The 115343-nt window shown below is 68.9% G+C and carries 102 protein-coding genes and 2 tRNA genes (2 of these 104 running past the window's edge); 34 read left to right on the top strand and 70 right to left on the bottom strand.

Annotated features, from left to right (window positions below):
* The 3 genes in view from ligD to WDU93_RS03770 are tightly spaced (at most 54 nt apart) and all read right to left on the bottom strand, a layout consistent with a single transcriptional unit that may run on beyond the window.
* A protein-coding gene (gene ligD / locus WDU93_RS03780) for a non-homologous end-joining DNA ligase (protein ID WP_337317685.1) crosses the window boundary here: on the bottom strand, window positions 1–872 show its 5' portion. The gene continues 190 nt to the left of window position 1, outside the view; the window shows 872 of its 1062 coding nt (coding positions 1–872); it begins with the start codon at window positions 870–872; the stop codon falls past the left edge of the window.
* A 54-nt stretch (window positions 873–926) separates the two neighbouring features.
* On the bottom strand, window positions 927–2078 hold the full coding sequence (locus tag WDU93_RS03775) for an SseB family protein (protein ID WP_337317683.1): 1152 nt from the start codon (window positions 2076–2078) through the stop codon (window positions 927–929).
* Window positions 2079–2125: 47 nt separating this feature from the next.
* Complete coding sequence (locus WDU93_RS03770; RefSeq protein WP_337317681.1) at window positions 2126–4558, bottom strand: ATP-dependent helicase; 2433 nt, start codon at window positions 4556–4558, stop codon at window positions 2126–2128.
* 67 nt (window positions 4559–4625) lie between these two features.
* Between WDU93_RS03770 and WDU93_RS03765 the strand changes: the two genes are divergently transcribed.
* The gene (locus WDU93_RS03765) at window positions 4626–5027 is read left to right on the top strand and encodes a pyridoxamine 5'-phosphate oxidase family protein (RefSeq protein ID WP_337317678.1); all 402 of its coding nucleotides are present in this window, start codon (window positions 4626–4628) and stop codon (window positions 5025–5027) included.
* A gap of 41 nt (window positions 5028–5068) precedes the next feature.
* Complete coding sequence (locus WDU93_RS03760; RefSeq protein WP_337317676.1) at window positions 5069–5467, top strand: YccF domain-containing protein; 399 nt, start codon at window positions 5069–5071, stop codon at window positions 5465–5467.
* 12 nt (window positions 5468–5479) lie between these two features.
* Here the strand turns inward: WDU93_RS03760 and WDU93_RS03755 are convergent, their stop codons facing one another.
* The 3 genes from WDU93_RS03755 to WDU93_RS03745 are packed head-to-tail and all read right to left on the bottom strand — an operon-like array spanning window position 5480 to window position 8491.
* Window positions 5480–6499, bottom strand: coding sequence for an ABC transporter permease (locus tag WDU93_RS03755; RefSeq protein ID WP_337317673.1), 1020 nt, complete (start codon window positions 6497–6499; stop codon window positions 5480–5482).
* Complete coding sequence (locus WDU93_RS03750; protein ID WP_337317670.1) at window positions 6496–7452, bottom strand: ABC transporter ATP-binding protein; 957 nt, start codon at window positions 7450–7452, stop codon at window positions 6496–6498. Before WDU93_RS03750 ends, WDU93_RS03755 begins: the two co-directional genes overlap by 4 nt.
* Window positions 7453–7492: 40 nt before the next feature.
* Window positions 7493–8491 carry a glycerophosphodiester phosphodiesterase family protein gene (locus WDU93_RS03745; protein WP_337317668.1) on the bottom strand — a complete coding sequence of 333 codons (999 nt, stop codon included), beginning with the start codon at window positions 8489–8491 and terminating at the stop codon, window positions 7493–7495.
* An 87-nt stretch (window positions 8492–8578) separates the two neighbouring features.
* Here WDU93_RS03745 and WDU93_RS03740 point away from each other — a divergent pair, with 87 nt between their 5' ends.
* From WDU93_RS03740 to WDU93_RS03725, 4 genes are all read left to right on the top strand, one after another.
* Window positions 8579–9496: a Bax inhibitor-1/YccA family protein gene (locus WDU93_RS03740; protein WP_337317666.1), complete on the top strand. Its 918-nt coding sequence runs from the start codon at window positions 8579–8581 to the stop codon at window positions 9494–9496.
* Between the two features lie 163 nt (window positions 9497–9659).
* Window positions 9660–9926, top strand: a complete 267-nt coding sequence (locus tag WDU93_RS03735) for a GlsB/YeaQ/YmgE family stress response membrane protein (RefSeq protein WP_337318086.1) — start codon at window positions 9660–9662, stop codon at window positions 9924–9926.
* Window positions 9927–10015: 89 nt separating this feature from the next.
* Window positions 10016–10684 carry a DNA alkylation repair protein gene (locus WDU93_RS03730; RefSeq protein ID WP_337317663.1) on the top strand — a complete coding sequence of 223 codons (669 nt, stop codon included), beginning with the start codon at window positions 10016–10018 and terminating at the stop codon, window positions 10682–10684.
* 42 nt (window positions 10685–10726) lie between these two features.
* Window positions 10727–12304: an HNH endonuclease signature motif containing protein gene (locus WDU93_RS03725; protein ID WP_337317660.1), complete on the top strand. Its 1578-nt coding sequence runs from the start codon at window positions 10727–10729 to the stop codon at window positions 12302–12304.
* 55 nt (window positions 12305–12359) lie between these two features.
* Here the strand turns inward: WDU93_RS03725 and WDU93_RS03720 are convergent, their stop codons facing one another.
* The 14 genes from WDU93_RS03720 to WDU93_RS03655 all read right to left on the bottom strand — a co-directional run bounded on the left by WDU93_RS03720 (window position 12360) and on the right by WDU93_RS03655 (window position 31919).
* Window positions 12360–13784, bottom strand: a complete 1425-nt coding sequence (locus WDU93_RS03720) for a glycosyltransferase (RefSeq protein WP_337317657.1) — start codon at window positions 13782–13784, stop codon at window positions 12360–12362.
* Between the two features lie 46 nt (window positions 13785–13830).
* On the bottom strand, window positions 13831–15417 hold the full coding sequence (gene guaA / locus WDU93_RS03715) for a glutamine-hydrolyzing GMP synthase (RefSeq protein ID WP_337317655.1): 1587 nt from the start codon (window positions 15415–15417) through the stop codon (window positions 13831–13833).
* Window positions 15414–15884: a DUF3817 domain-containing protein gene (locus WDU93_RS03710; protein WP_337317652.1), complete on the bottom strand. Its 471-nt coding sequence runs from the start codon at window positions 15882–15884 to the stop codon at window positions 15414–15416. Before WDU93_RS03710 ends, guaA begins: the two co-directional genes overlap by 4 nt.
* Before the next feature lie 73 nt (window positions 15885–15957).
* Window positions 15958–16227 (bottom strand): HPr family phosphocarrier protein, encoded by a 270-nt coding sequence (locus WDU93_RS03705; protein WP_337317649.1) that lies wholly within the window; start codon window positions 16225–16227, stop codon window positions 15958–15960.
* A gap of 46 nt (window positions 16228–16273) precedes the next feature.
* Window positions 16274–18295: a PTS fructose transporter subunit IIABC gene (locus tag WDU93_RS03700; RefSeq protein ID WP_337317647.1), complete on the bottom strand. Its 2022-nt coding sequence runs from the start codon at window positions 18293–18295 to the stop codon at window positions 16274–16276.
* 24 nt (window positions 18296–18319) lie between these two features.
* Window positions 18320–19261 (bottom strand): 1-phosphofructokinase family hexose kinase, encoded by a 942-nt coding sequence (locus WDU93_RS03695; protein WP_337317645.1) that lies wholly within the window; start codon window positions 19259–19261, stop codon window positions 18320–18322.
* On the bottom strand, window positions 19258–20055 hold the full coding sequence (locus WDU93_RS03690) for a DeoR/GlpR family DNA-binding transcription regulator (protein WP_337317643.1): 798 nt from the start codon (window positions 20053–20055) through the stop codon (window positions 19258–19260). Before WDU93_RS03690 ends, WDU93_RS03695 begins: the two co-directional genes overlap by 4 nt.
* A gap of 173 nt (window positions 20056–20228) precedes the next feature.
* The gene (locus WDU93_RS03685) at window positions 20229–24800 is read right to left on the bottom strand and encodes an ExeM/NucH family extracellular endonuclease (protein ID WP_337317640.1); all 4572 of its coding nucleotides are present in this window, start codon (window positions 24798–24800) and stop codon (window positions 20229–20231) included.
* Between the two features lie 240 nt (window positions 24801–25040).
* A complete protein-coding gene (locus tag WDU93_RS03680) occupies window positions 25041–25874 on the bottom strand; it encodes an SURF1 family protein (protein WP_337317638.1) in 834 nt (277 codons plus the stop codon).
* Entirely contained in the window at window positions 25871–26989 is a 1119-nt protein-coding gene (locus WDU93_RS03675; RefSeq protein ID WP_337318085.1) for a GuaB3 family IMP dehydrogenase-related protein, read from the bottom strand. Before WDU93_RS03675 ends, WDU93_RS03680 begins: the two co-directional genes overlap by 4 nt.
* A gap of 37 nt (window positions 26990–27026) precedes the next feature.
* Window positions 27027–28712: an ABC-F family ATP-binding cassette domain-containing protein gene (locus WDU93_RS03670; protein ID WP_337317635.1), complete on the bottom strand. Its 1686-nt coding sequence runs from the start codon at window positions 28710–28712 to the stop codon at window positions 27027–27029.
* Between the two features lie 44 nt (window positions 28713–28756).
* Window positions 28757–30214 carry a pyridoxal phosphate-dependent decarboxylase family protein gene (locus WDU93_RS03665; RefSeq protein ID WP_337317633.1) on the bottom strand — a complete coding sequence of 486 codons (1458 nt, stop codon included), beginning with the start codon at window positions 30212–30214 and terminating at the stop codon, window positions 28757–28759.
* A complete protein-coding gene (locus WDU93_RS03660; protein ID WP_337317631.1) occupies window positions 30211–31611 on the bottom strand; it encodes an MFS transporter in 1401 nt (466 codons plus the stop codon). The genes WDU93_RS03665 and WDU93_RS03660 overlap by 4 nt, the downstream gene beginning before the upstream one ends.
* Window positions 31612–31640: 29 nt before the next feature.
* The gene (locus tag WDU93_RS03655; RefSeq protein WP_337317629.1) at window positions 31641–31919 is read right to left on the bottom strand and encodes a DUF2277 domain-containing protein; all 279 of its coding nucleotides are present in this window, start codon (window positions 31917–31919) and stop codon (window positions 31641–31643) included.
* A 118-nt stretch (window positions 31920–32037) separates the two neighbouring features.
* Between WDU93_RS03655 and WDU93_RS03650 the strand changes: the two genes are divergently transcribed.
* The gene (locus WDU93_RS03650; protein WP_337317627.1) at window positions 32038–32442 is read left to right on the top strand and encodes a hypothetical protein; all 405 of its coding nucleotides are present in this window, start codon (window positions 32038–32040) and stop codon (window positions 32440–32442) included.
* Between the two features lie 57 nt (window positions 32443–32499).
* On the opposite strand, the gene guaB is transcribed toward WDU93_RS03650, so the two are convergent.
* Window positions 32500–34002: an IMP dehydrogenase gene (gene guaB / locus WDU93_RS03645; protein WP_337317624.1), complete on the bottom strand. Its 1503-nt coding sequence runs from the start codon at window positions 34000–34002 to the stop codon at window positions 32500–32502.
* Between the two features lie 252 nt (window positions 34003–34254).
* Between guaB and WDU93_RS03640 the strand changes: the two genes are divergently transcribed.
* Genes WDU93_RS03640 through WDU93_RS03625 form a run of 4 tightly spaced genes read left to right on the top strand, consistent with a single transcriptional unit; the run spans window position 34255 to window position 38357 of the window.
* On the top strand, window positions 34255–35589 hold the full coding sequence (locus WDU93_RS03640; RefSeq protein WP_337317622.1) for a branched-chain amino acid ABC transporter permease: 1335 nt from the start codon (window positions 34255–34257) through the stop codon (window positions 35587–35589).
* A 2-nt stretch (window positions 35590–35591) separates the two neighbouring features.
* Window positions 35592–36569: a branched-chain amino acid ABC transporter permease gene (locus WDU93_RS03635; protein ID WP_337317620.1), complete on the top strand. Its 978-nt coding sequence runs from the start codon at window positions 35592–35594 to the stop codon at window positions 36567–36569.
* Window positions 36570–36624: 55 nt separating this feature from the next.
* Window positions 36625–37593 carry an ABC transporter ATP-binding protein gene (locus WDU93_RS03630; RefSeq protein WP_337318083.1) on the top strand — a complete coding sequence of 323 codons (969 nt, stop codon included), beginning with the start codon at window positions 36625–36627 and terminating at the stop codon, window positions 37591–37593.
* Entirely contained in the window at window positions 37590–38357 is a 768-nt protein-coding gene (locus WDU93_RS03625) for an ABC transporter ATP-binding protein (protein ID WP_337317618.1), read from the top strand. Before WDU93_RS03630 ends, WDU93_RS03625 begins: the two co-directional genes overlap by 4 nt.
* Before the next feature lie 377 nt (window positions 38358–38734).
* Here the strand turns inward: WDU93_RS03625 and WDU93_RS03620 are convergent, their stop codons facing one another.
* Together WDU93_RS03620 and rarD are read right to left on the bottom strand one after the other, a co-directional pair.
* Window positions 38735–39994 (bottom strand): ABC transporter substrate-binding protein, encoded by a 1260-nt coding sequence (locus tag WDU93_RS03620; RefSeq protein ID WP_337317617.1) that lies wholly within the window; start codon window positions 39992–39994, stop codon window positions 38735–38737.
* Window positions 39995–40126: 132 nt separating this feature from the next.
* Window positions 40127–41074 carry an EamA family transporter RarD gene (rarD, locus tag WDU93_RS03615; protein ID WP_337317615.1) on the bottom strand — a complete coding sequence of 316 codons (948 nt, stop codon included), beginning with the start codon at window positions 41072–41074 and terminating at the stop codon, window positions 40127–40129.
* A 318-nt stretch (window positions 41075–41392) separates the two neighbouring features.
* Here rarD and WDU93_RS03610 point away from each other — a divergent pair, with 318 nt between their 5' ends.
* From WDU93_RS03610 to WDU93_RS03600, 3 genes are all read left to right on the top strand, one after another.
* Entirely contained in the window at window positions 41393–43189 is a 1797-nt protein-coding gene (locus WDU93_RS03610; RefSeq protein ID WP_337317612.1) for an Hsp70 family protein, read from the top strand.
* 21 nt (window positions 43190–43210) lie between these two features.
* Window positions 43211–45748 (top strand): LuxR C-terminal-related transcriptional regulator, encoded by a 2538-nt coding sequence (locus tag WDU93_RS03605; RefSeq protein ID WP_337317609.1) that lies wholly within the window; start codon window positions 43211–43213, stop codon window positions 45746–45748.
* 148 nt (window positions 45749–45896) lie between these two features.
* Entirely contained in the window at window positions 45897–46715 is an 819-nt protein-coding gene (locus WDU93_RS03600; protein ID WP_337317606.1) for an IniB N-terminal domain-containing protein, read from the top strand.
* A 406-nt stretch (window positions 46716–47121) separates the two neighbouring features.
* Here the strand turns inward: WDU93_RS03600 and WDU93_RS03595 are convergent, their stop codons facing one another.
* The 5 genes from WDU93_RS03595 to groES all read right to left on the bottom strand — a co-directional run bounded on the left by WDU93_RS03595 (window position 47122) and on the right by groES (window position 52633).
* Window positions 47122–48753: a dynamin family protein gene (locus WDU93_RS03595; protein ID WP_337317603.1), complete on the bottom strand. Its 1632-nt coding sequence runs from the start codon at window positions 48751–48753 to the stop codon at window positions 47122–47124.
* Window positions 48750–50627, bottom strand: a complete 1878-nt coding sequence (locus WDU93_RS03590; protein ID WP_337317602.1) for a dynamin family protein — start codon at window positions 50625–50627, stop codon at window positions 48750–48752. Before WDU93_RS03590 ends, WDU93_RS03595 begins: the two co-directional genes overlap by 4 nt.
* Window positions 50628–50664: 37 nt before the next feature.
* Window positions 50665–50886 (bottom strand): hypothetical protein, encoded by a 222-nt coding sequence (locus WDU93_RS03585; protein WP_337317599.1) that lies wholly within the window; start codon window positions 50884–50886, stop codon window positions 50665–50667.
* Between the two features lie 91 nt (window positions 50887–50977).
* Entirely contained in the window at window positions 50978–52123 is a 1146-nt protein-coding gene (locus WDU93_RS03580) for a hypothetical protein (protein ID WP_337317597.1), read from the bottom strand.
* A 213-nt stretch (window positions 52124–52336) separates the two neighbouring features.
* On the bottom strand, window positions 52337–52633 hold the full coding sequence (gene groES / locus WDU93_RS03575; protein ID WP_017203655.1) for a co-chaperone GroES: 297 nt from the start codon (window positions 52631–52633) through the stop codon (window positions 52337–52339).
* Window positions 52634–52762: 129 nt separating this feature from the next.
* Between groES and WDU93_RS03570 the strand changes: the two genes are divergently transcribed.
* Window positions 52763–53953 carry a class I SAM-dependent methyltransferase gene (locus WDU93_RS03570; RefSeq protein ID WP_337317558.1) on the top strand — a complete coding sequence of 397 codons (1191 nt, stop codon included), beginning with the start codon at window positions 52763–52765 and terminating at the stop codon, window positions 53951–53953.
* On the opposite strand, the gene WDU93_RS03565 is transcribed toward WDU93_RS03570, so the two are convergent.
* From WDU93_RS03565 to coaA, 11 genes are all read right to left on the bottom strand, one after another.
* Window positions 53954–55063: a hypothetical protein gene (locus WDU93_RS03565; RefSeq protein ID WP_337317556.1), complete on the bottom strand. Its 1110-nt coding sequence runs from the start codon at window positions 55061–55063 to the stop codon at window positions 53954–53956. It lies immediately after the preceding gene.
* A gap of 36 nt (window positions 55064–55099) precedes the next feature.
* Entirely contained in the window at window positions 55100–56173 is a 1074-nt protein-coding gene (locus WDU93_RS03560; RefSeq protein ID WP_337317554.1) for a hypothetical protein, read from the bottom strand.
* A gap of 2 nt (window positions 56174–56175) precedes the next feature.
* Window positions 56176–56625 (bottom strand): hypothetical protein, encoded by a 450-nt coding sequence (locus tag WDU93_RS03555; protein ID WP_337317552.1) that lies wholly within the window; start codon window positions 56623–56625, stop codon window positions 56176–56178.
* The gene (gene tsaD, locus WDU93_RS03550; protein ID WP_337317549.1) at window positions 56622–57680 is read right to left on the bottom strand and encodes a tRNA (adenosine(37)-N6)-threonylcarbamoyltransferase complex transferase subunit TsaD; all 1059 of its coding nucleotides are present in this window, start codon (window positions 57678–57680) and stop codon (window positions 56622–56624) included. The genes WDU93_RS03555 and tsaD overlap by 4 nt, the downstream gene beginning before the upstream one ends.
* A complete protein-coding gene (rimI, locus tag WDU93_RS03545) occupies window positions 57677–58162 on the bottom strand; it encodes a ribosomal protein S18-alanine N-acetyltransferase (protein WP_337317546.1) in 486 nt (161 codons plus the stop codon). Before rimI ends, tsaD begins: the two co-directional genes overlap by 4 nt.
* Window positions 58159–58752: a tRNA (adenosine(37)-N6)-threonylcarbamoyltransferase complex dimerization subunit type 1 TsaB gene (gene tsaB, locus WDU93_RS03540; protein ID WP_337317543.1), complete on the bottom strand. Its 594-nt coding sequence runs from the start codon at window positions 58750–58752 to the stop codon at window positions 58159–58161. The genes rimI and tsaB overlap by 4 nt, the downstream gene beginning before the upstream one ends.
* A 212-nt stretch (window positions 58753–58964) precedes the next feature.
* A complete protein-coding gene (gene tsaE / locus WDU93_RS03535) occupies window positions 58965–59450 on the bottom strand; it encodes a tRNA (adenosine(37)-N6)-threonylcarbamoyltransferase complex ATPase subunit type 1 TsaE (RefSeq protein WP_337317541.1) in 486 nt (161 codons plus the stop codon).
* On the bottom strand, window positions 59447–60556 hold the full coding sequence (gene alr / locus WDU93_RS03530) for an alanine racemase (RefSeq protein ID WP_337317538.1): 1110 nt from the start codon (window positions 60554–60556) through the stop codon (window positions 59447–59449). Before alr ends, tsaE begins: the two co-directional genes overlap by 4 nt.
* Entirely contained in the window at window positions 60553–60912 is a 360-nt protein-coding gene (locus tag WDU93_RS03525; RefSeq protein WP_337317535.1) for a holo-ACP synthase, read from the bottom strand. The genes alr and WDU93_RS03525 overlap by 4 nt, the downstream gene beginning before the upstream one ends.
* A gap of 178 nt (window positions 60913–61090) precedes the next feature.
* Entirely contained in the window at window positions 61091–62935 is a 1845-nt protein-coding gene (glmS, locus tag WDU93_RS03520; RefSeq protein ID WP_337317532.1) for a glutamine--fructose-6-phosphate transaminase (isomerizing), read from the bottom strand.
* A 70-nt stretch (window positions 62936–63005) separates the two neighbouring features.
* A complete protein-coding gene (gene coaA, locus WDU93_RS03515; protein ID WP_337317531.1) occupies window positions 63006–63950 on the bottom strand; it encodes a type I pantothenate kinase in 945 nt (314 codons plus the stop codon).
* 50 nt (window positions 63951–64000) lie between these two features.
* Here coaA and WDU93_RS03510 point away from each other — a divergent pair, with 50 nt between their 5' ends.
* Window positions 64001–64954, top strand: coding sequence for a Ppx/GppA phosphatase family protein (locus tag WDU93_RS03510; RefSeq protein WP_337317528.1), 954 nt, complete (start codon window positions 64001–64003; stop codon window positions 64952–64954).
* Here the strand turns inward: WDU93_RS03510 and WDU93_RS03505 are convergent.
* Entirely contained in the window at window positions 64948–66006 is a 1059-nt protein-coding gene (locus tag WDU93_RS03505) for a P-loop NTPase family protein (protein ID WP_337317526.1), read from the bottom strand. The two genes, WDU93_RS03510 and WDU93_RS03505, sit on opposite strands and share 7 nt — an antisense overlap.
* Before the next feature lie 357 nt (window positions 66007–66363).
* Here WDU93_RS03505 and WDU93_RS03500 point away from each other — a divergent pair, with 357 nt between their 5' ends.
* The 8 genes from WDU93_RS03500 (at window position 66364) to lepB (ending at window position 75046) form a co-directional block, all read left to right on the top strand.
* Window positions 66364–67746, top strand: coding sequence for a sugar transferase (locus WDU93_RS03500; protein ID WP_337317524.1), 1383 nt, complete (start codon window positions 66364–66366; stop codon window positions 67744–67746).
* Between the two features lie 124 nt (window positions 67747–67870).
* A complete protein-coding gene (locus WDU93_RS03495) occupies window positions 67871–69181 on the top strand; it encodes a UDP-glucose dehydrogenase family protein (protein ID WP_337317522.1) in 1311 nt (436 codons plus the stop codon).
* On the top strand, window positions 69181–70281 hold the full coding sequence (locus tag WDU93_RS03490; protein WP_337317520.1) for a glycosyltransferase: 1101 nt from the start codon (window positions 69181–69183) through the stop codon (window positions 70279–70281). The genes WDU93_RS03495 and WDU93_RS03490 overlap by 1 nt, the downstream gene beginning before the upstream one ends.
* Before the next feature lie 51 nt (window positions 70282–70332).
* Window positions 70333–71205, top strand: a complete 873-nt coding sequence (gene rfbA / locus WDU93_RS03485) for a glucose-1-phosphate thymidylyltransferase RfbA (protein ID WP_337317517.1) — start codon at window positions 70333–70335, stop codon at window positions 71203–71205.
* The gene (gene rfbB, locus WDU93_RS03480) at window positions 71202–72200 is read left to right on the top strand and encodes a dTDP-glucose 4,6-dehydratase (protein ID WP_337317515.1); all 999 of its coding nucleotides are present in this window, start codon (window positions 71202–71204) and stop codon (window positions 72198–72200) included. Before rfbA ends, rfbB begins: the two co-directional genes overlap by 4 nt.
* On the top strand, window positions 72200–73612 hold the full coding sequence (locus tag WDU93_RS03475) for a bifunctional dTDP-4-dehydrorhamnose 3,5-epimerase family protein/NAD(P)-dependent oxidoreductase (protein WP_337317513.1): 1413 nt from the start codon (window positions 72200–72202) through the stop codon (window positions 73610–73612). The genes rfbB and WDU93_RS03475 overlap by 1 nt, the downstream gene beginning before the upstream one ends.
* A 40-nt stretch (window positions 73613–73652) precedes the next feature.
* Window positions 73653–74309, top strand: coding sequence for an arsenate reductase/protein-tyrosine-phosphatase family protein (locus WDU93_RS03470; RefSeq protein ID WP_337317510.1), 657 nt, complete (start codon window positions 73653–73655; stop codon window positions 74307–74309).
* Entirely contained in the window at window positions 74306–75046 is a 741-nt protein-coding gene (gene lepB / locus WDU93_RS03465) for a signal peptidase I (protein ID WP_337317508.1), read from the top strand. Before WDU93_RS03470 ends, lepB begins: the two co-directional genes overlap by 4 nt.
* 9 nt (window positions 75047–75055) lie before the next feature.
* On the opposite strand, the gene WDU93_RS03460 is transcribed toward lepB, so the two are convergent.
* The 4 genes from WDU93_RS03460 to WDU93_RS03445 are packed head-to-tail and all read right to left on the bottom strand — an operon-like array spanning window position 75056 to window position 78470.
* On the bottom strand, window positions 75056–76054 hold the full coding sequence (locus WDU93_RS03460) for a MauE/DoxX family redox-associated membrane protein (protein WP_337317505.1): 999 nt from the start codon (window positions 76052–76054) through the stop codon (window positions 75056–75058).
* 9 nt (window positions 76055–76063) lie between these two features.
* On the bottom strand, window positions 76064–76324 hold the full coding sequence (locus WDU93_RS03455; protein ID WP_337317502.1) for a hypothetical protein: 261 nt from the start codon (window positions 76322–76324) through the stop codon (window positions 76064–76066).
* The gene (locus tag WDU93_RS03450; RefSeq protein ID WP_337317500.1) at window positions 76321–77190 is read right to left on the bottom strand and encodes a nucleotidyltransferase family protein; all 870 of its coding nucleotides are present in this window, start codon (window positions 77188–77190) and stop codon (window positions 76321–76323) included. The genes WDU93_RS03455 and WDU93_RS03450 overlap by 4 nt, the downstream gene beginning before the upstream one ends.
* 17 nt (window positions 77191–77207) lie before the next feature.
* Window positions 77208–78470 (bottom strand): glycosyltransferase family 4 protein, encoded by a 1263-nt coding sequence (locus tag WDU93_RS03445; RefSeq protein WP_337317498.1) that lies wholly within the window; start codon window positions 78468–78470, stop codon window positions 77208–77210.
* Window positions 78471–78672: 202 nt separating this feature from the next.
* Between WDU93_RS03445 and WDU93_RS03440 the strand changes: the two genes are divergently transcribed.
* From WDU93_RS03440 to WDU93_RS03425, 4 genes are read left to right on the top strand one after another with little or no spacing between them, the layout of a single operon-like run.
* Entirely contained in the window at window positions 78673–80610 is a 1938-nt protein-coding gene (locus WDU93_RS03440; protein WP_337317495.1) for a glycosyltransferase, read from the top strand.
* Window positions 80610–81740 (top strand): glycosyltransferase family 4 protein, encoded by a 1131-nt coding sequence (locus WDU93_RS03435; protein WP_337317492.1) that lies wholly within the window; start codon window positions 80610–80612, stop codon window positions 81738–81740. The genes WDU93_RS03440 and WDU93_RS03435 overlap by 1 nt, the downstream gene beginning before the upstream one ends.
* Window positions 81737–82783, top strand: a complete 1047-nt coding sequence (locus WDU93_RS03430; RefSeq protein WP_337317489.1) for a glycosyltransferase family 4 protein — start codon at window positions 81737–81739, stop codon at window positions 82781–82783. Before WDU93_RS03435 ends, WDU93_RS03430 begins: the two co-directional genes overlap by 4 nt.
* Window positions 82780–83895 (top strand): glycosyltransferase, encoded by a 1116-nt coding sequence (locus WDU93_RS03425; RefSeq protein ID WP_337317487.1) that lies wholly within the window; start codon window positions 82780–82782, stop codon window positions 83893–83895. The genes WDU93_RS03430 and WDU93_RS03425 overlap by 4 nt, the downstream gene beginning before the upstream one ends.
* 57 nt (window positions 83896–83952) lie before the next feature.
* On the opposite strand, the gene WDU93_RS03420 is transcribed toward WDU93_RS03425, so the two are convergent.
* Window positions 83953–84438 carry a hypothetical protein gene (locus WDU93_RS03420; RefSeq protein WP_337317485.1) on the bottom strand — a complete coding sequence of 162 codons (486 nt, stop codon included), beginning with the start codon at window positions 84436–84438 and terminating at the stop codon, window positions 83953–83955.
* Window positions 84439–84588: 150 nt separating this feature from the next.
* On the opposite strand from WDU93_RS03420, the gene WDU93_RS03415 reads away from it, so the two are divergent.
* Window positions 84589–86403, top strand: coding sequence for an ABC transporter ATP-binding protein (locus tag WDU93_RS03415; protein ID WP_337317482.1), 1815 nt, complete (start codon window positions 84589–84591; stop codon window positions 86401–86403).
* Window positions 86404–86412: 9 nt separating this feature from the next.
* Here the strand turns inward: WDU93_RS03415 and WDU93_RS03410 are convergent, their stop codons facing one another.
* From WDU93_RS03410 to WDU93_RS03400, 3 genes are read right to left on the bottom strand one after another with little or no spacing between them, the layout of a single operon-like run.
* The gene (locus WDU93_RS03410) at window positions 86413–87252 is read right to left on the bottom strand and encodes an alpha-1,2-fucosyltransferase (RefSeq protein ID WP_337317479.1); all 840 of its coding nucleotides are present in this window, start codon (window positions 87250–87252) and stop codon (window positions 86413–86415) included.
* Window positions 87249–88169 (bottom strand): hypothetical protein, encoded by a 921-nt coding sequence (locus WDU93_RS03405; RefSeq protein ID WP_337317477.1) that lies wholly within the window; start codon window positions 88167–88169, stop codon window positions 87249–87251. The genes WDU93_RS03410 and WDU93_RS03405 overlap by 4 nt, the downstream gene beginning before the upstream one ends.
* Complete coding sequence (locus WDU93_RS03400) at window positions 88166–89134, bottom strand: glycosyltransferase family 2 protein (protein ID WP_337317474.1); 969 nt, start codon at window positions 89132–89134, stop codon at window positions 88166–88168. Before WDU93_RS03400 ends, WDU93_RS03405 begins: the two co-directional genes overlap by 4 nt.
* Window positions 89135–89333: 199 nt before the next feature.
* Between WDU93_RS03400 and WDU93_RS03395 the strand changes: the two genes are divergently transcribed.
* On the top strand, window positions 89334–90386 hold the full coding sequence (locus tag WDU93_RS03395) for a glycosyltransferase family 4 protein (RefSeq protein ID WP_337317472.1): 1053 nt from the start codon (window positions 89334–89336) through the stop codon (window positions 90384–90386).
* On the top strand, window positions 90383–91201 hold the full coding sequence (locus WDU93_RS03390) for a hypothetical protein (protein ID WP_337317469.1): 819 nt from the start codon (window positions 90383–90385) through the stop codon (window positions 91199–91201). The genes WDU93_RS03395 and WDU93_RS03390 overlap by 4 nt, the downstream gene beginning before the upstream one ends.
* Before the next feature lie 15 nt (window positions 91202–91216).
* On the opposite strand, the gene WDU93_RS03385 is transcribed toward WDU93_RS03390, so the two are convergent.
* The 13 genes from WDU93_RS03385 to truA all read right to left on the bottom strand — a co-directional run bounded on the left by WDU93_RS03385 (window position 91217) and on the right by truA (window position 105975).
* Entirely contained in the window at window positions 91217–92338 is a 1122-nt protein-coding gene (locus tag WDU93_RS03385) for a glycosyltransferase family 4 protein (RefSeq protein WP_337317467.1), read from the bottom strand.
* Between the two features lie 26 nt (window positions 92339–92364).
* On the bottom strand, window positions 92365–94041 hold the full coding sequence (locus WDU93_RS03380; RefSeq protein ID WP_337317465.1) for a tyrosine-protein kinase domain-containing protein: 1677 nt from the start codon (window positions 94039–94041) through the stop codon (window positions 92365–92367).
* On the bottom strand, window positions 94011–95408 hold the full coding sequence (locus WDU93_RS03375) for an O-antigen ligase family protein (RefSeq protein ID WP_337317463.1): 1398 nt from the start codon (window positions 95406–95408) through the stop codon (window positions 94011–94013). Before WDU93_RS03375 ends, WDU93_RS03380 begins: the two co-directional genes overlap by 31 nt.
* 55 nt (window positions 95409–95463) lie before the next feature.
* Window positions 95464–96633, bottom strand: coding sequence for an acyltransferase family protein (locus tag WDU93_RS03370; RefSeq protein ID WP_337317461.1), 1170 nt, complete (start codon window positions 96631–96633; stop codon window positions 95464–95466).
* A 145-nt stretch (window positions 96634–96778) separates the two neighbouring features.
* Complete coding sequence (locus tag WDU93_RS03365) at window positions 96779–97540, bottom strand: hypothetical protein (protein ID WP_337317458.1); 762 nt, start codon at window positions 97538–97540, stop codon at window positions 96779–96781.
* Window positions 97541–97677: 137 nt separating this feature from the next.
* The gene (locus tag WDU93_RS03360) at window positions 97678–98688 is read right to left on the bottom strand and encodes a glycosyltransferase (RefSeq protein WP_337317456.1); all 1011 of its coding nucleotides are present in this window, start codon (window positions 98686–98688) and stop codon (window positions 97678–97680) included.
* 28 nt (window positions 98689–98716) lie between these two features.
* Window positions 98717–100075, bottom strand: a complete 1359-nt coding sequence (glmM, locus tag WDU93_RS03355; protein WP_337317454.1) for a phosphoglucosamine mutase — start codon at window positions 100073–100075, stop codon at window positions 98717–98719.
* Window positions 100076–100092: 17 nt separating this feature from the next.
* The gene (gene rpsI / locus WDU93_RS03350; RefSeq protein ID WP_337317452.1) at window positions 100093–100578 is read right to left on the bottom strand and encodes a 30S ribosomal protein S9; all 486 of its coding nucleotides are present in this window, start codon (window positions 100576–100578) and stop codon (window positions 100093–100095) included.
* Window positions 100579–100604: 26 nt separating this feature from the next.
* A complete protein-coding gene (gene rplM / locus WDU93_RS03345) occupies window positions 100605–101051 on the bottom strand; it encodes a 50S ribosomal protein L13 (RefSeq protein WP_337317450.1) in 447 nt (148 codons plus the stop codon).
* Between the two features lie 187 nt (window positions 101052–101238).
* The gene (locus tag WDU93_RS03340; RefSeq protein ID WP_337317447.1) at window positions 101239–103005 is read right to left on the bottom strand and encodes a DUF4012 domain-containing protein; all 1767 of its coding nucleotides are present in this window, start codon (window positions 103003–103005) and stop codon (window positions 101239–101241) included.
* Between the two features lie 248 nt (window positions 103006–103253).
* Entirely contained in the window at window positions 103254–104402 is a 1149-nt protein-coding gene (locus WDU93_RS03335; protein ID WP_337317445.1) for a glycosyltransferase family 4 protein, read from the bottom strand.
* A 28-nt stretch (window positions 104403–104430) separates the two neighbouring features.
* Window positions 104431–105099: an endonuclease/exonuclease/phosphatase family protein gene (locus WDU93_RS03330; protein WP_337317443.1), complete on the bottom strand. Its 669-nt coding sequence runs from the start codon at window positions 105097–105099 to the stop codon at window positions 104431–104433.
* Window positions 105100–105108: 9 nt separating this feature from the next.
* Window positions 105109–105975 carry a tRNA pseudouridine(38-40) synthase TruA gene (gene truA / locus WDU93_RS03325; RefSeq protein WP_337317440.1) on the bottom strand — a complete coding sequence of 289 codons (867 nt, stop codon included), beginning with the start codon at window positions 105973–105975 and terminating at the stop codon, window positions 105109–105111.
* A 110-nt stretch (window positions 105976–106085) separates the two neighbouring features.
* Between truA and WDU93_RS03320 the strand changes: the two genes are divergently transcribed.
* A complete protein-coding gene (locus WDU93_RS03320; protein ID WP_337317439.1) occupies window positions 106086–106631 on the top strand; it encodes a hypothetical protein in 546 nt (181 codons plus the stop codon).
* Between the two features lie 63 nt (window positions 106632–106694).
* Here the strand turns inward: WDU93_RS03320 and WDU93_RS03315 are convergent.
* The 9 genes from WDU93_RS03315 to WDU93_RS03275 all read right to left on the bottom strand — a co-directional run bounded on the left by WDU93_RS03315 (window position 106695) and on the right by WDU93_RS03275 (window position 113779).
* Window positions 106695–106768, bottom strand: a tRNA-Met gene (locus WDU93_RS03315).
* Window positions 106769–106800: 32 nt separating this feature from the next.
* A tRNA-Thr gene (locus WDU93_RS03310) sits at window positions 106801–106872 on the bottom strand.
* 68 nt (window positions 106873–106940) lie between these two features.
* The gene (locus tag WDU93_RS03305; RefSeq protein ID WP_337317437.1) at window positions 106941–108254 is read right to left on the bottom strand and encodes a M23 family metallopeptidase; all 1314 of its coding nucleotides are present in this window, start codon (window positions 108252–108254) and stop codon (window positions 106941–106943) included.
* A 123-nt stretch (window positions 108255–108377) separates the two neighbouring features.
* Window positions 108378–109181: an inositol monophosphatase family protein gene (locus WDU93_RS03300; RefSeq protein WP_337317435.1), complete on the bottom strand. Its 804-nt coding sequence runs from the start codon at window positions 109179–109181 to the stop codon at window positions 108378–108380.
* Window positions 109181–110233, bottom strand: a complete 1053-nt coding sequence (locus WDU93_RS03295; protein WP_337317433.1) for a hypothetical protein — start codon at window positions 110231–110233, stop codon at window positions 109181–109183. The genes WDU93_RS03300 and WDU93_RS03295 overlap by 1 nt, the downstream gene beginning before the upstream one ends.
* A gap of 24 nt (window positions 110234–110257) precedes the next feature.
* Window positions 110258–111073, bottom strand: a complete 816-nt coding sequence (locus tag WDU93_RS03290) for an enoyl-CoA hydratase/isomerase family protein (RefSeq protein ID WP_337317431.1) — start codon at window positions 111071–111073, stop codon at window positions 110258–110260.
* 43 nt (window positions 111074–111116) lie between these two features.
* Window positions 111117–111608, bottom strand: a complete 492-nt coding sequence (locus tag WDU93_RS03285; RefSeq protein WP_337317427.1) for an FBP domain-containing protein — start codon at window positions 111606–111608, stop codon at window positions 111117–111119.
* 54 nt (window positions 111609–111662) lie between these two features.
* On the bottom strand, window positions 111663–113000 hold the full coding sequence (locus WDU93_RS03280; RefSeq protein WP_337318081.1) for an FtsX-like permease family protein: 1338 nt from the start codon (window positions 112998–113000) through the stop codon (window positions 111663–111665).
* A complete protein-coding gene (locus WDU93_RS03275; protein ID WP_337317424.1) occupies window positions 113000–113779 on the bottom strand; it encodes an ABC transporter ATP-binding protein in 780 nt (259 codons plus the stop codon). The genes WDU93_RS03280 and WDU93_RS03275 overlap by 1 nt, the downstream gene beginning before the upstream one ends.
* 122 nt (window positions 113780–113901) lie before the next feature.
* Here WDU93_RS03275 and WDU93_RS03270 point away from each other — a divergent pair, with 122 nt between their 5' ends.
* The gene (locus tag WDU93_RS03270) at window positions 113902–115068 is read left to right on the top strand and encodes a sensor histidine kinase (RefSeq protein WP_337317421.1); all 1167 of its coding nucleotides are present in this window, start codon (window positions 113902–113904) and stop codon (window positions 115066–115068) included.
* A 28-nt stretch (window positions 115069–115096) separates the two neighbouring features.
* Window positions 115097–115343: the 5' portion of a response regulator transcription factor gene (locus tag WDU93_RS03265; RefSeq protein WP_337317418.1), read on the top strand. It continues 422 nt past the right edge of the window; 247 of the gene's 669 nt are visible here — the first part of the coding sequence; its start codon is at window positions 115097–115099; the stop codon falls past the right edge of the window.

Here is a 115343-nt window from a genome sequence, read left to right as displayed (position 1 = left end):
GCCCACGGGTCGCCGATCTCGGCGAGTCGGCGCGGGATGCTGCGCACGGTGAACCGTGCGGGGTCGAGGTTGTCGAGTTCTTCCCACTCGATCGGCGTCGACACCGGGGCGCCCGGCAGCGCCCGGGGACTGTAGGCGCCAGCCATGGTGCGGTCACGGTTGGCCTGGTTGAAGTCGACGAAGATGCGCTCCCCGCGTTCTTCCTTCCACCAGTTCATGGTCACTCTGTCGGGCATCCACCGTTCCAGCTCGCGGCCTGCGGCGATCACCGCATGGCGCACCGTGAGGAACTCCCACTCGGGAACGATCGGGGCGAAGACGTGCAGGCCGCGGTTGCCGCTGGTCTTGATGAAGGCCTCGAGCCCGGCCTCGCGCAGCACAGAGCGCAACTCGTGGGCGGCCGCGACGGCCTCGACGATGCCCGTGCCCGGCTGCGGATCCAGGTCGATGCGCAGCTCAACCGGGTTGTCGGTGTTCGAGGCGAGCGATGCCCACGGGTGGAACACGAGGGTGTTCATCTGTACCGCCCAGACGACCGCGCTCGGGCGCCGCAGCACGATCTGCGGGTGCGAGCGACCGCTGTTGTAGGTGACCGTCACGGCGTCGACGTAGTCGGGTGTGCCCTTGGGCGGGTTCTTCGAGAAGAACCCGGCACTGCCGATGCCGTCACGGAAACGTTCCAGCGACACGGGGCGCTCCCCGTTCGCCGCGAGGAACGGCACCGAGACCTGCTGCACGTAGTCGGCGTACTCCGCCTTCGTGATGCCGTCACCGCCGTCGACCGGCCAGATGACTTTATTCGGGCTCGACAGCGCCACCTGCTGCTCGCCGTCAGGGTCGGCGACGGTCAACACCACACGTTCAGATGCCATGCTCTGACCCTAGGGCGTGCGGCGAGCGCGTTCCAGATTGCTGACGCGTCGCGCTCAGTTCTCGGCGTCGATGTCGACGGCGAGAACCATCACGGGGGCGAGGGCGTCGCGCTCGACGATGAGCGACGGGCCGGCGACGTCGATGAGCACACCGGAGATCTCGCTGTGCGTCTTGAGCAGCCCCGCGAGACGCTCCGGCGTGAACGGCATCGGCCGGTCGCCGCGCCCGGTCGCGACGATCTCGAGCGGGTGGGAGAACAGCTGGAGCAGCCGGCGCCCGTCGGTGGTGCGGGCCTCGGCGATGCCGACCGGCTGTCCGCCAGTGCCGTCGTTGACAGCCACCCACATCGGCGTGCGGGCAAGGGCCTCGGCGACGCGCGTCGCGGTGCCCTCGTCTCGGGGCGCGGCGACCAGCGACTTGATGGTCATCTGCTCATCGCCCTGCTCGAGCGCCTTCTGCAGCAGCTCGGTCGGCAGCACGGCGCGGTGCGGGGCTGAGGAGTTGTCGAGGATGACGCCGGTGAAGCCGCCCGAGACGACCTGGCGGTACACCACGGTCGCCGGTTGTGCGATGGCCGAGGTCTCGGCGGCCTCCTGCGGATCGGTGACCGAGGCGCGCAGCGCCTTGCCCGAGCTGTAGGCGAGCATGAACGAACGGTCGCCGTCTCGGATGACACCGACGGAGAGGTTGGTGCCGTCGCTGAGCTGCTGGCGGGCGTCGCCGTGCACGCGCAGATACAGGTGCCCCTGGAGTGACTGGCGCATGACGCCGAGGAGCTGCTCGTTGGTGGCGCCCTCGGCGAGCTGGGCGAGAGCCTCGCGCAGCAGCACGTTGTCGTTCAGGCCCTTGATGGTGTGGGTCTGCTCGGGGGGCAGTGCCGGTGCGAAGGGCAGCGTGACGGGCCCGTCGGGTCGCACGGCGGCGGCGGTGGGCAGGTTCGGTCGCGCGGGCGCGGCGGAGGCCGTAGACGCGGATGCCCCAGGCGCGGCGGATGCCGCCGGCGGAGCGCTCTGCTCGGCATCGGGCAACGCGACCTCGGGGCCCGCATCGGCTCCGACGCCACGGAATGCCTGCACCGAGATTGCGACGGTCGGCACCGCCTCGTCGGCGGCCGCATCTGGAGCGGCCGTCGGTTCCACCTCGGCCGTCGCCTCATCAGACGGGACGGCGTCGTCGGACTTCTTGCGGCGAGAGAACAGGGCCATATGTGTCAGCCTAAACCTCCGCTCGACGCCACCGACGCCGTGCGGCCTCAGAGCTTGACGATCGGCGCGATCTTGATGAGCAGCTTCTTCTGTCCGGCGGAGTCGAAGCGCACGTGCGCGATGCGCTTGGCGCCCTCGCCGGTCACCGCTTCGATGCGCCCCTCACCGAAGTCGTCGTGTCGGATGCGGTCACCGGCAGTGAGCTCGAGGTCGCCGTTGTCGCGCACCTTGGCGGTGACTTTGTTGGGGAACTTGTCCATGGAGGTGGACAGCGGCTTGAGCTGGTCTCGGCCGGGAAGCGGCTTGACGCCGAAGCGATCTCGGCCGCCGCCGAATCCGCCGCCGGGGCGCGCGTTCAGGGCGCGCGACTGCATGCCGCCCCGCGAGTTCACGTCGCCAGGCGACTGGCGCCAGTCGATGAGGTCGGCGGGGATCTCCTGCAGGAACCGGCTGGGCATCGCCACCGACACCTCGCCGAACTGCGCGCGTGTCATCGCCAACGACAAGTGCAGGCGCTTGCGGGCACGCGTGATGCCGACGTAGAACAACCGACGCTCCTCCTGCGGGCCGCCGGGCTCGCCCGCCGAGATCCGGTGCGGGATGAGGTCTTCTTCGACACCGGTGACGAACACGGCGTCGTACTCAAGGCCCTTAGCGGTGTGCATGGTCATCAGTGACACGGAGCCCGACTCGTCATCGAGGTCATCGGCATCCGACACCAGGGCGACCTCGGTGAGGAAGTCGACCAGCGTGCCCTCGGGGTTGTTGCGCGCGAAGTCCCTGGCGACGGCGACGAACTCGTCGAGGTTTTCCAACCGCGCCTCGTCTTGCGGGTCGCGGCTCGCGCGGAGCGACTCGTAGTAGCCGCTCTTCTCGAGCAGCACGGTGAGCCCTTCTGCCACCGAGGTCGCCGAGGGGATCTCCCCCGAGGCTGGCTGCATGATCGCGGTCGCCTCGGCGAGCACCGCGTCCAGGCGCGCGATGGCCGCCCGGATCTTGGGCCCGACGCCGAGCTGGCTCGGGTGGGCGAGCGCGTCGCGGAACGACAGGCCGTGCTCTTCGGCGAAACGGGCGATCGACGTCTCGGTGACGTCGCCGATGCCACGGCGCGGCTTGTTGAGGATGCGCCGCACCGACATGTCGTCGGCAGGATTCGACACCGCGACGAGGTAGGCGAGCGCGTCTTTGATCTCGGCGCGCTCGTAGAACTTCGTGCCGCCCATGATCTTGTACGGCACGGCGGCACGGATGAAGATCTCTTCCAGTGCGCGGGACTGCGAGTTCGTCCGATAGAACACGGCCATCTCGGAGTAGGGCATCCCTGCCCGGCGCAGCGCCTCGACCTCATCGGCGACGAACTGGGCCTCATCGTGCTGCGAGTAGCCGGTGAAGCCGACGATCCTGTCACCGGCGCCCTTATCGCTCCACAGGTTCTTCGCCTTGCGGTCGAAGTTGTTGCCGATGACGGCGTTGGCAGCCGAGAGGATGTTCTGCGTCGACCGGTAATTCTGCTCGAGCAGCACCACCTGCGCGCCGGGGAAATCGCGTTCGAACTCGCTGATGTTGCGGATGTCCGCGCCGCGGAATGCGTAGATCGACTGGTCGGAGTCACCGACGACGGTGAGCGACGCCCCCGGCTCCGCCGGCGCAGTCTCGGGTTCGAAGATCATCATGCCGTTCGAGGCATACGGATCGGGCGCGGCCGCAGAGACCGGCCGCGTGAGCTCGTGGATCAAGGCGTACTGTGCGTGGTTGGTGTCTTGGTACTCGTCGACGAGGATGTGGCGGAAGCGGCGCCGGTAGGTGTCGGCGACCTGCGGGAACGCGCGGAACAGGAAGACCGTCTGGGCGATGAGGTCATCGAAGTCGAAGGCGTTGGCCTTCTGCAGTGCCCGCTGGTAGTCGGTGAACACGTCGACGAAGATGCGCTCGGCGGGGTCGCTCATGTTCGCCTGGCGGGCGTAGCCCTCGGCATCGGTCAGCTCGTTCTTGAGCTTGGAGATGCGCGACTGCACCGAAGAGGGGGTCATGCCGAACGCATCGGCCTCGTGTTCTTTGACCAGGCGCTTGATGAGAGCGCGCGAGTCGCCGGAGTCGTAGATCGTGAACGACTTCGTGAAGCCGAACTGTTCGGCCTCACGCCGCAGGATGCGCACGCACGCCGAGTGGAACGTCGAGATCCACATGCCCCGCGCGGCTTCACCGACGAGACCCTCCACCCGCTCGCGCATCTCACCCGCGGCCTTATTGGTGAACGTGATCGCGAGGATCTGACTGGGCCACGCCTCGCGCTGGCGCAGCAGCAGGGCGATGCGCCGGGTGAGCACGCTCGTCTTTCCCGAGCCGGCGCCGGCGACGATGAGCAGTGCTGGGCCACGGTAGGTGACGGCCGCCAGCTGCTGCGGGTTCAGTCCGGCGAGGAGGTCGCCAGCGCCTGTCGGGCCGGCGGACGGGGGGACGATGAGAGGTGCTTCGGTCATGGCCTTATGAGTCTAGGCCGGGCCTCCGACGCCGGGTACGCTCGAAGGATCACCGGAGGAGGTCCCCATGATCACCGAAGTGAACGAGAAGGACTGCCACGCCCTGCTCAGCTCGACCACGGTCGGTCGGCTCGGCTTCGTGCAGGACGGACGGGTACTCGTCATCCCCGTGAACTACGTGCTCGACGGGTCGGACGTCGTCATCCGCACCGCACCGGACGGGCTGCTCAGCGGGCTGTCGTCCAGCCGCGAGGTGGTCGCGTTCGAGGTCGACCATCATGACGACCTCGGCGGCAGCGGGTGGAGCGTGCTGCTCAATGGCCCGGTCACCGAGATGACCGCCGAGGAAGTGGATGCCATCCCCGGCACGCGCCGCGCGAGACCGTGGGCCGGGGGCGACCGCAGTCTGGCGCTGCGCCTGCATCCGGAGTCCGTCAGCGGACGCCGCGTGCATCGCGACCGCGGCTGAACCCCCGGCGTCTTCCCGGCGACGGGTGGGAGAATCGCCTCATGCGCACGATCCTCAACATCATCTGGGTCATCTTCGCCGGGTGGGCTCTGTTCCTCGGTTACGTCGTCGCCGGCATCCTGCTGTGCATCCCGATCATCACGATCCCGTGGGCGATCGCGTCATTCCGCATCGCCGGGTACGCGTTCTGGCCGTTCGGGCGCGAGATCGTCGACAAGCCCCGTTCCGGGGTGTTCTCGTTCATCGGCAACGTGATCTGGGTCGTGCTCGCGGGCTGGTGGCTGGCGATCGGTCACATCCTCACCGGTGTGGCGCTGTGCATCACGATCATCGGCATCCCGATGGCGATCGCGAACTTCAAGCTGATCCCCGTGTCGCTGATGCCGCTCGGCAAAGAGATCGTCTCGACGCGTCGCGGCGCGTTCGACCGGGCGCTCTGATCCGCCCCGCCGCTACGCGATCCGCGTTCCAGGCGGCAGGCGACGCGCTGGCGTGCGCGTGCGCGCCCAGGCCCCCGCGAACAGGCCACCGGCGAGAACGACCTGGATGGCCAGACCGACGAACCAACTCGGCACGCTGTCGGCGACCGCCTCTTCGGGGGTCAGGCCGCCCTGCTCCCCGATGTTGCAGTCATCCCACCGCTGCTCCACCGGCGGATACTGCGCCATGCGCACGCCGGTCTTGATCGTCCCGAACATGTCGACGGGGTATCCGTCCGAGAACTCCACCGGCGTGGCATCCGCGAGGACGACGAACGGATTGGCGGCGAGGAATCCCCAGACGTAGTCGTAGCGCGGCACCTCGTAGGGGTACTCTTCCCACTCGTCGCAGATCGGCTCTCCGGTGACCTGGTCATAGGGCCGGGTATAGCTGATCGCCTCGGTACGCACGACGGCGCCACCCAGACCGAACGCGATGAGGGTGCCCACCACGAGAGCGGCGACGACGAGATAGGTGGCGGCGACCGAGAACAGCGGGCGTGCGAGCAGGCCGCTCAGCCCCACCCCGAGTGCCGCGACGATCACGATCTCGGCCGCCAGGATGCCGATCGATACGAGCACCATCGGCAGGCTGACACCGCCGCCGAGCATGCCGATGAACAGGAACGGCAAGGCGACGAGCAGGAAGGCGCCGCCTGTCGCGATGGCCGCGAGCAGTTTGCCGAGCATGATGTCGCCGGTGGATGCCATCGTGACCTGCACCGGCGCGAGCGTCGCCGCATCGCGGTCGCCGTTGATCGCGTTGCCGCTGAGCGCGGGTGAGACGAGCACGACGAGCAGGAGGACGAAGTTGACGATGACCGAGTAGACGCCGGCTCCGGCCTGGGGAACGAAGGAGAACGCCAGAAACGAGAGGACGGTGATGATCAGCAGCAACAGAGCGAAGACGCCGAGCATGACGTACCAGCCGACACTGCGCAGCCGCTGCGTCAGTTCGAGCCGGGCGATGGTGGCGATGCGCGTGGCGTTCATGATGCGCTCCCCTCAGAGGGCGACGGATGCCGCAGCGACATGAACGTGCTCTCCAAAGCGCTCTGCGCGGGCGCGAACTCCAGCACGGGTGCGCCGGCGGCGACGAGGCGGCGCAGCGCGTCGACCGCCGCGTGGTCATCGACGAAGTGCACGATCGCGTCGCCCCGATCGGATGCCACCTGCGCGGGATCCAGTCCGAGCGCGGTCGACACGATGAGCGCGGCAGCCGAAGGCGCGGATACCTCGGCTCCGGCTTCCTGCGCGGCGGCGAGGCGCACCCGGTACGTGCGGCCCGCGGGGGCCGCTCCCGGATCGACCACCGATCCGGCCACGAGGAACACGGCCCCGTCGATGACTTCTTCGAGTTCTGCAAGCACATGGCTGGAGATGAGCACCGTGCAGCCCTCATCGGCCAGGCGTCGCAGCAGTACCCGCAGCTGCACGCGCGCTTCAGGGTCGAGGCCCGATGCCGGTTCGTCGAGCAGCAGCACCTGCGGGTTGTGCACGAGGGCCCGCGCCAGGCCGAGTTTCTGCTTCTGCCCGCGAGAGAGCACACGGGCCGGCGAGCCGGCCAGGTCATCAAGGCCAACCAGGCGGAGCAGCTCGTCGGCCCGCGTGGTGGCCTCGGCGACGCTCATGTCGTGCAGCCGCGCGGTGGTGACGATGCTCTCGCGGGCGGTGAGGGAGGGCCAGGCGCCGAGGGCATCCGGCATCCATCCGAGCAGGCGTCGCGCGTCGCGCGGCGCGGCGATCGGGTCGACGTCTCCGATCCGAATCTCGCCGCGATCTGGCGCCAGCAGCGATGCCAGCATCAGCAGCAGCGTGGTCTTGCCCGCTCCGTTCGGGCCTACGAGACCCGTGATCTTGCCTGCGGGGGCCTCGAAGGTGGCGTCACTCACCGCGTGCACCGACCCGAAAGACCGCCCGACCCCCCTGGCGACGATTCCGCTCATGGCGCGAGCCTATCGACGGCACGCGCAGTGCTCGGGGATGTCAGGCGGGCGGGTCGCCGCGGAAGAACGCCACCCCGAGATCGGGGTGATCGACGAACACCCCGTCGACACCGCTGCGCGCGATCGCCGCCCACTCGGATTCGTAGTCGCCGAGGGCGGCCTTGCCACCTGCGCCGCGGAACTCCGCGTCGAGGAAGGCGTTCTCGGGTCGCGCGGTCCAGGTGAAGACGCGCAGGCCGCGCGCGTGGGCATCGGCGACGAGCGTCGAGCCCTTCGCCAGCAGCATCCGCTTGCTGACACTGATGCCGTCGACGTGCCCGACGAGCGCATCCAGCCCACGCGGGGTGACGGTGTCCTTGTAGCTGGGAGCCGAGCGCCCGTGAGCGGCGACGAGATCGTAAGGTTTGCCCGAGGCCTCGATGAGATAGATGAAGGATGCCGCGATCCCCCGCTCACGCAACCGCCCGAGAATGGTCGACTCGAACGACTCGATGATCAGCGGTTGCGCACCGTCGGCCCAGCCTGCTGCGCGCAGGTCGCGCTCGATGAGCGGGGCGAGGTCGAGGCCGATCTCACGGAAGTACGTGGCGTGCTTGATCTCGAGCACGACGCCGATCTCGCGGCCGTGCTCGATGGACCCGTCGCGCACCAGGTCGAGCAGTTCGGGCAGCCGCATGATCGGCTGGGCGTCGTCGAAGCTCGCGCTCGACGGGCGCAGCTTGGGCAACCGCTCGCGGCTGTGCAGGGTGGCGAGTTCATCCCAGGTGAAGTCTTCGGTGAACCAGCCGGTGAGGGCGACACCGTCGACCTTTTTCGTCGTGCGGCGGTCGGCGAATTCCGGATGCTGGGCCACGTCGGTCGTTCCCGAGATCTCGTTCTCGTGGCGGATGACGAGCACGCCGTCCTTGGTCGCGACGATGTCGGGCTCGACGGCATCCACCCCCATCGCGAGGGCCAGCTCATACGACGACCTGCTGTGCTCAGGACGGTATCCGGGGGCGCCGCGATGACCGATGACGAGAGGGGTTTTGCGGGGCACGCTCACAGCGTAAAGCACCCCGCTCATAGGGTCTCCCGGGTATCGTTGAGGAAAGCGATGACCGACCCCTCAGGAGTGAGGCCACCCATGAGCAACTTCGCATTCAACAATCCGGCGTTCCAGCAGCAGGATCCGCGCAACGTCGCCACCTACCCGGGTACGTCGCAGGGTCAGTACGCCCCGCCGCCCGCGGCCGCCGCCTCCGCTGCCCACGCGGGCATGGATGCCGCCGCCAACGCGCAGCTGGAGGGCATGTACGCCGCACCGTCCGCAGGCGCCATCGAGACCGACCGGATGACGATCGAGGACACGATCTGGAAGACCGTAGGGCTGTTCGCGGTTCTGCTCGTCACCGCCGTCGCCGGCTGGATCTGGACGGCCACGAGCTACGTCAACTCCGGCGGCCAGGCCGACATGACGCCGTGGATCGTGGGCGCTCTCGGCGGTTTCGTGCTCGCCATGGTCGTCACGTTCACCTCTCGCAAGAAGGTGCGCCCGGCGCTCATCTGGGCCTACGCAGCTTTCGAGGGTCTCTTCGTCGGCGCCATCTCGGCCTACTTCGAGATCATCTGGCCCGGCGTGGTCATGCAGGCGACCCTCGCGACCTTCGCCGTCGTCGGTGTCACCCTCGCACTCTTCGCCAGTGGCAAGGTGCGCGCCAGCGCCAAGATGACCAAGATCGTCATGATCGCGATGTTCGGCTACCTCGCATTCTCGGTGCTCAACCTCATCCTCATGTGGACCGGTGTCCTGCCCCAGGGTCAGGCCTTCGGCCTCTACAGCGCCTCGATCGCCGGCATCCCGCTCGGTCTCATCATTGGCATCCTGGTGGTCTTCATGGCCGCCTACTCGCTGGTCATGGACTTCGACCAGATCCAGCAGGGTGTGCGTAACGGCGCCCCCCGCAAGTACGGCTGGCTTGGCGCCTTCGGCATCATGGTGACGGTCGTCTGGCTCTACGTCGAGATCCTGCGCATCCTCGCGATTCTGCGCGGCAGCGACTGATTCCGCACGACAAAGGCCGCTTTTCCTTCGGGAAGAGCGGCCTTTGTGTTTGCTATGCCACATTTCCGACACGCCCACAAGGGTCTGGCGCGAGCGGAACGTTTCCTGAATGCTATGGACGCGGCAAACCCGCCGCATGGACACACAGATCGGAGACTCCACCATGAGCTTCCTCGGATTCCTTCTTCTCGGCCTCATCGCAGGCGCGATCGCCAAGCTGATCCTGCCCGGCAAGCAGGGCGGCGGCTGGTTCATCACGCTGATCCTCGGTGTCGTCGGTGCACTTCTCGGCGGCCGGCTGGGCAGCCTGCTCTTCAACGTGGAGCTGGGTTCGTTCTTCAACCTGACCACGTGGCTGCTTGCCATCGGCGGTTCGATCGTCGTGCTGCTGATCTACGGCCTCGTTGCCGGTCGCGGCAGCAAGAGCTGACCGCTCCGCTCGCAGGCGCGCCCCGGGGATCTCTCCCGGGGCGCGCCTTTTGCTGTCTCGCGGCGCGTACGCGCCTCTAGGCTCGTGTCGTGACCGCCGCATCCGACCTGTCCGCCGCGATCCGCCGTGGACTGCGCGAGATCGCCGATCCCGCACTGGCGCCTGGGCAGCAGGCGTACATGAAGTCGAAGATGCCGTTTCTCGGTGTCCGCGTGCCCGTCGTGCGCCAGACGGTGCGGACGTTGGCGAAGGGCGATCAGGATGCCGAGGTGCTGCAGGCGGCAGCTCTGGAACTCTGGCGCGGCGCGACGCACCGCGAGGAACGGTATGCGGCCCTGGCGGTCATGGCGCTGCGCCCGGTGCGTGGGCGGCGATCGACGCTGCCCGTGCACGAGGAGATGATCCGCACCGGCGCGTGGTGGGATTTCGTCGATGAGGCGTCGCACCGGCTGCGTGAGCTGTTGGATGCGGATGCACGCGTCGGCGAGGAGATGCGCGCGTGGTCGCGGGCCGACGACATGTGGATGCGGCGGGCGTCGATCATCTGTCAGCTCGGGCGCCGCGGCGACACCGACCTGGACCTGCTGAGCACGGCGATCACCGCGAACGTCGATGATCCGGAATTCTTCATCCGCAAGGCGATCGGATGGGCGCTGCGCGATTACGCCCGTCATGATCCGGACTGGGTGCGGGCGTTCGTCGCGTCGCATCCACTGTCGCCGCTGTCGCGACGGGAGGCGTTGAAGCAACTGGAGTAGCGCATCGTGTTCGAATGTCGGTGGCTCATGCAACGATGAAGCATGGAACTTTTCACCGAGGTTGAAGCGCAGCTCGAGGTGCTGCGCAGCGTGCTCGGTGACGACGATGCGACGCCGCTGTCCGCCCATCTCGCGGCGCTCGATGACGCGGCCGTGCTCCGGGCGCTCGAGGCGTCGAGCTCGCTCATCCGCGTCGCGCAAGGCGTGCAACTGGTCGCTTCTGGCGTCGTGGCCCGCCGGTCCGAGCGCGCATCCGGGCACGGTGGGCTCGCGCAGGCGCGGGGTCATCGTGGGGCAGTGACCCTGGTGCAAGCGATCACCGGCGGCAGCCGCGCAGAGGCGGCACGGACGGTGCGGGTCGGCGAGTCACTGATGCTCGGGTCGGCGACGGATGCTCCGGTATCGGCTTCCAACCAGTCCGACGCCCCCGCGGCGCAGCCAGGCGCAGCGCCAGCGGCGCGGGTGTGGCACGCCGTCATCGACGACGCGGTCGTGTGCTCTGTGCTCACGCCGGCGCAGCATGACGCGATCCGGCGCGGTCTCGGTGAGCCCCCTGAGCCAACGGGCGTGGGTGACAGCCGCGCGGGCTCAGCGCAATGCACAGAAGCTGAGGCGCTGGCAGCCGCCGCGCGCGAGGCTTGGGCAGTCGCGGCAGCAGAGCTCGTCACCGAAGCCGGACGGTGTACCGTCGAGGAGCTCGCGCGCACAGCACGGACGATTCGCGACCGGCTCGATCCCGAAGGCGCCGAAGCGCGCTTCCTCGCGCGGTACGAGGCGCGCTCGTTTCGCATGTGGACGGATGCCGACGGCATCCACCGCGGCAGCCTGGTGTTCGACGACGAGGCCGCCCTCTGGGTGCGCACCATCGTCGACAGCGCGCTACGGCCACGACGCGGTGGACCGCGATTCGTCGATCCGGATGAGTCCGCGCAGGCAACCGACCTCGCCGACGAGCCGCGGAGCAACGATCAACTCGCCTACGACCTCATGCTCGACGTACTGCGGGCGGGAGCGCTGGCCGACGCCGAGACGGTGTTCGGTACCCGCCAGGCGGGCGTTCGAGTGGTGCGTGTCGTGGCGTCCGATAATAGCGAGACCAGCGACCGAGCAGGCACGCACGGTCACGCCGAAGACGGCCTGACGTTTCTGCCCGGCGCGACCGTGGATCAGCGCGTGTGCGAGACCGGAGTGGTCTCACTGACCGTCAATGGCCGCGGGAACCCACTGGATGTCGGACGCGAGCAGCGGCTATTCACCCCGAGACAGCGTGTTGCTTTGGCCGCGCGCGACGGCGGATGCCGGTGGCCGCAGTGCGACCGGCCCGCCTCCTACTGCGAGGCGCACCACACTGTGGCGTGGTCAGACGGCGGGCGCACAGACGTCGACGACGGCATCCTGCTCTGCCGACACCACCACATGAATCTGCACCACCACGGGTGGTGGATCACCCGGCTCGCTCACCCCCATCGCCAGGGCCGCGACCGGGAAGAGCCCGCGGGCGCCGACTACCGACTGCATCACCCGTCCGGAACGACGATCGACCTGCACCCGCGACTCGCCCTGCGCTACGCCTGGGGTGACATCGATCCACCTCCGCCGCGCTTCCGCCCGGCCGCCTGAGGGACGTCGGGCTCTCCCGGAACGCGGGAGAGCGGAGGCTGCACGAGGGCGGCGATCAACGGCGAGCCGGCGATTCCAGCGCGGTGCGCATCACGTCGGCCAAGGCTGACATCGCCGCCGCATCGCTCCACACCCTCGCCGAGCCGTACGCCTGCTCAGCCAGTCGGGCATGCGCCTGCTCGTCGGTCAGCAGCATCCGCAATGCCTCGGCAAGTGCCGCCTCGTCACCGTCAGCGACGAGCACGCCGCCACCCCCGGCCAGAATGTCACCAGGGCCGAACCGCACGTCATACGACACCACCGGCACCCCGGCAGCCAACGCCTCGACGATCGAGAGGCCCTGCCCTTCGAATGCGGTCGACGTCACGAACACCGACGCACGGGCGAGCACACCGGCAGGATCCGCCGTCCGCCCGCGCAAGTGCACCCGATCACCGACGCCCAGCTCTGCGATCAGCGCCGCGAGCCGCTCGCGTTCCGGTCCATCACCCCAGATTTCGAACACGGCGCCCGGCACGTCGGCGGCGACGAAGGCACGGATGCTATGATCCAGCCGCTTTCCGGCCGCCAGACGCGAGACGCTGATCACCAGCCCGGGCTCGCGCTCCGGCGCGACCACGTCCGCGGCCGTTTCATCGGAGCCGCGATGCGGCATCTCGACACCGTTCGGTGCCACGAGATTCCTCGCCCCGGAACCGAAACGCGCCGCGACCGCATCCCGCTGCGACCGCGTGGGCCACACCACCGCGTCGAAGCGGTCCGACAGAACGAACCACCGCGTCCACAGGGCATTCACGGGCGCATCCGGCGTGTACGGCGGCTCGAGGTGCATGGTGTGGATCATGTGCACGATGCGCACGCCGGGGCGCGACCAACCGGCCAACAGTTCACCGAGCTGCCGCGACTCACAGATGACGACGACCGGCCGCGCCGACTCCGCCGCCAGCCACGACAGCCAGGCGCGATAAAGCGCCCCAAACCCCGGCAGCGAACCCACGACGGCACCGCGCTCATCGAACACGTCGACCGCGGCACGCGACAGATGCCAGTCCGGGTCGCCTGCGATCACCGGAAGCGCGAGGAAAGGGCGGCCCTGCGGGTCGGACAGCACCCGTCGTCCGACAGTGGGGTCCGCATCGGCAGGCGCATCGGCATCGGCATCGGCATCAGCATCAGCGCCAGCCGCATCCACGGCATCCTGCAGCCACGGCGCCGCTCCCCCGCCGGGCGCTACCGCCTCGTCGAACAGATTGCGCAGCGGCACCTCGGCGGGCAGCATCCCTCGGCGAGCGAACTCCTCGCGGTGCGCGTCGTGCGCGGCAGCATCCGCCGGGTCGACGGTCAGCAGCTGGACATCCGCCCCACGCGCCGCCATCTGCCGGGCGCGCGCGACGGTCGCGATCGTGTACCCGCCGTCGAGGTCGGGCACCAGCCGGCTCGACAGCACGAGATACGCCGCATCCGGAAAGAATCCGGACACGGCGTCCTCTGTCAGCTCCATGCGGAAGTCGCGCTCTCTCGCGCCGTCACTCCCACTCGATCGTTGCCGGCGGCTTCGACGTCACGTCCAGCACCACCCGGTTGACTTCGCGCACCTCGTTGGTGATGCGGTTCGAGATCTTCGCCAGCACGTCATACGGCAGGCGCGTCCAGTCGGCGGTCATCGCGTCTTCACTCGAGACCGGGCGCAGCACGATCGGGTGACCGTAGGTGCGGCCATCACCCTGCACGCCCACCGAGCGCACGTCGGCGAGCAGCACGACGGGGCACTGCCAGATCGTCTGGTCAAGACCGGCCTTGGTCAGCTCTTCGCGGGCGATCGCATCCGCCTCGCGCAGCACGTCCAGGCGCTCCTGGGTCACTTCACCGATGATGCGGATGCCGAGGCCGGGGCCGGGGAACGGCTGGCGGCCGACGATCGCCTCGGGGATGCCGAGCTCGCGACCGATCGCCCGCACCTCGTCCTTGAACAGGGCGCGCAGCGGCTCCACCAGAGCGAAATCGAGGTCGTCGGGCAGGCCGCCCACGTTGTGGTGCGACTTGATGTTCGCCGTGCCGGCACCGCCGCCGGACTCGACGACGTCGGGGTACAGGGTGCCCTGCACGAGGAACTTCACGGGAGCACCGCCGGTCGCCTTCGCCTCTTCGACGAGGTCGCGCTGCACCTGCTCGAACGCGCGGATGAACTCGCGACCGATGATCTTGCGCTTGGTCTCGGGGTCGGTGACGCCGGCCAGGTGGTGCAGGAACGTCTCACGCGCGTCGACGGTGATCAGACGCACACCGGTCGACTCGACGTAGTCCTTCTCGACCTGCTCGCGCTCGCCCTTGCGCAGCAGACCGTGGTCGACGAACACCGCGGTGAGCTGGTCGCCGATCGCCTTGTGCACGAGGGCGGTCGAGACGGCCGAGTCGACACCGCCCGAGAGGGCGGAGATGACGCGTGCGTCACCGACCTGCTCGCGGATGCGCTCGATCTGCTCGGCGATCACGTTGTCGCTGTTCCAGTCCGCCGGAAGACCCGCACCCTTGTGCAGGAAGTTCTCGATGACGTGCTGACCGTGGTCGGAGTGCTTCACCTCGGGGTGCCACTGCACACCGTAGAAGCGGCGCTCCTCATCGGCGAACGCGGCGACCTTGGTGGCATCCGTCGTGGCGAGCACCTCGAAGCCCTCGGGCGCGCGGGAGACCTGGTCGCCGTGGCTCATCCACACGTTCTGCTCGGCGGGCTGACCGCCCAGCAGCGTGCTGTCACCGGCCGAGAGGTGCGCGTCGGTCGCACCGTACTCGCGCAGACCGGTGTTGGCGACTTCGCCGCCGAGGGTCTGTGCCATGTACTGGAAGCCGTAGCAGATGCCGAGGGTGGGAACACCCAGGTCGAAGACGGCGGGGTCCAGGCGCGGCGCGCCCTCCTCGTACACCGACGACGGGCCGCCGGAGAGGATGATCGCCACCGGGTTCTTCGCGGCGATCTCTTCGGCCGTCGCGGTGTGCGGCACGATCTCGCTGTACACGCCGGCCTCACGCACACGACGGGCGATCAGCTGCGCGTACTGCGCGCCGAAGTCGACGACGAGCGCGGGGCGCTGCTGGGTCTCGGTCTGTTCGGTCAACGGACACCTTCCGGGGCGGGGGCGGAGGCGGCGGAGGCCTCCCGGGCGGCAAGATACGCCTTCACGTCACGCGCGACGCGCGCCTCCATGAAGAACGACAGGAACGGGATGACGCCACCGAGGGCGAGCATGATGAACCGCGGGAAACGCCAGCGCATCAGGCTCCACATCCGGAAGCAGGCGAAGAGGTACACGACGTAGAACCAGCCGTGCGCCACCAGGATGCCGAGCGAGACGTTGAAACCGTCGCCGGTCGACATCAGCCCCTCGGCGCCTTCGACCACGGGCGCGAACCAGACCAGGCCGCCGGACCCGCCGACGAAGAGCTCGAGATGGATGGGCGTGTACTTCAGCACCATCTCGGCGACGAGCAGCAGCAGCATGACGCCGGTGATGATCGAGGCGATCTGATAGAACCTCAGCGCTCCGCGGATGGCGGGAAAGCTGGCGGCTTTCGGTTCGGGCATGCCCCCAGTCTACCGGGGATGGCTGAACGCCAGAGGCCGCCGGAATCGCTCCCGGCGGCCTCTGACGGATGGTTCACTCCGCGTCGAGATCGGTCTCCAGCAGGGCGACCAGTTCATCCAGCGCCTGCTCGGCACCCTCGGCGTCCGACTTGAGCGTGACGACGGTGCCCTTGGCGGCCCCGAGCCCCATCAGCGAGAGGATGCTGCCGGCGTTGAGGTCGGCACCGCCCTCGGCGGCGATCGTGACCGGGATGCCCTTCTCCTGCACCGCCGCGACGAAGAGCTTCGCGGGGCGGGCGTGCAGGCCCGAGCTGCTGGCGATGGTCGCCTGTCGTTCTGCCATGTGTCCTTCTCCTTCGGTGGATGGTATGGGTGTGATTATGCGGTACTCAGGCCGCGACCGGAACCGCGGCGACCTGCGCGCGGTCGCTGCGACCGACGAAGCGCTTGAGCACGATGACGGCCAGCGCGCTGACCACGGTGCCAGCGACGAGGGCGACGAGGAAGCCCCAGATCGGGTTGATCGCGAAGAACACGAAGATGCCACCGTGCGGGGCGAGCGACTGCACACCGAACACCATGCACAGCGCGCCGGTCAGCGCACCACCGAGCATCGAGGCGGGGATCACGCGCAGCGGGTCGGCCGCGGCGAACGGGATCGCGCCCTCGCTGATGAACGAGGCACCGAGCAGCCACGCGGCGACGCCGTTCTCGCGCTCGACAGGGGTGAACAGCTTGCGGTCGATCACTGTCGAGGCCAGCGCCATCGCCAGCGGCGGCACCATGCCCGAGCACATCACGGCGGCCATGATCAGGTACGGCGTCGGGTTCTCGGCCGAGGCAGAGGCGAGGCCGGCGGTCGCGAAGGCGTACGCCACCTTGTTCACCGGGCCACCCAGGTCGAAGCACATCATCAGACCGAGGATCACACCGACCGCGACGATGCCCGAGCTGCCGGCCATACCGGTCAGCCAGTCGTTCAGGAAGGTCATCAGGCTCGCGATGGGGCGGCCGAGGAACAGCAGCATGAGACCGGAGGCGACGATCGACGCCAGCAGCGGGATGATCACCACAGGCATCAGGCCGCGCAGCCAGCGCGGCGCGTCGATGCGGCCGATCGCCCAGGCGATGAAACCGGCGAGCAGACCGCCGATGATGCCGCCGATGAAGCCGGCGTTCATCAGCACGGCGATCGCGCCCGCCACGAATCCGGGAGCGATACCGGGCCGGTCGGCGATCGCGAAGGCGATGTACCCGGCGAGCGCCGAGACGAGGAAGCCCATCGAGGTCGCGCCGATGACGAAGAACACCGAGCCGATGTACTGGCCGAGGCCGCCTGCGGGCAGATCCCACAGCGCGTTCTGCAGCACGATGTCGAACGCCCGGTTGTCGGCGTTGACCTCATAGCCGCCGAACAGGAAGCCGAGTGCGATCAGCAGACCACCACCGGCGACGAACGGGATCATGTAGCTCACACCGGTGAGCAGGATGCGCTGGATGCGCCGGCCGAACGACTCGTTCGCGGCGGCGGAGGTGCTCGACGACGACGCGGCGGCCGTGGCCGGCACGCGCGGCGCTGCGGGGTCGGATGCCGCGGCCACGGCCTCGGCGATCATCTGCTTCGGCTGTTCGATGCCGCGCTTCACGCCGGAGCGGATCACCGGCTTCCCGGCGAAGCGCTCCTGCTCACGGACGTCGACGTCGACCGCGAAGATCACGGCATCCGCGTCGTCGATCACGCTCTGCGGCAGCGCCTTGTAGCCGCTGGATCCCTGCGGCTCGACCACCAGGTCGACCCCCTCGGCGCGGCCGGCGGCGGTGAGCGCGTCGGCGGCCATGAACGTGTGTGCGATGCCGGTGGCGCAGGCCGTGACTGCGACGATGCGCGTCGGGCGGGCTTCGCCGTCCACCGGCGCTGCAACCGGCGCGGCGGCGACCGGGGCCGCCGCCTCGGCGGGTTCGTCGCTGATCGCCGCATCCACGATCGCGACCACCTCGTCCTCGGTCTTCGCCGCCCGCAGCGCGGTCGTGAAGTCGTCCTGCATGAGGCTGCGCGCGAGCTTGGAGAGCATCGCCAGGTGGGCTTCGGCCGCGGTGTCGGGGGCGGCGATCAGGAAGACCAGATCAGCAGGGCCGTCCGGGGCGCCGAAGTCGACACCGGGCGCGAGCCGGGCGAATGCGAGGCTCGGCGTGGTGACCGAGGCGCTCTTGGCGTGCGGAATAGCGATGCCGCCGGGCAGGCCGGTCTCGTCCTTCTGCTCGCGCGCCCACGCGTCATCGAACAGCCCCTGCCCGCTGTCGGCACGCCCCTGGGCGGCCACGCGATCGGCGAGGGCGCGGATGACCGCGGCTTTGTCTGTGCCGAGGTCAGCATCAATGCTGACGAGCGCGGCGGTGATGGTGTCTGACACTTTGACCTCCTGTGGGCCGGTGGGTTACAGCGATCGAACGGTGAGGGATTCGCCGCCGAGGTCGGCGGGCGACGGCACCTGGGTGCCGGGGAGGGATGCGGCGGCGGCGCCGTAGCGGATCGCCGAGAGCAGCCGGTCTTCGGGGGCGCCGCCCGCGACGTCGGCCAGCAGGTAGCCGGCGAGTGAGCTGTCGCCCGCCCCGACCGTGCTGGCGACGCGGATGCGCGGCGCCGGGCAGAACCACGCGCCATTGGCGGTGACGAGGACGGCACCGGCGGATCCGAGTGTGACGAGCGCGGAGGCCACCTGTGCCGGGACGATCGTGCGCGCGACGGCCTCGGCGACACCAGCGGGGTCGGCGGGGTCGAGCGCCGCCCCGGTGAACTCCGCGAGCTCATCGTCGTTGGGCTTGATCAGGTCAGGGGCACCGTGCGCGACGACCTGGCGCAGCGCCGGCCCCGAGGTGTCGACCGCGATCTTCGGCGCCTGAGCACCCCACCGGGCACGCACCGCGCGGGCGACATCGACATAGAAGGTGTCGGCCAGCGCGTCGGGCAGCGAACCGGCGAGCACCAGCCACGTCGCCCCTTCACTGGCCGCGACAACCGCATCGGTCAGCGCGGCGACATCGTCTGCGCTCAGCGCGACGCCGGGCAGATTGATCTTGGTGGTGACACCGTCCTGGTCGGTGAGGGCGAGGTTCGCGCGCACGGGGCGTGCCACCGGAACCGCGCGGGTCGGCACGCCCGCGGCCTCCAGCGGCACCCGATACGGGTCATCGTCCGCCAGGGGCAGCACGGCCACGACGGGCGAGGAGGCAGCGGCGATCACCCGCGCGACGTTGATGCCTTTGCCACCGGCATCCTCGCGTGAGGACGTCGCCGCCTGCACCTCACCCGGCGCGAGCGGCGCCGGGAGGGTGATCGTGCGATCGAGTGCGGGATTGGCGGTCAGGGTGACGATCATGCGATCCACACCTCCACTCCGGAGTCGGCGAGAGCCGCGGCGAGCGCCGCGGGGGGTTCGGTGTCGGTCACGAGCACGTCGATGTCGTCGAGCGACCCGAAGGTGACGAGCAGTTCGCGTCCGAGCTTGCTGGCGTCGGCGACGACGACCACGGTGCGCGCAGCGCGGATGATCGCCGACTTGATGGATGCCTCATCGGGGTCGGGCGTGCTCAGCCCGAAGTCGGCGGAGACCCCGTTTGTCCCGACGAATGCGATGTCGGGTCGGAGCCGGGAGATGGCGGCAACAGCATCTGCCCCGACCGCCGCGGCGGTGACGCCGCGGATGCGGCCGCCGATGACCGTGAGCGAGATGCCGTCGGCGCCGGCGAGCGCGGGGGCGATGGTGAGCGAATGCGTGACGGCTTCGACGTGCTCGCGGTGTCGCTCGGTCCCGGTGGCGAGGCGCGCGGTGAGGGCGGCGGCGATGGCGGCCGTCGTGGTGCCGGCGTCGATGAAGACCGAACCGCGGAATCCTGCCGGCAATGCGGAGAGCGCGCGTGCGGCGATGGCCTGCTTCGCGGCTCCGTGCTGCTGGGTGCGCTCGAGAACCGTGGGCTCGGTGGTGCTGTCGGCGTCTTTTGCGACCGCGCCGCCATGCACGCGCACCAGCGCACCGGCCTGCTCGAGCGAGGCAAGGTCACGTCGGACGGTCTCGGTGGTGACATCGAAGCGACGGGCAAGCTCCACGACCGCGACGCGACCCTCGTCGAGCAGGATGCGCTCGATGAGTTGTTGACGCTCCACTGCGTACATGTGCTGGCTCCCTCGCGTGCGAGATGTTTCCCACAAGATACAAGGCATTCCAACACAAACACAAGAGACAATGTGGTTAATTCTGTTTTTGCCTGCGGGCACGACGAAGGCCGCCGGGATCGCTCCCGACGGCCTCGTCGTGTGTCAGCCCGTCACGGCTGACGCAGGGGTGTTCAGAACCACCCGGAGAACAGGCCTCCGAACCAGTCGGCGAGCTCGCTCACCCAGCCGCCGCCGTTTCCGCCGGCGCGGTTGACGACGACAGTGGCGGATGCCGCATCGCCGTCTGCCTGCGCCACCGACACGGTGTACTTGCCCGGCTTGGTGTTCTTCGGAACGACGACGGAGGTGGTGAACGTGCCGTCCTGTCCGACGACGACGGTGCCGACCTCGACCGGCGTCCCCTTCTTCGGCTGCAGCGTCACCGTGACCGTCTCGCCCGGCGTGTAGTCCGCGCCGGTGATCGTGAGCTTCTTGCCCGCGGCCACCTTCGACGATCCGAGCTCGATCGTACCGGCGAACTCCTCGTCGACCGGCTCCCCGGCGATGGTGAACGGCAGCTGTGCCGACGTGCCGGTGCCGGCCACGGCGACCGTGAGCAGCTGCTCGCCGTACACGCCCTCCGGCACGGTGAACGTCAGGCTCACGCGTCCGACCTCGTCGGTCGTGTCGACGATCGTCAGATCCAGTGCACCGGCGGCGAGCTGCGTGTCGCCCAGCGACAGGGTCACCTCGCCAGGAGCGGGCTCGCCCGCGCTGAACGCCAGCGAGGATAGCGCGACCGTGACCTGGTCACCGGCGGTGTAGCCGTCGGCGTCCGGTGCGCTGAAGGTCGCACCCACGGCGCGCTGGGCGTAGTCCGGAGTAGCGGTTTTGTTCGCGTCGAACCAATCGACCATCGACTGCAGGTCGATCTTGCCGGTGTCGACCTTGTTCGTGCCGTCGGCCAGGGTGAGGAACTTGTCGCCACCCGAAGCGAGGAACGAGTTGGCCGCCACCGTGTAGGTGCCCGCCGGGTCGATCGGCTTGCCGTCGAGGGTGATCGACGTGATGTGCGAGCCCTTCGCCGCGGCGGGGTCGTAGGTGTACTCCAGCCCCTTCGAGACGCCGAGCTTGAGGAACGGACGGGGCTCGGTTGCCGGCTGCCACTGCTCCTCGAGCACGCTCTTGATCTGCGCACCGGTGAGCGTCTGCGTCACCAGCGTGTTGGCGAACGGCTGCACGTCGGCCGCCTCACGGTAGGTGACGTTGCCGTTGGGGTCATCCGCGTTGCTGGAGGCGAACGTCAGGTTGGCCCGCAGGCCACCCGGGTTCATGAACGCGATGTCAGCACCCGTCGCCCACTTCTGCACGTCGGCGACGAAGTTGCCGACCGTCGACTCGCCGCCGCGGTTCTCAGTGCCGGCGGACTGGCGCGCGCGGTTGAAGTTGGCGGTGATGTCGCCGACCTTGACGTTGCCCAGCACGTCGGCTTCCTTCTTGGCTGCCGCGACGATCTCGGCGACCTCAGGAACCGGCTTGTAGAGCGAGGTGTACTTCTTGGTGTCCGGGTCATACGACTTCATCGGCTTGATCTCGTTGACGATGGAGAGCAGTTCCTTCGTCTTCGGGTCGACCGTGATGTTCATCAGACCGAGGTTCTCGCCGTACTGACCTGCCGAGACGACCGGGCGGCCGTCGATGACGTGGTTGTACGCCAGGTGCGTGTGCGCCGAGACGATGGCATCCACACTGTTGTCGACGCCGTAGACGATCTCGCCGAGCGCCGTCTCCGGGGTGATGCTGGAGAGCTCGACGGTGCTGGCACCCTCGTGCACGAGGAGGATCACGACATCGGCCTCACCGTTGCCGGCGTCACCGTCGGTGAGCTTGTCGGCCTCGGCGTTGACCGAGTCGACGATGCTGCGCACCTCGAGATCCTTGATGCCGTCGGGTGAGACGAGCGAACCGAGGTCTTCGGTGACAGCGCCGACGAAGCCCACGCGCACACCGTCGAGCTCCTTCACCCACGACGGGGTCAGGGCCGGTTCACCGGTCTCGGTGAGGAAGACGTTCGACGAGATGTACTCCCAGTCGGCGCGGTCCTGCACGCGGTCGCGCAGGTCTTCCCAGCCCTGATCGAACTCGTGGTTTCCGGCCGCGCTCACATCGAGCCCGGCGAGGTTCAGCGTGTCGATCGTGGGATTGTCATCGAGGATGAACGACGTGAACGTCGAGGCTCCGATGAGGTCACCGGCACCCGCGAAGATCGTGTTCGGGTTCTCGGAGCGGAACTGCTGCACCGCGCCGGCGATCTCGGCGATACCCGCCGCCGCACCCGAGGTGTTGGGCTCGACCCGACCATGGAAGTCGTTGATCGTGACGACGTCGATCTCGACCGGCGGCTCGGTGGCCGAGACACCCACGACGATCGGGTCGTGGTCGCTGGAGCGGAACGGCGTGCCCGATTCGGTGGCGCCGAATGCGTAACCACGGTCGCTCCACTCCGGCGAGTTGATCGTCCACACACCGGCACCGGTGATGGATGCTGCCAACGACGGCGACGCGATCACGTGATCGAGAGAGCCCAGCTCGCCGTCGAACGTGTACGTGTACTGCCCGTCGGTCGTGTCAGCCACGAGGTCAGACCAGCCGGCCTCGCTGAAGACATTGATCGGGTCTTCCTTGCTGTACGCGTTGAAGTCACCGATCAGCAGCATGTCGTCGCTACCGCTGGTCTCAGCCAGGGTGTCGGTGAAGGCGAGCAGCGACTCGGCCTGCTTCACGCGGTCGGCGTTGAAGAAGCCCTGCCCGTCTGCGGGCTGGGTGCCGCTGCCCGACTTCGACTTGAAGTGGTTGGCGACGACGGTCACGGTGCGGCCGTCGATGTCGAACGCCTGGGCGATCGGCTCGCGGGCGTTGCCCCACACGGTCTCATCGGTGATCGTGGCGGCGTCACCCTGCGGGGTGACCTCGCCCTTCTTGTAGATGATCGCGTTGGTGATGAAGTCGGTCGTCGCCGCATCGCGCAGCGCGTCGGGCGTGGGCACGTAGTCCCACACCTCGTTGCCCGCGGCGGCGTTGAGACCGTCGACCAGGTCGGCGAGCGCGGTGTCGACCGGCTTGCCGAGCTTGACAGAGTTCTCGATCTCCATGAGCGAGACGATCTCGGCATCCAGTCCGTTGATCGCGGCGACGATCTTCGACTTCTGGATGGCGAACTGTGCGGCATCCGCAGCACCACGCGCATCCGCGTTCTCGCTCTTGAGCGTCGTGAAGTAGTTGTACACGTTGAACGAGCCGACCTGCACGTCACCACCGACGGACGGCACCTCGGAGCGGGGGTTGGCGGCGGTGAATCCGACCTTGTCTGCCGCCGCGGTGGTGGAGTCGATCGGGGTCACCGGCTGCAGACGCCAGTCGTCGAAGCCGTAGCCGAGCACGAGTGCGGTGTCGCCGAAGTCCACCAGGTCGCCGTTGCGGACGACCGCGCCCTTGGTGAAGTAGGGCTGGTCGTTCTCGTGCGCGGCGTTGCTGATCTGGATCGAGTAGCCATCATCGAGCAGGATGCGGTCGGCGCGGTTGGCCGCGGCGATCGCATCGGCGTCGGCTCCGGGGCGCGCAGCCTCGGTGCTCTTGACGTTCAGCTCGCCCGGGTTCAGCCACAGCGTGCCGAAGTTGTAGAGCTGGTGACTGGATGCGACGGCGTAGTCGCCCGTCGGCGCGACGAGCATGCTCTCGAGCGCCTCACGGTCGCTGCCGACGGCGGTGGTCGGCAGCGCGGTCGCCGCGGGCACCCCGGCGTCTGCGGTGGTGACAGTCACGCCCGATGCCGCGGCCGGCTCGATCTGCGTCTGTCCGAAGTACTCGCTCACCGTGCCGGTGACCGAGACGAGGTCGCCGATCTCTCCCGGCACGCTCTTGCCCGCGAGGTACACGAACAGGCCGTCGGAGGCGCCGGGGGTCGCGTCGGTGTCGCCACCGGAGCCCTGCGTCTGGATCACGATGCCGGCATAGCCGCCGGTGCGGTAGTCGGCGGTGATGACGCCGGTGGTGGTGACGACCTGGCCGGCGAGCGGCGAGGTACCGGTGGTGCCCTGGATCTCAGCGATCGTCTTCGCGGTGGGCTCGGGCTCGGGGTCGGTGCCGCCCCCTCCCCCGGAGTTCTTCGGGGTGATCTCGGCCGACAGGCTGAAGTCGGCGCTGTTGACGTCGGTGTCTGCACCGTCGGTGCGGTTCAGCGACCGCACATCGGTGTTGCTCGACGGGGCAGTCGCCTTGCTGCCCTCGAACGTGTTCGATCCGCCATAGCCGAGCAGGTCGACGACGTCGTCCTGTCCGACGATCGATCCGGTGCCCAGCGTGACAGCCGAGGTGCCGTCGACCAGCGCGATGGTGCCGGTGGTGCCGCTCGGGTTGATGCTGCCCGTGACATCCGGCTTCGGCAGAGCCGCCGCGGTGGAGCCGGCGTTATTCGTGCCGCCCTGCACGAGGAAGTACCCGCCGGCGGGGATCGTGCCGGTCAGTGCCGTGACGCCCGTGAACGCGCCGGTGCCGCCCGCGGAGCGGTACTGCAGCGACATGCCGGCCAGGTCGATCGGCGCCGACGTCGGGTTGTACAACTCGACGAACTTGTGCGTGAACGCCGCTCCCGCGCTGCCGCCGGACAGGTACGCCTCGTTGATCACCACCCCCGTCCCGTCGACAGTGGCGAAGGCGGGTACGGCCGCGAGCGAGCCGAAGCCCAGCGCGACTGTTGTGGTCATGGCGAGGGCGCAGATGCGGCCCCTCGATCGGTGTGTCACGGGAACCTCACGGTTCTCGTCTTGCGGGGCTGGCATCGTCGCTGTCTCCTCATTCAGGTCCTCGACGGCTCTCGTGAAACCGTCGGCACGCGCGCCACGGGGGCGTGCACACATGGATGAGACACTAAGCGGACTCTCAGACAATCCTCAAGGGGGTTGTCCGAACGGTCACCCACCGGTCACCCGAAAGGCCCCGGATCGTCAGGATTCAGACGATGCCGCGTCGTCGAACTCCTCGAGCTCACGTTCCCAGGCGTCGCGCGCAAGGCGGTACCAGAGGTAGAACGCGAACCCAGCGAAGATCACCCACTCCGCGGCGTAGAAGATGTTCAGCCAGTTGACCGTCGATTTCTCTTCCGGTGCCGGCGAGTCGATGTGCTCGAGGCCCGCCGGCGCCTGCGCAGACGCGAGGTACGGGCGGTACACGTCGAGCTGCTCGGTGTCGTGCCAGCGCGAGAGCAGGGCCGCGGGCGACATCCGGTCGAGCTCGTACGGCGCGGCCCGAGGCGGAACCGTCACGCCCTCGTCGTCGATCAGGCGGCCGGTGATCGCCGCGTCTGCCGCCCCGGCATCAGTCAGCTCGGCCGCGGCAGCATCCGCCTGCTCGCGCGTCGGGGCCCAGCCCAGCGCGACAGCGATCGAGGTGCGTTCGGCGACGCGCAGCTGCCCGGTGACCCAGTAGCCCTCCACGCCGCCATTGAAGCGGCCGGAGACGACGATGAAGTCTTCCGGCACCCAGGTGCCGCTCGTCTCTACCCGCTGACCGCCCGACGACTCGGCCAGGTAGTGCCCGGGCTCGACCACCTGGGCCAGCGGCACGACCTCCTCGGTCACGCCGGGAGCCGGCGGGTCCGTGTCGACCGCGCGCGCGAGCTGCCATTGGCCGAGCCACGCGAAGACACCGGCCACCACGAGGCACAGCAGCAGCATCCCGAGCCACCGCGGACGCTGCAGCACCTCGCGCAGGGTCGGCGGGAACTCAGGGATGTCGCTCGCCGCGGGCCTGTCGCCGCGGTCGTCGGATGCTGGGGTCATCCCTGCTCGTAGGGGGCGAGGACGACCTCCACCCGCTGGAACTCCTTGAGGTCGGAGTAGCCGGTGGTCGCCATCGACTTGCGCAGGGCGCCGATGAGGTTGGCGGTGCCGTCGGCGACGGGTGCGGGGCCGTAGAGCACCTCTTCGAGCGTGCCGATGCCTTCCACACCGACGCGGCGGCCGCGCGGCAGCTGCGGGTGGTGCGCCTCAGGGCCCCAGTGGTAACCCCGGCCGGGGGCATCCGTGGCGCGAGCGAGGGCGACGCCGAGCATGACAGCATCCGCCCCCATCGCGAGCGCCTTCACGACGTCTCCCGATGTACCGACGCCACCATCGGCGATGACGTGCACGTAGCGCCCGCCCGACTCGTCGAGGTAGTCGCGGCGCGCAGCAGCGACGTCGGAGACCGCGGTCGCCATGGGCGCGTGGATGCCGAGGGTCGCGCGCGTCGTCGATGCCGCTCCCCCGCCGAAGCCGACGAGCACGCCAGCGGCCCCCGTGCGCATGAGGTGCAGGGCGGCCGTGTAGGTGGCGGCCCCGCCGACGATCACCGGCACGTCGAGGTCGTAGATGAACTTCTTCAGGTTCAGGGGCTCGGCGACGCTGGAGACGTGCTCGGCCGAGACCGTCGTGCCGCGGATGACGAAGAGGTCGACGCCTGCGGCGATGACCGTCTCATACAGCTCCTGCGTGCGCTGCGGAGTGAGCGATCCGGCCACGGTGACACCCGCTTCGCGAATCTCGGCAAGGCGCTGCTTGATCAGCTCGGGCTTGATCGGCTCGGCGTACAGCTGCTGCATCCGCACGGTGGCCTGCTCGTCGGGCAGCGCGGCGATCTCGTCCAGCAGCGGCTCCGGCGACTCGTAGCGGGTCCACAGGCCCTCGAGGTCGAGCACGCCGAGGCCGCCGAGCTGACCCAGCATGATGGCCGTCTGCGGGCTCACCACCGAGTCCATCGGCGCGCCGAGCACGGGGATGTCGAAGGTGAAGGCGTCGATCGTCCACGACGTGGAGACGTCTTCGGGGTTGCGCGTGCGTCGCGACGGCACCACCGCGATGTCGTCGAACGTGTACGCGCGGCGTGCGCGCTTGCCTCGGCCGATCTCGATGTCCATGGTCACCCCTCCACCCTACCGTTCGCGCTCCCGCCGCTCAGCGGGCGCGCGCCACCCTCGCCTCGTCCCACACGGGCACGTCGGATTCGTAGACGTCACCGTCCTGCCCGAACACGAGGAACCGATCGAAGGAGCGCGCGAACCACCGGTCATGCGTGACGGCGAGCACGGTGCCCTCGAAGCGCGCGAGCGCCTGCTCGAGCGCCTCGGCCGACTCCAGGTCGAGGTTGTCGGTGGGCTCGTCAAGGAGCAGCAGGGTCGCACCCGAGAGCTCCAGCAGCAGCACCTGGAACCGGGCCTGCTGCCCGCCGGAGAGCTGGTCGAACACCTGCTGCGCCTGGCGGGCGAGGCCGTAGCGGTCCAGTGCCGAGGTCGCCCCTTCACGCGGCATCCCGTGACGGCGGTCGTCACCGCGGTGCAGGATGTCGAGCAGCGAACGGCCGGTGAACTCCGGATGCTCGTGCGTCTGCGCGAACAGACCCGGCACCACGCGCGCGCCGAGCACCACCGTGCCGGTGTGCGCGACCAGTTCGAGACGAGCCCCGGCCGATGTGAGATGGCCGAGCGTGCCGTCCGGCTCGGTGCCGCCCCGGGCGAGCAGCCGCAGGAAGTGCGACTTCCCCGACCCGTTCGAGCCGAGCACGGCGACGCGATCACCGAACCAGATCTCGGCGTCGAACGGACGCATCAGCCCGCTTAACTCGAGGTCGGCGGCGACGATGGCCCGTTTGCCCGTGCGCGCGCCGCGCAGGCGCATGTCGAACTCCTGCGCGGGCGGGCGCTCCTCGGGCGGACCGGCCTCTTCGAACTTGCGCAACCGGGTCTGCGCGGCCTGATACCGCGAGGCGAAGCCGTCGTTGGCCGAGGCCTTCACCTTGAGGGTCGCCACCAGGGTGCGCAGCTTGAGGTGCTGCTCGTCCCAGCGCCGACGCAGTTCGTCGAGCCGGTCCATCCGATCGATTCGTGCCTGGTGGTAGGTGGCGAAGCCGCCGCCGTGCACCCAGGCGACCGCCCCGGCGCCGCCGGGTTCGAGCGTGACGATGCGGTCGGCGGCGCGGGCGAGCAATTCGCGGTCATGCGAGACGAGCAGGACGGTCTTCGGCGTCTCGCGCAGTTGCCCTTCGAGCCACCGCTTGCCCGGCACGTCGAGGTAGTTGTCGGGTTCGTCGAGCAGGAGCACATCGTCGGGGCCACGGAGCAGGGCTTCCAGCGCCAGCCGCTTCTGCTCGCCGCCGGAGAGCGTGGCCAGGTCGCGGAACCGCGCTCGCTCGAACGGGATGCCGAGGGCGGCGACCGTGCACCTGTCCCACACGGTCTCGTGCTCGTAGCCGCCGGCGTCGGCGTACTCGGCCAGCGCGGTCGCGTAGGCCATCTGCGTGCGCTCGGTGTCGTCTTCGATGAGCGCGTTCTCGGCAGCTTCGAGCGCCTGGGCGGCGGCACGGATGCGTGCCGGCGCCACCCGCACGAGCAGGTCGTGCACGGTGCCGGCATCGGCATGCCCGACGAACTGGTCCATCACGCCCAGCGCCCCGTCGATCGTGACGGCGCCGGCGTCAGCGGACTGAGCGCCACGAATGATGCGCAGCAGCGTCGACTTGCCGGCGCCGTTGGGGCCGATGAGGGCGCTGGTCGAGCCGTTGCCGACGCGGAACGTCGCCTCGTCCAGCAGCGGCCGACCGTCAGGGAGGGTCAGCGAGATGGCGCTGACATCGATATAGCCCACGGGTGGAATCCTTCCGCCCGCAGAGCAGCGAGCCGATCAGGCTATCAGGGTTCGGAGTGCCGGGCGAGGAGTTCGATGAGCAAGGTTTCCGCGACCTCGGCGGGCAGCGCTTCGATCAACGCCATGAGGGTGGCGAGCGGCTGATCGGCCGAGACCCGGCCGGCGCCGGCGAGACGCAGCAGTCGCCACGCGGCGCTCGGCGAGGGGATGCGTCCGCCCGGCCCGTACCCGAGGGCGCGCAGCGCGCCGCGCAGCACGCGCGGATCGGCAGCGGGGCGCCCGCGCACGGCATCCGCGGCGGCGCTGAGCGAGGCGAGGAAGTCGTCCAGCCCGGCCTCGAGCACCGGAGTGAGGGTGAGGTGCGCGCTGCGGGGCAGGCGCGTGCCGTCGGCCTGCACGAAGCCCGGCTGATGCTGGATCTTCCAGCCATGCGCGGTGAGCGCGTCGGCGAGGTGGTGCGGGTCGACGCGTCTGTCTGCGGGCACAGCCGTGTCGGCGACGAGAGCGAGGGCGGGTCCCACCGGGTCGCCCCACACGCGCAGGCCGTCGATCGCCTGCACGGTGGAACGGATGCCGGATGCCGCGCGCACGATCGACCCGGTGAGCTCGGCGTACCCCCGTGAGCCCAGGTGCTGCACGATCGCCCACGCCGCAGCGGTGGGCGACGCCGACCGTGAGCCCAAGAGAGTCGGGTTGACGACCGGATAGCCCGCCCAGCGCGTGGTGGCGAAGAACTGGGCGCGGTGGCGGCGGCGTCCGCGGTGCAGCAGCACCGAGACCCCCTTGGGTGCGTAGCCGAACTTGTGCAGGTCGGCCGACAGGCTGGTCACCCCGCGCACCCGGAAGTCCCAGGCGGGCAGCTCCGGCCACCAGGGCAGCACGAAACCACCGAAGCAGGCGTCGACGTGACACGAGATCCCCCGATCGGCGGCAGCCGCGGCGACCGGCGCGATGGGGTCGAGCTCGCCCGTGGGATACGCGGGCGCGGAGACCACGACGAGCGCGACGTCGTCGCCCATCCGGTCGATCATCGCCGCCGCGTCCACGCCGCCGTCAGCGCGGCACGGCACGGGGTCGAACTGCAGGTCGAACAGTCCTGCCGCCTTCTGGAACGCGGCATGCGCAGTCTGCGGGGCGACCAGGCGTGGGCGCTCGTGGGCACGGTTCGGGTGCGCACGCCGCCACAGATCGCGCGCCGTCTTCACCGCCAGCAGGCAACTCTCGGTGCCGCCGCTGGTGACCGAACCGACGACCGAGCCACCGCCGTGGAAGCTGCGTCGGGCGAAGGCGATGAGGTCACGCTCCATGGCGGCGATCGAGGGGAACACCGTGGGGTCGAGCCCGTTCAGCGGCCGGGCGAGCGCCGCGGCGCGTTCGGCAAGCTCGTCGAGCTCCGGCCGGCCCGAGTCGTACACGTACGACAGCACCCGTCCGCCGTGGGTGGGCGCGTCACCGGCGCGCAGACGCTGCAGTCGGGTCAGGATCTCGTCGGGGGCGGTCATGCGGCGTCTCCTGCGGTGGGGGCTGTGCCCGCGATATCGCTCTCGCGCAGCCGGTATCGGGCGAGGCTCACCAGGCTGAGCACCATGAGGGCTGCGGGCAGGGCGCTGAAGGCCAGCGCGATGCCGACCCGGGCGGCATCCGGCTGCGCCGCGGCCTGCGCGCCGGCGGTCGATTCGATGTACCCGGTGACGGCGAGCACGATCGACAGCACGGTGGCGCCGAGCGCCATGCCGGTGGTCTCCCCCGCTGTCCACACCCCGCTGAACATGCCCGCCCGGCCGCGGTCGCCGCCCCGCCTACGGTCGTGCGCGATGATGTCGGGCAGCATCGCCATCGGCAGGGTCTGCATGCCAGCATACGCCGCGCCGGCGAGCGCGACCGGCGCGAGGATCCACCACCCCGGCGCCCACACCATACCCACCAGCACGAGCACGGCGAGGAGGAAGAGCAAGCTGGAGAGGCGGAACGCGCGCTCCTTGCCGACCCGGTCGGCGACGAGCTTCCACAGTGGTGCCGCGAACAGCGCGGGAGCGATCAGCGCGAGGAACAGCGGAGTCACCGCGCCCTCATCGTCGAGCAGCCAACGCGCGACGAACTGCGCCGCTGCCAGCATGAGGCCGGTCGCCAGCCCCTGCAGCATGTAGGTCAGCAGCAGCGCGCGGAACGGCTGGCTCTCGCGCAGGACCCGCAGCGCGGCGCGATAGGGCGAGCCGGATGCCGCGGGGGCCGTCGAGCCGGCGGGTGGGGCGAGTGCCGTGCGGGGCGCCACGGTCGCGGCGATGAGCATGCCCACGGCAAGCACGACCGCGGCCACGATGGCCATCACGAGATATCCGGTCAGCGGGGCGTCAGGGAACAGCCCGCGCAGTTCGGGACCACCGGCACCGAACAGCAGGATCGCGAACGTCAGCACGACGACCCGCCAGCTGAGCAGCCGGGTGCGCTCGCGATAGCTGTCGGTGAGCTCGGCCGGGAGCGCGATGTAGGGCACCTGGAACAGGCTGAAGCATGTCGCGGCCAGGATGAACGCCACCAGCACCCACACCGCGGACGGCATCGCACCGAGCCCTCCTGGCACGGCGAAGGTGAGCACGAACGCGATCGGCAGCCCGATGCCACCGATCACCATCAACCCGCGCCGCGTGCCGTGCCGCAGGTGCGCCCGGTCGCTGAGCTCGCCGATCACGGGGTCGATGAGCACATCCCATACCTTCGCGGCGGTGACGATCACGCCCGCGGCGAGCGCCGCGACGCCGAGCGAGTCGGTGAGGTAGTACACCAGCACCAGTCCCGGCAGCGTGGCGAAGCCGCCAGTACCGAGGGAGCCGATCGCATATCGGGTGACCTGACCGCGCGAAAGTCGGTCAGCGGTCGTCGGGTTCGACGCTGAAGCCATGCCGCCCACTTTAGTGAGCGGCCGCCGCCTCACGCCGCCGAGTAGCGCCCGGAGGCGATCGCGCGGGCCCTGGCCTTCTCAGCCTCTTCCTCACGGTTCTTCGGCGGCCTGGTCGCGACGAGATCATCGAGCAGATGCTGCGTGGCATGGGCGATCTCGGCGACGGCCCGGTCGAAGGCCTCCTGGTTGGCCTTGGAGGGCTTGGTGGTGCCGGCGATCTTGCGCACGTACTGCAGGGCGGCAGCGTGCACCTCATCGTTCGTCGCGGCGGGTTCGAAGTTGTGGAGAGTGTGGATGTTGCGGCACATACCGGGCACGCTACGCCGCGGCGCCGACACAGGAAAGAGGTCGTGCGCCACCCACCCCGGCGCTACGCTCAGGACACGGCCACCTGGGTCGTCTGCGCGCACGAGAAGGAGTCCGTCGATGACCGATCAGCCACCGCCCCCGAATCCGGGCATCCCCTCGGGACCGCCCAGCGCCCCCGCCTACCAGCCGCCATCGGCGACGTACCCCGCCTACGGCTCCCCCGCCTACGGCGCCCCCGCGCCCGCGCCCAGCCAGGGACTGGCCATCGCCGGCCTCGTGCTCGCCTTCGTCGCGGCACCAGTCGGCCTCATCCTCAGCATCGTCGCGGCCGTCAAGCTCAAGAAGCAAGGCGCCCCGAGGGGCCTTGCGATCGCAGGCATCATTGCCGGAGCGATCCTCACCGTGCTGGGGATCGCCGCGCTGGCCATCGCCGGCGCCTTCTTCGCCAGCATCTTCAGCGTGTGCGCCGAGTACGGTCCCGGCGTCTGGCAGGTCAACGGCGTCACCTACACCTGCAGCTGATCCCGCACACATGACGAAGGGCCGGATGCTGCGCGCATCCGGCCCTTCGCTATGAGGTCACTTCTTGTAGTTCGGCGCCTCGACGACGATCTGCACGTCGTGCGGGTGCGACTCCTTGAGCCCGGCCGCCGTGATGCGCACGAACTTGCCGCGCGTCTTGAGCTCCTCGATGGTGCGCGCGCCGACATAGAACATCGACTGACGCAGGCCGCCGACCAGCTGGTAGGCGACGGCGGCGAGCGGGCCACGGTAGGGCACCTGGCCCTCGATGCCCTCGGGGATGAGCTTGTCGTCGCTGGGCACGTCGGCCTGGAAGTAGCGGTCCTTCGAGTACGAGGTCTGCTTGCCGCGGGTCTGCATCGCACCGAGCGAGCCCATGCCGCGGTACTGCTTGAACTGCTTGCCCGACTGGAAGACGATCTCGCCCGGCGACTCGTCGGTGCCGGCGAGCAGCGAGCCGAGCATGACGGCATCCGCACCGGCGACGAGCGCCTTGGCGATGTCGCCCGAGTACTGCAAGCCACCGTCGGCGATCACCGGCACACCCGCGGGGCGGGCGGCGAGCGAGGCCTCATAGACGGCGGTCACCTGCGGCACGCCGACACCGGCGACCACGCGGGTGGTGCAGATCGAACCGGGACCGACGCCCACCTTGACGGCATCCACACCGGCATCCACCAGCGCCTGGGCGCCCTCACGCGTGGCGACGTTGCCGCCGATCACGTCGATGTGCGCGAACGACGGGTCGGCCTTGAGGCGACGGACGAGGTCGATCACGCCCTGCGACTGGCCGTTGGCGGTGTCGACGACGAGCACGTCCACACCGGCGTCGCGCAGCGCCTCGGCGCGCTCCCACGCGTCGCCGAAGAAGCCGATCGCCGCGCCGACGCGCAGGCGGCCCTGGTCGTCCTTGGTGGCCAGCGGGTACTTCTCGCTCTTGTCGAAGTCCTTGATGGTGATCAGGCCGGCGAGCTTTCCGTCGGCATCGATCAGGGGGAGCTTCTCGACCCGGTGCTTGGCGAACAGCGCGATGACCTCACCTGCGGCCACCCCCACCGGCGCGGTGACGAGACCGTCGCCGGTCATGACGTCCTTGACGAGGGTGGTCTGCCGTTCGAAGCCGGAGACGAAGCGCATGTCACGGTTGGTGATGATGCCCACCAGACGCCCTTCGGCGTCGACGACGGGAAGGCCCGAGATGCGGTACTTGGCGCAGAGCTGGTCGACCTCTTCGACCGTCGCGTCGGGCGAGGTGGTGATCGGGTCGGTGATCATGCCCGACTCGCTGCGCTTGACGCGGTCGACCTGCGCGGCCTGGTCGGCGATCGAGAGGTTGCGATGCAGGATGCCGATGCCGCCCTCACGTGCCATGGCGATCGCCATGCGCGCCTCGGTGACGGTGTCCATGGCGCTGGAGAGCAGCGGGGTGGCCACCGAGATGCGGCGAGTCACGCGCGAGGACGTGTCGGCCTCGCTGGGGATGACATCGGTGTGGCCGGGCAACAGCAGCACGTCATCGTAGGTGAGTCCGACGAAACCGAACGGGTCGTGCTGCTCCATAAAGGGCTCCTCTGCGCGGGGGCGCGATGTGTGGGGTGTGAGCGTCAAAACACGGAGCCAGCCGAGGACGGCGGCGACTCCGTCATGTATCGATTGTAAGCGTCGTGACACACCCGATATTCCCGATTCCTGGACGGAGGGTGCGAATGCCCCCGGCGGGGGGTACGCTCAGTCCGACGTCCACGTCCGGACCGGCCACCCGAAGCCGCGTCTATAGCAACTCGATGGGGAGGATGCGTGGGACCGAGATCAATGACGCTTCGGCGTCCCCGAAGCGGACTGATCGCCTTGTTCGCGGCGTTGGTGGCAGCATTCCTGCTGTTCGGCCAGCCCGCAGCACCGGCGTTCGCCGACACAACCGATGACGGCCAAGAGGTCACCGACTACTACTTCGGTGGCGTCATCACCTTCGACGACGAACCCGTCGCCGATGTGGTGATGACTATCAGTGGCAACGGCTTCGAGGGCAAGACAACGACAGACGCCGAGGGCAAGTGGCGTCTGTATGTGCCCGAGAAGGAGGTCTACACCCTCACGGTCGATGAGACGACCCTGCCCGACGGCGTGATCGTCGACGCAGCGCAGCTGCCCCCTGGCACGCAGCCGATCGCCGGAACCACGGCCTCGTTCGAGGTGGAGTTCGGTCTGACCGGCACCAAGATCATGAACCTGTTCCTCGGCGAGGGCGAGCGCGTCACCGTGTCGTTCATCGACCAGTTGCTCTCACGACTGGTAGGCGGGCTCAACTTCGGTCTGCTGCTGGCGCTGGCCTCGATGGGAGCGGCGCTGATCTACGGCACCACGCGCCTGTCGAACTTCGCGCACGCCGAGATGGTGACCTGGGGCGGCCTCGTCGCGCTGGTCACGACCACGATGTGGCACCTGCCCCTGTGGGCCGGCATCATCGCCGCCGTGGTCGGTGGCGGACTGTTCGGTTGGGCGATGGATGCCGGAATCTGGCGTCCGCTGCGCAAGCGAGGCCTGGGCGTCGTGCAGCTCATGATCGTCAGCATCGGCCTGTCGCTGGCACTGCGCTACCTGTTCCAGTTCTGGATCGGCGGCGGCACGCAGCAGCTTCCGGGTGCCAGCCCCACGCCCATCCAGTTCGGTCCCATCTCGCTGTCCTACATCGACCTGATCGGCATGGTCGTGAGCATCATCGTCATACTCGGGGTGGCGTGGTTCCTCACCCGCACCCGGATCGGCAAGGCGACCCGAGCCATCTCCGACAACCCGCAGCTGGCGGCGGCCTCCGGCATCGATGTCGACAAGGTCATCCGCTACGTGTGGATCCTCGCCGGCACGCTGGCGGCGATCTCCGGCATCCTCTGGGGCTACTTCCGCCCCGGCGTGAAGTGGGACATGGGCATGCAGATGCTGCTGCTCATCTTCGCCGCGATCACGCTCGGCGGACTCGGCACCGCGTTCGGAGCCCTCCTCGGCTCGCTCATCGTCGGCATCGCGGTCGAGGTCTCGACCCTGTGGATCCCGTCGGACCTCAAGTACGCGAGCGCCCTGGTCGTGCTCATCGTCATCCTCCTGGTCAGGCCGCAGGGTCTGCTGGGCCGCAAGGAAAGGTTGGGTTGATCATGGATTTCGGAAGCATCTTCTCCAACACGGCTGTCTACCTGTTCAGCCCCGTCACGATCGCCTACGCGCTCGCGGCGACCGGCCTTGCGGTGCACTTCGGATTCGCGGGCCTGCTGAACTTCGGCATGGCGGCGTTCATGGCGATCGGCGGCTACGGCTACGCCATCTCCGTCCTCTCGTTCGGTCTCCCCTGGTGGGTGGGCATGCTGATCGGTCTGCTCGGCGGTGCGCTGTTCGCGGTGCTGCTCGGCATCCCCACGCTCCGCCTGCGCGCCGACTATCTCGCCATCGCGACCATCGCGGCCGGTGAGATCGTCCGCCTGCTGTTCACCACGCAGGTGTTCGACAAGTGGACCAACTCGGCCGACGGACTCGCGCAGTACAACGGCGGGTTCCGTGACGCCAACCCGTTCCCGCCCGGAACCTACGGCTTCGGCCCGTGGACGTACACGGCGAACGACCTGTGGAACCGCGTGTTCGGCGTGATCCTGCTCGCCATCGCGATCGTGCTGGTCTGGGCGCTCATGCGCAGCCCGTGGGGTCGCGTGCTCAAGGGCATCCGTGAGGATGAGGACGCGGTCCGCTCGCTCGGCAAGAACGTCTTCGCCTACAAGATGCAGGCGCTGATCATCGGCGGCGTGATGGGCGCGGCGGGCGGCATCGTCTTCGTGCTCCCCTCCGCGGTGGTCCCCGGCAGCTACACGACGTCGCTGACGTTCTTCCTCTGGACGATCCTGCTGCTCGGCGGCGCGGCGACCGTGTTCGGTCCCACGCTCGGCGCGGTGCTGTTCTGGGTGGTGTTCGCGTTCCTGTCGAACCTGCTGCCGAGCATGGCGCGCGCCGGCATCCTGCCGATCAGCGACAGCCAGGCCTCCACGATGGTGTTCATCTTCGTCGGCATCGCGCTGATGCTCCTCGTGATCTTCCGCCCGCAGGGCATCCTCGGAAACAAGAGGGAGATGACCTTTGTCAAGTGAACTGAACTCCTCCGAGCCGGCTGCCGAGAACGTCGAGCAGCCGACCACCGGCAGCATCCGCCGCCCGAAGACCACCGGGCTCGCCAAGGGGCCCGACGCTCCCGGCGTGGCCAAGGTCGACCCGATCCTCGTCGTCGACGGCGTGGAGCGACACTTCGGCGGTCTGACCGCCGTGAACGTCGACCACCTCGAGATCCCGCGCGGTGCGATCACGGCCCTGATCGGCCCCAACGGTGCCGGCAAGACGACGCTGTTCAACCTGCTCTGCGGCTTCGACAGGCCCAACAGCGGACAGTGGTCGTTCGACGGCACCAACCTCAGCGGCATCCCGTCGTTCAAGGTCGCCCGCATGGGTCAGGTGCGCACCTTCCAGCTGACCAAGTCGCTGTCGCTGCTGACGGTGCTCGAGAACATGAAGCTCGGCGCCCCGGATCAGCGCGGCGAGAGCTTCTGGTCGAGCCTGTTCCCGTTCCTCTGGCGCAGCCAGGATCAGGAGATCGAGGCGAAGGCGAAGGAGCTGCTGAAGCGGTTCAAGCTCGACGCCAAGGAGCAGGACTTCGCCGCGGCGCTGTCCGGCGGTCAGCGCAAGCTGCTCGAGATGGCGCGGGCGCTGATGAGCGACCCGACGCTGGTGATGCTCGACGAGCCGATGGCCGGTGTGAACCCGGCGCTGACGCAGTCGCTGCTCGACCACATCCTGGATCTGAAGGAACTGGGCATGACGGTGCTGTTCGTCGAGCACGACATGCACATGGTGCGTCACATCGCCGACTGGGTGGTGGTGATGGCCGAGGGCAAGGTCGTCGCCGAGGGACCGCCCGAGACCGTGATGGAAGACCCCGCCGTGGTGGATGCCTACCTGGGCGCCCACCAGGACGTCGACCTGGGTGCGGTCACCGGACGCATCTCGCTGCCCGACACCGGAGCGGTGAAGGTCGCGCGAGCGGAGCGCGAGCAGATCGAGGCCGAGGCCGACGCCGAGGTCGCGACCGAAGAAGTGCAGGACGAGGAGGACAAGCGATGACGGATGCGGCATCCACCCCCGCCGCCGGGAACGACGGCGAGATCGTCGTCGAGCTGAAGGACGTGCACGCCGGGTATCTGCCGGGTGTGAACATCCTCAACGGCGCGAACCTCATCGCCCGCAAGGGCGAGCTGATCGGCATCATCGGCCCCAACGGCGCCGGCAAGTCGACGCTGCTCAAGTCGATCTTCGGCATGGTGAACGTGCGCGAGGGAGACATCACGCTCAACGGTGCGAGCATCGTCGGCCTCAAGGCCGACAAGCTCGTGGCGCGCGGTGTCGGCTTCGTGCCGCAGACGAACAACGTCTTCCCCTCGCTGACGATCGCCGAGAACCTGCAGATGGGGCTGTACCAGAACCCCAAGGTGTACAACGAGCGGCTCGAGTTCGTCACGAGCATCTTCGCCGAGCTCGGCAAGCGGCTCCCGCAGCGCGCCGGGTCGCTGTCGGGTGGTGAACGACAGATGGTCGCGATGTCGCGCGCACTGATGATGGATCCGTCGGTGCTGCTGCTCGACGAGCCGTCGGCTGGTCTGAGCCCGGTGCGCCAGGATGACGCGTTCATCCGCGTCTCCGACATCAACCGGGCCGGGGTCACGACCATCATGGTCGAGCAGAACGCCCGCCGGTGCCTGCAGATCGCCGACCGCGGCTACGTGCTCGATCAGGGCCGCGATGCCTACGAGGGCCCGGGCCGCGACCTGCTGAACGACCCGAAGGTGATCGGGCTGTACCTCGGCACGCTCGGCACCGACGCCGCCTGACGCGTCTGCAGAAGCCCCCTGGCGCCCTACCGGCCCAGGGGGCTTCTGCGTGCCCGCCGCTGGGCCCCTGTCCTTCGTCTCGTCGCTACGCTCCTCGCTCAGGAACCACACTCTGGGTCCCTGTCCTTCGTCTCGTCGCTACGCTCCTCGCTCAGGAACCGCACGCTGGCTCCCTGAGCTTGTCGAAGGGCCCCACCCGGTCCCTGAGCGAGCGCAGCGAGACGAAGGGCCGCCATGCTGGGTCCCTGAGCTTGTCGAAGGGCCCTGACGCTTCGACAGGCTCAGCGACCCACAGCAAGCTTCACGGCCCTCAGGAGACACAAGAGAAGGGCCCCGGATGCCGAAGCATCCGGGGCCCTTCCGTGATTCAGATCAGATCAGTTCTGACGCTCGATGGTGTTGTCGGCGCCGTACTTGTAGATGCCGATCGTGGCACCCTGCGGGTCACCGTTCTCGTCGAACGTGACGTCGCCGGAGTAGCCGTTGTAGTCGGCCTGGCCACCATCGTTGATGATCTTCGCGCACTCTTCGAAGCTGGTGCACGCGGTGCCACCGTCGGTGCCACCGGAGACTTCCTGCATCTTCGCGGCGATGTCCGCACCCTCGGTCGAGCCGGCCTCGAGGGCAGCAAGGGCGACGAGCACGACAGCGTCGTACGCCTCACCGGCGTAGGTGAAGTCCTTCACCTCGTCGTTGCCCGCCGCGGTCCAGGACGCCTGCAGGCGCTCGGTGAAGTCGTCGGCCAGCGCGGGGCCGGCCTTCGTGCCCTGAGCACCCTCGAGCGAAACGGGGATGTCCGTGCCGTAGTCCGAGAGGTTTCCGTCGACCATGTAGAACTTGTCGGCCGAGATGCCGGCGTTCACCAGCAACGGGGCGATGGTCTTGAACTGCTCGAACGAGACGATCGCGACGGCGTCCGGGTTGGCGGCCTTGATGGTCTCCACCTGGGCGTCGAACTGCGCGTCACCGACGTTGAAGGACGCCTCTGCGACGACCTCACCACCGGTGCCCTCGAAGGTCTCCTTGATCGCCGCGTCGAGGCCGGTGCCGTACGCGTCGTTCTGGTAGATGATGCCGAGCGTCTTCGCGCCGTCCTCGGCGATGAGGTTGCCGAGCACCTCACCCTGCAGCAGGTCGCTGGGGGCGGTGCGGAAGTACAGGCCCTCGTCCTCCCACGCCGTGAAGTCCGGCGAGGTGTTCGAGGCGGAGATCTGCAGGATGCCTGCGCTGACGTTTCCGTCGAGGATCAGCTTGGAGACACCGGATGCGGCAGCGCCGACGATCGCGGTGACGCCAGCGCCCTGCAGCTTGGTGATCGAGGTCTCGTAGGCCTTGGTGTCGGTGTCACCCTCGTCTTCGGCGGTGAGCTCGATCTGGATGCCGGCGTCTGCCGCATTGATCTCTTCGACGGCGAGGCCGACGCCGGACTCCATGGGCGGGCCGAGGAACGCCAGGCTGCCGGTCTGGGGCAGCAGCGATCCGAGCTTCAGGGTGAGGTCGGCGGCGGGCTTTTCGCCACCGTCGGAGGTGTCGCCGCTCGGCGTGCTGCTGCAGCCGGCGATCACCAGTGCGGATGCGCTGACAAGCGCGGCCGCGGCGAAGATCCGCGTCTTGCGCGAGCCCTTCAAAGCGTTCATGTTGCTCCCTTGCGTTGATGAACGTGGTCGTACCACAGTCGGGTGTCTCCACCCTAAAGGCGACGCTGTGCCATGGCACCCGAGATTCTGTCTCGGTACCCTAACGATCCCGGTGCGGCAGGCTTTTCGGCGTCAGACGAGCTCCGCCAGGCGGGGCCTGCGCCCGCGGCGACCGGCAACGACGAGGTCGATGATGAACACGGCGATCGCGACCCAGACGATCCCGAAACCGATCCACCGCTCGGGCGGCATCGGTTCGCCGCGCACGCCGGCCCCGATGATGAACTGCATCACCGGCGTGATGAATTGCAAGATGCCCACCGCGGCCAGGCTGATGCGCCGCGTTCCGGCGGCGAAGCAGAGCAGCGGCACGGCGGTCGCGACCCCGGCGAACGACAGCAGCACCGCGTGCCAGACACCCTCGGTGCCGAAGGTGATCCCGGTGGTCTGCGCCACGAGCACCAGCTGCACGACAGCCAAGGGAATGAGCCAGAACGACTCCAGGGTGAGACCGCTGACGGCATCCACCGCGGGCCCGATCTTCTTCTTCACGAGTCCGTACACGCCGAACGAGGCGGTCAGCGACAGCGCGATCCACGGCACCGAGCCGTAGGCGACGATGATGACGACCACGGCGAGCGCGGCGATGCCGATGGCCGCCCACTGCAGCGGCCGGATCCGCTCGCCCAGCACGAAGACGCCGAGCAGCACCGTCATGATCGGGTTGATGAAGTAGCCGAGGCTGGTCTCGACGATGTGCCCGTCGAGGGTGGCGAGCACGAAGACCTGCCAGTTGACGTAGATGAGGACGCCGGCCAGCGCGGTCCAGCCGAGTAGCCGCGGCTGCCGGATGATGGCGACGAAGCCCCGCCAGCCACGCACGACCGTCAGCAGCAGCAGACAGAAGACAAACGAGAGCAGCACACGCCAGGCCACGACCTCCCAGGGGCCGGTCGGCCACAGCAGCAGAAAGTACAGCGGCAGCACGCCCCAGAGCAGATAGGCCGCGACCGTGTAGGCGATGCCGCTCGCTGCCACGCTGCGTTCCGGGCGCGGAAGGGTACGGTCATCAAGGCTCACCGCACCACACTATGCCCCCCGGCGACGACCCGGCCTGACACCTGATTTCCCGCTGCACGAGACCGGATGCCGACTATTTGGGCTGGGCGCCAGATGGGGTACCGCGGGCGTCGCCGACGTCCTACAGTGTGAGTGTCCATTGCTGGGAACTGGGGATATTGGCGGAAGCCGATGAGCGAGTCGGAGTTCGTACTCGCGATAGACGCAGGGACGCATCGCCTCACGGCGGTGACAGCCTGTGCTGCGCCGAGTAGAAGAATCGAAGTCGCGTCGTTCGCTGTGGGAGGCGGGCGCGACAGCACCGCTGTGCTTGCGGTCGTGACCGCAGACGGCGATCTGCTGTTCGGCGACGAGGCGGTACAGACCGCCGCCCTGCACCCCGAGCGCGCCGTGCGCGAGGTCGTGAGCCGCATCGGTGACGACGTGCCACTCATCGCCGGCGGCTACGCCGTTCTGCCCGAGCAGGTGCTCGCTCGCCTGGTGCTGTGGGTGGCCGCGGCCGCTGCCGCGCACCATGGTGCCCGCCCCGCGGCGATTGCCCTGGCACATCCCGCCGACTGGCAGGCGTACCGCGTCGAACTGGTCACGCGCGCGCTGCGAGACGTCGACCTCGAGGTCACACTGGTGCCCAGCCCCGTGGCCGCGGCGCACGGGCAGCTGGATGCTGACGCCGCCCCCGCGCGCGGCCTGCGCGCGGTGTTCGACCTGGGCGGCAGCACGTGCACGGCGACCATCGTGCGCACGGGCTCCGCTGGCGTGCGGCAGATCGCTCCGGCCGTGGTCATCGAGGGCACCGGCGGCGGCGCCTACGACGACGCGCTCCTCGCGCACGCGCTGGCCATGACGGGGATCGACGGGATCGCCGCGGCATCCACCCCCGACGGTCGCGACATGCTCATCGCCGCACGAGCGTCGGCGGTCGCGGCCAAAGAGTCGCTGTCCTTCGACGGCGATGCCGAGATGATCGTGCCCCTGGCTGAGCGTCCGGCTCGGGTGCGGATCACCCGATCTGAGTTCGAGAACATGATCGGCGACGACCTCGACACCGCCGTCGAGGCACTCGACGCCGCCCTCGACGCGGCAGAGCTCTCCGCGCAGGACCTCACCGAGGTGGTACTCGTCGGCGGCTCCTCCCGCATCCCGCTGGCGGTGCAGCGCCTGTCCGGTCGCTTCGACGTGTCGCTCGCAGCGACGCCCGATCCTGCCTCGGCAATCGCGTGCGGCGCGGCCAGGCAGACGTGGGCCGCGTGGGAAGCGCGCAGACCAGTGCCGCCGCCAGCACCGGATGCCGAGCAGAGCGTCGAGGATGAGCGGCAACCCCGCGCCGGGCTCTTCGGCGCGCTCCGCGGCCGAGCCACGAAGATCGCCACGCCCGCGGCATCCGCGGCAGCCCTCACCGTGACCGCGGTGCTCGTCGGGGGCGGGATCATCCTGGGCACGACCGCCCCGGCCGGAGACCGTTCGGACGCCGCCGACGCGGAGAACCTCATGGAGGCCGGTGTCGGCGGTGACCTCTTCGCCGGGGCCCGGCACCACGGTGACTTCAGCGTGGTGGGCGGAACCGTCGACGAACCCGTCTCTGATGCACTCACCGACGGACTCGGTGACGCGCTCGGCCTGGACACCTCAGACGTCGCGGTGAGCGAACCTCGCAGTCGTACCCCGCAAGCACCCGGCGACCCCAGCTCACCGCCGAAGGCGAGCCCGAAACCGGCAACATCAACCGATAGCGGATCCTCCAGCGCGGGTACGGGCGGTTCGCCCTCGTCATCGGGCGGCACCGGCGGCACCGATTACGCACCGACCGACCCTGCGCCGACCGACCCTGCTCCGTCGGAGCCGGGCCCCACTGACCCTTCCCCGTCTGACCCTGCCCCCTCGGATCCGGCACCGTCCGACCCCTCCCCCTCTGACCCCGCGCCCTCTGAGCCGGCGCCGTCAGATCCGGCACCGTCCGATCCGTCTCCGACGGATCCTGGCCCTGCCGACCCCGCGCCGACGGATCCGAGTTCACCTCCGGTGGACCCCCAACCACCTGAGCCGGATCCGTCGCCGCCGGCGGCGCAGGACCCCACCTCGCCGTCGGCGGATCCCTCCTCTCCATCGGCTCCGTGACCCGCAGACCTCCTCCCCAACATGTCTGCCATCGCCGATCCGATCGCACCGCCCCACTCGGGCGGTGCCGGTTCCGCCTGGGAACGCCGCATCCGTCCTGCTGTCGACGCGATCCGCGATCCCTCGCCCCGCGCCCTGCTCGTCGGCAACGCGCGTTCGGGCAAATCCACCGCGCTACGCCATCTGCGGGGCCTGCTCGATCAGGCACCGCGGCAGAGTGTGCTGCTGCAGGGCACCTCCCCGCAGATCACGCAGGTGCCGGCCGATCATGTGCTGCTGGTCGATGACCTGCACCTGCTCGATGATCGGGCGCTGACCGACCTGCACGAACGGGCCGACGACCCGACCACGTCGCTCATCGTGACGAGCCGTCCGTGGCCCAGCCCTGATACCGCCCGACGCATCACCCGACTGCTCGAGGTGCGCCTGCCCGCCGTCGTCCTGGGGCATGTCAGTCGGTCGGATCTCATCGACTCGGCCGAGGAGCAGGGCATCCTGCTGTCACCGGCCTGTGCCGCCCACATTCTCGACATCACTCGTGGGGTGGCCTGGCTCGTGTGGGAAGCCCTCCGCGCCCACGACGTGCGCGACTGCGCCGACGACGCGTCCCACCGCGAACTGGGGCGGGCGTTGCACGAGCAGATCGCCCACCGGCTCGACACGATCGATCCGGAGCTGCGCGCGACGATCGAAGACCTGTGCATCTCTCCCGCCACGACGCCGCACGACGACGCCGAGACCTGGGCATTGCACGGCTATGCCGAGGGTCTGCTGCAGCGCAACGGCCAGCCGGTGCCGCTGGTGCGCACGGCCGTGCGCGCCACCATTCCCCCGCATCGGCTGATCGATCTGTACGCCCGGCACCCCGAAGAGCTGGCGCGTGAGCTCACCGCCGGTGCCTCCGCCGACGGTGAGCTGTCAGACCTCGTCGCCGATCCCCGCATCGGCGCCGCCATGGTGCAGCATGCGGATCGCCTGCTCCCGGCGGCTCCGGCACGCGCGGCCGAACTCTATCGGGGTGCCGTCGCGTGCGGAGCAGACGCCGGTCGCGTCGCAGTGCGGCGAGCGCAGGCCGCCTGGGCGAGTGGCGATGTGGATGCCGCGGCGCAGATCGTCGACGACCCGAACACCTCACCCGCGGATGACTCCTCGGCGCTCGCCGACGTCACCGCGGCGGTGTGGGCTGCGCGCGGCATGATGGCGCAGGCGGATGCGGTCTACCGGGCCGCCGCACCGAGCGACCCCATCAGCGCGACGCACGCCATGATCGCGGGCTTCGCCGTCGGATCGCGCGACGCGCTCGAGATCGCGCCGACGGCGGATGTCCCCTCTGCCGTCGGCGTCGCGATGGAGCTACTGCGGCACGGACTGCGCACCTCGGCGCAGAGCACGGCCGACGAGACAGCCCTCGCGGATCTCGTGCGGGCGGCCGAGATGTACACGACGTCGAAGTCGACCGGGCCGATCTGTGAGCTGCCTGCCGTGATCGCGACGGTCGTGGCGCTGAACCTCGGCGCACTCTCCACCGCCTGGGGCATCATCGACGACGCTCTGCGCCACGATCACGGCGGACCGTGGGCCCGCCCGCGCCTGCTGCTGTGGCGTGCCTGGATCGCCGTGCAACGCGGGCATCCGACCGAAGCCGCAGAATCTCTGCAGCGCGCGCACACGCTGGGTGGATCGCCCTCGCCGCGTGATGCGCTGCTCGCCCAGGCGGTGCGGGTGGCCACCGCACGCAGGTACGACGACGTGTCGGGGCTTGAGGAGGCGTGGCGGCAGGCCCGATCGAGCATCCTGCGCGCGGATGTCGACCTGTACCTGCTGCATCCGCTCACCGAGCTGATCTGCGCGGCCGCACGCGTCGGTGACACCGCGCGGGTGCAAGCACAGTTCACGCATGCGCTGCGTCTGACCTCCACGCTCGGTGACCCGCCGCTGTGGACGGCGCACCTGCACTGGGCAGGGATCCAGGAGGGCATTCTGCTGAGCAGCCCCGCGACCTTGGCCCCGCACGCGAAGGCGCTCGTCTCCGCCGCCGGGCGCAGCCGCGTCGCCGGGGTGATGGCGAAGGCGGGCCGGGTGTGGACGTCGGTGCTCGCCGGCGTCGTCGATGCGGATGCCGTCGAGGCCGCCGCAGAGGGACTGGCCTCCATCGGCATGCGCTGGGACGCGGCGCGCCTCGCCGGACACGGCGCCGCACGCACCGAGGACCGCAAGGTCAGCGCGCGCCTGCTCTCCTGCGCACGGGAGTTGCATCCGGCCGACGGCGCCCGGCGTCACCTGGCCAGCGCTAATGACACCGCCTCCACCCCGAGCGCAGCGTCGACCGAAGAAGCGCTCAGCGAGCGCGAACTCGAGGTGGCGCGGCTGGTGATCCAGGGCAAGACCTACGCAGAGATCGGCGAGACGATCTTCATCTCGCCGCGCACCGCCGAACATCACATCGCCCACATCCGACGGCGCCTGGGTGCGACGTCCCGTTCTGAGCTGCTGGCCCGCCTGCGCGTGCTGCTCGACGGTGACGCCAACGCCAGGGGGGATCAGGACTCACCCCCATAGAACCGTGGGGGACTATCGGGGAAATCCCCGATGTCCACCCGCGTAGACCGGCCTAGCATCGTGAGCACGATCCCGGGTCGCGTGGGACGAGGAACCGGGATCGGGCAAACGAACGTGACCAGTCACGAAGTGTCTAAGGGGGCCACTGATGACTTCACCGGTAGAGACGATCGCCGACGCGTTGATCGCTTTCATCCTCAGCCTGTTGCGTGATCCGGATGCCGCTGACGGCTTCTCGGCCTCCCCGCAGGCGATGCTCGCCGGAAGCGGGCTCGCTGGCGTGTGCGCCGCGGATGTCGCGGCCGTCAAGCCGGTGATCGTGGATCACCCGACGGTGATCCGGCACGAGCATCCGTCATCGCCGCCACCGCCGCCCGGCGGCCCCAGCGGCCCCGGCGACAACAACGGCGCCGTGCAGGAAATCGTGCGGATGATTCAGCAGTTCACCACGATCGACGCCCGCTCGACGATCGTCGACCAGTCGGTGAACCAGAACATCTGGACCGAGGGCGGCGACGTCACCCAGCTGTTCGATCAGGAGGCGGTTGTGGCCTCCGGCGACAACTCGGTGGCCGCTGGTGACGACGCCACGATCGTCGACTCCGATGTGGATGTCACGATGGGCGACGTCTCGGTGGGGAACGAGACCTACGACGGCAGCTTCAACAACACCGGCAGCGAACCGCCGGCAGACGGCGAGGCCGACCCGGCAGACGTCGACACGGCCGTCGGGACGGACGGGGTGGTCGACGAGGCTGTCGACACCACGGTGGATGCGGTGACCGAGGCGACCGACCCCGCACCCGCCCCCGCGCCGGAGCCGGCGCCGCTGCCGGCCGACGTGCCGGAGCCCGCCGACGTGCTCGAGAGCGACATGACCTCCACCGACGACACGTACGACGCGGATGCGGCAAGCACCGCCGCGCAGTCCGACACGGTCGTGGAGGATCCGATCGAGGATGACTGACACCGCCGGACCGACGAACAGGCGGGAGGCCCCGGAACGACCGACCTTGGTCAGTCCGAACGAGGCCCCCGTCCTGGTCAAGCTCACCCCACCGTTCTCGGTGCGGGTGAGCCAGTTCCTGTGGGTGCTGAGCTTCGCGGTCGGGGCGTTCACGATCGTGTATTTCTTCGTGATCCGCACCGATCTGCTGCCCCTCATCGCCGACGTCGCAAGGACGGTCACCGAGGGCCGCAGCGACGAGACCTACGACGCGGCTGCCGACATCATCTACTGGACGGTGTTCGCCTTCATGGTGGCCACCCTGTTCACCCAGATCACCCTGCTGGTGTCGTTCATGGGGCGGCGCCCGCAGATCCGCTGGTGGCAGCTGGTGACCCTTGCGGTGCAGGTGATGGTGCTCGTGCTCTCACCCGAGTGGGTGGCGCTCGGCTCGCAGGGCGCGCCGTTGCCGACGCTTCTCGCGGCGCAGGCTGCGCTTGTCCTGCTCGCCCTGCTGTTCAGCATCCTGCCCGCCGCCATGCGCTGGTCGGCTCGCCGGCATGACATCCGGCGCGGGCCGGAGGGGCCGAACGGCGGCGACTTCTGAGGCGATCGCCGAGAGGCTGCGCACCACGGCGAGACACACGGTGGCCTCGGCTCGCGTCGCGATCGGCGATTCGGCCCGTGCGCGCCAGCGGTCGATCTCGGCGAGGGCGTGCCGTCCGATCGTCTCGTCGTCGACGTCGGGCGAGAGCCCGAGACGGGTCGCCGATGTGGTGCCATCGGCGCCGAGGATGCGGGCTGCATCGGCGGAGTCGTCGGGCGGCAGCGGCAGCCCATGGGCGCGAGAGATCGCCAACAGCGACAGTTCGCGCAGGGTGTGTGCGGATGCCGTGAAGCGTTCGATCCCCGCCCGGACCCGCTCATCTCCTGGGCGGGGGCTGCGCCGCACGAGCGCCTCGAGCTGCAGCACCACGCCGCGCGCCTTGAGCGTCTCGGCCCGAGGCTGGAACTGCGTCTGCACGAACTCCTGCACCTCGATCAGCCCGCTCTGCTGCACCATCAGCGTGGACAGCTCAGACGAGCTCTCCACGCCACCGCGGATGATCGCGGTCGCCAGCCGCACCCCGAAGATGCCGAACCGCGCGATGAGCTCCTGCCGCACCGCCACGCTGAGCCCGGTGGCATCCGATTCGCGGGTGAACCGGTCGGCCGAGACGAGCAGCCGTTCCCGGTCGGCGCGGTCCAGCCCCGCGAGTTCACGGAACGCGATGTATTCGCTCTCGCGCAGGGTGCGGGCACCCTCGGCGAGCAGACCTGCCACGGGGATCACTCCGAGCGCCAGTGTGGCGAGGTCGCCGTCATGCTCGTATCGCAGGGCGACCCGGCGCGCGGAGAGCAGCGAGTCGATGCGCCCCGAGCCCACTTCATCGGAGCGGGAGAGCACAGCGAGAGCGCACACGCTCTGCGCGGCGCCTGCCGCGGTGTCGCGAAACGCCTCGAGGAACTTCATGTCGGAGCCGTGCAGATGCCGCAGCAGGTAGATGACCGCATCCGCCGAGGAGGGTTCCTCCTTCGGCGTGAGAAAGCGGGCCGTGGTCGCTGAGGTGTCGGCCGAGAGCGAGGCGATGCCGGGGGTGTCGATGAGGATCTGCGCGCGCAGCGCGGCCAGTGGCCAGCCCACGTCGATCCATTCGATCTCGTCTGCGGTGCGCCCCGCCAGGTCGAACACGAGCAGGCCACGGTCGCGGCGGATCGGCATCCGTTCGGTCTTGCCCGAGCGCAGATGCATCGTGATGCTCGGTGTCTGCGAGTACCGGTACCAGGTGACGATGCGGGTGCACTCCCCCGTGTCGGTGGCGGCGATGCGCTCGCCGAGCAGCGCATTCAACAGTGTCGACTTGCCGGCCTTGACCATGCCGGCCACGGCCAGGCGCAGCGGCTCGTGCAGACGCACCTCGAGCTGGTCGATCAGCGCGAGTGCCTCACGGTCGCCCTCGTATACCGCGCGGGACGTTCGCAGCAGCTCCTCGGTGTGCGCTGTGATCACCCCGGTCATGGCGTCACCGCTTTCGGGTGCGAGTGCTCGGCGGCGGACACCTCGAGGATGCCGGCGGCGGGGGCATCCGGAAGCGCAGGGATCGCGGCGCGCAGCTGCTCGAGTTGGGCGATGCGCGTCTGGAGCGACCCGACCCGCTCGTCGCGGTTCGCGGTGTAGGTGGTCGCGGCGAGCTTGGCGCTGGTGAGCGCCTCGGACAGCGACCGGTGCAGCTCTTCGGCCATGGCTCCGAAGTGGTCGCGGGCGGTGCGCTGCACCATCCGCAGCCGGTCTTTCAGCTGCTTGCCCACTTGGAAGGTGACCTCGTCGATGTGCCGGCGCACGATGATCTTGGCCTCTTGCTGGCGACGCGTGAGCCGATTGCTGAGGTCTTCGCGGTACGCGCGGCGGCCGACGAGCACGCCGGCGAGCAGCGAGAGCGGATTGATCAGCGACATCCCGATGAGACCGGTTGCAAGCCCCACCATCAGCACCCCGCCGTAGGAACCGCGCACGCCGATGTAGATCTTCTCGCCGGCGCTGAGCTGACCGGCATCCAGGTGCGCGATCTCGTCGACCGGGTCCAGCACGGCACGGGCGTCGCCGACGTCGACGGCGGGGAACTCCGCCTCTTCCTGGCTGAACAGTTCGGCGACTTCCTCGGAGAGCCACCGCGAGCGCTCATCCGTCCACACGAAGGTCTCGGTGATGGCCGCGGTAATGCGCTGATCGAGCCACTCGCGGATCTGATCCCAGATCGGGCCGGGATCGCCCTCCTCGATGCTGCGCTCGGCCTCGCGCTGCACCTTGCGCAGCCGGTCGCGCACGTCGTGCTCCATGTCGGCGACGAGGTCGGCGATGCCGTCGGTCAGGGTCACCTGCCAGCGGGCCGACCGCCCCCGGAATTCGTCGGCCTTGGCCTTGGCGTCTTCGAGCTCGGCGATCATGCGCGGAGTGTCCTCGGGGTTCAGCAGCGCGTTCAGCTCGGTCCGCAGCGACATACCCAGCTGGTCGACGACCGAGAGCAGATCGTGCACCGCGCTGCGTTCGTGGATCACCTCGGCGCGGCCGAGCACCTCGCGGCGCAGATGCGCGACCAGCGCGGGAAACCCGGACTCGCTGTTGAGGTCACGGTCCTGCGTCTCGGCAGCGAGCAGTCTGAGGTCGCTGGAGACGGCGAAGATGGGCACGTCGCCGGTTCCGGCGAGGTGCCCCCGGTCGATCTCTTCGATGCGCCGCCATTCGGGGTAGAGGTCGGTCTTGGCCAGCACGGCGGCGACGTTGGGCGATATGCGCATCGCATGGCGAAGGAACTGCACTTCGGGCTCGGTGTACTCCTGCGAGGCGTCCGAGACGAGCAGCACCGCGTGTGCCGAAGAGAGCGCGGCGAGGGTGGCCAGAGAGTTCGACGACTCGAGGCCGCCGACACCGGGAGAGTCGACGAGTTTCAGCCCGCCGCGCAGGATCTCGCGCGGCAGCATGACCTCGGCGGAGAGGATGCCGCGTTCATTGCCGGGGTTTCCGCGTTCGGACACGTAATCGGCGAGCTCCGCCACCGGGATCTCGCGACGTCGGGGTTCGGCATCCTCGCTCTCGGGCCGATCGATCACCCAGGCTGAGGGCTCGGCCGCGTACGACACGATCGTCGGCACACTGGTGGCGACGTCGTCGTCGACCGGGCAGGCCGGCGCGTTCACGAGCGCGTTGATGAGCTTGCTCTTGCCCTGCTTGAACTCGCCCACCACGATGACCCGCACCGCGGGATCTTCGAGCCGGTTGCGCGTCTGGGCGAGGCGGGCGGCGAGGTCGGTGCGCCCTGCAGACAGGGCGAGATCGCCGACGTCATGGACGACATCGACGATTCCGGATATCGGCGCGGTGCGATCTTCAGGCACGAGTCCCCCCTGTGCTGCGATCAGGTCTGAGCGGTGATCATCCTGGGAAGTCCGGGCTCATCGCATCTGCCCCCGGATCATCGGGCGCATCGAGGTCGCCCCAGAGCAGGTCGGTGTCGACGTCCCAGTCGGAGGCGCTGACGTTCTCGATCTCCTGTGTGAACACGTCGGCGTCGAAGGCGTCCCATGCGTCGGCGGCGTCGAACGAGTCATCCGAGCCCTCGCTGCCCGGCTGATGGGCCTCTGGATCGGTGTACATGACTCACCTCATCTCGCCGTGCTTCCGGAGTGTAGTGGTGTGCCCGGCCACCCGAAAGGGGTGGCCGGGCCGGTATGTCAGACGAGATCGATCACCAGTCGAAGTCGTCGTTGACGGAGGCGTCGGGGCTCAGTACGTTGGACTCCTCGATCTCGACCTCCGTGTTGATCGAGTTGTCGGTCCACGAGTCGTCGGTCATCGAGTTGTCCTGGAACGAGTCGTTGACCGACCAGTTGTCGGAGAAGTCGTCGTTGAAGGAGTCCGTCGCGGTGTGGTTGCCGATCGCGACGTCGCCCACCGAGATGTCGGTGTCGATGTTGTTGATCGTCAGGTCGCCGCCTGCGGCGTTGGAGCCGTCGCCCGAAGAGATGACGCTGCTCTGGCCGAAGTACTGGCCCACGTTGCCGCCCGAGGCGTCACCACCCGTGGCACCTGCACCACCACCGGTTCCGCCGTTGGCCGATCCGCCGCCGGCTCCCGACATCGCGTTGCCGCCGGAACCACCGTCGCCGCTGGCTGCGCCGGTCCCACTGCCGCCGTTGCCACCGTCGCCGCCGGATCCGAGAACGCCCGTCCCACCGTCGCCACCGTCACCGCCGGTTCCCGAGCCCCCCGCACCGCTGGTGCCGCCGGAGCCGCCACCGGCACCGGACAGGGCCGGTCCGCCCAGGCCGCCGCCGGCGCTGCCGCCGACCGCGAAGGCCGCGCCGCCGCTGCCCGAGGAGGTGGAGATGTTCTGGTTCACCGACTGGTCGTTGACCGTCGAGCGCGCATCGATGTCGATGTCGATGTCGGTGCCCCCGCCGTGGCCATGACCGCCGCCGCCCATGAGGCTGGCCGCGCCGCCACCGCCGATGCCGAGGTTGAAGTCCTCGAATCCGCCGCTGTTGTACTGGCGCACACCGGCGTTGATGGAGTGGTCGTTCAGCGTGGTGTTACCCGAGTCGTGCACCGAGTTGTCGTTGTACGAGTCGTTGACGGAGTGATCCGAGTTGTCGGAGTTGTCCGAGTTGTCGGAGTTATCGGAGTTGTCGTTGAACGAGTCTTCGAGCTTGACGTCGAGGTCGACATCGGTGTCGACGCTGTTGTCACTGTTGTCCGAGTTGTCGCTGTTGTCGGAGTTGTCCGAGTTGTCGGAGTTGTCCGTCCAGGAGTTGTCCGAGTTGTCGTTCAACGAGTCCTCGACGTCCAGATTCCACTGGGCTCCGAGGAGATTGACGTTGTCTTCTGCAGCCATGATCGATTCCCCTTGTTCGTCAGAGTGCCATTCGGCCTTGATGAGAGTCTGCGCCGGCGGGGGCGCAGCGACATCGGGGGCGACCCCGAGGCTTGTGGGGGCGCTACCGGGGGTCACCGGGGGCTGCACGGGGACGAATAGGGGATGCCGCGGAACGACGAAGGGGGCCCGGATGCCGCAGCATCCGAGCCCCCTTCATGAAGTTCGTCGCGATCAGCGAACGACGACCGCCAGCACGTCGCGGGCGGAAAGGACGAGGAACTCGTCCGCACCGAACTTGACCTCGGTGCCGCCGTACTTGCTGTAGAGCACGCGGTCGCCCACGGCGACATCGAGCGGAACGCGGTTGCCGTTGTCATCGATGCGGCCGGGGCCCACGGCCACGACCTCGCCCTCCTGGGGCTTCTCCTTGGCGGTGTCGGGGATGACCAGACCGCTGGCGGTGGTCTGCTCGGCCTCGACCTGCTTGATGACGATGCGGTCCTCGAGCGGCTTGATGGAAACCGACACGGTGTACCTCTTTCTTGACGGAGATCAGAAGACTCAATTAGCACTCTCGTACCGAGGTTGCTAATGATCAGTCTAGGCGCAGGGCTGGCACTCATGCAATGCGAGTGCCAGCCACCCTAGGCTAGAGGCGTGGAGATGTCCGAGCTGACTGCCCTGCTGACCCGCGAGGGACTGACCCTGCTCGATGAACTCGGCCCGGTCACCTCGGCCGCCGAGGTCGCCCGCGCGGTCTCTCGCCTGCGCGCGGCGGGACACTCCCCCGACCTTGTCTCCGCCGTGGTCGGGCAGGCCCGGTTGCGCGTGAAGGCGCAACCGAAATTCGGCGAGTTCGCCGAGCGGATGTTGTTCACCCGCGCCGGTCTCGAACAGGCGACCCGCCTGCCGATCGCCACGCTGCACGCCGTGCGCCTGCGCCAAGCCGGCATCACGGCGGTCGCCGACCTCGGTTGCGGGATCGGCGGCGACAGTCTGGCGTTCGCCGGTGCCGGCATCCGTGTCGACGCGGTGGATGCCGACGAGGTCACCGCGGCGATCGCCGCCTACAACCTGTCGGTGTTCGGTGATGAGGCGCGGGTGCGGCAGGCGTTCGCCGAAGAGGCCCTCCCCGATGACCCGGCCGTCGCGGTGTGGCTGGATCCGGCTCGCCGGACGGCGGGGCACAGTGAGACCCGCCGCGTCGCGGCATCCGACTACTCCCCCTCGCTCGATTGGGCCTTCGACGTCGCCGCCTCTCGCCCCACCGGCATCAAGCTCGGGCCCGGCCTCGATCGTGATCTCATCCCCGCTGACGTCGAGGCGCAGTGGGTGAGCGATGCCGGCAGCGTGGTCGAACTCGTGCTGTGGAGCGGTGCCCTCTCCCGCGAGGGCGTTCGGCGTGCGGCGCTGGTGGTTCGTGACGGCGAGGTGCATGAGCTCACAGCTCCGGCCGACGCCGACGATGTCGAGGTGCGTGAGCTGGGCGCCTTCGTGCATGAACCCGACGGCGCGGTCATCCGGGCGCGACTGATCGGTGAGGCGGCGCGGATGCTGGATGCCGGCATGCTCGACCCGCAGATCGCGTATCTCACCGGCGACGCCGCGCTCACGAGTCCGTTCGTGCAGTCCTTCCGCGTGCGCGAGGTGCTCTCCGCACATCCCAAGGCGATCAATCAGGCGCTACGCGCGAACGACATCGGACGGCTCGAGATCAAGAAACGTGGCATGGACATCGACCCGGCATCCTTCCGCCGCAAGCTCACGCTGAAGGGCTCGCAGGCGACGACGCTGATCCTCACCCGGACGCCGAGCGGCCGTGTCGCGATCCTCGCCGATCGGGTCTGATCAGTCCCACTTCTCCTTGTCGAAGGTGAGCGCGCACGTCTGCGTCGTGGAGTCGTCGGGGTCGCCCTCCGCGCACACCACCGGTTCCGGAATCTGCACGATCGTCAGCACGGGGCCGCGATTGTCGGTCATCCGCACCTGGTAGACCGTCTCGTCGATCATCAGCTCGAGCACATCACCCCCGGCCGGGTATCCGTCCGCGCAGTTCTCGTGCTTCTCGCCGTCCACGAACACGATGACGCAGTACTTCTCATCTTGGGTGACCCATACGGGTCGGTCGTCGTCGTAGCCGACGACGCTGAGCATCTCGCCGTTATGCCCCGCCTCGACGAGCTGGTCTGCCTCGGCGAGCTCGGCTTCGCTGAAGCCCTGCCGCCAGTCGTACATCAGGCCGTCACCGTCGGATTGTTGACGGTCGATCGCACCGAATGGCCGGCCGTTCAGATCGGTGCCCAGTGAGCCCCAGAGGTAGGTGTACGTGTCGTCCTCGACGAAGTCCAGTTGCGTGGTCAGTCCGGAACCGAAGTGATCGACCGCAGGGTCCAGGCACTGAAACGATGAACGTTCGGCTTGGGTAAGGATCACGCAGGAGTATTTGCCGTCATCTTGGGTGGCCTGCCACAGGCTCGCGTCGTATTTGCTCCCGACCAGACGCACAGAACCGGGGTCGTAGTCACCCTCGGCTTCGAGGTCGGCCCAGGTCTCGGACTGGGCAGCGGTCATCGCCGGCCCCGCCTCCGCCGCGCGAGCAGCTAGCAGCCAGCCGATGCCGCCACCGAGCACCAGGACGGCAACGGCGACGAGAGCCGGAATGAGATGGCGACGGATGCTCCGCGGCCGCTGTTCGGACGTCGGGCCGTGGCTCTCGGGCTCTGCCTCCTCACTCGGCAGCGCCGCTGCTGCTGCGGTCTCGGCGACGTCGGGGTCGGGCTGGGCATCCGCGTCGGCGGGCGCGGGGGAATCGGGCACCACCTGTTCGACAGCCGCAGAACGACCGCGGCTCTCGAGCTCGCGCAGTTCGTCAGCCTGCTCCTGCGTGAGCGCGCCGCCGCGACCATACGCCAGACGGCGCAGCTGCGCGAGTCGCGCCGCGTCTTCCGTGTCCAGCATCTTTGCTGCCCCCTTCAACCGCCCATCGTGCGCGGTTCAGTCCCCAGTTTGCCCGGTCTTGTCGTCAATCGACGTGCACCGCGTCGTGCTGCCATCCTGCGGCGCGCACTCACCCGTGCCGCCCTGCTTCGTCACCGTGAGGGCGGGGCCATGCGACTCTGACATACGGACGGAATAGAGACTGCCGCCGACGGCGAGTTCGAGCGCGGTGTCCGCCCCGTCACCGATCGACCCGCACTGCGTGAGCACCTCGCCGTTGATCACCACCGCCAGACATGTCTCGGCGCCGTAGGCGAGCCACACCGGCAGGTCGTCGTCATACCCGACCACCGACAGCGCCGAACCTTCGAACCCTTCGTCGACCAGCAGGTTCGCGGCGGCGAGCTCGTCTTCGGTGAACTGCGCCTGCCAATCCCTGTCGATCGACGATGAATCCTGTGACTGAATCAGGCCGACGTCGCGCCCCTGCAGATCCGTGGCCACCACTCCCCAGACCGAGCGGGTCCCTTCCGCCGTCACCAGCTCGAGCGAGGCGGCGAGCGGGCCGAGACCTGGCAGCTGCTCTGCGGGCTGGCACTGCGTGGTCTGCTGCGTGCCGGCGGCGAGCATGATGCAGCGCTGCTCGCCGGCGCTTGTCGTGGCGAGCCACAACGAGACACCGTCTTGCGCACCGAGATAGGTCACCGATCCGGGGTCGAATCCGCCCTCCGCCTCAAAGGTCGCGAGTGCCTCGGCTGCGGAATCCGTCAGGGGCGGCCGCGCATCGGCGCCGGGGGCGATCACCCACCCGATCCCGACCCCGATGAGAGCGACCACGGCGAGCGCGAGGACAAGCGTCGCGTATCGCTTCGCGCCGCGCGGGCGGGCGATCTCAGCGGGTTCTCCCTCGTGGGGCGGTGACTGGTGCCGCGGGGAGGCCGCGTCTGTCCGAGGCTCGCGGCGGGGTTCCGGCTCTGCCTGCGTGCCTTCTATCTGCTCGCCCGCAGGAACGCGGCGTCGCTGCTCGAGCTCCTGCAGTTCTGCTGCCTGGGCGGTTGTCAGCTGCCTTGTGCGCCCGTAGGCCACGCGCCGCAACTCGTCGAGCCGCGCTGACTCGGCAGCATCCAGCATCGCTACCCCAGTCGCTCCAGCTGCATGGCCGCCCAGATCAGCCAGACCGCGCTGAACACGGTCGCCGCGATGCCCAGCACCAGCGCCCACAGCGCCATCTCGCGGTTCTCGATCGGCCGCCGCAGGCACATGACGGCGGCGATCACGGCGACGATCGCGACCGGGATGCCCCAGCCGACGAACATCGACCCGGCGAGCGCCACGATCGCGGCGAACAGCGCCCACGGGGCCAGGCGGGCATCGTCGATGGGGTCGGGCTCGGGTTCTGGTTCCCACTGCTCCGGGACGAACGCCTGCGCGTCGGCATCCGGGCCACTGATCACCGGCTCGACGTTGAGCGGACCGGTGGGCAGGTGTGCGTAGTCCCTGTCCGCGCCTGGAACGGACGCGCCCGCCGCCGGCGTCTCCATCTCGGGAGAGACGCGGTCCAGGCGCGGTTCGTTCTCGCTCATGCGGGATCCACCTGGATCTCGGTCACCGGCAGCGTCGAGTCGGCGCCGAAGGCGAGAGTCGAGGGGCCGCGCCCCTGCGCGATCAGCTCGGCCGCGAGGGCGGCGATCATCGCGCCATTGTCGGTGCACAGCGACAGCGGCGGGATACGGACGGTCACCCCGGCTGCGGCGGCCCGCTCGAGGGCGACGTCGCGCAGCCGCCGGTTGGCGATCACGCCGCCGCCGAGCAGCAGGCGCGGCACACCCAGGTCGGCACAGGCGGCGAGCGCCTTGGTCACGAGCACGTCGACGACGGCCTCGCGGAAGCTCGCCGCGACATCGGCCGTCGGCACCGGAGTGCCCTCGGCCTCGGCGCGTTCGACCCAGCGGGCGACCGCGGTCTTCAGCCCCGAAAACGAGAAGTCGTAGCGGTGCTTGGCCATGTCGGATGCCTTCGACAGCCCCCGGGGGAAGCGGATCGCCTTCGGGTCGCCGTCGAGGGCGGCCTTGTCGATCTGCGGACCGCCGGGGTAGGGCAGGCCCAACAGGCGGGCGACCTTGTCGAAGGCTTCGCCGGCGGCATCGTCGACGGTCTCACCCAGCAGTTCGACGTCGCCGGTGAGGTCGCGCACGTGCAGCAGCGCGGTGTGTCCGCCCGAGACGAGCAGGGCGATGGTGGGGTATTCGAGCGGGTCGGCGTCGGGGTCGAGGATGTCGGCGGCGATGTGTCCGACCAGATGGTTCACCGCGTACAGCGGCTTGTCGAGCGCGACCGCGAGACCCTTGGCCGCACCGACACCGACCATGAGCGCGCCGGCCAGCCCCGGGCCGCTGGTGACCGCGACGGCGTCGAGGTCTTCGAGCCGAACCTGCGCCTCGGCGAGGGCCCGGTCGATCGACGGCTGCAACGCCTCGAGGTGGGCGCGGGCGGCGACCTCGGGCACGACGCCGCCGTAGCGGGCGTGCTCGTCCATGCTCGACGCGATCGTGTTCGACAGCAGCGTGCGGCCGCGGACGATGCCGATGCCGGTCTCGTCGCAGCTCGTCTCGATGCCGAGCACCAGGGGTTCGCTCATGCCTGTTCTTTCTGTGGGACGGCGGGCTGCTGCCACGCGCGCAGATCGAGTCGCATCACGATCGCGTCGACGTCGTCGGGCTGGTAGTAGCGGGGGCGGCGGCCGAGTTCCGCGAAGCCCTCGGAGAGGTAGAGCCCCTCGGCACCGGGGTTATCCGCGCGCACTTCGAGGAACATCTCGCGGGCGCCGCGGTCGACGGCCGTCTGCAGCAGGGCGCGCAACAGCGACCGGCCGCGGCCGGCGCCGCGGTAGGCCGGGTCGAGTGCGATGGTCTGGATGTCGGCATCCGATCCGCCCTGCAGGGCGCGCACCCCGCCGTAGCCGATGACGGCGCCGTCGACCTCGTCGACGAGGTACACGTTGTGCGTGCTGCGCAGTTCGGCGGCCATGGTGTCGCTGCTCCACGCGTCGGTGGGGAACGAGCTGTGCTCGAGCGCCATGATCGCGTCGAGGTCGGCGATGCTCGCCACGCGGAGCGTCATCCGCTCACCCGCTTGGGTGCGCCGGGCTGCACGACGTCCGGGTGGCGCAGGTAGAGCGGTTCGGCGTCGGTGAGCGCGCGTCCGGCGGTGAGGGCGGCAAGGCCCACGCGGGCGAGGTCGGCGGCAGAGAGCGCGGTGGCCTCGACGACAGGAAGCTCGAGTGCGGTGCCCTGTCGTTCGAGGCGAGTGGGTGCGGTGAGGTTGGGGATGCCGTCGGCATCCGTCCCGTCGAACTCGCTGACCGCGATCTCGCGGCGTCGGGCGTCGGTGACGACCGCGAAGCGCGTCTGGCCAGCTTCGAGCGCGGCGTGCGCGACGGCGAAGTGGCTGGGCACGGGGATGACGGGGATGCCGCGACCGAGCGCGAACGCCTGGGCGGCGGCGATGCCGATGCGCAGCCCCGTGAACGGGCCGGGGCCCATGCCGGCGACGACATGTGTGATGCCGGGCGTGACGACGCGGGCGAGCAGATCGCCGATCACCTCGGCGTGACCGAGTGCGTCGGGGCTGGCTGCCTCGGCGACGAGGCGCCCGTCAGCGTCGATGACGGCGACGGCGGTTCCGAGCGAGGTGTCGACAGCGAGGATCACCCTACCAGGGTAGTCGCGCCCGCCCCCACGCTCCCTGAGCGGGGCCGCACCCTTCGTCTCGTCGCTGCGCTCCTCGCTCAGGGACCGAAACGGGATAGGTCCCTGAGCGAGCGCAGCGAGACGAAGGGCGCCACAAGTTGGGTCCCTGAGCCTGTCGAAGGGCCCGGCGTGGGTAGGTCCCTGAGCGAGCGCAGCGAGACGAAGGGCGCGCGTCAGCGCTGAACGCGCGTGATGGTCACCACGCGCGGAGCATCCGCATCGAGATCCTCATCCGCGAGATCCGTGTCGCCCGCACCGATGGGACGCTCGAGCTCGATGTCCCACCACGCGTCGGCGAGGGCATCCGCCATCGGCCGCCCCCACTCCACGACGACGACCGAGTGGTCGAGGTCGAGGTCGAGGTCGTCGAGCTCGGCGGCAGAGCCAAGCCGGTACGCGTCCACATGCACGAGCGGGGCACGGCCCACGAGCGAGGGATGCGTGCGCGCGATGACGAACGTCGGACTCTGCACCGGGCCTCGCACGCCCAGCCCTTCGGCGAGCCCCCGTGTGAACGTTGTCTTGCCGGCGCCGAGCGGGCCGGTCAACACGACCAGCTCCCCCGCCACCAGGCTCGCGCCGATACGGTGCCCGAGCGCTTCCATCTCGTCGGCGGTCGCGATCTCGCGGCGACCGAGCAGGTCGGCGTCCAGGCTCATGACACGCTCCGGCGGGGCACCCGGTTTCCGATGCGGGTGACGATCTCGTAGTTGATGGTGTCTGCGGCATCCGCCCAGTCGGTCGCCGACGGCATCCCCAGCGTCGGGTCGCCGAACAGGATCACCTCGTCACCGACGGCGACATCCTGATCGCCCACGTCGACGACGAACTGGTCCATCGCGATGCGACCGGCGACGGTGTGGCGCCGCCCGCCGATGAGCACGGGACCGCGACCGGATGCCTGGCGCGGCACACCATCGGCATAGCCGAGGGGAACCAGCGCGAGCGTGCGCTCGCCGTCGGTGCGGTGCGCGTACCCGTACGAGACTCCGGTGCCTTCCGGCACCCGACGCACGGCGGCGACGGCGCCCCGCAGCGTCATCGCCGGGCGCAGCCCGAGGTCGGCCGAGGTGCGGTCGTCGAACGGCGACAGCCCGTACAGGCCGACGCCGACGCGCACGGCGTCGAGGCGAGTCTCGGGCAGGTCGATCGCGGCGGCGGTGGCGGCCAGGTGGCGGATCTCGGGGTGGATGCCGAAGGATTCCGCGGCGGCCACGCCGTCGAGGAACAGGGCGAGCGCGGCGCGGTCGTCGTCGGGGCTCGTGTTGGAGAGGTGGCTGAACAGCCCGATCACGCGGATGCGGCCGATGCGTTCCAGACGTGCGGCCTCGGCCAGCACGTGCGGCCAGTCGCCGGGAGCGATGCCGTTGCGCGAGAGACCCGTCTCGAATTTGAGGTGCACGCCGACGGGGGTGGTGCCGGATGCCGCGTCCGCCGCCGCGAGCAACTGATCGAGCGACGAGATGCCGAGCTCGATGCCGGCCTCCGCTGCGTCGTGGAAACGCTGGCCGGGTTCGTGCAGCCAGGCCAGGAGCGGCGCGTGGATGCCGAGACGCCGCAGATCGAGCGCTTCGGGCACGGTGGCGACGCCCAGGCGGCTCGCGCCTCCGCCGAGGGTGGCGACGGCGGCATCCGCCGCACCGTGTCCGTAGGCGTTGGCCTTGACGACGCCGATGACGTCGACGCCGGTGAGCCGGCGCAGATGGCGGGTGTTGTCGGCGATCGCGTCGAGGTCGATGGTCGCTTCGCGGAACGGAGCCGTCACGCGGTACCTCCTTCCGCGACGACGTAGGCGGCGGCGAGGCCGGCGTCGTGCGTGAGGGAGAGGTGCAGGGCAGTGATGCCACGGTCGGCGACGACCTGCGCGGTCGACCCGCTCAGCACGAAGTGCGGGCGCCCGGAGGGTTCGGAGGCGATCTCGATGTCGGTCCAGTACACGCCGTCGCTGCCGCCGAGCGCCTTGATCAGCGCTTCTTTCGCGGCGTAGCGGGCGGCGAGCGAACGCAGACGCCGGGTCTGCTCGGATGCCGTGAACAACCGCTCCATCAGCCGGGGGGTGCGCGTCATGCTGCGCTCGAACCGCGCGATGTCGACGAGGTCGATGCCGGTTCCGATGATCACCGGATCAGCCTACTCGCCGGCATCCCCACTCCCTGATCCCCGCGCCCTGTTCCCCGCCCCTGATCCTGCCCATCGCCGAGACCCCGCCTTATCGCCGAGACCCCGCCCTGCGGGCGTCCACCCGACGAGGTGTGGACGGCAGGACGGGGTCTCGGCGGTGGTGGGTGCGTGCGTCAGATCACTCGACGGTGACGGACTTCGCGAGGTTGCGCGGCTGGTCGACGTCGAGGCCCTTCGCGGTCGCGAGAGCCATGGCGAAGATCTGCAGCGGCACGACGGCGAGCACCGGCTCGAACATCGCGCCGGCGAGCGGGATGTGGATGACCTCGTCGGCGTAGGGCAGCACAGCGGCGTCGCCCTCTTCAGCGACGACGATCACGCGGGCACCGCGGGCGCGGATCTCCTGGATGTTGGAGACGACCTTCGAGTGCACGAGCGCCGAGTGACGCGGCGACGGCACGAGCACGAAGACCGGCTGGCCAGGCTCGATCAGCGCGATCGGACCGTGCTTGAGCTCGCCGGCGGCGAAGCCCTCCGCGTGGATGTACGAGATCTCCTTGAGCTTGAGCGCACCCTCGAGCGCGATCGGGTAGCCCACGTGACGGCCGAGGAAGAGCACCGAACGGGTGTCGGCCATCCAGCGCGCAAGCTGGGCGACGTGCTCCTGCTCCTCGTTCAGCACGCGTGCGATCTTGTCGGGCAGCGCCTGCAGTTCGGCGACGTCGGTGCTGGCATCCGCCACCGTGCCCCGCACGCGACCCATGTGCAGGCCGAGCAGCAGCAGCGCGGTGATCTGCGCCGAGAATGCCTTGGTCGAGGCGACGGCGACCTCGGGGCCGGCGTGCGTGTAGACGACGGCATCCGATTCGCGCGGAATCGTCGCGCCCTGGGTGTTGCAGATCGACAGGGTGCGCGCGCCGCGCTCACGGGCGTACTTGACGGCCATGAGGGTGTCCATGGTCTCGCCCGACTGGCTGATCGAGACGACGAGCGTGTCGTCGCCGATCACCGGGTCGCGGTAGCGGAACTCGTGGGCCAGCTCGACATCGACGGGCACGCGTGCCCACTGCTCGATGGCGTACTTGCCGACCAGGGCCGCGTACGATGCGGTGCCGCAGGCGGTGATGATGACGCGGTTGATGCCGACGAACAGGTCGTCGAGGCCGTCGAGCTCGGGGATGACGACCTGGCCGTCCTGCAGGCGTCCGCGGATCGTGTTGGCGATCGCTTCAGGCTGCTCGGAAACCTCCTTGGCCATGAAGCTCGACCAACCGCCCTTGTCGGCGGCGGCGGCGTCCCACGAGACCTCGAACGGCTCGGGCTCGACGGGGGTGCCGGCGAAGTCGGTGACGGTGACGGCATCCGGGGTGATCGAGACGATCTGGTCCTGACCGATCGCGAGCGCGTTGCGGGTGTGCTCGACGAAGGCGGCGACGTCGGATCCGAGGAAGTTCTCTCCCTCGCCCAGGCCGATGACCAGGGGCGAGTTGCGGCGCGCGCCGACGACGAGGCCGGGCTGGTCCTGGTGCAGGGCGAGAAGCGTGAAGGCGCCCTCGAGGCGGTTCACGACATTGCGGAACGCCTTCTCGAGATCGCCCGTCTCGCGGTACTCGCGACCGAGCAGCGCTGCGGCCACCTCGGTGTCGGTCTCGCTGAGGAACGCAACGCCGTCGGCGAGCAGTTCGTCACGCAGAACCGCGAAGTTCTCGATGATGCCGTTGTGGATGACGGCCAGCTTGTCGTCGTCAGCCAGGTGCGGGTGGGCGTTCTCGTCCGTCGGGCCACCGTGGGTCGCCCACCGGGTGTGGCCGATACCGGTGCTGCCGGCAGCGAGGGTCGCGTCGCCGAGCGAGTCGCGCAGCACGCTGAGCTTGCCGGCCTTCTTTCGCATGCCGAGGTCACCGGACTCGTCGATGACGGCGATGCCTGCCGAGTCGTATCCGCGGTATTCCAGGCGCGCGAGACCTGCGAGCAGGATGTCCTGGCTGGGCCGCGGGCCCACGTATCCGACGATTCCACACATAGCGTCAAGGGTAAACGGCAGAATTTGAGAGGGACCCGAACGAACTTCCGGCCGCGTACGCGAGCCCTACTCAGAGCTTGCGCAGCAGCACGCTCTCGACGGCATGATCGGCGCCCTTGCGCAGCACCAGGGTGGCACGGTGCCGAGTGGGCAGCACGTTCTCGAGCAGGTTGGGCATGTTGATCTCGTTCCAGTACCCCAGCGCGGTCGTCACCGCCTCGTCGTCGGTCAGGTGCGCGAACACGTTGAAGTACGACGAGGGGTTGCTGAACGCGCTCTTGCGCAAGGCCAGGAACCGGTCGATGTACCAGCTGGTGATGTGCTCGGCCTCGGCGTCGACATAGATCGAGAAGTCGAAGAGATCGCTCACCGCGACGTCGTTCGGTGCGGGCGGAGGCTGCAGCACGTTCAGGCCCTCGACGATGACGACGTCCGGCCGCCGCACGACGACGTGCGCGTCGGGCACGATGTCGTAGCGCATGTGCGAGTAGAAGGGTGCCCGCACCTCGGGGGCGCCGCTCTTGACCTCGGTGAGGAAGGACAGCAGGGCACGCCGATCGTACGACTCGGGGAAGCCCTTGCGATCCATGAGCCCGCGGCGCTCGAGCTCGGCGTTCGGGTAGAGGAAGCCGTCGGTGGTGACCAGCTCGACGCGCGGCGTGCCGGGCCAGCGGCTCATCAGCTCGCGCAGCAGGCGGGCGATCGTCGATTTCCCCACGGCGACCGAGCCTGCGACGCCGACGACGAACGGGGTCGTCGTGTCGTCTTCGCGCAGGAAGTCGCTGGTCGCCGCGCCGAGACGTTTGGTCGCGGTTGCGTAGAGCGAGAGCAGCCGACTCAGCGGCAGGTACACCTCGCGCACCTCGGTGAGGTCGAGCCTGTCACCGATGCCGCGGATCTCGACGACCTCTGTCTCGCTGAGGGGCTGGTCGAGGTCGGCCGCCAACCGTGCCCAGTCGGCTCGGTCGATCTCCCGGTACGGGGACAGCGGCAGGTTCGGGGCGGCGGCGGTCACGTGACCATGCTAGCGACGTGCCGGAACCCCGAGCGGAGTAGTGTCGTCCCGTGCGTCTGGGAGTCCTCGACATCGGTTCGAACACGGTCCATCTGTTGGCAGCCGACGTGCGCCCGGGCGGTCGGCCGCTCGCGTCGACGAGCGACAGGACGGTCGTGCGCCTGATGCGGTTCCTGGATGCCGATGGCGCGATCTCCGAAGACGGCGTGCGAGCGCTGGTGGATGCCGTGACGCGGGCGCGGGAGATCGCGGCGGTCGAACAGGTCGACGCCTTGCTCGCCACGGCGACGAGCGCCGTGCGCGAGGCCGCGAACGGCGCCGACGTGATCGCCCGTATCGAGGCGGCACTCGGTCAGGAACTGCGCGTGCTCGACGGCGACACCGAAGCGCGGTTGACGTTCCTCGCGGTGCGCCGGTGGTTCGGGTGGTCGGCCGGGCGGCTGCTGCTGCTCGACATCGGCGGCGGCTCGTTCGAGTTCGCCGCCGGCGCCGACGAACTGCCCGACATCGCCGCCTCCGTGCCGCTCGGCGCCGGGCGTATGACGGTGCAGTTCCTTCCCGACGACCCGCCCGGAGAGCCGGCCGTCGCCCGGTTGCGCGCACACGCCGAAGCGGTCATCGCCCCGGTCGCCGCGCAACTGGCATCCCTCCCCCGCCCCGATCACGTGGTCGGTTCGTCCAAGGCGATCCGGTCGCTGGCTCGGCTGGTCGGTTACCCGGTGCCCGGATGGTCGGGGATCGATCGGATGCTGCTCCCCCGCGACGCGCTCGGCTCGTGGATCCCCCGACTGGCACGCATCCCGGCCTCCGCCCGTCAGGAACTGCCCGGCATCACGGCTGATCGCACCTTTCAGATCGTGGCTGCGGCGGTCAGCCTGCACACGGCGATGACGGTCCTGGATCTGCCCGAGCTCGAGGTGTCGCCGTGGGCGCTCCGCGAGGGCGTGCTGCTGCGCTACATCGAGACGCTCGGCGCTCCGGTGGAGGATGCCCCCGGTCAATGATCGCGCGGACGCGGCACGACGAAGCCGGCGTCAGCGAGATCGGTGAGCACCGTGGAGATCTGTTGGGCGGCATCCCCGTCGGGCGGCGGCCCTACCTGCGCGATGACGCTCTCGACGACCTCGTCGAGGTCGTAGGCGCCATCGGAGACCGCGCGCAGCACGGCGGGCGCGATGCCCTCGAGGATGCGCAGGGTGCGCCCGGAGAGAGCGACCATGACGTCGTCGTAGTCGACGACGTCCGCCATCGCGGTCGCGCCGTTGGCGTCGATGATGTCGACGACCCTCGCCGTCCACGACTCCGGCTCCGGTCCCGGCCGCAGCAACTCCTCGACGACGCCGACGACGTCGCTCGCCTCGGCGTATCGCACACGGCGCAGCCCGCCGATGCGATCGCAGAGTCGGGCCAGGGCGGTGACGGTGCCCGGCAGCTCGGCGAGGAAGCTCGCCTGGCCCACCAGCGCGGTCACCCCGTCGACGAAATGCAGGTGCTCGATGATCGGCGCGTCGAGCGTCTCATCCCGCTCGATCAGCACGATCGCGGCGAGGGTGAGTTCGTGGTCGGGGAGATCCCTGAGCCCGGCCGCCGCCGGGGAGATCTGCTCCTTGGGCATCCCCGGACGCACCACCGACAAGGGCTTGCGGTAGGGGTAAACGGTGAGATCGTCATCGATCCCGATTGATTCGTCGGACACGTAGCCGTGACCTCGGGCGAGGGCACGGCTGAGCGTCGTCTTCCCCCGTCCAGAGGGGCCGACGAAGGTGAGAACGCGACCGTCTTCTCGGGCGATGCCGCACGCATGCAGCAGCAACGCGCGACCGCGTTCGTGCTCGAGGGCTTCGAGCGTCACCGCGCCGGACAGCGCCTCCAGAAAACGGTCGGCGTCCGGCGCCTGGTCATAGACCAGCACCCGGTCGGGCACGGCATCCGACGCGGCGAGCGCACCGGACCACGCCTCGCGGACGCGATCGACGAGGGCGGGTGGGATGCCGGGGCCGAAATCGACGGCAACCGTGGCGCGCAACGCAGAGAGGGTCAGACGCGACGAGCTCATGCCCCTCCACCTCTTCCCGGCCTGCCGGACCATCCCGATCTCGATCAACCTACTACAGCGCGACTTCGTAACGAGGTGTAGTCCACATGGGGGACATGGGGATAGACTCAGCCCGGGCCTTCGTCTGGGGACGGAGGTGAAGACACGCATCGTCTGGGGACGGTGTAGGGCATCTCTGCTGGGGTAGAGGTGCAGGGGTAACAAATGCTCATCCTCTGGGGAGGGAATGTGGCTATTTCTGGGGACCTTGTCCTGCATGGGTTGCAGGGCAGGACGGTTCGGGCTACCCGAACGGCGGCCGCCGCCGCACCGACGCACACCGGTCGCTGGCAGCGCGGATACGCGCGTCGCCTCGCGGTGACCGACACGCTGATCGTGGTCGCCACGGTCTTCGGGGCACAGCTCCTGCGCTTCGGCCAGTCGAGCGCCGACCTCCACATCCCCGGCGTCTCCGGCGCCGGCTTCGACCTCGCGTACACGGTCGTCTCGACCCTCGTCGCCATCGGGTGGCTGGCCGCGCTGCGTCTGCACGGCACCCGTCACGAGAAGCGGGTCGGCAGCGGCTGGGAAGAGTACCGGCGGGTGCTCGACGCCAGCCTGCGCGTGTTCGGCGCGGTCGCGATCCTCGCCTTCCTGCTCAGCGTCGAGGTGGCGCGCGGCTACCTGCTGCTGGCGATGCCTCTCGGCGTGCTGCTGCTCGTGGCGAGCCGCTGGAGCTGGCGTCAGTGGCTCGGACACCAGCGCGCGCAGGGCCGGTTCCTCGCGCGAGCGGTGCTGGTCGGCGAGCACGCGAAGACGCTGCACGTCGCTCAGGAACTGCAGCGCGACCGCTCCGCCGGCATCGTCGTCACCGGAGCGATCACCGAGCGCACCGGTGGCGTGCTCATGCCGGGCGTACCGCTCATCGGCTCGCTCGACGACATCCTCGGCGGCGTGGCCCGCGTCGAGGCCGACTCGGTCGTGTACAGCGGATCCGACCTGATCTCCCCCGCCAAGCTGCGCCAGTTCGGCTGGGACCTCCAGTCCCGGAACATCGACCTCGTCGTGGCCGCCGCGCTGACGGACGTCGCCGGCCCCCGCATCCACGCGCAGCCGGTCGCCGGACTGTCGCTCATCCACGTCGACCCGCCCGAGTTCACGGGCGCACGCTACGTCACCAAACGCGCCTTCGACATCGTCGTCTCGGCACTCGCCCTTCTCGTGCTGAGCCCCGTCTTGGCCGTCATCGGCCTGATGGTGCGTGCGGACGGCGGGCCGGCGATGTTCCACCAGTCCCGGGTGGGGCTCGACGGACGCGCGTTCACGATGTTCAAGTTCCGCTCCATGGTCACCGACGCCGAGGCCCGGCTGCCCGAGCTGCTGACCGGTTCGGACGGCAACGGCATGCTGTTCAAGATGCGGCAGGACCCCCGGGTCACCCGCATCGGTGCGGTGCTCCGCCGCCTCAGCCTCGATGAGCTGCCCCAGCTGATCAACGTGCTGCGCGGGGACATGTCCCTCGTCGGACCGCGCCCACCCCTGCGCAGCGAAGTCGAGATGTACGAGCACTGGGCACACCGGCGGATGCTGGTCAAGCCCGGCATCACGGGCCTGTGGCAGGTGAGCGGGCGCTCCGACCTGTCGTGGGAGGACAGCATCCGCCTCGACCTCTACTACGTCGAGAACTGGTCGCTCGCGAGCGACACCGTCATCATGTGGCGCACGTTCCGCGCAGTGCTGCAGCGCCACGGCGCGTACTGACCCGTACCATCCGTTCACCCCGGCGTCGACTCCTCGCCACGTCGGCGACCGCGCACGCGCCTCGAACACCGTGCGGATGCGCAAGGATGAGCATGTCGTCGTCGGCGGGGGAAGGAAGCGTGTCGTGAGACTCTCGGTGATCGGGTGCGGATACCTCGGAGCTGTGCACGCCGCGGCGATGGCGTCGATCGGTCACGACGTGGTCGGGATCGACACGGATGCCGAGAAGATCGCGGCCTTGTCTCGCGGGGAGGCACCGTTCTTCGAACCAGGGCTCTCGGAGCTGCTCGCGGAAGGCGTCGCTTCCGGGCGGCTGAGCTTCACCACCGATATCGCGGCGGCCGCCGGTGCACGCGTGCACTTCGTGGGCGTGGGCACCCCGCAGCAGCAGAGTGGCCACGCCGCCGACCTCACGCATGTGCACGCGGCCTTCGACTCGTTGCTGCCGCACTTGCACGCCGGCGACGTCGTCGCCGGCAAGTCGACGGTGCCCGTCGGCACGGCCGCCACCTTGACAGACGCCGTTGCCGCGACCGGAGCGACCCTCGTGTGGAACCCCGAGTTTCTGCGTGAGGGCTGGGCCGTGCAGGACACCATCGATCCGGACAGGCTGGTGGCCGGGGTACCGACAGGCCCTGCCGGCGTGCAGGCCGCGGAGGTGCTGCGCGAGGTCTACCACCCGGCCGTCGCCAAGGGCACGCCCTTCATCGTGACCGACTACGCGACCGCCGAATTGGTGAAGGTCGCCGCCAACGCATTCCTCGCGACGAAGATCTCGTTCATCAATGCGATGGCCGAGATCGCCGAGGTGACCGGCGCGGATGTCACCCAGCTCGCCGACGCGATCGGACACGACGTGCGCATCGGTCGGCGTTTTCTCGGCGCCGGGATCGGGTTCGGCGGCGGATGCCTGCCGAAGGACATCCGGGCGTTCGCCGCCCGGGCAGAGGAGCTCGGGCGCGGAGAGTCTGTGACATTCCTGCGCGAGGTCGATGCGATCAACCTGCGCCGTCGCGACCGTGCCGTGCAGTTGGTCATCGACGGACTGGGCGGGAGCGTGTTCGGCAAGAGAGTCGCCGTGCTGGGCGCCGCGTTCAAGCCGCACAGCGACGACGTGCGCGATTCACCCGCCCTCGACGCGGCGGTGCGCCTGCACGGTCTCGGTGCCGAGGTCGTTGTCACCGACCCGCAGGCCATCGAGAACGCCCGGCGGATGCATCCCCAGCTGACATACGTCGCGGAGCGTGACGAGACGCTGCGCGGCGCGGATGCCGTGCTGCTGGTCACCGAGTGGGACGAGTACCGACGCGAGCTCTCACCCGAGCATGCGGCGTCGCTGACCCGTGGCCGCGTCATCGTCGACGGCCGCAACTCCTACGATGCCGCGACCTGGCGCGCCGCAGGCTGGACGTACCTCGGCATGGGGCGGCCATAGTGCCGGGGCTACTCGTACACGAGTGGATCGAGCGTTCGGGTGGAGCGGAGCAGGTGCTCGCGGCGATGGGACGAGCGTTCCCCGATGCCGGCATTCAATGCCTGTGGGACGATGCGCCGGGGCGGTTCCCCGCGCATCGGGTGCACGAGACCTGGATGGCGCGCACTCCTCTGCGGCGGCACAAGGCACTGGCACTGCCGTTCTCGGTGCCGACCTGGCGCTCACTGCGCCCCGGGGTCGAATACGACTGGATGCTGATCGGCTCGTACGCCTTCTCGCATCATGCTCGCCTGTCGCGCCGCGATGTGCCCAAGTACGTCTACGCCCACACGCCGGCGCGGTACATCTGGAACCCCGAGCTCGACTCACGAGGGGCAGGGGCAGCGGTGCGGGCGGTCTCGCCGCTGTTCCGACGGATCGACCGGCAGCGGGCGCAGGAGGCGACGGCGATCGCCGCGAACAGCGCGTTCGTGCGGGAGCGTATCCGTCGCGCGTGGGATCGGGATGCCGAGGTGATCCATCCGCCTGTCGCAGTCGAGCGCATCCGCGCGCAGGCGGACTGGCGTTCGCAGGTGTCGGGTGACGAGCAGCGGGTGCTCGAGGGATTGCCAGAGACCTATGTGCTCGGCACCTCACGCTTCGTGCCCTACAAGCACCTCGATCGGGTGATCGAGGCGGCGGCCGTGGCGGGCATCCCCGCGGTGATCGCCGGCAGCGGGCCTGAAGAAGCGCAGCTGCGCGCGGTGGCCGCCGAGCTCGGCACCCCCGTCACGTTCGTGATCTCCCCGTCGGATGCGCTCCTTTACGCCCTCATGCAGCAGGCATCCGTGTTCGTGTTCCCCCCTGTCGAGGACTTCGGCATCGTGCCGGTCGAGGCGCAAGCCGCAGGCACGCCGGTCGTGACCGGGCCGGTGGGAGGCCAGGTCGAGTCCTACGTCGACGGTGTGAGCGGCGTCACCGCGGAGTCGACGGATGCCGCGGCGCTGGCCAGGGCGATCGAACGCGCGATCTCCCTGGCGCCCTTCAACGGCGCGGCGACGACCGCGGCGTTCAGCGAAGACGTGTTCGCGTCGAAGATCAGGGGGTTCGTCGGCCGATGATTCCAGGCGCGACACATCTCCACCATTGCCGCCACGTGCCACGATAGGCACATGAGGGGAATCATTCTCGCCGGCGGTTCGGGAACCCGTCTGCATCCGATCACGCTCGGCGTCTCGAAGCAGCTGGTACCGGTGTTCGACAAGCCGATGATCTACTACCCGCTGTCGACGCTGATGCTCGCCGGCATCCGCGACGTCCTCATCATCACCACGCCGCACGACGCGGCCGCGTTCGAGCGCCTGCTCGGCGACGGGTCGCAGTTCGGGATCTCGCTCACCTACGCGCAGCAGCCCTCGCCCGACGGCCTCGCGCAGGCCTTCACGATCGGTGCCGACTTCATCGGCAACGATGCCGTCGCGCTCGTACTCGGCGACAACCTGCTCTATGGCCCGGGTCTGGGCCGTCAGCTCACCCGCTTCTCGTCGATCGACGGCGGCGCGATCTTCGCCTATTGGGTGGGCGAGCCCGAGGCCTACGGCGTCGTCGAGTTCGACGACGAGGGGCGTGCGATCTCGCTCGAAGAGAAGCCGGCCTCGCCCAAGAGCAACTACGCCGTGCCCGGTCTCTACTTCTACGACAACGACGTGATCGAGATCGCTCGCAATCTGCGGCCGTCGGCGCGCGGCGAGTATGAGATCACCGACGTCAACCGCGCATATCTCGAGCGCGGCAACCTGCAGGTCGAGGTGCTCCCCCGCGGCACCGCATGGCTCGACACCGGCACGTTCGATCAGATGACTGACGCCGCCGACTACGTGCGCACCATGGAGCGACGCACCGGAATGAAGATCGGCGCCCCCGAAGAGATCTCCTGGCGACAGGGCTGGCTCTCTGACGACGAGCTGCGTCAGCGCGCCGCAGCCCTCGAGAAGTCGGGCTACGGCCACTATCTGCACGCCCTGCTGGAGCGGGGTCTGCGATGACTCGTCTGCTCGTGACCGGCGGCGCCGGGTTCATCGGATCGAACTTCGTGCACCATGTGATCGCGCACACCGAGCACCAGGTGACCGTGCTCGACAAGCTCACCTATGCCGGCAACCGGGCGTCTCTTGCCGGCCTCCCCGATGACCGCGTCACGTTCGTGCAGGGCGACATCGCCGACGCGGCGCTCGTCGACGAGCTCACCTCCCGCGCGGATGCCGTGGTGCACTACGCCGCCGAGTCGCACAACGACAACTCGCTGCACGACCCGCGTCCGTTCCTCGACACGAACATCGTCGGCACGTACACGCTGCTGGAAGCGGCCCGGCGTCACGATGTGCGCTTCCACCACATCTCCACGGACGAGGTCTACGGCGACCTGGAACTCGACGATCCCCAGCGGTTCACCGAGACCACGCCGTACAGCCCGTCGTCGCCGTACTCGTCGACCAAGGCCGGGAGCGACCTGCTGGTGCGTGCCTGGGTACGCTCATTCGGCGTGCGGGCGACCATCTCCAACTGCTCGAACAACTACGGCCCGTACCAGCACGTCGAGAAGTTCATCCCTCGTCAGATCACGAACGTGATCCGCGGCATCCGGCCGAAGCTCTACGGTGCGGGCGAGAACGTGCGCGACTGGATCCATGCCGACGACCATTCGTCCGCAGTGATGGCCATCCTCGATCGTGGCACGATCGGCGAGACCTATCTCATCGGCGCCGACGGCGAGAAGAACAACAGGCAGGTCGTCGAGCAGATCCTCGAACTGATGGATCAGCCCCAGGACGCATACGAACACGTCACCGACCGCGCCGGGCACGATCTGCGTTATGCCATCGACTCGACGAAGCTCCGCACCGAACTCGGATGGATGCCGCAGTACGGCGACTTCACCCGGGGTCTCGCCGCGACGATCGACTGGTACCGCGCGCATGAGGACTGGTGGGCTCCGTCGAAGGATGCCACCGAGGCCTTCTACGCCGGGAAGGGTCAGTGATGGCTGACGGCCCGGTGCGGCCGACCACCATTCCCGGCCTGCTGCTGGTCGACCTCACCGTGCACGGCGACAACCGTGGCTGGTTCAAGGAGAACTGGCAGCGCGAGAAGATGGTCGCCGCCGGACTACCCGATTTCGGACCGGTGCAGAACAACATCTCGTTCAACGACGCGGTCGGCACCACTCGCGGCATCCACGCCGAACCGTGGGACAAGTACGTCTCGGTCGCGACGGGCCGCATCTTCGGCGCCTGGGTCGACCTGCGTGAAGGGCCGAGCTTCGGCGCCGTCTTCACGACCGAGATCGCCCCGGGCACGGCGATCTTCGTGCCGCGTGGCGTCGGCAACGCGTACCAGACGCTCGAACCCGGCACCGCGTACACCTACCTGGTGAACGACCACTGGTCACCGGATGCCGAATACGCCTTCCTCAACCTCGCAGACGAGACTGCGGGAATCGCCTGGCCGATCCCCCTCGATGAGGCCGAGCTGTCCGAGAAGGACACGAGGCACCCACGGCTGGCAGAGGTCGCCCCGATCGCTCCCCGCAAGATCCTCGTGCTGGGCGCCGACGGCCAGGTCGGCCGGGCGCTGCGCGCGCAGTTCGGCGATCAGCCGCGCATCGAGTACGCGACGCGCGACGATCTCGACCTCACGTCTCCCGCCATTGCCGAGGCCCGCCACTGGCGCGACTACAGCGTGATCATCAATGCCGCCGCGTACACCGCCGTGGATGCCGCTGAGACGGCTGCGGGCCGCCTGGCCGCCTGGGCAGTGAACGCCACGGGTCCGGCATCCCTGGCGCGCATCGCGAGCACCCACGGGATCACTCTCGTCCATGTCTCGAGCGACTACGTCTTCGACGGCACAGCCGAAGCGCCCTATCGCGAGGACGCGCCTCTCGCACCGCTGGGCGTCTACGGTCAGTCGAAGGCCGCCGGTGATCTCGCGGTCGTCACTGCTCCTCGGCACTACGTCGTGCGCACCTCGTGGGTCATCGGCGATGGAGCGAATTTCGTGCGCACCATGGCCTCGCTCGCCGCGCGCGGGACCGACCCCACGGTCGTCGCCGACCAGCACGGGCGGCTCGCCTTCGCCGCAGACATCGCTCGCGGCATCCGCCACCTGCTCGACACCGACGCGCCGTTCGGCGTGTACAACCTCACCAGCAGCGGCCCTGTCCGCACCTGGTCCGAGATCGCCGGCGAGGTCTACCGTCTCACCGGGCACGACCCGGGGCGCGTGCGTCCGGTGTCCACCGCCGAGTATTTCGCCGCGGCAGCTGGCCCGATCGCGGCGCGACCCGAGTACAGCGCACTCCGTCTGTCCAAGATCGAAGCGACGGGTTTCGCGCCCTCCGACGGCGACGCGGCGCTGGCCGCGTACCTGGCAGAAGGCACCACGAATCTGTGACCGCCCCTCCGCGAGCGGCTCATCGGCCTAGGCTGTGACCATGGGGGAGGAACAGCGACGCGAGCCCGCGCAACCGATGACCCGACGCGAGCGACGGTTGTTGGCCGAACGCGGTGTTCCCCGCATCCTCACCGTCTGCACGGGCAACATCTGCCGGTCCCCGCTCGCCGAGACGGTCCTGCGCGCACGTCTGCGCGACCTCGGAGTCGAGGTGAGCAGTGCCGGCACCCACGCCGTCGTCGGCCACGAAATGACCAGGCAGGCGCAGGAGCTCGCCACGGGGCGCGGAGCGGATGCCGGCGATGCGGCCGCCCACCGCGCACGGTTCTTGGTCGACCCCCTGCTGCTGGAGGCCGACCTGGTGCTGGCGATGAGCCGCGAGCACCGTGACGAGGCCGTGCTCCTGACGCCTCACCGGGTTCATCACGTGCTGACGATCCGCCAGTTCGCGCGTCTCGCTGCCGAACTCGACGATGACACGATCCGTTCGGCCGCCGATGCCGCCGGCCCGTTGGCCGCGCAACGCCTCTCGCACGCCGTCACGACGGTCTCGGCGCGCAGTCTCGGCGCAGGATCCGACGATGACGACGTGATCGACCCTTACCACCGGTCGGACGCCGTCTACGAAGAATCCGCCGCGCAGTTGGACCCCGGACTCGCGCAGGTGGAGCGCGTCGTGCGGCTGGCACTGGCGTGAGCGGCACAACCGCCCCGACCGGTGAGGACACGGCGTCCGAGACGGCGACGTCACGGCCGCGGTGGCGTCGCATCACCGGGAGTTTCTGGTTTCAGCTCCTCCTCGCCTTCGCCGTCGTCGGCCTAGTGCTCACCTTCATCGCGAAACCGTACGCGGTGCCTTCCGCATCGATGACGGACACCCTTCAGGTCGGCGACCGCGTGCTCGTGAACCGGCTGGCCTATGTCGGTGCGGAGCCGGGCACAGGCGACGTCATCGTGTTCGACGCCGGCGATGCGTGGGACACCGCTCCCGCTGAGGAGGAACCCCTTCCGAAGGCCATCGCCCGTTGGGTGGGCGAGGTGACGGGGTTCGGCCCGTCAGGCCGTCACACCCTGGTCAAGCGCGTGATCGGCCTCCCCGGCCAGAGCGTCGAGTGCTGCAGCGCGACAGGCCAGATCACGGTCGACGGCGAACCGCTGGATGAGCCGTACGTTTCACGCGATCATGAGTTCATCCCCGGCACGCTCGACTGCGATTCCGCGCAGATCTCCACCCGCTGCTTCGCGGCGGTCACCGTTCCCGACGACCGCTACCTGGTGCTGGGCGACAACCGGGCGAACTCCTCCGACTCCGCCGCGCAGTGCCGTGGGGGCATCGACGACGAGAGCTGCTGGCGCTGGGCGGAACGATCCGAGATCGTCGGCAAGGTCGGTGTGATCCTGTGGCCGGTGTCGCGGTGGTCGCTCGTCGACTGACCGCCATCGTCAGTGGCCGTCAGGGCGCAGACCGTGCAGGCTTTCGTAGATGTCGCCGACGAAGGTGCGGATGTTCTCGCTGCCGGTGACGGGGCCACCCGCCAATAGACCGTCAATGCCGAACAAGGTCGCCGACGGGGTGATCTCGTAGCCGAGCGACTGCGACACCCAGAGTTCGGGGTCGTGCAATGACACGGGCTCTTCGCGCTCGACGAGCTCGCTGTCCCCCGCCGCCTGCCCGACGATGAGCCGGATATCGACCTCCGGCAGGAGGGCGCGCCAAGTCGCGCGACTCTCGATCGTGTCCACGCAGGAGGCGCACGTCGGGCTGACCGCCAGCAGCAGCATCGGACGCCGGCCGGCAAGCTCACGCAGTGTCTTCACGCTGCCGTCCGCGAGCTGTACCGGCACCGCCGGAGTGATCGCGCGGACATAGTCGAGTTCGCCGTCGCCATCGGTCGACGCGACTGGCACCGCGGCAGACGTCGGTGCGAGCGGCTCCGGCCACAGGATCAACGCCACCGTGACGGCAGCGCCTGCCGCGATCGCGACCCACGGCCAGCCCTGGGCTCCGAGCGCCGCGACCGCGCCACCCCACATGGGCAGCGCCCAGGTCGTCGCGACCGCCGTCAGCGCGAGCAACGTGAACCAGGCGTTGCGTACGACCGTCACCGACGTGATCGGGCGCGTGGAGCCGAAGCACGCACAGGAGGCGTCCGGCGTCGCCGCTCGAGCGCGCACGACGAGCACGAGATACGTCGCCATCAGAGCGCAGGCGAGCACAGCCGCCACCGCACCGAGCCATCCCCCGAGAATCACCAACGCGACGCCGAGCGCGATCTCGCCCCACGGGTGGGCGCGCGCGATCCAGTCCCGTTGCAGCACTGCGGGCACGCCGAGCTGGCGAAACTCGTCGAGATCGGCAGGTGTCCGCAGCTTGAGCGCGCCACTAGCGATGAGCACGCCACCGAGAAGCAGGGCAGGCGCGACAAGGAGGGCGTTGGTCACGATCCCATGCTATTCCGCCGCCCGGACGAGCAGTCCGCGGTCGACGAGATCGGAGAGGAATCGTTCCAGATACGGCGCGATCGTTCCGGCATCCTCCCCCGTCGCCTCGGCAACGACCTGACTGACGGCGTCGGCGCCGCGAGTGCAGGCGGTGCGCCAGGCCAGCGCGGACGGGCCGTCCAGCACGAGGATCGGGCCGTCGGGCAGCGATGCCACGTACACACACACCTCGTCGTCAACGACCCCGACGCCGCGGGCCGGCCGCATCATCGGCCCCTCCGCAGCACGGCTGACGATGCTTCGCGCGCGCCCCGCAGGCCACGCGCAAAGAACTCCATGATGACCTCGCGACGCGACGGTTCATGCCCGAGGCGGCGGGCGAGGCGATCGGTGTTCACGAGCGGCGCCTGGGCGATCACTCGCAACGACTGTCCCATCGTCGGCTGGGCCCTGACACGACCCCACCATTCGGCGATCCGCGGTCCACCCTGGGCTGTGACCTTCCACAACAGGTAGTCCCGCCGGCCACGGAACATCTCCAAAGAGCCCTCCGCAGTGGCGAAGGCGACCTGTGCCTGCAGCCGGCCGACGAGCGCTTCGCTCCGAGTGCGGTGCGAAGGGTCGAAGTCGGTCCAGAAGCTCGGCATCCCCCGTCCGGCGCGCGCCGCGTTCAGCACGAGCAGCACCGCCTGCGCCTCGATGCTCGGAGCCTTGTAGTCGATCCCGGCGATCTGTCGAGACGTCCGCTCCGACCAGAGCAGGTCGAACGCCTGCTGATCGGCAAGACCGATCCCCGGAAACCGTCGGTGAAGGTCGAGATAGCCCCACATGTCGTGCGCATAGGTCTGTGCATGTTCAAAGGGCGAACCGAACCGAAAAGTGCTGTACACGGTCCACCCGTGCGCACGCAGCGTTCTATGCAGCGCCGGGATGCTGCGCGGGTCGGCGAGCACGTCCACGTCGGTGCCAGAACGCGCCTCCGGTCGGATCATCGGATCGACCGCGTCTCCCTTGATGTGCAAGAGCCTCGCGCCGGTCTGGTCAGCGAGCACCTGCACCGCGGCTCGGGAGAGGGCGAGGCGCGCCCACGGCGGGATGTCGCGGGCGCCGTCGACCTCCGGCGCGGAAGAACTCACGCCGTCAGCCTAGAGGCTCATGGCGTCGCGGTTGTGAGCGCAGGCACCGCCACGCCCTGGAACGCCGCGATCGGAGCGACGGTGACGGACGCTCGTGAGCTTGCGCCACGGCTGCGAACGGATGCCGTCCCGGGGCGCCGCACCTCGATGATGTCGCGGTATGCCTCGGCGTGCAGCCGTGCGATGTCGGCGTCGCCGAGCAGGCCGGGTGTCTGAACCGCTGCGTGCGCGAGGCGGGAACGCAGCGCGTCATCGTCGGCGAGTCGGCGCAACGCCGTGGCCAACTCGTGCGGAGCGCGCGGCGCGACCCGCAGGCCGTTGTGGGCGTCGCGCACCCATTCCGTCGGGCCGCCCTCATCGGCGACGACGAGCGCGGTGCCGGCGGCGAGACACTGCAAGACGTTCTGCCCCATCGGTTCGGGGCGCAGCGAGTACTGCACGGCGATGTCCCACTCGGCCAAGAGCGGGGCGATGTCGTCGACGTGGCCGAGGAAGCGGACGCGGTCGGCGATTCCGAGCTCCACCGCGCGGGCGCGCAACTCGTCGGCGAACGCCTCATGCTCGAACAGCGCCGCTCCGGCGAGCTCCAGTTCGGCGTCACCAGCGGGAAACGCCGCGGCGAAGGCTTCCAGCAGCGCCAGTTGCCCCTTCCACGGGTCCAGCCGGGCCAGCATCCCGATCCGCAGCCGGCTGTGCCCCTGCGGCGCGAGGGTGAGCCGGTCAAGCCCTGCGGGGCTGGGGATCACAGCGCGGAGGGCATCGTCGCGCAGGAACTGCTGGGCCGTCTCGAGCGTCGTCTGCGAGTTCGCGACCACACCGTCGGCGCGCGGAAGCACCACCTGGGTCATCAGCCGGTAGCCGAACCCGCCGAGGGACTCCACCGTGATCTGATCGCGTAGGTGCACCGCGAACGGCCGAGCCGTGCCCGTGACGGCAAGCGCGCCGTAAGCGGCAGAGCGCGTGGAGTTGGCCACCACGAGGTCGCTGCGTCGCACGGCGTGGTGCCATCTTGTGGCGGCGGCTTGCATGAGCAGGCGAGCGCCCACGTCGAGAAGACGCGAGCGCCGACTGCCGCCCGACTTCTGGCGGACGCCGCGGTTCCACCGCGGAGCCTCGACCTCGGAGAAGACATCATCCGCATCGACGGTCGGCACAAGCAGCCCCGGATGCCAGTCCTGTTCCGCCGTGAGCAGGCGCACGAGAGCCATCTCAGCGCCACCCGACTCGGTGGTGTGCGCAAGATGCACGATGCGCGGCATCGCGGAGCGCAGAGTCTCCATCCCCAGAATCCCCAGTTTCCCCAGAACGATATTTCCCCTTGTTCACGACGCCCCAACGCCGTGCCTCCCGTGGATCCCGCCGAATTCCCAGTCGGCGAGGAAGACCCGCAGCAACCGGGAGGTGCATGCTGCGGACTATTGTTGACTTGATCTTACAGGGGAGAGGTCCGTGCGCGTACTGCGAATTTCCCACAGCGGGACTGTGGGGCCCTGGCGCGAACGGGAGCGCGCGCAGCGCCGTCTGGGCGACGACGTGCGTCTGCTGACCGCTCGCACCTGGCACGCCGGCGGCACGACGGTCGAGCTCGACGACGCAGACGATTGGGTGATTCCTGCGCGCACATGGGGCCGGCATCCTGCGCTCTTCCTCTACTCCCCCGCCCCGCTCTGGCGCGCCCTCGGCGAACAGTGGGATCTCATCGACATTCATGAGGAGCCGTTCGCCCTCGCGACGGCGGAGGTGCGGCTGATCCGGTGGCTGCGCCGCACGGCCGCGCCGTTCACCCTGTACTCGGCACAGAACATCGCCAAGCGGTACCCTCTCCCGTTCCGGTGGCTCGAGCACCAGGCGCTGCGCACGGCCGGCGGCATCTCCGCCTGCAACGCCGAAGCCGCGGCGATCACCGAGGACAAGGGGTTCCCCGGACGCGCCCGCGTGATTCCGTTGGGTGTCGACCTCGCCACCTTCACGCCCTCAGACCGCGATGCGCCGGGTGCCGACGACGCGGTCGTCGTCGGCTTCGTCGGTCGCCTCGTCGAGGAGAAAGGCGTGCAGACCCTGCTGGATGCCCTAGTGACAGAACCCCGCCTGCATGCGCGCATCGCGGGGTCGGGCCCGCTCGATGCGGAGCTGCGTGCGCGCGCCCAGCAGGCGCGGATCTCTGACCGGCTGACGTTTGTCGGCGCTGTCGCTCCCGACGAGATGCCCCTGTTCTATCGTTCGATCGATGTTCTGGCTGTGCCGTCGATCCCGACCCCGTCGTGGACCGAGCAGTTCGGCCGCGTCGCGGTGGAGGCGATGGCCAGCGGCGTGCCGGTGGTGTCCAGCGACGCCGGCGCTCTGCCTGATGTCGTCGGCGGTGCGGGCATCGTCGTGCCCCACAGCGATGCTCACGCCCTCTCCGCCGCACTGCTGGCGGCGGCAGGCCCCGATCGGGAACGACTGCGCGCGGCCGGGTTCGCGCGGTCTCGCGAGTGCACCTGGGACGCCGTCGCCGTCGCCTACCGAGATCTGTACCGCTCCACGATCAGCGCGGAGCCTGAAGGGGAGTCCGCCACGCCGCTGGAGGTGATCGTGGTCGCCTACGGAGCGCCCGAGCTGCTGCGCCGCGCGTTGACCCCGGTGGCGGAGCTGCCCGTCACCGTCATCGACAACTCCTCGTCGAGCGAGATCCGAGAACTGTGCGCCGAGCTCGGCATCCGTTATCTCGACCCCGGAGCGAACCTGGGTTTCGGCAGCGCCGTCAACCGGGTGCTGCGTGACCGCCTGCACCCGGGTGGCGACGTGTTGCTGTTGAACCCGGATGCCGTGATCGATCCGTCCGACATCGCCGAGCTGCACCGTGTGCTCCGCAGCGACGCGCGGCGGGCGAGCGTGGGGCCGGCTCAGGTCGACCAGCGCGGGCATCGCGCACGCGTGCAATGGCCGTTCCCGAGCCCGTTCGGCTCCTGGCTCGACGCGGCCGGTCTCGGACGTCTGCGTCCGGCGGGATCCGGGTTCGTCATCGGCTCAGTGCTGTTGCTGCGCGCCGAAGCGCTCGCGCAGGTCGGCGGCTTCGACGAGCGCTTCTTCCTCTACGCCGAGGAGACCGATTGGTCGTATCGGGCACACTTACTCGGTTGGCGCCATGCCGCCGTTCCGCACATCGAGGCCGTGCACGCCGGCGCAGGCACGAGCACCGATCCGCGCCGCCGGGAGGCGATGTTCTTCGCCTCGCAGGAACGGTACCTGCGCAAGCACTTCGGCTCGGCCGGGTGGGCGTCGGCACGGTTCGCCGGCTGGCTCGCGGCCATGCTCCGCGCTCTTCTCCTGCCGGGCGAACGGCGGAGCGCGGCGCGTCGACGCGCCGCGATCTATCGCCTGGGACCGGTGCGCGTCGAGAGCAGATTCCGTTCTGCGACGCCGGCGGGGGACGGCTGATGCACATCGTGCAGATCGCTCCCGTGATCGGGCCGGGCGGCGGCGTCTCTGGATCGGCGTATCAGCTCGGTATGGCGCTGACCGCCCTCGGGCATACGGTCGAGAACTTCACGGCGTCGGATGCGCTCCGTCGTGGTCGTCGACCGTTCCGGTCTCTGCTGGTGCATCGGCTGTCACGGGTCTGGTACGCGATCGCCTTTAGTATCGCGGGTACCCGCAGGGCAAGACGGTTCCTCGCCGAGCGACCCGGGGCTTTCTCGATCTGCCACAATGCCGTGATGGCGGGCGACATCTACGTCAACCACGGCGTGGTCGCGGCCGCGATGCAGGCGCGCGGCGACATGCTCTGGCGGATGCTGCGCAACCCGCTGCACACGTTCACGTTCGTGCGCGACCGAATCCGCTATCGCGGACACACGCACCGTGCCGTCGTCGCGCTGACCGAGGCCGAGATCCGGGTGCTGAATGATGTCTACGGCCGGGTCGGCCCGCCCGTGACCGTGATACCGCACGGCGTAGACCTCGAACGCTTCAGACCCGCTGTGGCGGCAGAACGTCGCGCTGCGCGCACGATGCTGGGCCTGGATGACGAACATCGCGTCGCTCTTTTCGTCGGACACGAGCTTGACCGCAAAGGACTGCCCCTGGCGATCGACGCGCTGGCGCATGCGCCCACCGTGCTGCTGCTGGTGGTCGGCGGGTATGCCTCGGCGATCGACCGGATGCGCCGCCGTGCCGAGACGGCCGGCGTGGCCGACCGAGTGCTGTTCCTCGGGCCTCAGGGCAACCTCTCGACCCATTTCGCGGCCAGCGACATGTTCGTGCTGCCCAGTGACTATGAGTCATTCGGGCTGGTCATCACGGAAGCGCTCGCGTCGGGGGTGCCCGTCATCGCGACCCGTGTGGGATGCGCACCAGACCTCATCGTCGACGGAGAGAACGGGTATCTGGTCGACCGGGATGCCGCCCAGATCGGCGACCGCTTCGAGCAGATCGCTGCCACGGACATCGAGCGCTGGCACTCGCGTTGCCGTGGGACGGTCGCCCACCTGTCGTGGCGCCACGCGGCAGAGAGGTACGTCGCTCTTCTCGAGAGCCTGCCCAGCCCGCCCACCGGAGGGAAGCGATGAGCGACGCGCTGCGGGTGCTGCACCTCATGGTCTCCGACCGCTTCGCCGGCGTCGAACAGTTCGTGATGCGCCTCGCGCTGCAGCAGGCGCACGACGGGCATGAGGTGTGGGTCGCCGGTGGTGATCCGCAGATCCTCGCCGCCCCGCTGCGCGCGGCCGGCATCCGCTTCGCCCCGATCTCGAGCGTCCGCGGGGCGGTGCGCGCGACGCGATCCGCCGACGTCGACGTGGTCAACTCGCACATGACGGCCGCCGATGTCGCGGCCGTCACCGCACGCCTACTCGATTCCGCTGACCGGGCGCTGGTGTCGACCCGCCATTTCGCGCTCCCCCGCGGCTCCCGCGGGCCGCGCGTCCTCTATCGCGGCGTCGAGCGCCTGCTGGATGCTGAGATCGCGATCAGTCACGCCGTCGCCGACAACATCCACGTACCATCGACGGTCGTGCACTCAGGCATGGAGACGCCGCGCCTCACCGGTGAGCGGCGCGCTCGCACCGTGCTGATGGCACAGCGCCTGCAACCGGAGAAGCAGACGGATCTCGGCATCCGCGCTTTCGCCGAGTCCGGCATCGCGGCAGACGGGTGGAGTCTGCACATCGCCGGCGTCGGGCCCCTTCGTGCCGACCTGGCCGACCTCGCACTGCGTCTCGGAATCGGCGAAGCTGTGCGCTTCCTCGGCTTCCGCGACGATCTGCCGACGCTGCTGCAGCGCTCGGGGATCCTGCTCGCGACCACACCGAACGAGGGTCTCGGGCTCACCGTGCTTGAAGCGATGTCGGCCGCCCTGCCCGTGGTCGCTGCTGATGCGGGCGGCCATCGTGACCTGCTTGCCGACGTGGAGGACGCCCGACTGTTCCACGCGGGAGATGCGGCCGACGCCGGCCGTCAGCTGCGTGAGCTGGCCTCGGACGCAGACGAGCGCGCCCGGCTGGGAGCCGCGGAGCGTCGTGTGCAGGAGACGGCGTTCACCTTGCGCGCACAGGCAGACGGCACCGCTGCGGTATACCGCCAGACACTCCGCCGCCGGGAGGCCCACCGATGACCGATCTCGTCGTGGTCTCCCTCGAGGCCTGGGACGACGTGTGGCGTCGCAATCAGTACCTCATCTCCGGATTGCTCGACACCGACCCGACATTGCGCGTGCTGTTCGTGGAACCGCCTGATGACCCGCTGCACACCCTGCGCGCCGGCGGCCGACCCCGTTTCGGTCACCGTCCGCAGGCGGTGCGCGATCGGCTGTGGACGTTCCGCGCCGCGAAGGCACTGCCCCGGCGGATCGACCCGGCCGCCGACACGCGACTGGCGAACGCGACGCGAAAGGCGGCGCAGCGACTCGGGATGTCTGCGCCGCTGTTGTGGATCAATGACCCGGCGGCTGTCGAGATCGCGCAGCAGACGGGATGGCCGACGCTGTACGACATGACCGACGATTGGCTGGCCGCAGACCGGTCGGCCGCGGAGCGGACACGTTTGAACGAGGGCGAGCAATGGCTCTTCGCCCACGCCCGTGCCGTCGTGGCGTGCTCGCCCGAACTCGTCCGACGCAAGAGTCGGTATCGGGACGACATCACCCTCATCCGCAATGCGGTCGACGTCGAGCGATATCGACGACCGACCGCGCGCCCCACCGACGCACCATCCGGGCCCTACGCGCTCTACGTCGGCACGTTGCATCGCGATCGACTCGATGTCGAGCTCTGCCTGACGGTGGCGCGCACGTTGCGCAACCAGATGACGCTGGTGTTCGTCGGGCCCGACGCCCTGCCCGCGCGCGACTCGGCCGCGCTTCGTGAAGCTGGGGCATGGGTGCTCGGTGCACGCGAAAGCACGACCGTGCCCGCGTATCTTCAGCACGCAGATGTGCTCGTGGTGCCGCATCTGGTCACGGCTTTCACTGACAGTCTTGACCCGCTCAAACTGCATGAGTACCAGGCGACGGGAAGGCCCGTCGTCTCAACTCCGGTCGCCGGATTCAGGGACGCGCACGATGCCCGATTTTGCGTCGTCGAATCATCCGCGTTCGCCGCGGCCGTCGCGACCGTCGGTGACGCGAGCTGGCCGTTCCCGCAGCGAGCCCAGACTGCCGGCGATGACTGGCACGCGCGAGTCGATCAAGCGCGGGTTGCCCTATCGGCACTCTCACGCGACTCGTGACCCAAACGAGAACAGGGCGCGCCATCGGCCCGCCCTGTTCTCAGAGACTCAGCCGACTCAGGTCGGCGTGTCCTGCTGGAACGGGAACGTCCGCAGCAAGCACCCGGCACCCACACCATTCGTCGGGGGGAGGTCGTTGAAGCTCGTGCTCGTCGTGTACTGCACGCCGTCGATCGAGTACGTCAGCGTCGCCGTGCCGTTCGCACTGTCGGGGTAGGTACCATCACGGACCGTGATCAGCCGCTCCGTGAATGACGGCACAGTCGTCGACCCAGGATCGACTGTCGAGAGCGTCAGGCCGTTGATCGTCAAGGAGACGAAAGTGACCGTGACCGCGGCAAGATTGTCGTTCGTGATCTTGACCTGGAATCGGTAATACTTCGGATTGCCCGGTTCCTTGCACGCAATACCGGTCAGCGTGACCGGAACATACGACGCTGCTGCCAGCGGAACCGTCGACGCCACAGCCATGACGGGCACAGCCCATGCCATGGCCTTCGTGACTGTACGGCGGCTGACGCCGCTCTCCACCTTCTCAGACATTATTAGCCCCCAAAGCTAAGTGGATCCACGATCTTCCCCCAGCCGCGAATCCACATCAGGTAAGCGGCGCATGCGCGCCACCGCGATAATGCTAGCGTAAGCGGAGGTCCGCGAACAGTCTGTGTGACCCAAGATTGTGGGGATTTCTGCATGAGCGCGACGCCGACCCGACCCGGTGTCCTCGCGCAGATGGCGGCTCTGCTGCGCATCACCGGCTCGAAGCCGTCTCAGTGGATCACAGGCACCGTACTGGCCTCGATCGCCCTGGCCGGACTCGACATGGCGGGCGTCGCTGCGATGGTGCCCCTCATGGAGCTCGTCACCGGCACCGGCGGCACGCTCAGCCCGGTGAATCAGGCGGTCGCCGACTTCCTCGGCACGACCGACATGCAGGCGCTGATCCCCGCTGTCGCGGGATTCGTCACCGTGGTTTTCCTCGCGAAGAGTGCCGGCTCGCTGCTGTTTCGCTGGTGGCTCCTCGGACGCACAACTCGGTTGTCCGCGATGGCCTCGGTCGAGCTCATGCGGCGCTATGTGCTCGCCCCCTACGCATCGCACCGCCGCCGCAGCCTCAGCGTCGTGTACCGCAACATCAACGACGCCACGAACCAGGCGTCCAGCGTGCTGCTCGCCACCGTCACCCTCTGCACCGACATCCTCGTGCTCGTCGCGATCGTTGCCGTCCTTCTGGTCGCTTCACCCGGCGTCACCCTGTTCGCCGTCGCGCTTTTCGCGCTGCTCGTCTTCGGTGTGCAGGCGCTGTTGCGCCGGCGACAGGTGCGCATCGGCGAGGCGATGGCGGAGGCCAGCCTGCGGGCGTGGCAGTCGCTGATGCCGGGGCTCGACGGCTTTCGCGAGACACGCCTCAGCGGCAGCGCAGAGCGGTTCGTCGGGCGCTTCCGCCGCGCCCGGCTCGACAACGCCCACCAGAGCCGACTGATGGGGTTCGTCTCCGATATCCCGCGCTACCTTCTCGAAGTCAGCTTCATCATGGCGATCGTCGGCATCACGATCATCCTCTACGCAACGGGCGCGGGAGAGCAGGTGATCCCCGTGCTGGGTCTGTTCGCTGCCGCTTCGCTGCGCGCGCTCCCGACGCTGAACCGGGTGACGGCGAACGTCGCCACGATCCGCACAGGTCAGGCGGGCCTCACGATCTTCACCGAGGCACTGGCACAGCTCGAGTCGGAAGGCACACACGAAGAACTGCCGGCAAGCGGTGAACCGTACTCGGGCGACATCGTCCTGGACGACGTCACATTTCGTTACCCCGACGCCGAACTGCCCGTTCTCGAGAACCTCTCGCTCCGCATTCCCGCGAATGAGACGACTGCCTTCGTGGGTGCCAGCGGCGCCGGCAAGAGCACGCTGCTAGATCTCATCCTCGGGCTGCTCTCGCCGACGTCCGGCGCGATCACCTGCGGTGACCGTCTGATCGACGACGACCTCGCCTCGTGGTACGCGAGGCTGGGCGTGGTGCCCCAGGACGTCTTCCTCACCAATGACACGGTGGCCGCAAACATCGCCTTCGGCATCGAAGACGCGGAAATCGATCGTGCGCGGCTCGCCGAAGTCACCAAGGTCGCGCAACTTGACAGCCTCATCGCCGACCTCGCCGACGGCTATGAGACCGTCGTCGGTGACCGCGGGGTTCGCCTCTCGGGCGGTCAACGACAGCGCATCGGCCTGGCACGAGCTCTCTATCGCCGACCCCGCGTGCTCGTGCTCGATGAAGCGACGAGCGCCCTCGACAACGCCACCGAACACGAGATCGCCAGCACCCTGGATCGACTGCGCGGCAGTATGACGGTGCTCATCGTCGCGCATCGGCTCTCGACAGTGCGCAATGCCGACACGCTCATCTTCCTGGAGTCGGGTCGCATCGCCACGCGTGGCACGTTCGAGCACGTGCGCGACACCAACCCCGAGTTCGCCCGCCTGGTCGAACTCGGCAAGCTCGAGTAGCGGCGCAGCTCAGTCGAATCCGTCCAGCACGATCCACTTCGGATCGAGCTGGTGCGCATCGCTGCCATGCGCCATTCGCGCGTGGAACCGCGGCATCACAATGCGCGCGTTCGTGTGCATCGTGTCGGCGATGTACGCCCCCCAGTAGGAGAAGGTCGAGTTCGCACCGATGAGTCGATCGGCTCGTGCGAGCGCCTTCAAGTTCTCCAGAGGATCCGGCTCCGCATAGTCGACCTCGGCGAGCCGGGCGCCCAGCGTCGACCCCAGCGTTGCCCGGCACCAGTCCGGGTCATCCGACACGACGAGGGCGCGAGTCGCCTCAGGAAACTCGCCCAGCGCCGCCGTGACGTAAGCCTCGACGTCGAATCCGTGTTTGGCCTCGAACTCGGTGCCGTAGAAGTCGCCTCGACGCACGTTGATGACGAGGCGCTCATCTGCAGGCCCTTGGCACGTCTCCGCGAAGACATCCCGGATGAACGCGTGCAGCTGTTCTCGGGTGAAGTCGACGCCGAAGCGCTGGTAGAGCCAATCCCCGTCCCACTCACGGCGATCTGAGAAGCGCATCTCGGCAGGGGTGACGGTCAGAACGCGCAGGCGCGGGAACGGCACCCACCACTCATCCATCCCACGCGAGTGCCGCACCAGTACCGGCGAGCCCGTCGACGCGCTGCGGTGGTGCGCGTTCAACCAGAGGTAGAGAAAGTTGCCGAGCCGCATTCCCGCCGGTGGCGTCGCCAGAACGCTGCGCTCGCCTCGCCGGAGCAGGTCGAGGCCGTCGTTCACACCGTCTGTCACACGGCGCACACCACGTCGGACGGCCCGCTTGGCAGAACCGAGCGAGGGCGTCATGGCGTCGCCAATTCCGCAGGGGTGAACGTGAGCACGATCGGGGCGCCGCCTGGCGGCTCCGGTATCCGCACCAACCGGTAGCGCCCGGCGTCGCGCCGGCGCAGCGGTGTCGTCAGCGAGGTCAGCAGAGGATGCCGACGACGCCATGCCCATTGCCGGTAGACGCGAGGCGGGCGCATGTGTCGAGTGTGACCCGACCAGCCGAACTTGCGCCGGATCGCCTCCTCATCGCGCACCCAGGAGAAATGCAGCACCGCGTCAGAAGCGCGGATCACCGCATCCACATGCGCATCGGGACGACGCCACGGATCGGTGTTCCTCGGCGCGAAGTCGACGCGGTACGTCGCTGCGTCGGTCTGACGGGCATGCTGCAGCCTCACTCCCGCCCGCACGGCGAGAGGCCCGGGGAATGACCCGGCGACCTGCCAGAAACGGCGAGTGACCTCGAGGTACCGGCCCGCGGCCGACCGCGAGTAGAGCCAACGCGCGGGAAAATCAAGAGCGGCCGCTCCGTCACGGTCGGCCTCACGCAGCATCGCGAAGAACGCGGGCGGATTGAGCATCACCTCATCCGTGTCGAGCTGGAGCACCCAGTCCGCGCCTTCGGACGCTCGATCGAGGGCGTGCTGCCGCTGGTGCGTATCGTTGTCCAGCGGAGTGAAGCCGGGGCGACCGAAATCGCCCGGGTGGTGTTCACACTTGCCGTCGACATCGAGATCGGCGATGATCGCGAGACACTGCTGGATGGGAAGCGGAGTGCCCGTCCACGAGGTGGCGTTCCGGTCGTATGAGAGCACGATGCGGTCGACGTGAGGGTAGTACGCCTGAATGCTCTCACGGAGGTAACTCGGGTCGGCAACGAGGACGTAGGCGTTGATTCGCAACGGCGACTGGTCGCTCTCGCGATCATCGTTCATGCGTCTCGCCACTCTCGTGACGCCTCCGCTGCACGATCGACCGGACGGAGGGATGCCCCGAGCCCGACGATCGTGCCCCATGCGTCTGCCGCCGCCCGGCTGACCCCACCGGCGAGCCCGCGCACCTTGGCTCGCGCGCCCTGCTTGTCACTGAAAGAAGTGAGCCCCGACACGGCCTCGCGACCGATGCGTACCAGATGTCCGACGAGATACCGTGCGACGTGCGGGTCACTCCAACCCAGCACGGTCGTCAGCAGCAACAGGTGGTTGCGCGATCCATAGAAGCGGTACCGCAGGTCGAACCGCTTGCCTTTGGCATAGGTTCCCGCGACGTGCAGGACAGCGGCATCGGGAGCGAACAGCACTCGGTATCCCGCCTTCTTCACGCGCAGCGCGAGGTCTGAATCCTCGCGAAGACACGTGCCGGGGTAATAGTCATGGATGCCGCCGATCGCGCGCAGCGCCTCCCGGCTGACCGTCATGTTAGCGCCGAGCATGTGATCGGTCTCGACGAGGTGACCAGGGTCGGCGCCGAAGTTGCCGGTGAGCGTGCCGTTGGGCAAGAAGCGCCCGATGCGATCCCACCCCTCCGTCTCTTCACCGGGTCGATCATTGCTCGCGCGACCGCCGACGGCACCGACTCCCGGTTCGTCGTAGGCGGTGAGGATCTCGGCGAGCCACCGAGGCTCGGCGTAGGCGTCATCGTCGATGAAGGCGATCACGTCTTCTGTGGCGCCCTGCACCCCGATCGCCCGGGATGCCGCGAGAAGTCCGACACCCATGTCGTTGCGCCGATACTCGACTCCGTCGAACTCGGCGACGACGTCACGGGTGAGGGTGTCCGGCGAGGCATCGACGACGACGATCCGCGCAGGCGCGACGGTCTGGGTACGAATGTGCTCAAGGCACGTCCGCACATGCTCGGGGCGACGATATGTCGCGACGACTACGAGCGCTGAGCGCATCTGGATACTTCCCCTTGTTCCGACTGCTGTGGCGCTGAGCCGCGTCTCCACCTCGGGACATCGTATCCATTCAAGACGCGAGGGCAGCGACGAGCCGCAGGTCGCCCTCGTCGACCCGGGTTCCCGGGATACTGGATGCGAACACCGTTGCTGCGAGCGCCCGCTCGCCGCAACCCACCGAGAGCCCCGGGGTGCGTGCATGCGTCGTCTAGACATCGCGAGAGTCGCCACGAGCACCCCTATGGGCGCTGAGGCCTATCAGGCGCAGATCATCGGGGCCGCCCGGCCGGCGCTCGCGCGTACGTCGACCGATGCGTGGCGGGTAGATGAACTGGTCTTCCGCTCGCTGCGCTCCCGGTTGGAGGGCAATCGCCGTCTGCCGCTGGGGCGCGTGGCGGTGGCACCGGCCGGGGTCCGCCGCACACTCGGCCGCGCGCTGTTCCGTGGAGACGTCGTCACGCATCGGATGTCGCTCGAGCTTCCCCCTGGCGCGATCGATGTGGTCACCTTGCACGACACCGTCGCTTGGGAGTTCTCCGACGAGTCGGCGCCGGTACCGGCCGCTGCCGCAGAGTTGCGCCGTGCGGCGGCGGTGATCTGCGTGTCCGAGTTCAGCGCCGGTCGCGCGGTCGAGCTGCTGGGCATCGACCCTCCCCACGTCATCCACAACGGCGTGGATGCCCACTACTTCGACGCCGTACCGTTGGACTCATCCACGCTCGCCGGCCTCGGTATGACCAGTCCTTACGTCCTGCATGCAGGCGGAGCCGCGGTGCGGAAGAACCTCGCGGCGCTGGCCGAGGCGTGGCCGCTCGTCCATCGCGAGCGTCCGGATCTCACCCTCGCCCTGGTCGGGCCGCCCCACCCTCGACGCACCGAGCTGTTCGAGGGGATGCCGGGGGTTCGTCTGCTCGGACGCGTCGACGGCGCCCTCATGCCCGGCCTCGTCGCCGGCGCCGCGACGGTCGTGGTCCCCTCACTGTATGAAGGCTTCGGACTGCCCGCGTTGGAGGGGATGGCCGCCGGGGCTCCGGTGGTCGCGGCGAACACGAGCAGTCTCCCCGAGGTCGTCGGCGAGACCGGGATCCTCACCGAGCCCACGGGCGTCGCGCTGGCCGCCGGGATGCTGGATGCCACTTCAGGCGATCCCTCGATCGCAGCCACCGTGACCGCGGCCCGTACGCGCGCGCGGGCCTTCACGTGGGAGCGCTCCGCTGACGCCCACGCACAGGTCTGGGCGTCGGTGTCGTGACGGCTCTCGCTTTCATCACCACGTTGCGGCATCCGCACAACAGCAATGACTATCGCGAGGTCGAACGTATCTTCTCGCAGTCCGCCGCGAGCTGGCTGCGACAGAGCCACCCAGACATCGCGCTAGTCGTGGTGGCGAATCGCCGCCCTCCGCTACCCGACGACCCGCGCGTCCACTACGCCGAGGTCGACTTCGCGCCACCGTCCGATGTGAACGGCCCCCGCACGGGCATCGCCGCGGTCCTTCGCGACAAGGGGACCAAGAATGCGATCGGCGTGGCAGTCGCGCGGGCGCTTCACGCTCGGCACGTGATGTTCGTGGATGCCGACGATTTCATCTCCCGCCGCCTCAGTGCGTTCGTCGCGGAGAACCCCGAGGCACCCGGCTGGACGATCACGCAGGGTTGGCGGGTGAACGTCGAGCGCAGGACGGCGCGACGCCAGGGCGATTTCCACCTGAACTGTGGCAGCTCGCACATCATCCGCACGGATCTGCTCCCGGCGATCCCGGGCGGGGCCGCCGCCACCCAGGACGAGCTCTACACCAGTCTGGGTGAGGACGTGGAGCGGATCTTCGGCTCGCACATGCACCTGCACGATGATTTCCCGCTCGCTCCGCTGCCCTTCCCCGGCGCAATGTACCGTGTCGGGACCTCGGAGTCCCACTCGGGCAATGCCCTCGGCGGGTGGGGACGACCAATCACCGCTCGGCTCGCACGGGAGTTCACGGTGTCGGCGACCGGACGGAGTCCCGCGCGGATCGCGGTGGCTGTGCTGCCGTCCTACCGAGCGATCCGTGAGCGCCTCCGGCACTGAGCGCCGACAGTCCGTTCACTCGCCCATCGCAGTGACGTACAGGTGCTCGTACGCGTCGACGACGCGCGACCAGGTGAACTCGGTCACGCGGGCGCGCCCGTTACGCCCGAGTCGGTCACGAAGCGCGGCGTCGGCGGCCACACGTTCAAGGGCGGCTCGTAGCGCCGCGTGGTCCATCGGGTCGACGAGCAGCCCATCCTCCTGGTCGCGGACGAACTCCGAGGCACCGCCTCGGGAGGTCATGATCAGCGGGGCCCCGGCGCGCCAGGCTTCCAGTGCGACGATCCCGAAGGACTCCTGGCGTGAGGGGACGACGACCGCGGCAGCGCCCACCATCCATGACGCGACCTCCTGCGGCGAGAGCCGCCCCGGCATCCGCACGCGGCTGCCGAGATCCGCGAGCGCGATCTGACGCTCCAGATCGGCACGCAGAGGCCCATCGCCGCCGATCACGAGGTCGAGCTCCGGCACATTCGCGGCCGTGAAAGCTCGAATCAACAGGTCGAAGCCTTTCTGCGCCCCCCAACGGCCGACGGCGAAAAGATAGGGGCGCCCCTGCCCCGGCCGCTTCGTGGCTGAGACCGTCAAGTCAACGCCGTTGGGAATGGCCTCACCCCCCTCCAGGCCATAGTTGCGGCGCAGATCGTCGAGAACGACGTTGCTGGGCGCCGTCGCCGACGACGCCAGCGCGAGCGCACGACGGAGCGAGGAACGCAGCAACGCCGAGCGCCCATACACGCCGTTGTCGTCACCGAGTGTCTCCCCGTGCGACGTCACGATCAACGGCACACCCGTCGTGCGGGCAAGCCGTTCCGCGTAGACGCCGTTCGGGCCGAAGCAGTGCACATGCAGAATCTGCGGCCGGAGGCGCCGCGCGGCACGCAGCCACGAGGCCCACGCGACCGGACCGCGCAGGGCGAATCGCACCACTGCAGCCGGGGTGCGCGCCGGGAGCGGGGTCTTCAGGTAGCGGACTGGTATCGGAACACCTTCGGCACCGACGAACCGATCAGTAGGTCGCAGTCCGCGATCGACGGTCCACACCTCGACGATGTTCCCTCGCGCCTGCAGTTCGCGGGCGACTTGGGCGACGTGTTCTTCGACACCGCCGAAGTGCGGCGCGAAGGATGACGTCACCAGCGCAACACGCCGCGAACTCCTGGTCATTCCTTCGTGCCGCGCTGTGCCCGCCGCGGTGGATCAACTGTCGCCCCGCGCAACAAGGCGTCGAAAACGTCATCCGTGTCGGCCTCGGACTCGTCGACGACCGCCGGAGTCGCCCGCGCCTTACGGGTGCGAACGCCACTGGGCGCCGTGCGAGCAGCGGGCTTCGCCTGGGCCGGCTCGTCGACGCTGATGTCCGGCGCCTCCGCGGCTTCGTTAGGCAGCACGGGGTCCTGCGTCCGCGGTGCACTGTCAGGAGCGGCCGAAGCGGGCCGATCTCGGCCTCGAGACTTGCCGCTCTTCTTGGTCGGCTGATAGTCGTACGTGTACACGGACGACTCCGACCCCGTCAGTGGGGCGCGGTTGAGCACCACGCCGAGCACGCGGCCGTGCACCTTCTCCAGCGCCGCACGCGCCTTCTCGACGAGGTCGTAGGTGGTCTTGCCGGCCGAGACTACGAGTAGCGCTCCGTCGGCCTGGTGGGCGAGCACCGCGCCATCGGTGACCGCCAGCACGGGTGGCGCGTCGACGATGACCGTGGCGTGCTTGGCCAAGTCGTCGAGCACCGCCTTCATCTTGACCGATCCCAGCACTTCGCTGGGGTTGGGGGGAATGGTGCCGGCGACGACGACCGCGAGATGGGGCACCTCGGCGGAGCGCTGGATGACATCGGTGATGCGGACGCGTCCGGCGAGCACGTCGGTGAGCCCTGCGCTGTCAGTCGCGCCGACGGTCTTGGCCACGGTAGGCCGGCGCAGGTCGCCGTCGACGAGGACGACAGGTGCGCCGTTTGCCGCGAGGGTCGCCGCGAGGTTGGCGGCGACGGTCGACTTTCCCTCGCCCGGCACTGCGCTCGTGACGACGATGACGCGCGGTGGGTTGTCGACGTCCATGAATTGCAGGTTGGTGCGCAACACGCGCAGCGCCTCGCGCATCGCGTAGCTCGACTTGGTTCCCGATTGCTGAGCGGTGAGGAGGCGCTGGTCGACATCGACCTCGCTGGCCATCGGGAGGGTGCCGACGACGGGCATCCCCAACCGCTGCTCCACGTCATCGCGCGCACGAACGCGGCGGTCGGACACCGCGCGCACGAGGGCGAAAGCGATTCCCATGCCGAAGCCGAGAACGCCACCGACGGCAAGAGCCATGCGTTGGTCGGGGAACGACGGCGCGGAGGGCAGGGATGCCGATTCGGCGAGCTGCACGGTGATCGGCGCGGAGCCGGGCTCGCCCGTTCCCTCTCGCTCGTCGATGGTGGCGGTCAAGCCGTTCACCCAGGCCTCGGCGAGATCTCGAGCAGACTCCGGTGTCGAGCCTGAGGCGACGACCTTGATGATCGGGGTGCCCTGAGGGTTCTCCAGGGTGATGCGCTGGATCAGCGACTCTGGCGATGCGCTGATACCGAGGTCAGCAGCGGCCTTCTCGGCGACCGTGCGCCATTGCGCCATCTCCATGTAGGTCGGGACCTTGCTCTGCGCCAGGCTGTCATAGGCGCCGGGCGCCACGATCTCCTGTCCTTCGACCGGCAGGACGACGACGACGCCGCTGGCATCGGCGCTGTAGACGGGTGTCTGCACCGCCGCCCAGCCGTAGCCGACGGCTAGGCCGAGAACGGTCATCAGAACGATGCCGAACCAGTGCCTTTTCAGCGCGTTCGCATAGTCGCGGAGTTCCATGCCACCCCCTGGTGCTTATGAGATTCGATCTTAGGAGACGATGCGTCGGTCGCCTCGGCCGGGGCTGGTGGATGCTGTTCCTGCCACCACACTTGTGCCCCCAGAAGAAGCCCGGCGATCACGAACGGGATCGAGACTTGCGCGGCGACCCAGAACAGGTCGAACTGCGCCTGCACGATGCGCGAGAACACGACGGCGAAGGCCAGTGCCCCGAATCGGGCGTCCGCACCCCACAGCTTCCACAGCACTACGAGGAAGCCGATCCACATGATCCCAAACCCGGCGAGGCCGAGGAGCCCGGTCGAGGCGACGACCTCCAGCTCTGCCTGTGGCGGCTGGAAGTTCGCTGTCGGATGCACGTACCAGTAGCGCAGCCCGTGCCCGACGATGGGCGAGTGCTTCCACAGTGCGTACACCTCACGGAACCATTCGAGGCGCTGGTAGGCGGAATTGAACCTGTTCTGCGACTCGATCTGCTCGACCACGCTCTGCACGATCAGCACCACTCCCGGCACTGCGAGCACCGCCACGAGCACCTTGTGCCGACTCGCGCCGGAACGGAGAACGTAGATGAGCATCGCCAGCAGCAGGCCGATGGCCGCTTGCCGCGACTGCGTCAGCCCGAGGCCGACGAGAAACAGCCAGAGCGCCGGAGTGGTGATTCGCCGTGGCAGCTGCGCCACAGAGGGGCGGATGAAGGCGACGAGGGCACAGAAGGCGAGCGCCCCTCCCGCGAAGTTCTTGTGCATCGGCCAAGGCCACTGCGGGTACACCGGCTGGAAGCCCTCGGTGACGAACAGCGTGACGGCCGTCGCGATGGTACCGAGCGCGATCACCGCCCCAACGCCCAAGACGAGAAGAAGTCCCGTTCGTAGCAGCCCCGCGCGGCCCACGCCCCATCCGAGCAGCAGCGCCCCGGAGATCAGCAGCCAGGCGTGGAACCACTCGACGGTGTTCTGAGGGAAGGGATTGACGATGACGGTGAAGAGCGTCGTGAACTGGTAGATCGTGTTCAACCAGAGCATGGCGCGCATCGTCGGGCTGAAGTCGCGTCGAGAGAGCAGCACGACACTGACGAAGCCGAGAGCGATGGCCAGGTCGGAGATGGTCAGGTCGCCACCGCCGAAACCCACCCGAGCCGTGACGAACACCCCGGGTACGGCCATCAAGGGCAGAATCAACGGATGCCGCGGCGAGAGCACCACGCCGATGACGATCACGGCTAGTGCGACCGCCGCAGTCTCGCCACCGTCGATCCCGCGATCGAGGATGAAATAGGCGGCGATGACGGTCGCAGCGGCGAAGAGCACCCATCGCCAGACATTCGCCCAGATGCGTCCGAGCACATCGATCACTCGTGAGCGCATTCGTCTCCCCTCCCCCCTTCGCCCAGTATTCCGCATGCGTGTCGCCAGCGGTTGATCATTCCGCAGGTCGGGCGGAGGCGTCACCGCGTCGACCACGCGGCGCGCGCTTGGCCCACTCGATGCACGGTCGTTCGATGAGGAGGAAGAAGACCTGGCCAACGACGACCGTGACCCCGAGGCCGACGGTCCAGAGAACTGCAAGCAGTACAACACCGTCATCCAGTCCGATCACCTTCTTCAGGAACTCCGCGAAGAACCACATCAGCGGCTGGTGGATGAGGAACAAGCTGTACGCCCGGTATCCGATCCAGCTCACCGCGCGCGCACCGAAGACACCTGTACCGACACGACTCGTGAGAACAAGCGCGATCAGACACGAGAATGCCAGGGAGAGGCCGAGCTCCCGCACTGACAGCATTGTTAGTGCGGCCACCGGAGACACCGCCAGCGCGTATCCGGCGATGAGGCCCAGTGCGAGCAGCCAGCGCTCCATCGCATTTCGCAACCCTCGCCGATAGATGAGCGCCGCACAGAGCATCCCTGCCAAGAACTCCTGCAACCGGCCCAGTCCGTTTGCCCCGACGAGGAACTCGATGGGAAAGCCCTGACCGGACGTGAGCAGGCCGGCCACGAGCCGATACACCATCGTCACAGCGAGGACCGCGATGATGCCGCGCAACTTCCAGCGCATGATGACTGCCAGCACGAGCGGGAAGAGCAGATAGAGCTGCATCTCCAAGGACATCGTCCAGAGGCTGCCGTTGATTCCGGCCCAGTACTCCGGCGAGAAGATGTGCAGAAACGTCAGATGCCACGCCCAGTTCTCCCATGTCGGCCACGGCTGCCAGCTGGCTTCCCCGCCGACGAGACGGACGAAGAGTACGAGAGCCTGCGGCAAGAGCGCGGCGAACAGCAATGCCGCGTAGTACGGCAGAACGATGCGGCGGATCCGGCGACGAAGATACACCGCCGTGTCGAGTTCGCGTGCGGGGTTGCGTGCAAACGGCAACGCAAGGACGAAGCCGGTCAGGACCACGAAGAAGTCGGGTCGGGTGTTCTGACTCACGACCGCGCTGACGACCGGCACGTAAGGGTGCCCCGCGAACTCCCACGTGTGAAACGCGAAGACGAGGAGGAAAGCGAGCGCCCTGAGGCCGTCGATCGCGGCGATGCGGTCGGTGGCCAGCCAGCCGATCGGTGCTGCCTCAGCAGGAGTGCGGGACAAGGGAGTCTCCTTCGGACGCGACTTCACGACCGACAGCGCACGCCGCCGTCGCCGAGCCACAACCTATCGTGCGACGCTCCCACACGTCAGCGAGCGCCGGGAGGTCTCCGGAGGGGACAGTACCCGGCGCTCGCTTGTAGGCAGGTCAGCAGTCGGCAGTCTTCGTGTCCACGGGGGCGACGGGCGCGGGCGCGCTGCGCTGTGTGCTGCGCAAGTTGCCGTTGTACGGACCGAGCGTTCCGTTGCGACGCTGGAACGTGTGCACCTCAGAGGGCACCGGTCCCGATCCATCGGGGTCGATCGTGATGTGGCGCTGCGTCCAGTACGACACGTTGTTGCAGTCGTCGCCGCGCAGCTGCGTACGCACATGGAAGTTGCCGAGGTACAGACGCTCGACGCCATCGGAATCGAGGGCACGGTTCAGTGGGTTGATTGCGCAGTTGTAGGTCCAGCGGTAGCCGGTGTAGGTGATCCCATCGGGCTTCACCTCGGTGCCCACGTAGGTCGGTCCTGACCAGCAGTTCGAGTGTCCCTGACGAGTCTGCCAGCTAAGTGACCCAGATCCGGAAGCCGGCCGGTTACCGATGACCCAGTAGGTCAGCTGGGCGTTCGAGATGACGTTGCTGTCTTCCACGTCGTACACGTACAGTCCGAACGGCGCCCCATCCGGCGTCGACCCGGGATTGTTCGGCGCAGAAGTCACCGTGAGCGTGTACATGCAGCGCTCACCCCTGATGGACTCGGTGGTGTTGCGCACCCAGCCGTTGATGCCCGGGTCCTTGCGCAGCGAGGCTGCGGCAAGCGGAACGGTGGCTGCGACGGCAACGGCCGGCACGGCCCACGCCATCGCCTTCGTGACAGTGCGGCGGCTGACCTGCGCGTCGGAGGCGCGCTGAACGTCTTCCATGAATATCCCCAGTTCTGGCGCCCGCCGGGCTCTCCCACAGAGCCACGTTCGACAGACAACCTCCGCGATAGTAGCGCGCACTCGCGGTGCTCGCCAAAATACTACTCACGAACGGCCGCCGCCCGGACGCAAGTCAGCTACCGCGCCAGGAACCGGCGCAGCCTGCCTACGAGCGCGATTGGTAGCGCCCGGGCGACAGCGCGGACGAGCGCCCACCGCTCAACAGCTGGCGCTTCCGTGAACGCCCGCCAGTTGGCATCCACTACCCGCTCCGGCGCATAGTCGGCTGCGGCTCGGGGGATAGCCTGCCGCAATCGGCGAACCAGCGCGGGGTCGTCCCGCAATGCGCGCAACGCGGCAAGGAAGGATTCCGCGTCGGCGCGCGCGACGACCATGTTCTCCCCCGGCTCGCCGACCTCACGATAGCCGAGGTACGGCCCGCAAACGGGTATCACGCCCGCCCGCCATGCGGCCACGAGCTTCGTCGGCGGCTTGACCCGCTCGTCGGTCCCTTCTGCGTGGGTGCAGAGCACCACGTCCACGTTCTCGAAATCAGCCCACCGCCCGCTGAGCTCCGTATCGACGCGAAGCCGCATTCCGCTACCTTCCAGGGCGCGAACAAAGTCATCGTCGATCCAGGACGGAATGTTGTAAGAGTATGCCTTGAGAGCCACAGTCTCCACTCGGTCGCCCCGTGCCTCGTTCCGCGGCACGAGGCCGCGTTGCGGAAGCAGCGGAAGCGCCCGCTGACGCGGCGTGGTCTGGCTTCCGCGTGTCGGCATCGCCTCCAGAGTGACGAACTCTGGCGCAGCGACGTTATGCCAGGTATCGACGCGTAACACGACGATGCTCGGCGGCCGGCCAAGCATCGGGAGCAATGCCAATCCGAGTCGCGCAATGTTGCGTGCCGGGATTTGCGGTTGATGCGCGATCAGCTCTTCCATCGCAGTCACGACCGAGGTTGTTCCTGTGGGCGGTCGATGACCAATGCTTACGCGGCGCCCCTCCGAGCGCATCCGCTGGAACAGTTCGAGAAACGCGTGCCCATAGGCGGTCAGGTGCCGGTGCGGATCCGCATCCGGATCCCAGGAGTCAGTTGCACCGGCTTGGCGCGTCCAAAAGTGGACGTGGTCATGCTGCCGCTCCATGGCTTACCTCGCCTCTACATCCCGCTTTTCACAAGGCCAAGTGCTCCCGCACGACCGCCACGAGCGTCTGGGCGTGGGCGTGCGCGGTCTCGGCATCCTGCGCCTCGACCATCACCCGCACCAGCGACTCGGTTCCAGACTTGCGCAGCAGCACGCGCCCGGTCGTGCCGAGTTCGGCCTCGACGGCGCGCACGGCGTCCTGCACGAGCGCGTGATCGGAGACACGATCCTTGTCGACGCCCTTGACGTTGATCATCACCTGCGGATACACGGTCATGATCGAGGCCAGCTCGGCCATCGTCTTCTTCTGGCGCGCCATCTCGGCTACCAGGTGCAGTCCGGTGAGCACGCCGTCACCCGTTGTCGCGAAATCGCTCATGATCACGTGCCCGGACTGCTCTCCTCCGAGCGAGAAGCCGCCGGCGTTCATGTCCTCGAGCACGTAACGGTCGCCGACGGCGGTCTGGCGCACCGTGATGCCGTTCGCGCGCATGGCCATGTGCAGACCGAGGTTGCTCATCACCGTCGCGACGAGGGTGTTCTCAGCCAGACGGCCTCGCTCCTTCATCGCCACGGCGAGGATCGCCATGATCTGATCACCGTCGATGATGTTGCCCTCGGCGTCGACCGCCAGGCAACGATCGGCGTCGCCGTCGTGCGCGATACCCACGTCGGCGCCCGTGCGCACGACCTCGGCGGCGAGCTTGTCGAGGTGCGTCGACCCCACGCCGTCGTTGATGTTCAGACCGTCGGGGTCGGCCCCGATCACCGTCACCTTGGCGCCGGCATTCGCGAACACCTCTGGCGATGCACCCGAGGCCGCGCCGTTGGCGCAATCGAGCACGACATGGATGCCGTCGAGTCGGTGCGGCAACGAGGCCAGCAAATGCATGACGTAGCGGTCCTCAGCATCCGAGAACCGACGCACACGGCCGACGTCGCCGCCGGTGGGCTGCAGCTTGGGTCCGGCCATCGCCTCTTCGATGCGCTGTTCGACGAGGTCGGGCAGCTTCACGCCGCCACGGGCGAAGATCTTGATGCCGTTGTCTGGGGCCGGGTTGTGCGATGCCGAGATCATCACGCCGAAGTCGGCGTCGATGTCTGAGATCAAGAACGCCGCGGCAGGGGTCGGCAGGGTGCCGGCATCCAGCACGTCGACGCCGGAGGAGGCGAGACCCGCCTCGACTGCAGCGCTGAGGAAGTGCCCGGAGATACGCGGGTCACGGGCGACCACGGCGGTGAGTCGCTTGCCGGCGGCGCGACGCGCCTCGGCAATACGGCCCTGGCCCAGGACGACAGCAGTCGCCTGGGCCAGGGTGAGCGCGAGTTCGGCGGTGAGGGGGCCGTTGGCCAGCCCCCGGACGCCGTCCGTCCCGAACAGTGCCATAGAAGGAACTGTAGGGATCAGCGCTTCGAGTACTGAGGCGCCTTGCGGGCCTTCTTGAGACCGGCCTTCTTGCGCTCGATGACGCGAGCGTCGCGCGAGAGGAAGCCGGCCTTCTTCAGCGTCGGGCGGTTGTTCTCGGCGTCGATGTTGTTCAGCGCACGAGCGATGCCGAGACGCAGAGCGCCGGCCTGGCCCGAGTCGCCGCCACCCGAGATGCGGGCGATGACGTCGTACGCACCCTGCAGGTTCAACACCGTGAACGGGTCGTTGATCAGCTGCTGGTGCAGCTTGTTCGGGAAGTAGTCCTCGAGCGTGCGACCGTTGACCGTGATAGTGCCGGAGCCCGGAACCAGGCGCACGCGGGCGATGGCCTGCTTGCGACGGCCCACGGCAGCACCGGGAACGGAGAGCACGGGACGGGGAGCGGACTCCACAGCCTCGGCCTCAGGGCTCGAGGTGGTGAAGTTCTGCGGGAATTCGGTGGTGTCCTGGATGTCAGCCACGAGTATGTCCTTATCTGGAGCGGCGCTTACTGGGCGACCTGGTCGAGGGTGTACGGCGTGGGCTGCTGAGCGGCGTGCGGGTGCTCGGCACCGACATACACCTTCAGCTTCGACAGCTGCTGACGGCCCAGGCTGTTCTTGGGGAGCATGCCACGGATGGCCTTCTCCACGGCGCGCACCGGGTTCTTCTCGAGCAGCTCGGAGTACGCGACGGCCTTCAGACCACCCGGGTAGCCGGAGTGGCGGTAGGCCATCTTCTTCTCGAGCTTCTGGCCGGTGAGCGCGACCTTGTCGGCGTTCACGATGATGACGAAGTCGCCCATGTCCATGTGGGGGGCGAAGGTGGGCTTGTGCTTGCCCCGCAGGATGGCTGCGGCGTGCGAAGCGAGGCGGCCGAGAACGACGTCGGTGGCGTCGATGACGATCCAGTCACGCTGGGCCTCGCCGGCCTTCGGGGAATAAGTGCGCGTCACGATAGTGCTGCTTTCTTGTTCGAACGGAGAAGTTCGTGAATCCCACTCCGGGGTGGTTCCCCGCTTCGGTCCCTGAGGCTCTCGAAGGGTGAACACGCCAGTGGAGGGCTCACGTTCGTGTGCCCGCAGTCGGGCACCAAAGGGATACTTTACGGCATCCCGCCCCGCCGCGCAAAAGCCTGTGGGCTCACTCGGGGGTGGTGGAGCCAGGGAACAGCTGTTCACATGAGGCATCCACCGTCACCGGCGTCTGCGTGACCGTCGGGCTGTAGCGGACGTCGAGAGCTGCTGCCGCCCCGTCCGGCACGGTCGAGGTGAACGAGACGGTGCGCGACTCCCCCATCGGAATGGTGACGAACAGGCTGCGCGTCTCCCGCTCGTTGTAGACGCCACTGCGGTCCCACCCGTCGCGATCACCGGCGGCTGGGCTCGTCGACGTCAGCGAACCACCGGGCAACGCGGTCCCGATCACGTCGAGGAACATCGTCGTGCGCGGGTACCCCCAGCTACTGTTGCGCGCACCGAGCGTGTAGGTGCTCAGGTCGGCCGTCGGCACCGAGTTGGTCATGGCGATCGCGGTTGTCACGGTGCGGTCCTCGGCGGAGCACGTCACCGTGATTTTGTTCGAGAGGTAGTACTCGAGCTTCGAGTGCGAGGAGTCGTTGAGGTAGACCCCCACCTGCGTCTCGTCCTCGTTCGAGGCCAGCACGGAACCGTCGATGTCGAGCTCGGTGGCCATCGCCTCCTCGGCGGGATCAGCGAACCAGGCGTACACCCGCTGCTCGTCAGCGGCCTTCTGCAGCTGCTCGAGCATCGCGAGCGGATCCCATCCACCGCTCATGACCTTCGAGAACACGGCGGCCGAGACTCTCGCGAAGTAGGCATCGGCCAGATCGCCGCGCCCCCCGAAACGCTCGTACGAGTCGCTGAGTAGCGTCTTCACGGCATTGTCGGCGGTGATCTTGGTGTCCTCACCGGGGACGGTCACGGGGCCCGCGACCTCGAGCATGTACGACAGCGTGACCGGGTCGAGCGAGATGATGCCGTCGAGGTCTCCGCCGACGGTGTCGCCCCACAGCCCGCCCATCAGAACGGCGGTGTCGGCGAAGTCGGGGGTCCGCGTGTAGTTCTGCGAGTACGTCCAGGTATCGGTTTCGAAGATGGCCATCTTCGACTTGTCGCCTAGTGTTTGGGGGTACCAGCCGCGAGGGCCGGATGCCATGAAGCTCAGCGCTTCGGCATCCTCCCGCATGGTCACCTTGCCGTTGTCGACGCGCAACACCGCCCCCGCACCGGGGTTGCCGCCGGTGGCACGGATCTCTGCGTTGTTCTGGAAGAGCAGCGCGTAATTGCGCGGGCCGTCGCCGCCGAGCACAGCGATGACGATCGGCAGCTGCTCCTCGGCGAACGCCAGCGCGGGGGCCGCCTCGTCGATGATGTCGACGAGCTGGCCGATGTTCTCCTCCACGAGCGGGTGGATCGCGTCTCTGTCGATCTTGTCGACGTGTGATTTCGCATCGTCGAAGGCCGCTCGCAGCGCGGGGATCTGCGGCTGGGCCGCACGGAAGGGTTCGAGGTTGATGCCGCCGCCCTCGACGGTGAAGTTGTCGACGTCGGCGACGGTGAGAAGCTCGAAGGCGATCGGCATCGCATCCTGCACCAGCACGTGCACGGCCTTCGTGGTCTCGCTCACCGCCGAGACATTGGCGCCCACCCAGGGCACGGCGCTGGCGAACGCCCACAGGTCGTTGCTCGCGATCTCGTTCGCCGAGGTGGTCAACGCCGTGATCTCGCCCGAGAGGCGCTCGACCTCGGCGGTGTCGCCGGACTTGACCAGCGGCACGATCTGCGTGATCTTTTCCTGCGCAGCCTTGAGGTCGTCACGTACCTGGAAGGCCTGCTGGGCGAACACCACGCCGAGAGCGGCGACAGCGCCGAGGATCACGAGCAGCACAAGTACGACCGACAGCCAGATCCAGCGGCGGCGTCGACGCTTGCGACGCCGTTGCTGATCCTCGTCATCGAGGTCGTCGGTGTCGTCTGCGATCAGCGCGGCGTCGAGCTCACCGAGAGAGGATGAGTATTGCTGCTCCCGGCGGCTTCTGCGTGACGGCGGCGGCGTGCTGATGGCGCGCTCCTTCGAACATGGTCTGGAACCTCCAGGATACGAGTCGCGGGGGCTCGGCGATTACTCCCCTTCGGTCACAGTGCGTGGAGCGTGCCCTTCAGGCTCCGCCACGCCCAGGCAGCATCGCGCGTCTCCGCCCGCAGACGTGCCGCCTTCGCCAGCGCCGCCCTGGTCTCGGCGTCCTCGATCAGGTGGGTGAGGGCCACGGCGAGCGCTGCGGGGTCGTCGGGTGGGACGAGCACTCCGGCGTCACCGATCACGCTCGGTATCCCTCCCACGTCTGCGGCGACGACGGCGAGACCGCTCGCCATTCCCTCGGCGATCGTGAGACCGCTGGGTTCGGCCCAGCGGGAGGGCACAACGAGGATGTCGGCGTCGGCATACCGATCGGGCAATTCGTCGCGATCGAGGAAGGGCAGGAATGTCATCGCCGCGGACGGGTGGGCGCGCGCGATGCCCCTCAGCGACTCCTCATAGGCGCTCAGGGGCGCTGCCGGATTGAACCCCTGGCTGCCGATGAACGTGAACTCCACACGCTCGGCGGAGAAGTCGGCCGCAGCGCGAGCCAGGACGTCCGCTCCCTTCTCTGGGATCATTCGACCGACGAAGAGCACGCGCACTGGCCCTTCCCGCCGCGGTTTCGCGGGCATGAAGCGGATCGTGTCGACCGGATTCTCGACTACGACGACGCGCGAGGCCAGTGCGCGCGGGAGCAGGCGGCGCGTGTCATCCGCGAGCGCATCGCTGACGCAGATGACCGCGGCGGCCTCGCCGACGATCCGATCCGCCTCACCCCTGCTGAAGGTGCGGAACAGCTGGTTGTGCGCGTATATCGAGACACGATGATCGGTACCGCGCAGCAGCCACGGCATGAGCGGCGCATTGTGCGCGAGCACATGCGACGCCGGTTCGCCGCGCACCGCGTCGGCCAACGGTGCGAACCAGGCCGATTGGTGTCGACGCGTGAGCCCGACACGACCGGCTGCGGCATCGAGGTAACGGCCGGTTCGGGTGACCCCCGGCCCGCGGTCGTACTCGATCAGCCGCACGCCGGGGTACCGCGGCACGTAGGTAGTGCGATCGAGCACGACTGCGTGCTGCTCGTCGCCGGCGGCGACGGCGGCATCCGCCAGCAGATGCACCACCGTGGGCAATGCCGACCCGGTGCGCGGCGAGAAGTGATCCCCTGGAGTGATCGTGTGGATAACGCTGCGCCCTGGCATGCGATCAGACTACGGGCGCACGGCGCGATCACCCCACGTCGGCAGTCACCAGGATCGGCCGGTGGTCGCTCTCGCCCTGCGGGAGGGTGCGGATGCCGTCGACGTGGAAGCCCACCGATGTGGCGAAGTCGTAGTGGCCGCGGAAGACGCGATAGCGCGTGTAGGTGTGGTCGTCGCTGAGGGTGAGTGCGTACCCGTGGTCGCGGACCGTCGCGCCGAGGTTCTCTTTGAACACCGGGTAGTTGTAGTCGCCGACCATGAGCACGGGCAGGCCGGGGCCCATGGCTTCGAGCTCGTCGAGGGCGGCGCGGATCTGGTTGCGTCGCAGTGAGTTCAGCGCGGTCAGCGGGGCCGCGTGGAAGGATGCCACGATCAGGGCGCGCCCTGAGTCGATCTCATGCATCCGCACTCCCAGCACGCGCTCGTGCGCGGGCTTGAGTACCCGGTCGTGCAGGGACTTCTTCAGCTCGAAGGTGCGGATGTCATCGACGCGGAACATGTTGGTGCGCGCGAACAGTGCCAGCCCGAGCCGGTTGCCCTTCGTCGACTCGATGAGGCTGAGCCCGGCGAGCGTCTCGGGCAAGTCGGTGGTGTCGACCTCCTGCAGGCACAGGATGTCGGGATCGTGCGCGGTGACCAGCTCGGCGAGCTCGGTCGCCGCGCGATGCTTGCGCAGGTTGTACGAGATGACTCTCATACGGTCACGCTACTCGCCTGCACCTGCCAGAGAGCCGTCGAGGTCACGCCGGGCACGGGTCTGAGTGGCGCGCGCGGCGAGCAGGTCGTCGGCCGGGTAGCCGACCTCGGTGAGGGTCAATCCGCGGGCCGCCAACACCTTGAACTCGCTGGTGCGCACAAGGGCGTCGCGCAGCACCACGACGTCACCGACGTCGAGCCGACCCTCTCCGACCGCGACGCAGGCGCCGACGAGTGCACGCACCATCGAGTGGCAGAAGGCATCGGCCTTCACCTCGGCGACGAGCACACCATCCGCGTCGCGCTCCCAGCCGAAGTCGAGCAGGGTGCGGATCGTGGTCGCCTCCTCACGCGGCTTGCAGTACGCGGCGAAGTCGTGGAGGCCGATCAGGGTGCGGGCCGCGGCATCCATCGCCTGCTCGTCCAGGGTCGCGCGCACCACCGTCGTGTCGTTACGGCGGAGCGGGTCATAGCCGCTGGCGAGGTCGGCGATCCGGTACCGGTACCGGCGCCAGATCGCCGAGAACCGGGCATCGAAGCCGTCCGGCGCCAGAGCGGATGCCGTGACCGTCGCGTCGGAGTAGGCGCCGAGTACCCCACGCATCCGGCCCGCGACCGATCCGGCCGGATCGCGTGCGGCTCGCCCGTGACGCGAGGTCACTCGCGCCCATTGCGCCTCGTCGAGGTCGACGTGCGCGACCTGACCGGAGGCGTGCACGCCGGCATCCGTCCGCCCTGCGACGACGAACGACACGTCAGACCCGACGATGCGCGCCAGCGCCGCCTCGAGCACGCCCTGCACGGTGCGATGATCGGGCTGCTTGGCCCAGCCGCGGAAATGCGTGCCGTCGTAGGCGATGTCGAGGCGAATACGCACGGGTCCAGCCTAGCCACCGCACAGACGGTCGGCGGTAGGCACTCACACGCGACTCCGAGCCCCGATTGGTAGCATCTCCTGACCCACCCGTCGACCGCAGGAGAGCACCCGTGCACGCCACCGCCACCCGGCCTCATCGGCGCCGCAGCGCCTGGCGGGTCGTCGGCGGCATCCTGGCGTTCGTGCTCATCGCCGCCGGCATCGGCATCGCCGGGCTGTCGATGCTCGCACCGCAGACGGCGGAGCGCCTGTACGGAGAGATCCGCACCCAGGCGGTGACCGTCGTCGACGACGTCCGCGCCGAGGTGCTCAAGGAGTACCCGACGGTCACGCTCGGCGCCACCGGAGGCCGCGCGGAGCTCGACCGGTGCGACGGAACGTTCACCGAGGTCGTCTCGTATCAGCGCGACGGCGTGCCGCCGGTGTGGGCCGCACACAACAACTGCGGGGGCGACACGATCCTCGCCTGGCAGCTGGGCGATCAGGTGAAGCTCGAGGGCGATGAGACCGTGTACGAGGTCGTCGACGTGCGCACCACCTCGAAGACCTGGTCGAGCACCGACGACCTGGTCGGCCTCGGCGGAGATCTCGCGCTGCAGACCTGCTTCTACGGCGAGGACCGGATGAAGTTCGTCGGACTTTCGCCGGTCGCCTGACCGTCGCGTCGAGCATCCCGGAGACGACGAAACCCCCGGCTCTCGCCGAGGGCTTTTGTTCGGTAGCGGAGGCGGGACTCGAACCCGCGACCTCACGATTATGAGTCGTGCGCTCTCACCATCTGAGCTACTCCGCCGCGGCATCCGGCTTCGAAAAGTGGATGCTGTGAGCCCCGAGTCAGGATTGAACTGACGACCCCTTCCTTACCATGGAAGTGCTCTGCCACTGAGCTATCGGGGCGCGCTACCCGTTTCAGGGCAACCAGTCGAGAATAGCATCCCGACCTCAGGCTCGCGAAATCGAGCCGGTCAGTACGACATGCGTCCCGTGTTCTGCTGCAGCCACGGCAGCGGGTCGATCTTGGCGCCGTTCAGGATGAGTTCGAAGTGCAGATGTGCGCCGTAGGAACGGCCCGTGTTGCCCACCGTTCCGACGATGTCGCCGACCTTGACCTTGTCGCCGGTCTGCACGCGCAGCGAGCCGTACTGCATGTGCGAGTAGTGGCTCGTGATGATCTGCCCGTCGATCTCGTGATCGATGTAAACGGTGACGCCGTAGTTGCCGCCGGCCTCGGTGGCGAGACGCACGGTGCCGTCGGCGATCGACTGGATCGGCGCGCCGGCACCGGGCACGAGGTCGATGCCCTCGTGCATCCGGCCGTTGCGCATGCCGTAGGTCGAGCTCATGGCGACACCCACGACGAAGGGCCACTGGATGGCCGCGTCGGGGTTGTTCGTGTACAGGCTGCTCGAGTAGGCGATGCCCTCTTCGGCAGCCAGGTCGCTCAGTGAGATCGTGGAGAAGTCGTCGGCGCGCACGACCTGCTCGCCCTTCACGTCGGAGGAGGCGACGTATGCCTGGATCTCCTCTTCGGTGACGGCGGCGTCGGTTCCGGCTTCGGCGGAGACCAGTGAGGTCGCAGCCTGCGTGCCGTCCACCTGGGCGGCAGCGATGGCTGTGCTCGGCAGAGTCATCGACACGGCGATCATGCCGGCGATGCCCATGATGCCGACCGTCGCCGACCCGGCGAGCACCTTGCGCGGGACGCCGAAGCGTCGACGCACCTGGTGCGCGGGCGCGGATGCCTCAGACGCGGCGTCATCGGCGGTGGGCACGGACTCCGAACGGCTGCGACGTGTGCTGCGCGACGGCGCCTCGGCCGCGATCCCGAAAGCGGAGGCTGCGGCGGCGAACGCGTCGGCTGCCGACTCACCCGGAGCGGGCGTCGGCACAGACGGGATGCGGGCAGAAGAGGAGGCCTCGGAGACGGGAGTCTCGGAGACCTCGGGGGTGACGACCTCGGGGGCCGTGAGCGCAGCCGGCGCTGCCAACGGCTGGACGGTGAGCTCGGGCTCTACCGGGGCGATGACGTCGAGTTCTGTTGCGGCCGCGGGCGCTTCCGCGACGGCGGCCGCGGTCGCGACGACCGCTGCGGCGACGGCGGCCGCTTCGCGGCGGGCACGACGTGAGGACGCTGCCTCCTGCACCGCCTCGGCGGTGACGGTCTCGACCGGAAGGGTCGCCTCCTGGGTTGCCGTCGCCGCCTCGCCCGCAGACACGGTGCGAAGACGGTTGGACCGTCGCGTGAGCGCGGGCGCAGCCGTGGGTAGTTCAGGGGGCAATTCGGTGATTCTCTCGGGTCGAAGTCACGCCGGGGGAGGCAATGGATAACTCTCGCGTTCGGGTCACGAAAGTAACGATCGGGTAAACCCTACCGGGTTCCGGCTGGGAATGCCATGAATGGATCAGGTTCGCTCGGTGGTGTCGGCGATGAGCGCCCGCAGGCGTTCGTGCACCCGTGGCCCACCGGCGATCAGCATCGGGCGGGGGGCGGCGGTGTCGAGCCGGCTCACGACGCCGCCGGCCTCTTCGACGAGCAGCGCACCGGCCGCGAAGTCCCAGGCGTTCAGTCCGCGCTCGAAGAAGCCGTCGAGCCGGCCCGCCGCCACATAGGAGAGGTCGATCGCGGCCGATCCCATGCGCCGCAGGTCGCGCGCGATGGTCATCACACGACGCACGGTGGCGAGGTCACCGTCGTGCGTCGACGGGTCGTAGCCGAACCCGGTGCCCAGCAGCGCGCCGGCCGGCGTCTCTTCGGTGACGGCCAGACGTTCCGCGCCGAGCCAGGCGCCTTCGCCGCGCACGGCGGTGAAGAGCTCGTCCAGCACGGGCGCGTAGACGGCGCCGGCGACGCCGCGCCACGCCTCGGGCGACGGCTCGCCTTCGACGATGGCGACGCTGACCGAGTAGGTCGGGATGCCGGAAGCGTAGTTGACCGTCCCGTCGATCGGGTCGACCACCCACGTGAGGCCGCTCGTGCCGGCCGCGGCATCCAACTCCTCCCCGAGGAACCCGTCTTCGGGGCGCTCGCGCCGGAGCCGTTCGCGGATGAGCGACTCGACCTCGCGGTCGGCCTCGGTGACGATGTCGGCGACTGTCGACTTCGTCGCGGCCAGCGAGACGCCCTCGGCGCGACGACGCAGGGCGAGCACACCCGCTTCACGGGCGAGGTCGGCCGCGAGCGCGCCGAGATCGGTATCGGCGACCATCAGCCCGCCTGCGGCGGGACAGGCGGCGCCGGCGGAGCGGGGGGCGCGGGTGGCGCCGGGGTCGCCGACGGCGCGGGGGGAGGCGGAGGCGATGAGGGCGCGGGCGCGGCCACCGCCGGGGCCGCCACCTGCTCGGTGGTCGGGGCGGCCGGCGCCTGCGGCGTCTGCGGCGCCTGCGGCGTCCGCGATTCAACGGCCGTCGGCGGTGCCGGCGCGACCGGCGTCTCGAGCGCGGGGAACGCCTGGGCCGATCCCTGCTGCCCCTGCTGTGCGGGGTAGGTGGGGTATCCGGTGTAGTACGCGTTCACGTCGGGTGAGCCGTCGGGCAGCACCGGAAGCGGCGTGCGCCCGTCGGCGTAGGTGGGCCAGGCCGCGACCGGCTGCGCCGGTGCATAGGCCGGCGCATAGGCGGGAGCGGTCGCGGTGCTCGTCGGCCGACGCGGTGCGAACAGGGCGTTCAGCAGCGGGATGAGGGTGGTGCCGACGGCGACGAGGATCGTCAGTGCGACCACGATGCGCCAGTAGAGCTCGCCGTACGAGAAGAGGTCGGGGAAGGCCAGGTAGAAGACCAGCATGGCGACGAGGCCGGCCATGAGGATGAAGGTCGAGTAGGTGATGATGCGGGTGAAGGTCGTCACGTGCCGCTGCGACGCCTTGAGGAAGAGACGCGCGTGCAGCAGAGCCAGCTGCAGGATGCCGACCACGAGCAGCAGTTGGAAGAACCGCTCGGCCCCGGAGCCGAAGTAGGCGTCTTCGGGGAGCCAGATCTTGACCGCGCCGACCAACAGCACGATGATCCAGCTGACCATGCTCGCCAGCGCCAGCCAGTCGGGACGGTTCGGCGCCAGACTCGACTCGGCGATCGCGATGCCCGCGAAACCTGCGAGGAGCAGGATCGTGAGGAAGGCACGGCCGATCAGCCCGTCCTGGTCGCCGATGAGCACCCAGACCACACACACCAGAGCGGCGGCGATGAGGGCGCCGATGGCGATCCAGATCGCTCCTCTGATCAGCAGTGAGGTGTTCGGCCTGCTCGTCGATACGTCCGTCATGGTGTTCCCCTCGTCAGCGTGCTCTCATCCTGCCACGCGGGCGGCGGAGGCCGCGGCGAACCTGTGGACAAGTGCCTTCGCGTCCTCGGTGTCGAATGCTGCGCCGATCGAGAGGGCCTCGGCTTCGAGTTGTTCGGCGAAGGTGCGCGATGGCTGCGTGCGCACGAGGCGCTTCGCCTGGCCGTAGGCACCGGCGGCCCCGGCGAGCCAGAAGCGCGCGATCTGTTCGGCCCTGGCGCGCACCGCGTCGGCCTCGGCGGCAGCATCCTGCGCCCCGCCCTCGGCGGCACCGACGACCTCGGCGATGAGACCCCAGTCCTGTGCCTCGCCCGCGGCCAGCAACCGGTCCTGCAGCACGAGTTGCAATGCCCGCCGCTCCCCCACGGCACGCGCGAGCTGGGCCGAGACGGATAGGTCGGGGGTAAGCCCGATGTTCGCGTAGAGGCTGCCGAGCTTGGAGTGGGTGCCGACGACGGCGTAGTCGCTGCACAGCAGGATGCCGAGCCCGCCACCCGCAGTCGTGCCATGTGCGGCGGCGACCACGGGCACGGCCGAGGTGGTGAGCGAGGTGATGCCCTCGTTGATGACCCGCGCGAGGGCGGTGATGTCGTCACCGGAGCCCATCGTGGATGCCATGTCGATGACGTCGCCGCCCGCGCAGAAGGCGGGGCCTGCCGCGTCGAGGAGGATCGCGCGGACGTCGTCGCGCGCCACGGCCTCAGCGGTGGCCTCGCGCCATGCGTAGGCGAGCTCGGCGTTGAAGGCGTTCAGGCGAGCGGGACGGTTGAGCGTCAGCCGCGCCATGCCCTCGTCGATGGTGAACAGGATGGCGTCGCTCATGGCGTCTCCCTCGATGCGCTGGACGGTACCGTCCCAGCGTATGTCAGTCCTCGGCGAGCACCCGCGTGACGAACGACTCCATGCGTCGACGTGTGCCGTCCAGCCGCATGTCGACCTGACCAGGCACCCGCACCTCGTTGGGGGCGAGCGGGTGCGCGAGCCGCACATTCTCGTGGCACGAGAGGTCGACGCAGATGTAGGTGCCCGCGCTGTCGCCGCGCCGCCCCTTCTCACCGCCGCGTCGGGCGGTGAACAGCGCGACCTGGTTGCCCGGCTGCAGGGTGTGGCAGATGTTGCACATGCCCGAGCGGGAGCGACTCGGATCGGTGGAGCGCAGCACGATGCCCTGCGGGCGGCCGTCATGCTCGACGATCACCACTCCGCGCTTGCTGGAGACGGTGTCGCGGAAGGCGAAGAAGTCGAGGTAGTCCCAGTCGACGAGCATGACGTCGAGCGGCATCCCGATCTCGGCGATCTCTTCAGCATCCGCATTGACGATCGCGGCGCGCACCTGCGCTTCAGTCAGTGGTCGCATCGTCCCAGTCTAAGAACGCCGCGCAGGTGCGGCCCCGACGTCATCGGGTCAGGGTCAGCCACGCAGCACCCGGGCCGGGACGACGTGGGCGGCGAGCGCTGCCTGGACGATCAGCGCCAGACACGGCAAGGCCACCGTCAGCGCCGCAAGCCAGCCGAGGATGTCCCAGGGCAGGCGCGCGAACACCTCGACAGCCGAGACGCGAGCGCCCGCCGAGATGGACACGACCGACAGCACGAGCGTGAGGGCGCCGAAGACCAGAGCCGTACCGGCGTAGATCAGCCCTTCGTAAACGGTCGAGCGGGCGATCACGCCGGGCCGGGCCCCGGCGAGCTCGACGATCGCGGCGTCGCGGCGTCGATCTGCCCCGACGAGCGCGATCACGGCGAGTCCGCCGGTCCACGACACCACGAACACCCAGCCCAGAACGACCAGCACGTCGGCGAGGGCGACGGTGGCGCCGGGCATGACGGCACCCATCACCATGAACAGGCCGACGAGCGAGAGCGACAGCGCGAAAGGAAGGATGGTCGTCACGCTGCGCGCCGCGCGGGCCCGGCAAGCCTTCGCGGCCAGGTGCCATGCGACATCCTTCGCCGGCACGAGCACGGTCCACGTACGCAGCAGCGGGGTGAAGACCCACGGGCCCAGCATGAGAAGCAGACAGATGAGAAAGAGGCTGCCGGCGAACGCGAAGACCGCACGCTGCTCGGTGCCGCCCTCGATTTCCAGCGCCATTCCGGGGATCCACGTGCCGACGACTCCGGCGAGCAGGCTCAGAGCGAAGAGCATCCGGGTGATGCCGGGGCGGGTTGTCGTCTCTGCCGCGTCACGGAACGCCTGCATCTCGGGGGTGCGAGCAGCGCGGCGTGTCGCGCCCCATCCGCCGACCAGGCAGGGGGCGGCGCCGGCGCACAGCGCGGCCGCGATGTGCCAGCCCTGCACGCTCACCGGTGGCTGCTGAGGCAAGAGGCCGATGCCCGCCCACTGTCCGAGCGTGAGGGTGGCCACGACCGGCGCGAGTGGCACCGCGACGAGCCCTGCCACAGCACCCAGAACGAGCAGTTCGACCCGCAACACTCTCACGACGCGGCGACGGGGGATGCCAAGGATCACCCAGAGCGCGTGCTCGTGACGCTGGGTGGTGAGGGTGAGCCCGACCGTCGAGGAGACGACGCCCGCCGCGGCGAGCGCGGTGAAGAAGGCGATGTTGCCGCCCAGGCTGATGTACGCCGAGACCATGTCTTCGTCAACGGCGCGTTGCGCGGCGTCGACGGCCGTGACCATCGCGATGATGGTGCCCGCTGCGCAGGCAGCACCGACACTGGCGCAGCCGAGGGTCCACAGCCACATGGCGGCTCGCATCCGCACGTCGGACAGCACCAGGCGCATCACGCGGGAACCTCGAGTTCTGCGCCGGCATCCTGCGCGGTCAGCACGGCCTCGGCGATCTCGTGCGGGTCGCCGCCGGCGAGGGTGCGATGCACGCGCCCTCCGGCCATCACCACCACCCGGTCGGCGCGGGCCGCGGCGTGCGGGTCGTGGGTGACCATGAGCACGGTGCTGCCTTGCGCGGGCAGAGCCTGCAGCCAGTCGAGGACCACGTGACCCGACTTCAGATCGAGGGCACCGGTGGGCTCATCGGCGAAGATCACGCGAGAGCGATTGGCGACCACACGGGCGATCGCCACGCGCTGACGTTCGCCACCTGAGAGGCGGTCGGGGCGGCGGCGCGCGAGAGCGCCGATACCGAGACGCGACATGGCGTCGGCGACGTCACGTCTGGCCACCCGGCGACCAGCGAGACGCGCGGGGAGGGCGATGTTCTCTTCGACTGTCAGGGAGCTCACGAGGTTGTACTCCTGAAAGACGAACCCGACGTTGTCGGTGCGGAACGCGGCGCGTCGCCGTCCGCCCAGGGAGAGGATGTCGGCGCCGAGCACCTCGATCTCGCCTGCTGTTGCCTGCTCGAGCCCTGCCGCACACAGCAGCAGCGTGGACTTGCCTGAGCCCGAGGGCCCGACGATCGCGGTCAACCGGCCCTCGGGGATGTCGAGATCGATGCCGTCGAGAACGCGCCGTGTCGTGCCCCGCTGGCCGGGCACGGGGAAGTCCATGGCGACGCCGCGCAGCCGGATGGCGGCGGGGGTGTGGGGTGTGTCGTTTCGCATGGTTCCATCCCAGCCGGGACGGATGCTGCGGGCATGGGTGCGGGCGCCCCTGTGGGGTAGACCTGGCTCTACTATCGGCCGCACGGCGCGACGAACCACGTCGTCCGCGCCAGGATGGAGCCATGGCGCACATCCATCCGGCCCGGCGCGCAGGAACTGAGCTGCTCGCGGCGGCGGCGGCGCCGTTCGCGCTGCTGGCTGTCGTCGCGCTGCCGCTCTCGGCCGCCGTCATCGCCGAGCTCGACCGCTGGCGCGCGCGCCTGTGTGGGGCGGAGGTCACCCCGCTGAGGCCTGCGGCGTTGCCGTGGGGACGGTGGATGCTGGTGCGTGCGCGCACCGCCGCCGTCTGGCGCACAGACGTGCCGGTTTATCTCGCGGGGATCGTGCTGGGTGCGCTGGTGCTGCTGCTGTCGTTCTTCGGGATCATCGGCGCTGTGGTGCTGCTGTTCTCGCCCCTGTTCTGGATGTTCGGGATCGCCGCCCAGGTGGGGGCGTTCACGCCGACGTCGCTGGCCGAGTCGTGGTGGGCGGTGCCCGCCGGTGTCGTGCTTGGCGCGCTGACGGTCGCACTGTTGGTCGGCGGCTCGCTGCTACGGGATGCCGTGCTGCGCGGGTTCTCGGCACGCCGTGACCCCGATCTGCTGGCGAAGATCGACGAGTTGCGCACGAGTCGGGCGTCGCTGACCGCGGCCTTTGAGGGCGAGCGGCAGCGGATCGAGCGCGATCTGCACGACGGTGCACAGCAAGATCTGGTGGCCGTGGTGATGCGCGTCGGGCTGGTGGAGGCATCCGCCGCGGCGCGCGGCGACGAGCGCCTCGAGGCTCAGGCGCGTGAGGCGCGGGAGCATGCCGAGCGGGCTTTGCAGCGGCTGCGGGAGACGGTGCGTGGCATCCATCCTCGCGAGCTCAGCGATCTCGGGCTGATCGCCGCCGTCCGAGAGCTCGTGGCGCGCTCACCGCTGCCGGTGGATCTTGTCGCCGAGGGCGACGACGCCCCGCTCTCCTCTCCCACGGCAGCGGCGATGTACTTCACAGTGTCTGAGGCGCTGACGAACATCGTCAAGCACGCAGGCGCCACCCGGGCGCGGATCTCCCTGCTCTGCAGCACGTCGCAGGTGCGGCTGACGGTGCAGGACGACGGCGAGGGCGGGGCGCGCATCGACACCGGTTCTGGGCTCGCGGGGCTGCGCGAGCGGATGCGCAGCGTCGGCGGCGATCTCGACGTGCACGACGCGGCGGGCGGAGGCACCGAGGTGGTGGCCACGGCCCCTTCTCAGCCACCATGGTGACACGACGGCCGTCCGTGAGGAGCACACCATGAGAATCGTCCTCGCTGACGACAGTGTGCTGATGCGCGCCGGCATCCGGGAGATCCTCACCACCAGTGGGCACGAGGTGGTCGCCGAAGGCGAGGACGCGACGCAACTGGTGGCATCCGTCGATGCGCTCGTTCGAGACGGTGTCGCGCCCGATCTGGTCATCACCGACGTGCGGATGCCGCCGGGGAACACCGACGACGGCCTACGCGCGGCCATCGACCTGCGTTCTCGTCATCGGGAGCTGC

The sequence above is a fragment of the Microbacterium istanbulense genome (assembly GCF_037204145.1).
Classification (GTDB): domain Bacteria; phylum Actinomycetota; class Actinomycetes; order Actinomycetales; family Microbacteriaceae; genus Microbacterium; species Microbacterium istanbulense.
The sequence above is the reverse complement of the archived record's forward strand: the minus strand, read 5'-3'. Positions and strand labels throughout refer to the sequence as shown.

Bases quoted from the DNA above. Each gene is read 5' to 3' on its own strand.
- WDU93_RS03775 (WP_337317683.1), bottom strand. From the start codon at position 2,078: ATGGCCCTGTTCTCTCGCCGCAAGAAGTCCGACGACGCCGTCCCGTCT.
- WDU93_RS03770 (WP_337317681.1), bottom strand. From the start codon at position 4,558: ATGACCGAAGCACCTCTCATCGTCCCCCCGTCCGCCGGCCCGACAGGC.
- WDU93_RS03765 (WP_337317678.1), top strand. From the start codon at position 4,626: ATGATCACCGAAGTGAACGAGAAGGACTGCCACGCCCTGCTCAGCTCG.
- WDU93_RS03760 (WP_337317676.1), top strand. From the start codon at position 5,069: ATGCGCACGATCCTCAACATCATCTGGGTCATCTTCGCCGGGTGGGCT.
- WDU93_RS03755 (WP_337317673.1), bottom strand. From the start codon at position 6,499: ATGAACGCCACGCGCATCGCCACCATCGCCCGGCTCGAACTGACGCAG.
- WDU93_RS03750 (WP_337317670.1), bottom strand. From the start codon at position 7,452: ATGAGCGGAATCGTCGCCAGGGGGGTCGGGCGGTCTTTCGGGTCGGTG.
- WDU93_RS03740 (WP_337317666.1), top strand. From the start codon at position 8,579: ATGAGCAACTTCGCATTCAACAATCCGGCGTTCCAGCAGCAGGATCCG.
- WDU93_RS03735 (WP_337318086.1), top strand. From the start codon at position 9,660: ATGAGCTTCCTCGGATTCCTTCTTCTCGGCCTCATCGCAGGCGCGATC.
- WDU93_RS03725 (WP_337317660.1), top strand. From the start codon at position 10,727: ATGGAACTTTTCACCGAGGTTGAAGCGCAGCTCGAGGTGCTGCGCAGC.
- WDU93_RS03710 (WP_337317652.1), bottom strand. From the start codon at position 15,884: ATGCCCGAACCGAAAGCCGCCAGCTTTCCCGCCATCCGCGGAGCGCTG.
- WDU93_RS03705 (WP_337317649.1), bottom strand. From the start codon at position 16,227: ATGGCAGAACGACAGGCGACCATCGCCAGCAGCTCGGGCCTGCACGCC.
- WDU93_RS03695 (WP_337317645.1), bottom strand. From the start codon at position 19,261: ATGATCGTCACCCTGACCGCCAATCCCGCACTCGATCGCACGATCACC.
- WDU93_RS03690 (WP_337317643.1), bottom strand. From the start codon at position 20,055: ATGTACGCAGTGGAGCGTCAACAACTCATCGAGCGCATCCTGCTCGAC.
- WDU93_RS03685 (WP_337317640.1), bottom strand. From the start codon at position 24,800: ATGACCACAACAGTCGCGCTGGGCTTCGGCTCGCTCGCGGCCGTACCC.
- WDU93_RS03680 (WP_337317638.1), bottom strand. From the start codon at position 25,874: ATGACCCCAGCATCCGACGACCGCGGCGACAGGCCCGCGGCGAGCGAC.
- WDU93_RS03675 (WP_337318085.1), bottom strand. From the start codon at position 26,989: ATGGACATCGAGATCGGCCGAGGCAAGCGCGCACGCCGCGCGTACACG.
- WDU93_RS03665 (WP_337317633.1), bottom strand. From the start codon at position 30,214: ATGACCGCCCCCGACGAGATCCTGACCCGACTGCAGCGTCTGCGCGCC.
- WDU93_RS03660 (WP_337317631.1), bottom strand. From the start codon at position 31,611: ATGGCTTCAGCGTCGAACCCGACGACCGCTGACCGACTTTCGCGCGGT.
- WDU93_RS03655 (WP_337317629.1), bottom strand. From the start codon at position 31,919: ATGTGCCGCAACATCCACACTCTCCACAACTTCGAACCCGCCGCGACG.
- WDU93_RS03650 (WP_337317627.1), top strand. From the start codon at position 32,038: ATGACCGATCAGCCACCGCCCCCGAATCCGGGCATCCCCTCGGGACCG.
- guaB (WP_337317624.1), bottom strand. From the start codon at position 34,002: ATGGAGCAGCACGACCCGTTCGGTTTCGTCGGACTCACCTACGATGAC.
- WDU93_RS03640 (WP_337317622.1), top strand. From the start codon at position 34,255: ATGACGCTTCGGCGTCCCCGAAGCGGACTGATCGCCTTGTTCGCGGCG.
- WDU93_RS03635 (WP_337317620.1), top strand. From the start codon at position 35,592: ATGGATTTCGGAAGCATCTTCTCCAACACGGCTGTCTACCTGTTCAGC.
- WDU93_RS03625 (WP_337317618.1), top strand. From the start codon at position 37,590: ATGACGGATGCGGCATCCACCCCCGCCGCCGGGAACGACGGCGAGATC.
- WDU93_RS03620 (WP_337317617.1), bottom strand. From the start codon at position 39,994: ATGAACGCTTTGAAGGGCTCGCGCAAGACGCGGATCTTCGCCGCGGCC.
- WDU93_RS03605 (WP_337317609.1), top strand. From the start codon at position 43,211: ATGTCTGCCATCGCCGATCCGATCGCACCGCCCCACTCGGGCGGTGCC.
- WDU93_RS03600 (WP_337317606.1), top strand. From the start codon at position 45,897: ATGACTTCACCGGTAGAGACGATCGCCGACGCGTTGATCGCTTTCATC.
- WDU93_RS03595 (WP_337317603.1), bottom strand. From the start codon at position 48,753: ATGACCGGGGTGATCACAGCGCACACCGAGGAGCTGCTGCGAACGTCC.
- WDU93_RS03585 (WP_337317599.1), bottom strand. From the start codon at position 50,886: ATGTACACCGATCCAGAGGCCCATCAGCCGGGCAGCGAGGGCTCGGAT.
- WDU93_RS03580 (WP_337317597.1), bottom strand. From the start codon at position 52,123: ATGGCTGCAGAAGACAACGTCAATCTCCTCGGAGCCCAGTGGAATCTG.
- WDU93_RS03565 (WP_337317556.1), bottom strand. From the start codon at position 55,063: ATGCTGGACACGGAAGACGCGGCGCGACTCGCGCAGCTGCGCCGTCTG.
- WDU93_RS03560 (WP_337317554.1), bottom strand. From the start codon at position 56,173: ATGCTGGATGCTGCCGAGTCAGCGCGGCTCGACGAGTTGCGGCGCGTG.
- WDU93_RS03555 (WP_337317552.1), bottom strand. From the start codon at position 56,625: ATGAGCGAGAACGAACCGCGCCTGGACCGCGTCTCTCCCGAGATGGAG.
- tsaD (WP_337317549.1), bottom strand. From the start codon at position 57,680: ATGAGCGAACCCCTGGTGCTCGGCATCGAGACGAGCTGCGACGAGACC.
- rimI (WP_337317546.1), bottom strand. From the start codon at position 58,162: ATGACGCTCCGCGTGGCGAGCATCGCCGACCTCGACGCGATCATGGCG.
- tsaE (WP_337317541.1), bottom strand. From the start codon at position 59,450: ATGAGCCTGGACGCCGACCTGCTCGGTCGCCGCGAGATCGCGACCGCC.
- glmS (WP_337317532.1), bottom strand. From the start codon at position 62,935: ATGTGTGGAATCGTCGGATACGTGGGCCCGCGGCCCAGCCAGGACATC.
- WDU93_RS03505 (WP_337317526.1), bottom strand. From the start codon at position 66,006: ATGAGCTCGTCGCGTCTGACCCTCTCTGCGTTGCGCGCCACGGTTGCC.
- rfbA (WP_337317517.1), top strand. From the start codon at position 70,333: ATGAGGGGAATCATTCTCGCCGGCGGTTCGGGAACCCGTCTGCATCCG.
- rfbB (WP_337317515.1), top strand. From the start codon at position 71,202: ATGACTCGTCTGCTCGTGACCGGCGGCGCCGGGTTCATCGGATCGAAC.
- WDU93_RS03475 (WP_337317513.1), top strand. From the start codon at position 72,200: ATGGCTGACGGCCCGGTGCGGCCGACCACCATTCCCGGCCTGCTGCTG.
- WDU93_RS03470 (WP_337317510.1), top strand. From the start codon at position 73,653: ATGGGGGAGGAACAGCGACGCGAGCCCGCGCAACCGATGACCCGACGC.
- WDU93_RS03455 (WP_337317502.1), bottom strand. From the start codon at position 76,324: ATGATGCGGCCGGCCCGCGGCGTCGGGGTCGTTGACGACGAGGTGTGT.
- WDU93_RS03445 (WP_337317498.1), bottom strand. From the start codon at position 78,470: ATGGAGACTCTGCGCTCCGCGATGCCGCGCATCGTGCATCTTGCGCAC.
- WDU93_RS03435 (WP_337317492.1), top strand. From the start codon at position 80,610: ATGCACATCGTGCAGATCGCTCCCGTGATCGGGCCGGGCGGCGGCGTC.
- WDU93_RS03430 (WP_337317489.1), top strand. From the start codon at position 81,737: ATGAGCGACGCGCTGCGGGTGCTGCACCTCATGGTCTCCGACCGCTTC.
- WDU93_RS03425 (WP_337317487.1), top strand. From the start codon at position 82,780: ATGACCGATCTCGTCGTGGTCTCCCTCGAGGCCTGGGACGACGTGTGG.
- WDU93_RS03420 (WP_337317485.1), bottom strand. From the start codon at position 84,438: ATGTCTGAGAAGGTGGAGAGCGGCGTCAGCCGCCGTACAGTCACGAAG.
- WDU93_RS03415 (WP_337317482.1), top strand. From the start codon at position 84,589: ATGAGCGCGACGCCGACCCGACCCGGTGTCCTCGCGCAGATGGCGGCT.
- WDU93_RS03410 (WP_337317479.1), bottom strand. From the start codon at position 87,252: ATGACGCCCTCGCTCGGTTCTGCCAAGCGGGCCGTCCGACGTGGTGTG.
- WDU93_RS03405 (WP_337317477.1), bottom strand. From the start codon at position 88,169: ATGAACGATGATCGCGAGAGCGACCAGTCGCCGTTGCGAATCAACGCC.
- WDU93_RS03400 (WP_337317474.1), bottom strand. From the start codon at position 89,134: ATGCGCTCAGCGCTCGTAGTCGTCGCGACATATCGTCGCCCCGAGCAT.
- WDU93_RS03395 (WP_337317472.1), top strand. From the start codon at position 89,334: ATGCGTCGTCTAGACATCGCGAGAGTCGCCACGAGCACCCCTATGGGC.
- WDU93_RS03380 (WP_337317465.1), bottom strand. From the start codon at position 94,041: ATGGAACTCCGCGACTATGCGAACGCGCTGAAAAGGCACTGGTTCGGC.
- WDU93_RS03375 (WP_337317463.1), bottom strand. From the start codon at position 95,408: ATGCGCTCACGAGTGATCGATGTGCTCGGACGCATCTGGGCGAATGTC.
- WDU93_RS03365 (WP_337317458.1), bottom strand. From the start codon at position 97,540: ATGGAAGACGTTCAGCGCGCCTCCGACGCGCAGGTCAGCCGCCGCACT.
- WDU93_RS03360 (WP_337317456.1), bottom strand. From the start codon at position 98,688: ATGGAGCGGCAGCATGACCACGTCCACTTTTGGACGCGCCAAGCCGGT.
- glmM (WP_337317454.1), bottom strand. From the start codon at position 100,075: ATGGCACTGTTCGGGACGGACGGCGTCCGGGGGCTGGCCAACGGCCCC.
- WDU93_RS03335 (WP_337317445.1), bottom strand. From the start codon at position 104,402: ATGCCAGGGCGCAGCGTTATCCACACGATCACTCCAGGGGATCACTTC.
- WDU93_RS03330 (WP_337317443.1), bottom strand. From the start codon at position 105,099: ATGAGAGTCATCTCGTACAACCTGCGCAAGCATCGCGCGGCGACCGAG.
- WDU93_RS03300 (WP_337317435.1), bottom strand. From the start codon at position 109,181: ATGGTCGCCGATACCGATCTCGGCGCGCTCGCGGCCGACCTCGCCCGT.
- WDU93_RS03295 (WP_337317433.1), bottom strand. From the start codon at position 110,233: ATGACGGACGTATCGACGAGCAGGCCGAACACCTCACTGCTGATCAGA.
- WDU93_RS03290 (WP_337317431.1), bottom strand. From the start codon at position 111,073: ATGAGCGACGCCATCCTGTTCACCATCGACGAGGGCATGGCGCGGCTG.
- WDU93_RS03285 (WP_337317427.1), bottom strand. From the start codon at position 111,608: ATGCGACCACTGACTGAAGCGCAGGTGCGCGCCGCGATCGTCAATGCG.
- WDU93_RS03280 (WP_337318081.1), bottom strand. From the start codon at position 113,000: ATGCGCCTGGTGCTGTCCGACGTGCGGATGCGAGCCGCCATGTGGCTG.
- WDU93_RS03275 (WP_337317424.1), bottom strand. From the start codon at position 113,779: ATGCGAAACGACACACCCCACACCCCCGCCGCCATCCGGCTGCGCGGC.
- WDU93_RS03270 (WP_337317421.1), top strand. From the start codon at position 113,902: ATGGCGCACATCCATCCGGCCCGGCGCGCAGGAACTGAGCTGCTCGCG.